Source organism: Pantoea agglomerans (genome assembly GCF_020149765.1).
GTDB classification, from domain to species: Bacteria; Pseudomonadota; Gammaproteobacteria; order Enterobacterales; family Enterobacteriaceae; genus Pantoea; species Pantoea alvi.
This window is the reverse complement of the sequence record NZ_CP083809.1, coordinates 3,755,523-3,870,865: the sequence shown is the minus strand read 5'-3', so window position 1 is coordinate 3,870,865 and position 115,343 is coordinate 3,755,523. Positions and strand designations below refer to the sequence as shown.

At 58.4% G+C, this 115,343-nt stretch carries 89 protein-coding genes, 11 tRNA genes, 6 rRNA genes, 1 other RNA gene, 1 pseudogene and 1 riboswitch (2 of these 109 cut by a window edge); of the genes and pseudogenes, 84 read left to right on the top strand and 24 right to left on the bottom strand.

The features are described 5' to 3' along the window. From wecC to LB453_RS21115, 14 genes are all read left to right on the top strand, one after another. On the top strand, positions 1 to 230 hold the 3' end of the coding sequence (gene wecC / locus LB453_RS21180) for a UDP-N-acetyl-D-mannosamine dehydrogenase (RefSeq protein WP_103797437.1). Its footprint begins 1,030 nt before the window's first position; 230 of the gene's 1,260 nt are visible here — the last part of the coding sequence; its start codon lies off the left edge, out of view; its stop codon occupies positions 228 to 230. Further along, positions 227 to 1,306: a dTDP-glucose 4,6-dehydratase gene (rfbB, locus tag LB453_RS21175; RefSeq protein ID WP_103797438.1), complete on the top strand. Its 1,080-nt coding sequence runs from the start codon at positions 227 to 229 to the stop codon at positions 1,304 to 1,306. The genes wecC and rfbB overlap by 4 nt, the downstream gene beginning before the upstream one ends. A gap of 22 nt (positions 1,307 to 1,328) precedes the next feature. Further along, the gene (gene rfbA / locus LB453_RS21170) at positions 1,329 to 2,210 is read left to right on the top strand and encodes a glucose-1-phosphate thymidylyltransferase RfbA (protein WP_103797439.1); all 882 of its coding nucleotides are present in this window, start codon (positions 1,329 to 1,331) and stop codon (positions 2,208 to 2,210) included. Continuing rightward, entirely contained in the window at positions 2,188 to 2,895 is a 708-nt protein-coding gene (rffC, locus tag LB453_RS21165) for a dTDP-4-amino-4,6-dideoxy-D-galactose acyltransferase (RefSeq protein ID WP_103797440.1), read from the top strand. Before rfbA ends, rffC begins: the two co-directional genes overlap by 23 nt. Next, positions 2,882 to 4,012: a dTDP-4-amino-4,6-dideoxygalactose transaminase gene (gene rffA / locus LB453_RS21160; protein WP_103797441.1), complete on the top strand. Its 1,131-nt coding sequence runs from the start codon at positions 2,882 to 2,884 to the stop codon at positions 4,010 to 4,012. Before rffC ends, rffA begins: the two co-directional genes overlap by 14 nt. After that, positions 4,012 to 5,262, top strand: a complete 1,251-nt coding sequence (wzxE, locus tag LB453_RS21155; protein ID WP_103797442.1) for a lipid III flippase WzxE — start codon at positions 4,012 to 4,014, stop codon at positions 5,260 to 5,262. The genes rffA and wzxE overlap by 1 nt, the downstream gene beginning before the upstream one ends. Beyond that, on the top strand, positions 5,259 to 6,326 hold the full coding sequence (locus LB453_RS21150; protein WP_103797443.1) for a TDP-N-acetylfucosamine:lipid II N-acetylfucosaminyltransferase: 1,068 nt from the start codon (positions 5,259 to 5,261) through the stop codon (positions 6,324 to 6,326). The genes wzxE and LB453_RS21150 overlap by 4 nt, the downstream gene beginning before the upstream one ends. Continuing rightward, positions 6,323 to 7,666 carry an ECA oligosaccharide polymerase gene (gene wzyE, locus LB453_RS21145; RefSeq protein ID WP_103797444.1) on the top strand — a complete coding sequence of 448 codons (1,344 nt, stop codon included), beginning with the start codon at positions 6,323 to 6,325 and terminating at the stop codon, positions 7,664 to 7,666. Before LB453_RS21150 ends, wzyE begins: the two co-directional genes overlap by 4 nt. Positions 7,667 to 7,700: 34 nt before the next feature. Further along, a complete protein-coding gene (wecG, locus tag LB453_RS21140) occupies positions 7,701 to 8,441 on the top strand; it encodes a lipopolysaccharide N-acetylmannosaminouronosyltransferase (protein ID WP_103797445.1) in 741 nt (246 codons plus the stop codon). 159 nt (positions 8,442 to 8,600) lie between these two features. After that, positions 8,601 to 8,677: transfer RNA gene (locus LB453_RS21135), tRNA-Arg, on the top strand. A 94-nt stretch (positions 8,678 to 8,771) separates the two neighbouring features. After that, positions 8,772 to 8,847: transfer RNA gene (locus tag LB453_RS21130), tRNA-His, on the top strand. Positions 8,848 to 8,863: 16 nt separating this feature from the next. Further along, positions 8,864 to 8,950 (top strand) — tRNA-Leu (locus LB453_RS21125). Between the two features lie 25 nt (positions 8,951 to 8,975). Continuing rightward, positions 8,976 to 9,052: transfer RNA gene (locus LB453_RS21120), tRNA-Pro, on the top strand. 31 nt (positions 9,053 to 9,083) lie between these two features. Next, positions 9,084 to 9,212: non-coding RNA, RtT sRNA (locus tag LB453_RS21115), on the top strand. Between the two features lie 529 nt (positions 9,213 to 9,741). On the opposite strand, the gene hemY is transcribed toward LB453_RS21115, so the two are convergent. Genes hemY through hemC form a run of 4 tightly spaced genes read right to left on the bottom strand, consistent with a single transcriptional unit; the run spans position 9,742 to position 13,779 of the window. Then, the gene (hemY, locus tag LB453_RS21110; RefSeq protein WP_103797446.1) at positions 9,742 to 10,938 is read right to left on the bottom strand and encodes a protoheme IX biogenesis protein HemY; all 1,197 of its coding nucleotides are present in this window, start codon (positions 10,936 to 10,938) and stop codon (positions 9,742 to 9,744) included. Between the two features lie 4 nt (positions 10,939 to 10,942). After that, positions 10,943 to 12,076: a uroporphyrinogen-III C-methyltransferase gene (hemX, locus tag LB453_RS21105; RefSeq protein WP_103797447.1), complete on the bottom strand. Its 1,134-nt coding sequence runs from the start codon at positions 12,074 to 12,076 to the stop codon at positions 10,943 to 10,945. Positions 12,077 to 12,100: 24 nt separating this feature from the next. Next, positions 12,101 to 12,841, bottom strand: a complete 741-nt coding sequence (gene hemD / locus LB453_RS21100) for a uroporphyrinogen-III synthase (RefSeq protein WP_103797448.1) — start codon at positions 12,839 to 12,841, stop codon at positions 12,101 to 12,103. Next, positions 12,838 to 13,779, bottom strand: coding sequence for a hydroxymethylbilane synthase (hemC, locus tag LB453_RS21095; RefSeq protein WP_103797487.1), 942 nt, complete (start codon positions 13,777 to 13,779; stop codon positions 12,838 to 12,840). The genes hemD and hemC overlap by 4 nt, the downstream gene beginning before the upstream one ends. Positions 13,780 to 14,096: 317 nt before the next feature. On the opposite strand from hemC, the gene LB453_RS21090 reads away from it, so the two are divergent. From LB453_RS21090 to corA, 8 genes are all read left to right on the top strand, one after another. Next, positions 14,097 to 16,655, top strand: a complete 2,559-nt coding sequence (locus LB453_RS21090) for a class I adenylate cyclase (protein WP_103797449.1) — start codon at positions 14,097 to 14,099, stop codon at positions 16,653 to 16,655. 131 nt (positions 16,656 to 16,786) lie between these two features. Then, a complete protein-coding gene (lptM, locus tag LB453_RS21085; RefSeq protein ID WP_103797488.1) occupies positions 16,787 to 17,005 on the top strand; it encodes an LPS translocon maturation chaperone LptM in 219 nt (72 codons plus the stop codon). A gap of 29 nt (positions 17,006 to 17,034) precedes the next feature. Beyond that, on the top strand, positions 17,035 to 17,859 hold the full coding sequence (gene dapF / locus LB453_RS21080) for a diaminopimelate epimerase (protein ID WP_103797489.1): 825 nt from the start codon (positions 17,035 to 17,037) through the stop codon (positions 17,857 to 17,859). Then, on the top strand, positions 17,856 to 18,560 hold the full coding sequence (locus tag LB453_RS21075; protein WP_103797450.1) for a DUF484 domain-containing protein: 705 nt from the start codon (positions 17,856 to 17,858) through the stop codon (positions 18,558 to 18,560). The genes dapF and LB453_RS21075 overlap by 4 nt, the downstream gene beginning before the upstream one ends. Continuing rightward, the gene (gene xerC, locus LB453_RS21070; RefSeq protein ID WP_103797451.1) at positions 18,557 to 19,459 is read left to right on the top strand and encodes a tyrosine recombinase XerC; all 903 of its coding nucleotides are present in this window, start codon (positions 18,557 to 18,559) and stop codon (positions 19,457 to 19,459) included. Before LB453_RS21075 ends, xerC begins: the two co-directional genes overlap by 4 nt. Then, positions 19,456 to 20,172, top strand: a complete 717-nt coding sequence (gene yigB, locus LB453_RS21065) for a 5-amino-6-(5-phospho-D-ribitylamino)uracil phosphatase YigB (protein ID WP_103797452.1) — start codon at positions 19,456 to 19,458, stop codon at positions 20,170 to 20,172. The genes xerC and yigB overlap by 4 nt, the downstream gene beginning before the upstream one ends. Before the next feature lie 98 nt (positions 20,173 to 20,270). After that, positions 20,271 to 22,433 (top strand): DNA helicase II, encoded by a 2,163-nt coding sequence (uvrD, locus tag LB453_RS21060; RefSeq protein ID WP_103797453.1) that lies wholly within the window; start codon positions 20,271 to 20,273, stop codon positions 22,431 to 22,433. A gap of 297 nt (positions 22,434 to 22,730) precedes the next feature. Then, complete coding sequence (corA, locus tag LB453_RS21055; protein ID WP_033754593.1) at positions 22,731 to 23,684, top strand: magnesium/cobalt transporter CorA; 954 nt, start codon at positions 22,731 to 22,733, stop codon at positions 23,682 to 23,684. A 169-nt stretch (positions 23,685 to 23,853) separates the two neighbouring features. Here corA and rarD read toward each other — a convergent pair whose 3' ends face one another. After that, complete coding sequence (gene rarD / locus LB453_RS21050) at positions 23,854 to 24,765, bottom strand: EamA family transporter RarD (RefSeq protein ID WP_103797454.1); 912 nt, start codon at positions 24,763 to 24,765, stop codon at positions 23,854 to 23,856. 47 nt (positions 24,766 to 24,812) lie between these two features. Further along, positions 24,813 to 25,283: a thioesterase family protein gene (locus tag LB453_RS21045; protein ID WP_103797455.1), complete on the bottom strand. Its 471-nt coding sequence runs from the start codon at positions 25,281 to 25,283 to the stop codon at positions 24,813 to 24,815. Positions 25,284 to 25,468: 185 nt separating this feature from the next. On the opposite strand from LB453_RS21045, the gene pldA reads away from it, so the two are divergent. Genes pldA through rhtC form a run of 3 tightly spaced genes read left to right on the top strand, consistent with a single transcriptional unit; the run spans position 25,469 to position 28,832 of the window. Then, positions 25,469 to 26,341, top strand: a complete 873-nt coding sequence (gene pldA, locus LB453_RS21040) for a phospholipase A (RefSeq protein WP_103797456.1) — start codon at positions 25,469 to 25,471, stop codon at positions 26,339 to 26,341. A gap of 25 nt (positions 26,342 to 26,366) precedes the next feature. Further along, entirely contained in the window at positions 26,367 to 28,196 is a 1,830-nt protein-coding gene (gene recQ, locus LB453_RS21035) for an ATP-dependent DNA helicase RecQ (RefSeq protein ID WP_103797457.1), read from the top strand. Between the two features lie 12 nt (positions 28,197 to 28,208). Further along, on the top strand, positions 28,209 to 28,832 hold the full coding sequence (gene rhtC / locus LB453_RS21030) for a threonine export protein RhtC (RefSeq protein WP_224481568.1): 624 nt from the start codon (positions 28,209 to 28,211) through the stop codon (positions 28,830 to 28,832). A 437-nt stretch (positions 28,833 to 29,269) separates the two neighbouring features. Here the strand turns inward: rhtC and rhtB are convergent, their stop codons facing one another. Beyond that, complete coding sequence (gene rhtB / locus LB453_RS21025; protein WP_103797460.1) at positions 29,270 to 29,893, bottom strand: homoserine/homoserine lactone efflux protein; 624 nt, start codon at positions 29,891 to 29,893, stop codon at positions 29,270 to 29,272. A 115-nt stretch (positions 29,894 to 30,008) separates the two neighbouring features. Here rhtB and pldB point away from each other — a divergent pair, with 115 nt between their 5' ends. Both pldB and yigL read left to right on the top strand, forming a co-directional pair. Continuing rightward, positions 30,009 to 30,992: a lysophospholipase L2 gene (gene pldB, locus LB453_RS21020; protein WP_103797461.1), complete on the top strand. Its 984-nt coding sequence runs from the start codon at positions 30,009 to 30,011 to the stop codon at positions 30,990 to 30,992. Positions 30,993 to 31,043: 51 nt separating this feature from the next. Next, on the top strand, positions 31,044 to 31,844 hold the full coding sequence (gene yigL / locus LB453_RS21015; RefSeq protein WP_103797462.1) for a sugar/pyridoxal phosphate phosphatase YigL: 801 nt from the start codon (positions 31,044 to 31,046) through the stop codon (positions 31,842 to 31,844). 58 nt (positions 31,845 to 31,902) lie between these two features. Here yigL and glpT read toward each other — a convergent pair whose 3' ends face one another. Further along, complete coding sequence (gene glpT, locus LB453_RS21010; protein ID WP_103797463.1) at positions 31,903 to 33,246, bottom strand: glycerol-3-phosphate transporter; 1,344 nt, start codon at positions 33,244 to 33,246, stop codon at positions 31,903 to 31,905. A gap of 316 nt (positions 33,247 to 33,562) precedes the next feature. Here glpT and LB453_RS21005 point away from each other — a divergent pair, with 316 nt between their 5' ends. After that, on the top strand, positions 33,563 to 34,417 hold the full coding sequence (locus tag LB453_RS21005) for a carboxylate/amino acid/amine transporter (RefSeq protein ID WP_103797464.1): 855 nt from the start codon (positions 33,563 to 33,565) through the stop codon (positions 34,415 to 34,417). A 180-nt stretch (positions 34,418 to 34,597) separates the two neighbouring features. On the opposite strand, the pseudogene LB453_RS21000 reads toward LB453_RS21005, so the two are convergent. Continuing rightward, positions 34,598 to 35,062: pseudogene (locus LB453_RS21000) on the bottom strand (DUF1456 family protein); the annotation flags it as partial. A 56-nt stretch (positions 35,063 to 35,118) separates the two neighbouring features. Beyond that, on the bottom strand, positions 35,119 to 36,045 hold the full coding sequence (gene metR / locus LB453_RS20995; RefSeq protein WP_103797466.1) for an HTH-type transcriptional regulator MetR: 927 nt from the start codon (positions 36,043 to 36,045) through the stop codon (positions 35,119 to 35,121). A 142-nt stretch (positions 36,046 to 36,187) separates the two neighbouring features. Here metR and metE point away from each other — a divergent pair, with 142 nt between their 5' ends. Further along, positions 36,188 to 38,458 (top strand): 5-methyltetrahydropteroyltriglutamate--homocysteine S-methyltransferase, encoded by a 2,271-nt coding sequence (gene metE, locus LB453_RS20990; protein ID WP_103797467.1) that lies wholly within the window; start codon positions 36,188 to 36,190, stop codon positions 38,456 to 38,458. Positions 38,459 to 38,521: 63 nt separating this feature from the next. Here metE and LB453_RS20985 read toward each other — a convergent pair whose 3' ends face one another. Beyond that, on the bottom strand, positions 38,522 to 39,349 hold the full coding sequence (locus LB453_RS20985; protein WP_103797468.1) for a dienelactone hydrolase family protein: 828 nt from the start codon (positions 39,347 to 39,349) through the stop codon (positions 38,522 to 38,524). Between the two features lie 302 nt (positions 39,350 to 39,651). Between LB453_RS20985 and udp the strand changes: the two genes are divergently transcribed. The 10 genes from udp to tatD all read left to right on the top strand — a co-directional run bounded on the left by udp (position 39,652) and on the right by tatD (position 48,963). Then, positions 39,652 to 40,407, top strand: a complete 756-nt coding sequence (gene udp, locus LB453_RS20980; RefSeq protein WP_081137960.1) for a uridine phosphorylase — start codon at positions 39,652 to 39,654, stop codon at positions 40,405 to 40,407. A gap of 63 nt (positions 40,408 to 40,470) precedes the next feature. Next, the gene (locus LB453_RS20975) at positions 40,471 to 41,739 is read left to right on the top strand and encodes a tetratricopeptide repeat protein (protein ID WP_103797469.1); all 1,269 of its coding nucleotides are present in this window, start codon (positions 40,471 to 40,473) and stop codon (positions 41,737 to 41,739) included. Positions 41,740 to 41,834: 95 nt separating this feature from the next. Continuing rightward, the gene (gene rmuC / locus LB453_RS20970; RefSeq protein ID WP_103797470.1) at positions 41,835 to 43,334 is read left to right on the top strand and encodes a DNA recombination protein RmuC; all 1,500 of its coding nucleotides are present in this window, start codon (positions 41,835 to 41,837) and stop codon (positions 43,332 to 43,334) included. A gap of 75 nt (positions 43,335 to 43,409) precedes the next feature. Continuing rightward, complete coding sequence (gene ubiE / locus LB453_RS20965; protein ID WP_103797471.1) at positions 43,410 to 44,168, top strand: bifunctional demethylmenaquinone methyltransferase/2-methoxy-6-polyprenyl-1,4-benzoquinol methylase UbiE; 759 nt, start codon at positions 43,410 to 43,412, stop codon at positions 44,166 to 44,168. 12 nt (positions 44,169 to 44,180) lie between these two features. Further along, positions 44,181 to 44,786 carry a ubiquinone biosynthesis protein UbiJ gene (ubiJ, locus tag LB453_RS20960; RefSeq protein ID WP_103797472.1) on the top strand — a complete coding sequence of 202 codons (606 nt, stop codon included), beginning with the start codon at positions 44,181 to 44,183 and terminating at the stop codon, positions 44,784 to 44,786. Continuing rightward, complete coding sequence (gene ubiB / locus LB453_RS20955; protein WP_103797473.1) at positions 44,783 to 46,420, top strand: ubiquinone biosynthesis regulatory protein kinase UbiB; 1,638 nt, start codon at positions 44,783 to 44,785, stop codon at positions 46,418 to 46,420. The genes ubiJ and ubiB overlap by 4 nt, the downstream gene beginning before the upstream one ends. Positions 46,421 to 46,532: 112 nt before the next feature. Continuing rightward, positions 46,533 to 46,787: a Sec-independent protein translocase subunit TatA gene (tatA, locus tag LB453_RS20950; RefSeq protein WP_033793128.1), complete on the top strand. Its 255-nt coding sequence runs from the start codon at positions 46,533 to 46,535 to the stop codon at positions 46,785 to 46,787. 3 nt (positions 46,788 to 46,790) lie between these two features. Beyond that, complete coding sequence (gene tatB, locus LB453_RS20945; protein WP_103797474.1) at positions 46,791 to 47,324, top strand: Sec-independent protein translocase protein TatB; 534 nt, start codon at positions 46,791 to 46,793, stop codon at positions 47,322 to 47,324. 2 nt (positions 47,325 to 47,326) lie between these two features. Then, positions 47,327 to 48,085 carry a Sec-independent protein translocase subunit TatC gene (tatC, locus tag LB453_RS20940; RefSeq protein ID WP_103797475.1) on the top strand — a complete coding sequence of 253 codons (759 nt, stop codon included), beginning with the start codon at positions 47,327 to 47,329 and terminating at the stop codon, positions 48,083 to 48,085. Between the two features lie 95 nt (positions 48,086 to 48,180). Continuing rightward, positions 48,181 to 48,963 carry a 3'-5' ssDNA/RNA exonuclease TatD gene (gene tatD, locus LB453_RS20935; protein WP_103797476.1) on the top strand — a complete coding sequence of 261 codons (783 nt, stop codon included), beginning with the start codon at positions 48,181 to 48,183 and terminating at the stop codon, positions 48,961 to 48,963. Here the strand turns inward: tatD and rfaH are convergent. Further along, the gene (rfaH, locus tag LB453_RS20930; protein ID WP_033754660.1) at positions 48,960 to 49,448 is read right to left on the bottom strand and encodes a transcription/translation regulatory transformer protein RfaH; all 489 of its coding nucleotides are present in this window, start codon (positions 49,446 to 49,448) and stop codon (positions 48,960 to 48,962) included. The genes tatD and rfaH overlap by 4 nt on opposite strands. A 197-nt stretch (positions 49,449 to 49,645) precedes the next feature. Between rfaH and pepE the strand changes: the two genes are divergently transcribed. The 3 genes from pepE (at position 49,646) to fre (ending at position 52,678) form a co-directional block, all read left to right on the top strand. Then, positions 49,646 to 50,371 carry a dipeptidase PepE gene (pepE, locus tag LB453_RS20925; RefSeq protein ID WP_103797477.1) on the top strand — a complete coding sequence of 242 codons (726 nt, stop codon included), beginning with the start codon at positions 49,646 to 49,648 and terminating at the stop codon, positions 50,369 to 50,371. Between the two features lie 79 nt (positions 50,372 to 50,450). Next, positions 50,451 to 51,935, top strand: coding sequence for a 4-hydroxy-3-polyprenylbenzoate decarboxylase (gene ubiD / locus LB453_RS20920; RefSeq protein ID WP_103797478.1), 1,485 nt, complete (start codon positions 50,451 to 50,453; stop codon positions 51,933 to 51,935). Positions 51,936 to 51,976: 41 nt separating this feature from the next. Further along, positions 51,977 to 52,678 carry an NAD(P)H-flavin reductase gene (gene fre / locus LB453_RS20915; RefSeq protein ID WP_103797479.1) on the top strand — a complete coding sequence of 234 codons (702 nt, stop codon included), beginning with the start codon at positions 51,977 to 51,979 and terminating at the stop codon, positions 52,676 to 52,678. A 66-nt stretch (positions 52,679 to 52,744) separates the two neighbouring features. Here fre and fadA read toward each other — a convergent pair whose 3' ends face one another. Both fadA and fadB read right to left on the bottom strand, forming a co-directional pair. Then, complete coding sequence (gene fadA, locus LB453_RS20910; protein WP_103797480.1) at positions 52,745 to 53,908, bottom strand: acetyl-CoA C-acyltransferase FadA; 1,164 nt, start codon at positions 53,906 to 53,908, stop codon at positions 52,745 to 52,747. Positions 53,909 to 53,917: 9 nt separating this feature from the next. Next, complete coding sequence (gene fadB / locus LB453_RS20905) at positions 53,918 to 56,101, bottom strand: fatty acid oxidation complex subunit alpha FadB (RefSeq protein WP_103797481.1); 2,184 nt, start codon at positions 56,099 to 56,101, stop codon at positions 53,918 to 53,920. A gap of 184 nt (positions 56,102 to 56,285) precedes the next feature. On the opposite strand from fadB, the gene pepQ reads away from it, so the two are divergent. The 10 genes from pepQ to birA all read left to right on the top strand — a co-directional run bounded on the left by pepQ (position 56,286) and on the right by birA (position 67,853). Beyond that, positions 56,286 to 57,617, top strand: coding sequence for a Xaa-Pro dipeptidase (gene pepQ, locus LB453_RS20900; protein WP_103797482.1), 1,332 nt, complete (start codon positions 56,286 to 56,288; stop codon positions 57,615 to 57,617). Next, positions 57,617 to 58,234: an IMPACT family protein gene (locus LB453_RS20895; protein ID WP_103797483.1), complete on the top strand. Its 618-nt coding sequence runs from the start codon at positions 57,617 to 57,619 to the stop codon at positions 58,232 to 58,234. Before pepQ ends, LB453_RS20895 begins: the two co-directional genes overlap by 1 nt. 25 nt (positions 58,235 to 58,259) lie before the next feature. Beyond that, positions 58,260 to 59,711, top strand: a complete 1,452-nt coding sequence (gene trkH / locus LB453_RS20890; protein ID WP_103797484.1) for a Trk system potassium transporter TrkH — start codon at positions 58,260 to 58,262, stop codon at positions 59,709 to 59,711. Positions 59,712 to 59,729: 18 nt separating this feature from the next. Next, entirely contained in the window at positions 59,730 to 60,266 is a 537-nt protein-coding gene (gene hemG / locus LB453_RS20885; protein ID WP_103797485.1) for a menaquinone-dependent protoporphyrinogen IX dehydrogenase, read from the top strand. 408 nt (positions 60,267 to 60,674) lie between these two features. Beyond that, positions 60,675 to 62,216, top strand: a 16S ribosomal RNA gene (locus LB453_RS20880). An 83-nt stretch (positions 62,217 to 62,299) separates the two neighbouring features. After that, positions 62,300 to 62,375, top strand: a tRNA-Glu gene (locus LB453_RS20875). 212 nt (positions 62,376 to 62,587) lie between these two features. After that, positions 62,588 to 65,493: ribosomal RNA gene (locus tag LB453_RS20870) — 23S ribosomal RNA — on the top strand. Positions 65,494 to 65,585: 92 nt separating this feature from the next. Then, positions 65,586 to 65,701 (top strand): 5S ribosomal RNA (rrf, locus tag LB453_RS20865). Together the 16S, 23S and 5S rRNA genes with 1 tRNA gene alongside form the textbook arrangement of a ribosomal RNA operon. Positions 65,702 to 65,859: 158 nt before the next feature. After that, the gene (gene murB / locus LB453_RS20860) at positions 65,860 to 66,897 is read left to right on the top strand and encodes a UDP-N-acetylmuramate dehydrogenase (protein ID WP_103797723.1); all 1,038 of its coding nucleotides are present in this window, start codon (positions 65,860 to 65,862) and stop codon (positions 66,895 to 66,897) included. Continuing rightward, complete coding sequence (gene birA, locus LB453_RS20855) at positions 66,894 to 67,853, top strand: bifunctional biotin--[acetyl-CoA-carboxylase] ligase/biotin operon repressor BirA (RefSeq protein WP_103797724.1); 960 nt, start codon at positions 66,894 to 66,896, stop codon at positions 67,851 to 67,853. Before murB ends, birA begins: the two co-directional genes overlap by 4 nt. 34 nt (positions 67,854 to 67,887) lie before the next feature. Here the strand turns inward: birA and coaA are convergent, their stop codons facing one another. After that, positions 67,888 to 68,838: a type I pantothenate kinase gene (gene coaA, locus LB453_RS20850; protein ID WP_103797725.1), complete on the bottom strand. Its 951-nt coding sequence runs from the start codon at positions 68,836 to 68,838 to the stop codon at positions 67,888 to 67,890. A 64-nt stretch (positions 68,839 to 68,902) separates the two neighbouring features. On the opposite strand from coaA, the gene LB453_RS20845 reads away from it, so the two are divergent. From LB453_RS20845 to rpoC, 14 genes are all read left to right on the top strand, one after another. Further along, entirely contained in the window at positions 68,903 to 69,256 is a 354-nt protein-coding gene (locus LB453_RS20845; RefSeq protein WP_103797726.1) for a hypothetical protein, read from the top strand. Between the two features lie 120 nt (positions 69,257 to 69,376). After that, a tRNA-Thr gene (locus LB453_RS20840) sits at positions 69,377 to 69,452 on the top strand. 7 nt (positions 69,453 to 69,459) lie between these two features. After that, a tRNA-Tyr gene (locus LB453_RS20835) sits at positions 69,460 to 69,544 on the top strand. Positions 69,545 to 69,737: 193 nt separating this feature from the next. Beyond that, positions 69,738 to 69,812 (top strand) — tRNA-Gly (locus tag LB453_RS20830). Positions 69,813 to 69,817: 5 nt separating this feature from the next. Continuing rightward, positions 69,818 to 69,893 (top strand) — tRNA-Thr (locus LB453_RS20825). Between the two features lie 107 nt (positions 69,894 to 70,000). Further along, positions 70,001 to 71,185 carry an elongation factor Tu gene (gene tuf, locus LB453_RS20820; protein WP_224481567.1) on the top strand — a complete coding sequence of 395 codons (1,185 nt, stop codon included), beginning with the start codon at positions 70,001 to 70,003 and terminating at the stop codon, positions 71,183 to 71,185. A gap of 227 nt (positions 71,186 to 71,412) precedes the next feature. Beyond that, positions 71,413 to 71,796, top strand: coding sequence for a preprotein translocase subunit SecE (gene secE / locus LB453_RS20815; RefSeq protein WP_033755817.1), 384 nt, complete (start codon positions 71,413 to 71,415; stop codon positions 71,794 to 71,796). Between the two features lies 1 nt (position 71,797). Beyond that, entirely contained in the window at positions 71,798 to 72,343 is a 546-nt protein-coding gene (nusG, locus tag LB453_RS20810) for a transcription termination/antitermination protein NusG (RefSeq protein WP_012439920.1), read from the top strand. A 147-nt stretch (positions 72,344 to 72,490) separates the two neighbouring features. Further along, entirely contained in the window at positions 72,491 to 72,919 is a 429-nt protein-coding gene (rplK, locus tag LB453_RS20805) for a 50S ribosomal protein L11 (protein ID WP_013507401.1), read from the top strand. Positions 72,920 to 72,922: 3 nt separating this feature from the next. Continuing rightward, on the top strand, positions 72,923 to 73,627 hold the full coding sequence (rplA, locus tag LB453_RS20800) for a 50S ribosomal protein L1 (RefSeq protein WP_033793154.1): 705 nt from the start codon (positions 72,923 to 72,925) through the stop codon (positions 73,625 to 73,627). A gap of 352 nt (positions 73,628 to 73,979) precedes the next feature. Next, entirely contained in the window at positions 73,980 to 74,477 is a 498-nt protein-coding gene (gene rplJ / locus LB453_RS20795; RefSeq protein ID WP_011091858.1) for a 50S ribosomal protein L10, read from the top strand. A 66-nt stretch (positions 74,478 to 74,543) separates the two neighbouring features. Next, positions 74,544 to 74,906, top strand: a complete 363-nt coding sequence (rplL, locus tag LB453_RS20790) for a 50S ribosomal protein L7/L12 (RefSeq protein WP_033793155.1) — start codon at positions 74,544 to 74,546, stop codon at positions 74,904 to 74,906. Between the two features lie 328 nt (positions 74,907 to 75,234). Further along, positions 75,235 to 79,263, top strand: coding sequence for a DNA-directed RNA polymerase subunit beta (rpoB, locus tag LB453_RS20785; protein ID WP_103797647.1), 4,029 nt, complete (start codon positions 75,235 to 75,237; stop codon positions 79,261 to 79,263). Positions 79,264 to 79,342: 79 nt separating this feature from the next. After that, positions 79,343 to 83,566, top strand: coding sequence for a DNA-directed RNA polymerase subunit beta' (gene rpoC / locus LB453_RS20780; protein ID WP_103797646.1), 4,224 nt, complete (start codon positions 79,343 to 79,345; stop codon positions 83,564 to 83,566). A 108-nt stretch (positions 83,567 to 83,674) separates the two neighbouring features. Here the strand turns inward: rpoC and LB453_RS20775 are convergent, their stop codons facing one another. Next, positions 83,675 to 83,974, bottom strand: a complete 300-nt coding sequence (locus LB453_RS20775; RefSeq protein ID WP_103797645.1) for a hypothetical protein — start codon at positions 83,972 to 83,974, stop codon at positions 83,675 to 83,677. 85 nt (positions 83,975 to 84,059) lie between these two features. Here LB453_RS20775 and LB453_RS20770 point away from each other — a divergent pair, with 85 nt between their 5' ends. Beyond that, entirely contained in the window at positions 84,060 to 84,995 is a 936-nt protein-coding gene (locus LB453_RS20770) for a LysR family transcriptional regulator (protein WP_103797644.1), read from the top strand. Between the two features lie 97 nt (positions 84,996 to 85,092). Here the strand turns inward: LB453_RS20770 and LB453_RS20765 are convergent, their stop codons facing one another. Further along, positions 85,093 to 85,284 carry a DUF1127 domain-containing protein gene (locus LB453_RS20765; protein WP_103797643.1) on the bottom strand — a complete coding sequence of 64 codons (192 nt, stop codon included), beginning with the start codon at positions 85,282 to 85,284 and terminating at the stop codon, positions 85,093 to 85,095. Positions 85,285 to 85,457: 173 nt separating this feature from the next. On the opposite strand from LB453_RS20765, the gene LB453_RS20760 reads away from it, so the two are divergent. Beyond that, entirely contained in the window at positions 85,458 to 86,927 is a 1,470-nt protein-coding gene (locus LB453_RS20760) for a PLP-dependent aminotransferase family protein (RefSeq protein ID WP_103797642.1), read from the top strand. 183 nt (positions 86,928 to 87,110) lie between these two features. On the opposite strand, the gene thiE is transcribed toward LB453_RS20760, so the two are convergent. From thiE to rsd, 3 genes are all read right to left on the bottom strand, one after another. Next, the gene (gene thiE / locus LB453_RS20755; RefSeq protein WP_224481566.1) at positions 87,111 to 87,746 is read right to left on the bottom strand and encodes a thiamine phosphate synthase; all 636 of its coding nucleotides are present in this window, start codon (positions 87,744 to 87,746) and stop codon (positions 87,111 to 87,113) included. Beyond that, entirely contained in the window at positions 87,743 to 89,671 is a 1,929-nt protein-coding gene (gene thiC / locus LB453_RS20750; RefSeq protein ID WP_103797640.1) for a phosphomethylpyrimidine synthase ThiC, read from the bottom strand. Before thiC ends, thiE begins: the two co-directional genes overlap by 4 nt. 86 nt (positions 89,672 to 89,757) lie before the next feature. Next, positions 89,758 to 89,858, bottom strand: a riboswitch (TPP riboswitch). Between the two features lie 134 nt (positions 89,859 to 89,992). Further along, entirely contained in the window at positions 89,993 to 90,502 is a 510-nt protein-coding gene (rsd, locus tag LB453_RS20745) for a sigma D regulator (protein ID WP_103797639.1), read from the bottom strand. Positions 90,503 to 90,654: 152 nt separating this feature from the next. Between rsd and nudC the strand changes: the two genes are divergently transcribed. The 6 genes from nudC (at position 90,655) to LB453_RS20715 (ending at position 95,050) form a co-directional block, all read left to right on the top strand. Continuing rightward, positions 90,655 to 91,425 (top strand): NAD(+) diphosphatase, encoded by a 771-nt coding sequence (gene nudC / locus LB453_RS20740; RefSeq protein WP_103797638.1) that lies wholly within the window; start codon positions 90,655 to 90,657, stop codon positions 91,423 to 91,425. A gap of 41 nt (positions 91,426 to 91,466) precedes the next feature. Then, positions 91,467 to 92,534: a uroporphyrinogen decarboxylase gene (gene hemE / locus LB453_RS20735; RefSeq protein ID WP_103797637.1), complete on the top strand. Its 1,068-nt coding sequence runs from the start codon at positions 91,467 to 91,469 to the stop codon at positions 92,532 to 92,534. 2 nt (positions 92,535 to 92,536) lie between these two features. Further along, positions 92,537 to 93,205 (top strand): deoxyribonuclease V, encoded by a 669-nt coding sequence (gene nfi, locus LB453_RS20730; RefSeq protein ID WP_103797636.1) that lies wholly within the window; start codon positions 92,537 to 92,539, stop codon positions 93,203 to 93,205. A 62-nt stretch (positions 93,206 to 93,267) separates the two neighbouring features. Then, on the top strand, positions 93,268 to 93,858 hold the full coding sequence (locus LB453_RS20725; RefSeq protein WP_103797635.1) for a YjaG family protein: 591 nt from the start codon (positions 93,268 to 93,270) through the stop codon (positions 93,856 to 93,858). Between the two features lie 188 nt (positions 93,859 to 94,046). Next, a complete protein-coding gene (gene hupA / locus LB453_RS20720) occupies positions 94,047 to 94,319 on the top strand; it encodes a nucleoid-associated protein HU-alpha (RefSeq protein ID WP_033755847.1) in 273 nt (90 codons plus the stop codon). Positions 94,320 to 94,387: 68 nt separating this feature from the next. Continuing rightward, positions 94,388 to 95,050, top strand: a complete 663-nt coding sequence (locus LB453_RS20715) for a DUF1481 domain-containing protein (RefSeq protein ID WP_103797634.1) — start codon at positions 94,388 to 94,390, stop codon at positions 95,048 to 95,050. 34 nt (positions 95,051 to 95,084) lie between these two features. Here LB453_RS20715 and purD read toward each other — a convergent pair whose 3' ends face one another. Together purD and purH are read right to left on the bottom strand one after the other, a co-directional pair. Continuing rightward, positions 95,085 to 96,365: a phosphoribosylamine--glycine ligase gene (gene purD / locus LB453_RS20710; RefSeq protein WP_103797633.1), complete on the bottom strand. Its 1,281-nt coding sequence runs from the start codon at positions 96,363 to 96,365 to the stop codon at positions 95,085 to 95,087. A 16-nt stretch (positions 96,366 to 96,381) separates the two neighbouring features. Beyond that, entirely contained in the window at positions 96,382 to 97,971 is a 1,590-nt protein-coding gene (purH, locus tag LB453_RS20705) for a bifunctional phosphoribosylaminoimidazolecarboxamide formyltransferase/IMP cyclohydrolase (protein ID WP_103797632.1), read from the bottom strand. A 625-nt stretch (positions 97,972 to 98,596) separates the two neighbouring features. On the opposite strand from purH, the gene LB453_RS20700 reads away from it, so the two are divergent. From LB453_RS20700 to aceK, 9 genes are all read left to right on the top strand, one after another. Further along, a 16S ribosomal RNA gene (locus LB453_RS20700) occupies positions 98,597 to 100,138 on the top strand. 72 nt (positions 100,139 to 100,210) lie between these two features. Beyond that, positions 100,211 to 100,287 (top strand) — tRNA-Ile (locus LB453_RS20695). A 143-nt stretch (positions 100,288 to 100,430) separates the two neighbouring features. Beyond that, positions 100,431 to 100,506, top strand: a tRNA-Ala gene (locus LB453_RS20690). A gap of 196 nt (positions 100,507 to 100,702) precedes the next feature. Beyond that, positions 100,703 to 103,609: ribosomal RNA gene (locus LB453_RS20685) — 23S ribosomal RNA — on the top strand. 92 nt (positions 103,610 to 103,701) lie between these two features. Next, positions 103,702 to 103,817 (top strand): 5S ribosomal RNA (rrf, locus tag LB453_RS20680). Positions 103,818 to 104,022: 205 nt separating this feature from the next. Further along, entirely contained in the window at positions 104,023 to 104,952 is a 930-nt protein-coding gene (gene metA, locus LB453_RS20675; RefSeq protein WP_103793633.1) for a homoserine O-acetyltransferase MetA, read from the top strand. Positions 104,953 to 105,213: 261 nt separating this feature from the next. Continuing rightward, positions 105,214 to 106,785 carry a malate synthase A gene (aceB, locus tag LB453_RS20670; RefSeq protein WP_103793634.1) on the top strand — a complete coding sequence of 524 codons (1,572 nt, stop codon included), beginning with the start codon at positions 105,214 to 105,216 and terminating at the stop codon, positions 106,783 to 106,785. 16 nt (positions 106,786 to 106,801) lie between these two features. Then, positions 106,802 to 108,103, top strand: coding sequence for an isocitrate lyase (gene aceA, locus LB453_RS20665; RefSeq protein WP_103793635.1), 1,302 nt, complete (start codon positions 106,802 to 106,804; stop codon positions 108,101 to 108,103). Between the two features lie 56 nt (positions 108,104 to 108,159). Continuing rightward, complete coding sequence (gene aceK / locus LB453_RS20660; protein WP_103793636.1) at positions 108,160 to 109,878, top strand: bifunctional isocitrate dehydrogenase kinase/phosphatase; 1,719 nt, start codon at positions 108,160 to 108,162, stop codon at positions 109,876 to 109,878. Here aceK and iclR read toward each other — a convergent pair. Continuing rightward, positions 109,875 to 110,702: a glyoxylate bypass operon transcriptional repressor IclR gene (iclR, locus tag LB453_RS20655; RefSeq protein WP_103793637.1), complete on the bottom strand. Its 828-nt coding sequence runs from the start codon at positions 110,700 to 110,702 to the stop codon at positions 109,875 to 109,877. The two genes, aceK and iclR, sit on opposite strands and share 4 nt — an antisense overlap. Before the next feature lie 241 nt (positions 110,703 to 110,943). On the opposite strand from iclR, the gene metH reads away from it, so the two are divergent. Next, a complete protein-coding gene (gene metH / locus LB453_RS20650; RefSeq protein WP_411970227.1) occupies positions 110,944 to 114,579 on the top strand; it encodes a methionine synthase in 3,636 nt (1,211 codons plus the stop codon). A 66-nt stretch (positions 114,580 to 114,645) separates the two neighbouring features. On the opposite strand, the gene LB453_RS20645 is transcribed toward metH, so the two are convergent. Then, positions 114,646 to 115,343, bottom strand: the 3' portion of a protein-coding gene (locus LB453_RS20645; protein WP_103793639.1) for a YjbH domain-containing protein. 1,393 nt of this gene lie beyond the right edge of the window; the window shows 698 of its 2,091 coding nt (coding positions 1,394–2,091); the start codon falls outside the window, past its right edge — the gene reads right to left on this strand; the stop codon is at positions 114,646 to 114,648.

Sequence of the window (115,343 nt, the reverse complement as noted above, 5' to 3'; positions counted from 1 at the left end):
TGGCGCAGATGATCGCCGAATGGCATCGCGGCCAGAACTGGGTCGTGGAGCCGCATATCAACGCGCTGCCGGCCGCGCTCGGCGATAAAGCCACGCTGGTATCTCGCGAGCAGGCGCTGGCGCAGGCCGATGTGCTGGTGATGCTGGTGGACCACGATCATTTCCGCGCCGTTGAGGCGTCGCAGGTTACCCAAAGCTGGATTGTGGATACGCGGGGAGTCTGGCGGTGAAACAGTTCTTAATCACCGGCGGCGCAGGTTTTATCGGCTCGGCGCTGGTGCGTTTTCTTATCGAAGAGACGGATCACCGCATCGTTGTGGTCGACAAGCTCAGCTATGCGGGCAATCTCGCCTCGCTGGCGAGCGTTATGCAGGACGCGCGCTTCGCTTTCGAGCAGGTGGATATATGCGATCGCCCGGCGCTGGACGCCGTTTTCGCGCGCTATCAGCCCGACTGCGTTATGCATCTGGCGGCGGAAAGCCACGTTGACCGCTCTATTGACGGCCCCATCGCCTTCGTCGAAACCAATATTGTCGGCACCTATCAGCTGCTGGAGGCGGCGCGTAGCTACTGGAGTGGACTTGAGCCGGCGCGGCGCGAGAGCTTTATCTTCCACCATATCTCCACCGACGAAGTGTTTGGCGATTTGCAGGACCCAGCGGCGTTTTTTACCGAAACCACTCCCTATGCGCCGAGCAGTCCTTATTCAGCGACCAAAGCCAGCAGCGATCATCTGGTGCGCGCCTGGCTGCGTACCTATGGCCTGCCGGTTATCGTCACCAACTGCTCGAACAATTATGGCCCCTGCCATTTCCCGGAAAAGCTGATCCCGCTCACCATCATCAATGCGCTGGCGGGCAAGCCGCTGCCTGTTTACGGCAACGGCGAGCAGATCCGCGACTGGCTCTATGTTGAGGATCATGCGCGCGCGCTCTATCGCGTGGTAAGCAGCGGCAAGGTGGGCGAAACCTACAATATCGGCGGCCATAATGAGCAGCGCAATATTGACGTGGTGCACACCATCTGCGATTTGCTGGAGCAACTGGCGCCAGAGCGTAAAGCCGCTGGCCTGGCGCACTACCGCGATTTGATTACTTTCGTGGCGGATCGCCCCGGGCACGATCAGCGTTATGCTATCGACGCCAGTAAAATTGCGCGCGAGCTGGGCTGGACGCCCGAAGAGACATTTGACAGCGGAATGCGTAAAACCGTGCGCTGGTATCTGGAAAATCAGGCATGGTGGCAGTCTATTCTGGACGGGCGTTATCGCGGCGAGCGGCTGGGCCTGGCTGCGTCGCGTTCATGAAGGCGTCGGAGGAGCGGAAGCGATGAAAGGTATTATTCTGGCAGGCGGTTCCGGCACGCGTCTGCATCCCATTACGCGAGCCATTTCTAAGCAGCTGCTGCCCGTGTACGACAAGCCGATGATCTACTATCCGCTGTCAGTGCTGATGCTGGCAGGCATCCGCGATATTCTGCTTATCACCACGCCGGACGATCGCGATCATTTTGTGCGCCTGCTGGGCGACGGCAGTGAGTTCGGTATCCATATCAGCTATGCGGTGCAGCCAAGCCCGGACGGTCTGGCGCAGGCGTTTATTATCGGCGAGCGTTTTATCGACGGCGATAGCTGCTGCCTGGTGCTGGGCGACAACCTCTATTTCGGCCAGGGCTTTAGTCCTAAGCTGAAGAAAGTCGCCGCACGCGAGCAAGGCGCGACGGTGTTTGGCTATCAGGTGATGGATCCCGAACGGTTTGGCGTCGTGGAGTTTGACGACGCCTTCAACGCGATCTCTATCGAAGAGAAACCCAGCGCGCCGAAATCGCGCTGGGCGGTAACCGGCCTCTATTTTTACGATAATCAGGTCGTCGAGTTTGCAAAGCAGGTGAAGCCTTCTGCGCGCGGCGAGCTGGAAATTACCGCCATCAACCAAATGTATCTGGCGCGCGGTCAGCTTTCTGTTGAGCTGTTAGGCCGAGGGTTCGCCTGGCTCGATACCGGCACGCACGACAGCCTGATTGAGGCCAGTACCTTTGTCCAGACGGTGGAGAAGCGTCAGGGTTTCAAAGTCGCCTGTCTGGAGGAGATCGCCTGGCGTAACGGCTGGCTGAGCGACGAGCGACTGCGCGCCGCCGGCGAAGCCTTAACGAAAACCGGCTACGGCCAGTATCTGCTGGATCTCTTACATGCCCGTCCGCGTCAGTATTAGTCCACTGGCGTGGGAAAGCGCCTTTTTCAACCGTGCCACGGCGCGGCTCGATCTGGACGGCGATCGGCCGCTGGATGAGGCGCTGCGCCATCCAGCCGATCTCTGGCAGATCAAAGTGCCCGCCGACCGGCTTGAGGCGATTGACGCCCTTTGTCAGCGGGGCTTCCAGCTGGCGGAGGGGGAGGCGGACCTGGCCATCAATATTAAGCGCACCGAACGGCAGAGCGGCATCCGCATCGCGCGCGAGGCGCAAATCGACGCGCTGCGCGCGGCGGCGTCGCAGATCTTCGTGCGCAGCCGCTTTCGCGCGCCCTGGTTCGACGCGGACGCCAGCGCGCGCTTTTATGCCCAGTGGATTGAAAACGCGGTGCGCGGCACCTTTGATCATCAGTGTCTGATCGCCAGCGACGAGGCGGGTGCGCCGCTCGGCTTTATCTCGCTGCGCGAGACGGAAGGCGAAGTGCGGGTCGGGCTGCTGGGCGTGCTGCCGCATGCGCAGGGCAAGGGCGTCGGGCAGCGGCTGCTGCTGGCAGGCGCGGACTGGGGACGGGTGCGCCAGCTCGGCCGTCTGCGCGTCGCGACGCAGCTCAGCAACCTGTCGGCGATGCGACTCTATTTACGCAGCGGTGCCCGGCTGGAAAGCACCGCTTACTGGTTCTACAGGAAAGGTCATGATCCCATTTAACGCGCCGCCGGTTGTCGGCAGCGAACTTGAATATATGCAGTCGGCGATGGCGAGCGGCAAGCTGTGCGGCGACGGCGGCTTTACCCGACGCTGTCAGCAGTGGATGGAGCAGCGCTTCGGCAGCAAAAAAGTGCTGCTGACGCCCTCCTGCACCGCTTCGCTGGAGATGGCGGCGCTGCTGATCGATCTGCAGCCCGGCGATGAAGTCATTATGCCGAGCTACACCTTTGTCTCTACCGCCAACGCCTTTGTGCTGCGTGGCGCGACCATCGTCTTTGTGGATATCCGTCCAGATACGCTCAATATTGACGAAAGCAAAATCGAAGCGGCGATCACCGAGAAAACGCGCGCCATCGTGCCGGTACACTACGCGGGCGTGGCCTGTGAAATGGACGCCATCATGGCGCTGGCGGCGAAACATCAGCTCTGGGTTATTGAGGATGCGGCGCAGGGCGTGATGTCGCGCTACAAGGGGCGCGCGCTGGGCACTATCGGCCACATCGGCTGCTTCAGCTTCCATGAAACCAAGAACTACACGGCGGGCGGCGAAGGCGGCGCGACCCTGATCAACGATGCGGCGCTGGTAGAGCGCGCCGAAATCATCCGCGAGAAGGGCACCAACCGCAGCCAGTTTTTCCGCGGCCAGGTGGATAAGTACACCTGGCGCGATATCGGTTCGAGCTATCTGATGGCGGATCTGCAGGCGGCCTATCTGTGGGCGCAGCTTGAGGCGGCCGAGCGTATCAATCAGCAGCGTTTACGCCTGTGGCAGCGCTATTACGACGCGCTGCAGCCGCTGGCGGCGCAAGGGCGCATCCAGCTGCCGTCGCTGCCCGCCCACTGCGAACACAACGCGCATATGTTCTATATCAAACTGCGCGACAGCGACGATCGGCAGGCGCTGATTAGCTGGATGAAAGAGGCGGAGATCCTGACGGTTTTCCACTACATCCCGCTGCACAGCTCGCCCGCCGGTGAACGCTTCGGCCGCTTCCAGGGTGAAGACCGGTTCACCACGGCTGAGAGCGAGCGTCTGCTGCGCCTGCCGCTGTTTTATAACCTGACGGACAATAACCAGAAGACGGTTATCAGTTCCTTACTGAGCTTCTTCGCCTGATGTCGCTGGCAAAAGCGTCGGTGTGGACGGCATCGTCCACGCTGGTGAAAATCGCTGCCGGTCTGCTGGTGGTAAAGCTGCTGGCGGTGAGTTTCGGCCCGGAAGGGGTAGGGCAGGCGGGCAACTTTCGCCAGCTGATTACCGTGCTCGGCGTGCTGGCCGGCGCGGGCATTTTCAATGGCGTCACGACCTTTGTTGCTAAGTATCAGCATCAGCCAGAGCAGCTGCGCGCGCTGACAGGCACCGCATCGGCGATGGTGCTGGGCTTTTCCACGCTGCTGGCGCTAATTTTTCTGCTGGCCGCCGCGCCGATTAGCCAGGCGCTGTTTGGCCATACGCGCTTTGAGAATGTGGTGCGCATCGTCGCTTTCCTGCAGTTCGGCATCGCCTGGGCCAACCTGGCGCTGGCGCTGCTGAAAGGCTACCGCGACGCGCGCGGCAACGCGCTGGCGCTGATCGTCGGTAGCCTTATCGGCGTCGCGGCATATGTGCTGTGCTGGTGGACTGGCGGCTATGCGGGTGCGCTGGTGGGATTTGCGCTGGTGCCTGCGCTGGTGGCCGTTCCGGCGTTTATTCTGCTAAAGCGACGCGTGCCGCTGCCGCTCGCCTGGCTGAAGCCGCAGTGGCAGCCGGAGCTGGCGCGCAGCCTGGCGAAATTCACCCTGATGGCGCTGATTACCTCGGTGACGCTGCCGGTGGCGTGGATCATGATGCGCAACCTGCTGGCACAGCACGACGGCTGGGCGCAGGTCGGCCTGTGGCAGGCCGTGACCAGCATCTCCGACGCCTGGCTGCAGTTTATCACCGCGACCTTCAGCGTCTGGCTGCTGCCGACGCTGGCGCGGCTGGAGCAGAAACGCGATATCGCGCGTGAGATTATGCGCGCGCTGCGCTTTGTCTTGCCCGCCGTGGCGGCGATCGGTTTCTGCGTCTGGCTGTTGCGCGATGTGGCGATCTGGCTGCTGTTCTCGCCGGCCTTTCACGCCATGCGCGATCTCTTTGTCTGGCAGCTCTGCGGCGATGTGTTCAAGGTCGGCGCCTATGTTTTCGGTTATCTGGTGATTGCTAAGGCGTCGCTGCGCTTCTATATTCTGGCCGAAATTAGCCAGTTCGCGCTGCTGACGCTCTTTTCGCGCTGGCTGATCCCGCTGTCGGGCGTGACCGGCGCGGCGCAGGCCTATATGGCGACCTATCTCCTTTATTTTGCGCTCTGCTGCGGCGCTTTTATGGTTTATTACCGAAAAAAATGACGTTAATCCACGTTCTGGGATCGGATATCCCCCATCACAATCAGACGGTGCTGCGCTTTTTTAACGATGTGTTGAGCGTTGAGCTGCCTGTCGATCGGCCGCGCCATTTTATGGTGGTGACGCAGCAGCCTGCCGCGCTCGCCGCCTTTAGCCATCTCAATATTGAGACCTTCGCGTCAAAAAAGGCGCTGGCGCAGGCGCTGGTCGCGCGGGCAAAAAATCGCGAGCAGCGCTTTTTCTGCCATGGACAGTTTAATCCGGGCATCTGGCTGGCACTGCTGAGCGGTAAGATCCGCCCCAGCCAGATCGACTGGCACGTCTGGGGCGCCGATCTTTACGAAGAGTCGCGCAGCCTGAAGTTTCGCCTGTTCTATCTGCTGCGCCGCATCGCGCAGGGGCGCGTCGCGCGGGTTTTCGCTACCCGCGGCGATTTACACCATTACCAGCAGCGCCATCTGCGCGTGCCTGGCGCGCTGCTCTATTTTCCCACGAGGATGCCCGCCGCCGCGCCGCAAAGCGCGCCGGATGCGCGCTTTACTGTGCTGCTGGGCAACTCCGGCGACGCCAGCAATCTTCATATCGAGGGGCTTAAAGCGATTCGCGCGCAGTTTGGCGCGGAAATCCGCATCCTGGTGCCGCTGGGCTATCCGCCGAACAACGAGGCCTACATTAACGAGGTGGCGACGGCCGCTGCCGCGCTGTTTCCTGACGGGCAGGTGGAGCTGCTGCGCAGCAATCTCGCCTTTGATGACTATTTAGCGCTGCTCGCCCGCTGCCATTTAGGTTATTTTATGTTCGAACGCCAGCAGGGCATCGGAACGCTCTGTCTGCTGATTCAGGCCAACGTGCCTTTTGTGCTGAACCGGCGCAACCCGTTCTGGCGCGATATCAGCGAGCAGGGGCTACCGGTGCTGTTTAGCGGCGATGCGCTGGATCGCGAGAGCGTAGCGGAAGCGCGTCGGCAGCTGGCGAGCTGTAATAAACAGGCTATCGCCTTTTTCGCGCCGGGCTATGTGGCGGGCTGGCGCGAGGCGCTGCGCCAATGTGAAAGGGAGTCCTTATGAACCTCATGCAGTTCAGCGGTCTGCTGGTGGTTTATCTGCTGTCGCTGGGTTTTATTCTGACGCTGACGTGGCGAGAGTTCAGGCGCGTACGCTTTAACTTTCACCTCTTTTTTACCCTGCTGTTTTTACTGACCTTCTATTTCGGTTTTCCGTTGACCAGCGTGCTGGCGTTCCGCTTTAACGTTGAGGTAAGACCGCCGGAATATCTGTTGCAGGCGCTGCTGTCGGCAACGGCGTTCTACGCCATCTATTACGTCAGCTATAAGGTGCGGTTGCGTCCTGCGGCGGTGCCGCGCGCCAGACCCTGGCTGCAGATGAACCGCGTTGAGACGCACCTGACCTGCGTGCTGCTGGCGCTGGTGGCGATCGGCACGGTAACGGTGTTTTTCCTGAACAACGGCTTTTTGCTGTTCCGGCTGACCGCCTATAACCAGATTTTTTCCAGCGAAGTCTCCGGCGTGGCGCTGAAGCGCTTTTTCTATTTCTTTATCCCGGCGATGCTGATTCTCTATTTCCTGCGGCCTACGCAGCGCAACTGGCTGCTGTTTCTGGTGGTCACGGTGGCGTTCGGCCTGCTGACCTACGCGCTGGTTGGCGGCACGCGCGCCAATATTATTATCGCGTTCGCCCTGTTCCTGTTTATCGGCATTACGCGCGGCTGGATCAGCCTGTGGATGCTGGCGGCAGCGGGCGTGCTGGCGATAGGCGGCATGTTCTGGCTAGCGCTGCGGCGCTATAACCTCAACGTATTCGGCGAAGAGGCGGTTTACACCTTTCTTTACCTGACGCGCGATACCTTTTCGCCCTGGGAGAATCTGGCGCTGCTGCTGGAGAACTATTCGAAGATCGAGTTTCAGGGACTGGCACCTATCTGGCGCGACTTTTATGTCTATATTCCTGGCTGGCTGTGGCCGGGCAGGCCGTCGATGGTGCTCAACAGCGCCAACTACTTTACCTGGGAAGTACTGAACAATCATTCAGGCCTGGCTATTTCGCCTACGCTGCTGGGGTCGCTGATCGTGATGGGCGGCGTCTGGTTTATCATGCCGGGCGCGGTGGCGGTCGGGTTGATTATCAAAGGTTTCGATACGCTCTATCTGCGCGGGCGCGACGCCGACAACCGCTACAGCGGCGCGATTATGCAGAGTTTCTGCTTTGGCGCGGTGTTTAATATGATTGTGCTGGCGCGCGAGGGGCTGGACGCGTTCGGCTCGCGCGTGGTCTTTTTTGCTTTGATTTTTCTGGCCTGCCTCGGCGTGGCGAAAATGCTTTACTGGCTGCTGGATCGCGCCGGGCTGATTCGTCGTCGCAGCGCTCAGGCTTTGCATAGCCCCACTTAACGCCTCTGACATAACAGGAAGACAGAACTCAACCATGACAAGGTTACCGGAAGCGCCGCAGTATGAGATCCGCGGCGTGTCGCTTTATGGTTTCGACACGATGTCCGCGTTTGTGGACTTTCTGCTGCCGGGCGAAGCGGTGCGCAGCGGAACCCTGGTGGCGATTAATGCCGAAAAGATGCTGACGGCGGAGCGCGACGACGGGCTGCGCGCGCTGCTGCAGGAGGCGGAATTCAAATATCCCGACGGCATCAGCATTGTGCGCTCCGTGCGTAAAAAGTACCCCCAGGCCCAGGTGCAGCGCATTGCGGGCGCTGACTTGTGGGAGGCGTTAATGGAGCGCGCCGGTCGGCAGGGGACGCCGGTGTTTTTGATCGGCGGGCGTCAGGCGGTGCTGGACGAGACCTGCGATAAGCTGCGTCGGCAGTGGAATGTGAATATCGTCGGCGCGCAGGATGGTTATTTTGCGCCTGCCGATGGCGATGCGCTTTTTACCCGCATCGCCGCCAGCGGTGCGCGTATCGTGACCGTCGCGCTGGGCTCGCCGCGGCAGGAGCTGTTAATGCGCGACTGCCGCGCGCGCTGGCCGCACGCGCTCTATATGGGCGTAGGCGGAACCTACGATGTGTTTACCGGCCATGTGAAGCGCGCGCCGAAGATTTGGCAGCGTCTGGGGCTGGAATGGCTCTATCGCCTGATTCGACAGCCCAGCCGGCTGCGTCGCCAGCTAAAACTGATTAAATATTTGCGCTATCACTGGCGCGGCGATCTCTGATATCACTGATTACTTCCGCCTTTTTTCGCTGCATAAACAGTCAGAGTGCTGCATTACTCGACGAAATGCACAAAGCGTAATCAAACGCGTTTTTTTATTAAAAAAGCACTGGACAGCATCACCCCAAGTCCGTAGTATGCCCATCCGCAACGGCGCTACGCGCCCGTAGCTCAGCTGGATAGAGCGCTGCCCTCCGGAGGCAGAGGTCTCAGGTTCGAATCCTGTCGGGCGCGCCATTTAGTTTGTGCGCAGGAGCTGCGGTGGTTACATTACCGCGTTAGTAAAGAGTTACATGCTGTAGGTCAGTGACTTGCAACATACCGAATTGTGGTGGCTATAGCTCAGTTGGTAGAGCCCTGGATTGTGATTCCAGTTGTCGTGGGTTCGAGTCCCATTAGCCACCCCAGATTTTGCTGGGATACGCGAAGGTGGCGGAATTGGTAGACGCGCTAGCTTCAGGTGTTAGTGTCTTAACGGACGTGAGGGTTCAAGTCCCTCTCTTCGCACCAGGCAAAACAAAACAATAAAAATTATCGGCGAGTAGCGCAGCTTGGTAGCGCAACTGGTTTGGGACCAGTGGGTCGGAGGTTCGAATCCTCTCTCGCCGACCATTTTATAAACCTGCTTGAAAAAGCAGGTTTTTTTTCGTCTGTAGAAAAGAGGATGAGAACCTCCGAAGGAGGTTTGCGCCGAGCGAAGCGAGACAGCGTTGCGCAGCAACGACCCGAAGGGCGCTTATCGAAGATAAGCGTCATCCTCTCTCGCCGACCATTTTATAAACCTGCTTGAAAAAGCAGGTTTTTTTTCGTCTGTAGAAAAGCAGGTCCGCGCGTTGCATTCGCTGATTGTCGCTATCTGGAGACGACTAATCCATTGATTTAAATCCATTTGTTATTACAGGCCCTTCATCGTCTCAAAAGGGAGACAGCAAGATGACTCATCGTCGTCAGATACAGACAAGGGGTACACGGCAGGGGATTGTAAATAAAGGCGTTTTTTATATCTTCGGCATCCTGGCACGCGCTGTGCAATAATTAGCGCGTAGATGCTCATTCCACCTCTTATGTCTGCTGATGCTGCATAAACCTGGGAATGATGCAGAGCCACTTTTGGGTATCCGTTGTCTGCCTGCCTGCATCGCTAACGCCTTGCAGGGTCAACAGACACACCGTTGAGTCGGATACCTCAGGGTTGTCTTACCGACCTGATATTACACCTGCCACTGGCAGGTGTTTTTTTTGCGGCGGATAAAGGGCAAAAAAAAGCCGGGCAAGCCCGGCGTAAACAAGTAACAACAACATTAAGCATTCGGGTTGTTTTTTAGCGTCAGCAGTAAGCCTTCACGGCGCATTTTCGCTGCCTCTTCTGGACGGTGCATGCGGTCGTAGGCATCAGCCAGCCACGCGTAGTCGAAGGCGTCAGGGCGCTGCGCCAGCGCCTGCTGGAACGCTTCCACGGCCTGCTGCCATTCGCCATGGCGCATCAGCAGCTGTCCCAGCGTGCTGTGCAGCAGTGGCGTCGCGCCATGCTGCTTGATCTGCTGGCGCAGCGCTTTCTCCAGCGCCTCAGGATTGCTGCTTTTGATGCGCGGCATCAGCAGTACCAGTCGATCGTCATAGTGGCGTTTCAGGCCATCCAGCACGATTTCCTGCGCGGTCTGGTGATCGTCGCACTCAATCAGATGGTCTGCCATTGCCACCTGCAGCGCCGTTTGCTGACGCGTTTTACGGCTCAGATTTGACCACCAGCGCTTCAGGCCGTCGCTGCCCTGATCGGCCATCGCCTGATTCATCAGGCCGAGCCACGCCTGCTGCTGCAGGTGGGCGCGATGCTCTTCATCTCCAACCTGCGATTTTTCCATCGCAGGCAGAATATCAATCAGCGAGCTCCATGCGCCGGTGCGCACGTAAGCCTGCTCCGCCAGGCGCAACACTTCCGGGTGACGCGGCGCAACCTCCAGCAGTCGGTCGATGCCGTGACGCGCGGCGTGATCTTCGTTACGCGCCAGCAGAATACGCGCGCGGGTGATTTCAACCGGGATCACGTCGTTGTCCGACAGCTCGGCAGCGCGTTCAAGATGCTGGTTGGCGCGGATCTCATCGCCGCGCTGCTGCGCCGCTTCGGCCGCCAGCAGATAGTTGGCCACCGGCACTTCCGCGTGATCGGCATCTTTCGACAGCAGCTTCTCTACCTGACGGTGATCGCCTTCCGCCAGCTTCATCAGTGCGGTCTGCGTATGACGCTGCGCGCGGCGGCGTTTGCGTCCGGTAAACCAGCCTCGGGTACGTGCGCCGGTGCGAAACAGACGACGCAGCAGCCATTCAACGCCGAGAATAATCAGCAGGCTGATAATCAGAATGATGACCAGTCCGGTGACGCTGGTTTCCACATTCCAGTTATCGGTTTGAATCAGCACATAGCCCTGATGGCCGGCAATCATCGGACCCACCACAATGCCGGCGATCAGCAGGACAAACAGGATAAATACCTTAAGCATGCGCTTAGCCTCCTTGCTGGTCAGCGGGGACGGAAGGCTGCGCAATCAGATTGCGCACGCGCGTCTGCATCAGCTTGTCGATAAGCGGCTGGCTTTCCAGATTGTCCGGCAGGTTCATATTGATGCTCTGCTGGCTCAGCTCATCCAGCTGCGCCAGAAAGGCTTTGGTCGCAGGATCGTTGGTGTCGTACCAGGCGCGCACCCAGCTGGACACGGTATCGATAGACTGTTTATAGATCTCATCCTGATGACGCGGCACCGCCTGTGCGGCGATCAGCAGACGCGAGCGGATGTTCTCGCGCAGATAGACATCCTGGTTCGGCGCCAGCAGCGGCTGCGCCGTATTATCGCGGCGGCGGATGGTGATAAAGTCATCCATAAAGTTATGCCAGCTTTTCACCAGGTTCTGTCGCCATTCGCGCAGTGAAGAGGTCAGCTCGCCGCCATCGCTGTCCATCGGCGCGTCGTCGCTGTCGTTATCCGCCAGACGCAGGTTGTCGACGCCGTTGGAGAGCTGGTTCAGCTTCAGAATGATGCCGTCATAATCGATTTGATCGATGGCTGAAAGGGTGCTGATATCCTGGGTCAGCGCGCGACGCACGCTGGTGACGCTCGGATCGTTCATATCGGCCAGGCTGGCGTCGGCGCTTTTCAATAGCGCTGCTGCCGTGGTGACGTCCTGATCGCTCCAGAGCTTGCGGCCCGCCAGCTTCACCAGATAGTCAGCCTGCGACACCAGCCAGGCGTGTATGTCATTGCCGGAAATGGTGGCGACCTTTTCACGCAAGGTCTCCAGCTCTTTCGCCGTGGCGGCCTGCTGGGTACGTGCGTCGTTCAGAGCGCTTTGCGCGCTGCTGAGCTGCTGAGCCAGCTGCTGTTTGTCGCTGCCCGCTTGCTGCTGCAAGGCGTTCAGCTTGTCGCTCAGGCTTTGATTCGCCTGCGCCTGAAGTTCAGCCTGATGTTTCCCGTTAAGGTATAAACCCGCGCCGGTCGCCAGGGCGATAACAATCGCCACCGCGCCCAGCACCATACCGCCGCTCTTTCTGTCGCGCGGCGGCTGCGGGGAAGAAGAGGGCGAAGTATCTGCCGCTGGCGTAGTCTCTTCAACCGTGGCGGAGGTCGCTTTTTGTTCCGTCATCTGTGGCACATCCCATGATTAAGTTCAGCGTAACGCGCGCAGCAGCGCATCGTTATCGGCACCATCGGCTACCTGAATATCCTGCCAGCCCAGTTCTCCGGCAAGCGTAGCCAAACGTTCGCTGACGACAATCAGTCGACAGCGCAATAACCATTCCTCGCGATCGATCGCGGGGAACAGAGAAAACAGCTGTTGTAACATTTCACCGCTGCTGACCACCAGCGTTGTGATGCCGCGGTTGCGCCAGCGTCGACCTTCAACAGCGCCGTCGTAATGCTTCTGGCAGCGCTGGTAGCACTGGCTGAATGAGACCTCCGCCCCGCGCGCGGTAAGGGTTTCCGCCAGCAGCTCGCGCCCCGGATTTCCGCGTAAAATCAGCACTTTCTTACCGGATACGCGCTGTAGCGCCGCCAGGTTTATCAGCGCTTCGCTGGTTTCCCGGGCGTGCGGATAATCGACATGGCGACCGCTGGCGGTATGAAACGCCAGCGCGGTACTGCGACCAATTGCATAATAGTCTACGTCCGCCGGCCACGCTGCGTTATGACGCATCAGCGCCGGCTGCGCATAGTGGATCACCTGCTGAGAAAGCAGAAAAACCAGGTCGCCAGCGCGCAGCGCGGCAAGCTGCTGCGGCAGGTGATGAAGGTCGCTGCCCGGCGCAAACTCAATCAGCGGCAGGCTCCAGGCCTGAAGGCCAAGGCCGCGCAGGCGAGTCACCAGCGCGCTGGCTGCGGGTTCCGGGCGAGTGACCAGGATTGTCATACCGGCGGCTGCCCCTGGTAGACCTCGCGCAGAATATCGCGCGCGCCGTTGCCGAGCAGTTCGTCGGCGAGAGAGACGCCCATCGCTTCCGCCTCGGCGCGCGAGCCGCGGCGTTCGCCGCGCACCATCACGCTGCCGTCCGGCGCACCGACCAGGCCGCGCAGCCAGAGCTGGTCGCCTTCCAGCAGCGCAAAGCTGCCGATCGGCACCTGACAGCCGCCTTCCAGCCGCGTATTCATCGCCCGTTCCGCTTTAACGCATACGGCGGTGTCGTCGTGATTAAGCGCCTGAAGAAGGCTAATCAGCTCGCTGTCGTCAAGGCGGCATTCGATGCCGACCGCGCCCTGGCCGACGGCGGGCAGGGAGATTTCCGCCGGCAGCGGCTGGCGAATGCGTGATTCCAGCCCCAGCCGCTTCAGTCCGGCGGCCGCGAGAATAATGGCGTCATATTCGCCGGCGTCGAGTTTTGACAGGCGCGTGCCGACGTTGCCGCGCAGCGAACGGATCACCAGGTCCGGGCGGCGTTCGCTGATCTGGCTCTGACGACGCAGGCTGGAGGTGCCCACAACCGCGCCCTGCGGCAGCGCGTCGAGCGAGTCGTAATGGTTGGAGACGAAGGCGTCGCGCGGATCTTCACGCTCGCAAATCGTGACCAGCCCCAGTCCCAGCGGGAACGCGACCGGTACATCCTTCATCGAATGAACCGCGAGATCGGCGCGATCTTCCAGCATCGCCAGCTCAAGCTCTTTGACAAACAGGCCTTTACCGCCAACTTTTGCCAGCGGCGTGTCGAGAATAACGTCGCCTTTAGTGACCATAGGCACCAGCTCCACGCGCAGGCCCGGATGCGCGGCCATCAGGCGTTGCTGGACATAATGTGCCTGCCAGAGCGCAAGAGGACTTTGTCTTGTAGCAATTCTGAAAATTTTGTCTAACATGCTGTTAACCATTTTGATCGTTCACCGAATATCCTATCATTGTCGGCTGATGGCTGACAGTTTCAACGGATTATTTGACCGGGCTGACGGGAAGATGCGCCAGTAAAAAGAGGATAAAGCGGGTATCGGTGTCCGAAAGCGAATGAAGCCAATGGGAACGTGCTAAACTGTTAAGTAGCGCAACTTTCTTTACGGTCAATCTGGCAGGTGTTAGATTGATCACGTTTCCAGCAATAATCTGCCCAACTTTTTCGATTATTAAGCGGCAGGTTCAGGAAACAGGTTGCTTAAACACTGGGACAATCAGGCGAAACGTCTTGTACCTCTACATTGAGACACTGAAACAGAGACTGGATGCCATTAATCAGCTGCGCGTCGATCGCGCGCTGGCTGCGATGGGACCTGCTTTCCAGCACGTATACAGTCTGCTGCCGACCTTATTACATTATCATCATCCGCTGATGCCGGGTTACTTCGACGGTAACGTTCCCCGCGGCATCAGTTTCTTCACGCCTGAAGAAAACCAGCTTTTGCTGATGCGCGAACTGGCGGGCAGCCGCGAACTGACGCTGGACGTGTCGCGCACCGGCGAAATGCCGATCACCGGCATCTACTCTATGGGCAGCACCTCGTCGGTCGGCCAGAACAGCGTCTCCGACCTGGATATCTGGGTCTGCCATCAATCCTGGCTGGATAACGAAGAGCGTCTCAACCTGCAGCGCAAATGCACGCTGTTGCAGAAGTGGTGCGTGTCGATGGGCGTGGAAGTCAGCTTCTTTTTGATTGATGAAAACCGCTTCCGCCATAACGAAAGCGGCAGCCTCGGCGCGGAGGATTGCGGATCGACGCAGCATATTTTGCTGCTGGACGAATTCTACCGCACCGCGGTGCGTATGGCGGGCAAACGCATCCTGTGGAATATGGTGCCGTGCGAAGAAGAGCATCACTACGATGACTATGTGATGTCGCTCTACGCGCAGGGCGTGCTGACGCCGAACGAGTGGCTCGATCTCGGCGGGCTGGGCACGCTGTCGGCGGAAGAGTATTTCGGTGCCAGCCTGTGGCAGCTCTATAAAAGCATCGACTCGCCCTACAAGGCGGTGCTGAAAACCCTGCTGCTGGAAGCCTACAGCTGGGAGTATCCCAATACGCAGCTGCTGGCGATGGATATCAAACAGCGCCTGCACGACGGCGAAATCGTCAGCTTCGGCCTCGATCCCTACTGCATGATGCTGGAGCGCGTAACCCACTACCTTACCAGCGTGGACGATCAGCCGCGCCTCGACCTGGTGCGCCGCTGCTTCTACCTGAAGGTGTGCGAGAAGTTAAGCACCGACGAGAACAGCAGCCGTTCGGGCTGGCGACGTGAGATCCTGTCGCAGCTGGTAAAAGAGTGGGGCTGGAGCGAGGAAAAACTGGCGATCCTCGACAACCGCGGCGGCTGGAAAATCGAACGCGTGCGCGAGGCGCATAACGAACTGCTGGATGCGATGATGCAGAGCTATCGCAACCTGATCCGTTTTGCCCGCCGCAACAATTTAAGCGTCAGCGCGAGTCCGCAGGATATCGGCGTGCTGACGCGTAAACTGTACGCCGCGTTTGAAGCGCTGCCGGGCAAGGTCACGCTGGTTAACCCGCAGATTTCGCCCGACCTCTCGGAAGAGAACCTGACCTTTATTCACGTTCCGCCGGGCCGCGCTAACCGTTCGGGCTGGTATCTCTATAACCAGGCGCCGGACATGAGCTCGATCATCAGCCATCAGCCGCTGGAATATAACCGCTACCTGAATAAGCTGGTGGCCTGGGCGTGGTTCAACGGTCTGCTGACCAGCAAAACGCGCCTGCATATCAAAGGCAACGAAATCTGCGATCTGGCGCGTCTGCAGGAGCTGGTGAACGACGTGTCGTCGCACTTTCCGCTGCGCCTGCCCGCGCCGACGCCAAAAGCGCTCTACAGCCCGTGTGAAATCCGCCATCTGGCGATTATCGTTAACCTCGAGCACGATCCCACCTCCGCTTTCCGCAATCAGGTGGTGCACTTCGATTTCCGTAAGCTCGACGTCTTCAGCTTTGGCCAGCAGCAGCAGTGCCTGATTGGCAGCATCGATCTGCTCTATCGCAACTCGTGGAACGAGGTGCGAACGCTGCACTTCAGCGGCGAACAGGCGATGATCGAGGCGTTAAAAACCATTCTTGGCAAGATGCATCAGGACGCCGCGCCGCCAGATACGGTGGAAGTGTTCTGCTACAGCCAGCATCTGCGCGGGCTGATCCGCACGCGCGTTCAGCAGCTGGTCTCGGAATGCATTGAGCTGCGTCTCTCCAGTACGCGTCAGGAGCCGGGCCGCTTTAAGGCGCTGCGCATGGCGGGCCAGACGTGGGGGCTCTTCTTCGAGCGCATGAGCGTCTCGGTGCAGAAGCTGGAAAACGCGGTAGAGTTTTACGGCGCCATCTCCAACAACAAGCTGCACGGCCTGTCAATCAAAGTGGAATCGAACCAGACGCCGCTGCCGCCGGTGGTAAACGGCTACGCCAGCGAAGGGATTATTCAGTTCTTCTTCGAAGACACCACCGACGAGCAGGGTTTCAATATCTATATTCTGGATGAAACCAATCGCGTCGAGGTCTATCACCACTGCGAAGGCAGCAAAGAGGAGCTGGTGCGCGACGTTAGCCGCTTCTACTCCTCTTCCCACGATCGCTTTACCTACGGCTCCAGCTTTATCAACTTCAACCTGCCGCAGTTCTACCAGATTGTGAATACCGGCGATCGCTTCCAGGTTATCCCGTTCCGCAGCCAGACGCTGGCCCAGCTCTGCGCCACGCAGCCGGACAACGACAACGGCGACTACCAGCCGCGCTACCAGGTACACTGACGCCGCGCCTGCCGCGCGGCCCTTTCCTTAGAACCTCGCCGCGCGCACGTGAATTGCGGGGATTTCCTGTTGCTTTTCCATCTTCAACTGCGATGATAAGCAACCAGGTTAAGGACAAAAGAGCAGAACAGATGAAGAGAGTAAAAAGCCTGTTGGCAATGGCGCTGGCGCTGACGAGCCTGGCAGGCTGTGGACTAAAAGGACCGCTTTACTTCCCGCCCGCCGACCAGCCAAAAACGCAAACTCCACAGCAAGCTGAGCAGCAGAAAAAACAGCAGCAACAGCGTGCGGCTCAGGCGGACACGCGTGGACTGGTGAGCGGCGGCAACGCCAGCATGTCAGCAGAATAATTGTAATGGCGCACCCGGCGGAGCAAAAAATGCAGTTCTCCAAAATGCACGGACTCGGCAACGATTTCATGGTTGTGGATGCCGTGACGCAAAACGTCTTTTTCTCGCCGGAGCTGATTCGCCGGCTGGCGGATCGCCATCTGGGGATCGGTTTCGATCAGCTGCTGATCGTTGAACCGCCTTACGATCCCGATCTCGACTTCCACTATCGCATCTTCAACGCCGACGGCAGCGAAGTGGCGCAGTGCGGCAACGGCGCGCGCTGCTTTGCGCGCTTTGTGCGGCTGAAAGGCCTGACGAATAAAAGTGAAATTCGCGTCAGCACGCAAACCGGACGTATGGTACTGAGCGTGACGCCGGACGAACTGGTGCGCGTCAATATGGGCGAGCCCAACTTCGAGCCGCAGCAGGTGCCATTCCGCGCCAATAAAGCGGAAAATCTCTATCTGCTGCGCGTCGCTGAGCAGACCGTGATGTTCGGCGCGGTGTCGATGGGCAATCCCCACTGCGTGATCCAGGTCGACAGCGTGCAGACCGCCGCGGTCGACAGCCTCGGCCCGGCGCTGGAAAGCCACGAGCGCTTTCCCGAGCGCGTCAACGTCGGCTTTATGGAAGTAGTGTCGACAGAGCATATTCGCCTGCGCGTCTACGAGCGCGGGGCGGGCGAAACCCAGGCGTGCGGCAGCGGCGCGTGCGCCGCGGTAGCCTGCGGCGTTCAGCAGGGAATTCTGGCGCCGAAGGTGCGCGTCGATCTGCCGGGCGGCACGCTGCATATCGCCTGGAAAGGAGCTGGTCAGCCGCTGTTTATGACCGGCCCCGCCACACACGTTTACGATGGGTTTATTCATCTATGAAAAATATCGAAGAGCAGGCTGACAACACGCTCCTGCTGGACGATCAGGCCGTTAACGATTATCTGCAGCAAAATCCTGACTTCTTTATCCGCAACGCCCGCCAGGTCGAACAGATGGCGGTGCCGCATCCGGTGCGCGGCAGCGTGTCGCTGGTGGAGTGGCATATGGCGCGTCAGCGCAACCATATCCAGCGGCTGGAAGAGGAGATCACCCTGCTGATGGAGCAGGCCAGCGCCAACCATGAGCTGTTCGATCGGCTGCTGGCGCTGCAGGGACACCTGGCGTCGGCCGATTCGCTGCAGGAGATGCTCAACCGCCTGCACCGCTGGGCGCGCGATCTTGGGCTGGCGGGCGCCAATCTGCGCCTTTTCGCCGACAAGTGGCGGCTGGGCGCCCCCTCGGAGTTTGTGCAGCTCAGCCTGTCGCGTCAGGCCTTCGAGCCGCTGCGCATCCAGCGCTTCGGCCAGCAGCACCATTTTCTCGGCAGCCTGAACGGCCCGGAGCTGCTGCTGCTGCTGCCGCAGGCTAAAGCGATCGGCTCGGTTGCGATGTCGCTAATGGGCGAGCGCGGCGAGCTGGGCGTGCTGATTTTCAGCAGCCGCGACAGCCAGCACTATCAGGCCGGCATGGGCACGCTGCTGTTGCAGCATCTGGCGCAGATGCTGCCGGAACTGCTGTCGCGCTGGGTGGAACGCGCATGAACGCGCTGCACGCCGCCGTCGACGAATTTCTGCGCTACCTCAAGGTCGAGCGCCAGCTCAGCCCGCTGACGCAGGAAAATTACGCGCGCCAGCTGGCGACGCTGAGCGAGATGGCGGAAGAGATGAAGCTGGAGAGCTGGGCGCAGCTGGAGCCGGCGCAGGTGCGCAGCATGGCGTCGCGCAGCCGTCGCGCCGGATTAGGCACCAGCAGCCTCGCGCTGCGTATGTCGGCGCTACGCAGCTTTCTCGACTGGCAGGTCAGCCAGGGCAAACTCTCCGCCAATCCCGCGAAAGGGATCACCACGCCGCGCAACGCGCGCCATCTGCCGAAAAATATCGATGTCGATGAGGTAAACCAGCTGCTGGAGATCGACCTGAACGATCCGCTGGCGGTGCGCGACCGTGCGATGCTGGAGGTGATGTACGGCGGCGGGCTGCGCCTGTCAGAGCTGGTTAATATGGACTGCCGTCACGTCGATCTTGAGGCGGGCGACGTCTGGGTCGTGGGCAAGGGCAGCAAAGAGCGCCGGGTGCCGATTGGCCGCACCGCCGTAACCTGGCTGCAGCAGTGGCTGCCGCTGCGCGCCGCTTTTGGCAGCGAGGATGACGCGCTGTTTCTCTCCAGCCGCGGACGCCGCATTTCGGCGCGCAACGTGCAAAAGCGCTTTGCCGAGTGGGGCGTGAAGCAGGGCGTCGCCAGCCATATTCATCCGCACAAGCTGCGCCACTCGTTCGCCACGCATCTGCTGGAGTCGAGCGGCGATCTGCGCGCGGTGCAGGAGCTGTTGGGTCACGCCAACCTCTCTACCACCCAGATCTATACCCATCTCGATTTCCAGCATCTGGCGACGGTGTACGATGCTGCACATCCCCGCGCCAAACGAGGAAAGAACGAATGAAGTTTTACCGTCCGCTACGCGCCGTTAAGGCGATCACTTTCGATCTCGACGATACGCTTTACGATAACTATCCCGTGATCCGCAGGACCACCGCCGAGACGCATGCGGCGCTGCAGGCCTGGCATCCGTCGCTGCGCGACTTTACGCCGCTCGATTATCAGCGGCTGCGCGACGAGCTGCTGGCGCGCGAGCCCGATATTTATCACGACGTATCGGAGTGGCGTCGACGCTCGGTCGAGCTGGCACTGCTGAACGCCGGTCTCGCCCCGCAGGCGGCGGCAGCGGGCGCAGACGAAATCATGAAGGTATTTCACCACTGGCGCAGCCAGGTGGAGATGCCGGAAGAGACGCATCAGACGCTGAAGGCGCTGGGCGAAAAAGTCCCGCTGGTGGCCATCACCAACGGCAACGCGCGCCCGGAGCAGCTCGGCATCGCCGACTATTTTCAGTTCTCGCTGCGCGCCGGGCCAGACGGCCGCGCGAAGCCTTATCAGGATATGTATCATCTCGCCGCGCAGCGGCTCGGCATCGCGCCTGCGCATATTCTGCACGTAGGCGACGACCTGACCACTGACGTCGCGGGCGCGCTGCGCTGCGGCATGCAGGCGTGCTGGATCAACCTGCGCGGCGGCAACCTGATGCAGATTGCCGACGCGCGTCTGGTGCCGCACGTGGAAATTTCGCGATTGGCTTCCCTGACCTCACTGTTATAATGGCTGTGGATTTATCCAGTCGTACCCTGAATCATGCGTCTTGCTGCAAGCTGAATGATTCAGGGTTCGCTTTTTGTTTTCTTTAGTGAACGGTGCCTATGGACGTTTCTGATCTGCTTAACGGTTTGAATGACAAACAGCGCGAGGCCGTGGCGGCACCGCGCAGCAACCTGCTGGTGCTGGCAGGCGCGGGTAGCGGAAAAACGCGCGTCCTGGTGCACCGCATCGCCTGGCTGCTGTCGGTAGAGAACTGCTCGCCCTATTCAATTATGGCGGTAACCTTTACCAACAAAGCGGCGGCGGAGATGCGTCATCGTATCGAGCAGCTGATCGGCACCAGCCAGGGCGGCATGTGGATCGGCACCTTTCACGGCCTCGCCCATCGCCTGCTGCGCGCGCACCATCTCGATGCCGGCCTGCCGCAGGATTTCCAGATCCTCGACAGTGAAGATCAGCTGCGCCTGCTGAAGCGCCTGATTAAGGCGATGAATCTGGATGAGAAGCAGTGGCCCGCGCGTCAGGGCATGTGGTACATCAACGGCAAAAAAGATGAAGGGCTGCGCCCGAAACATATTGAAAGCTACGGCAATCCGGTAGAGCAGACCTGGCTGCGCATCTATCAGGCGTATCAGGAAGCCTGCGACCGCGCCGGGCTGGTCGATTTCGCCGAGCTGCTGCTGCGCGCCCATGAGCTGTGGCTGTATAAGCCGCATATTCTCAATCACTATCGTGAACGCTTCAGCAATATCCTGGTCGATGAGTTCCAGGACACCAACAACATCCAGTACGCCTGGATCCGCATGCTGGCGGGCGACAGCGGCCGGGTGATTATCGTCGGCGACGACGATCAGTCGATCTACGGCTGGCGCGGCGCGCAGGTCGAGAATATCCAGCGCTTCCTGCAGGATTTCCCGGCGGCGGAAACCATTCGTCTTGAGCAGAACTATCGCTCCACCAACAATATCCTGAAGTCGGCCAACGCCCTGATCGCCAATAACAACGGCCGTCTCGGCAAAGAGCTGTGGACCGACGGCAGCGACGGCGATCCGATTTCAATCTACTGCGCCTTCAACGAGCTGGACGAAGCGCGCTTTGTGGTCAACCGCATCAAAACCTGGCAGGAGAACGGCAACGCCCTACAGGATTGCGCCATTCTCTACCGCAGCAACGCCCAGTCGCGCGTGCTGGAAGAGGCGCTGCTGCAGAGCAGCATGCCCTATCGCATTTACGGCGGCATGCGCTTCTTCGAACGTCAGGAGATCAAGGACGCGCTCGCCTATCTGCGCCTGATCGCCAACCGCAACGATGATGCGGCCTTTGAGCGCGTGGTCAATACGCCAACGCGCGGCGTCGGCGATCGCACGCTCGACGTGGTGCGCCAGACCGCGCGCGAACGCCAGATGACGCTGTGGCAGGCGACGCGCGATCTGCTGCAAACCAAAGCGCTGGCGGGCCGTGCGGCCTCGGCGCTGCAGCGCTTCTGTGAGCTGGTCGATTCGCTGGCGAGCGAAACCGCCGAAATGCCGCTGCATGTGCAGACCGACCGCGTTATCAAGGACTCCGGCCTGTGGATGATGTATGAGCAGGAGAAAGGCGAAAAGGGCCAGGCGCGTATTGAAAACCTTGAGGAGCTGGTGACGGCGACGCGCCAGTTCAGCTATCAGGATGAAGATGAAGATCTGATGCCGCTGCAGGCGTTTCTGTCGCACGCCGCGCTGGAAGCGGGCGAAGGCCAGGCAGATAAGTGGCAGGATGCGGTGCAGCTGATGACGCTGCACTCGGCGAAAGGCCTGGAGTTTAGCCAGGTCTTTATCGTCGGCATGGAAGAGGGCATGTTCCCGAGCCAGATGTCGCTGGACGAGGGCGGCCGTCTGGAAGAGGAGCGGCGTCTTGCCTATGTCGGCGTGACGCGCGCCATGCTGAAGCTGACGCTGACCTACGCCGAGTCCCGACGACTTTACGGCAAAGAGGTCTATCACCGCCCGTCGCGCTTTATCGGCGAGCTGCCGGAAGAGTGTATTGAAGAGGTGCGCCTGCGCGCCAGCGTCAGCCGGCCGGTTAACCATCAGCGTATGGGCGCGCCGGTTTCGAAAAGCGACAGCGGCTTTTCGCTCGGCCAGCGCGTTAAGCATGCGAAATTCGGCGAAGGCACCATTATCAACCTGGAAGGCAGCGGCGAACACAGCCGCGTGCAGGTGGCGTTTCAGGGCCAGGGCATCAAGTGGCTGGTGGCCGCCTATGCGAAGCTGGAAACCGCTTAGTCATCGGTTGACGACTTTTTCGTCTCAGCGTAACATGCGCGCACTATTATCAAGAGAGGACAATGCCTTGGATACGCCCAGTCGATGCTGGCTCAGTCACCTGGTTACCAGGAATAACATCTAAGGCTTCCTCTTTTAGCGGGTAGCCTTAGCGGTTATCAGCGACCTCCCTTTTTTATCCCGTCGCACGAGTCAGCACTGATTCACCTTTTGAACGAGCGTTTCCGTGTCCAGGCGTTGCCGTGGCCGATCGGCCAACGGCCTTGTCCCATTTAGTCTGCAATGGGGAGTATTGCTATGCTGAGCGCATTTAAACTGGATCGCAGCCGCCTGACGCGTCTGGAGCTGGAAGACGAAAACGACAAACTGACCACCTCGGTGTGGGTCGATCTGATCGAGCCAGAAGAGGGCGAGCGCGACCGCGTGCAGAGCGAGCTGGGGCAGAGCCTGGCGACGCGTCCCGAGCTGGAGGATATCGAAGCCTCAGCGCGTTTTTTCGAAGATGAAGACGGGCTGCACATTCACTCATTCTTCTTTTATGAAGATGCGGAAGATCACGCTGGCAACTCCACCGTGGCCTTCACCATTCGCGAGGGGCGGCTCTATACGCTGCGCGAGCGCGAACTGCCTGCGTTCCGTCTTTACCGTATGCGCGCCCGTAATCAGACGCTGATCGATGGCAACGCCTTTGAGCTGCTGCTGGATCTGTTCGAAACCAAAATCGAACAGCTGGCGGATGAGATCGAGAATATCTATAGCGCGCTGGAGAAGCTCAGCCGCGTGATTATGGAAGGGCAGCAGGGCGAAGAGTATGACCAAGCGCTGTCGCGTCTCGCCGAGCTGGAAGATATCGGCTGGAAGGTGCGGCTCTGCCTGATGGATACCCAGCGCGCGCTCAATTTCCTGGTGCGCAAGGCGCGTTTGCCGAACAACCAGCTGGAGCAGGCGCGCGAGATCCTGCGCGATATCGAGTCTCTGCTGCCGCATAATGAATCGCTGTTCCAGAAGGTTAACTTCCTGATGCAGGCGGCGATGGGCTTTATCAATATCGAGCAGAACCGCATTATCAAAATCTTCTCGGTGGTGTCGGTGGTATTTCTGCCGCCAACGCTGGTGGCCTCCAGCTACGGTATGAACTTCGAGTTTATGCCGGAGCTGAAGTGGAGCTTTGGCTACCCGGCGGCGATTGGTTTGATGATCCTTGCCGGCCTGGCGCCTTATCTCTATTTCAAACGCAAGAACTGGCTGTAATCGTTTATCAGTGGACGGGCAGTCCGGAGCCTACGCGACTGACAAGGACCGATCGCAAAGACGCAAAAGGCGGCATCCCTGCCAGCTCGGCCCGCGCCTTCCCTGGCGCGGGACGCTTTGCTCTTCGGTCCATGTCATTCGCGTTTTGACATTTTTGCGCGCTGTTAGCTTAAACTTCCTGCCGCCTTGTTATACGTCGACTGCGCAGCGTCGCCACCACCGCATCAAAAATAAACACCGCCAGCGCCAGCCAGATAAAGGCGAAGGTCACCATCTTGTCGGGCGTCACCGCCTCACCGTAAAACAGCACCGCCAGCAGAAACATCAGCGTCGGGCCGAGATACTGGAAAAAGCCGACGGTAGAGAGGCGCAGCCGCGCGCAGGCAGCCGCAAACAGCATCAGAGGGATGGTGGTGATAATGCCCGCCGCTACCAGCTTGAGATTCAGGCTCAGCGGGTTGGCGCTCAGGTGGCTGGTCGGGGTATCGGCAACGCCGAACAGATAGATCGCCGCCAGCGGAAATAGCCACAGCGTCTCAATCAGCATGCCGCTCTGCGCATCGACCTGAATCTTTTTGCGCACCAGTCCGTAAAAAGCGAAGCTCAGCGCCAGCCCGAGTGCGATCAGCGGCACCGAGCCAAACTGCCACAGCTGTACCAGCACGCCGCCCGCCGCCAGCAGTACCGCCAGCCACTGCAGGCGCCGAAAGCGCTCGCGCAGGAACAGCATGCCGAGCACCACGTTAATCAGCGGGTTGATAAAGTAGCCGAGGCTCGCTTCCAGCATATGCTGGTTATTCACCGCCCAGATAAACAGCAGCCAGTTGCCGCCGATAGTGACGGCGGTCAGCGCCAGCAGCAGCACCTTCTTCGGCTGCGCCAGCACGCTGCGCACCTGGCGCCAGCTGCGGCTCAGGCTAATCAGTACCAGCATAAAAAGCGCCGACCAGATGACGCGGTGCGTCATGATCTCCGTCGGCGGTACGGCTTTCACCAGTTTGAAGTAGGCCGGGGCGATACCCCAGATAAAGTAGGCGCCGAGCGCGAAGCCAATGCCCTGGCGGGTTTGCTGCGTATCCATAGAGAGAAAGCGTCCGGAAAAAGTCGATTTTCGCACGGCGTCCGCGATTAACCAATCAAATAGGTCGCCGTCGCCGTGGCAATATAGTCGCCCTGCTGGTTATGCAGCTCCACGCGCGCCACCGCGACCTTGTTTCCGGCGCGCAGCAGGCTGCTGGTGGCAGTAAAGCGCTCGCCGCGGCCGGGACGCAGGTAATCGACGCGCATATCGATAGTGCCCATGCGCGACAGGCGCTGGCGCAGCTCCTCTTCGCTGATGCTCTCGGCGCGCGTCAGGGCGTTACTGACGCAGACCATGCCGGCGGCGACGTCCAGCACCGAGGCGATAACCCCGCCGTGCAGGATCTGCTGCGCCGCGTTGCCGACCAGCATGGTTTTGCTGGCGAAGCTGATTTCGGCATAGTCGCTCTCCAGCCGATCCAGCTCCAGGCCGAGCGCCTGATTAAAGGGCATATGGTAAACAAAAATTTCACCCACCATCTGGCGGGCTTCCTGCTGAGACAGCAGCCGTGATGACATAGCAGCAATCCTGCGCATACGCCTTTGCGGCGTAAAATGTTAATGAGTTGTGTATTCTAAGCCGCGCGCGAGAGGGTTTCCAGTTTCGGAAATCAGCGCTCATCTTCACCGACTTTTGCGTGTAGAATGGCCTCCTTTTTATGACTCCCCATTCATTTGACTCGCAGCCTTCATCGGAGAAAGTTATGCGCAAGCATCGCGCCTTGTTAGCAGCCGCCCTGTTACTCCCTGCGCTGGCGCAGGCGGAAGAAGCCACCGTAAAAGAGGTCCACGATACCCCTCAGGTGCGCGGCAGCATTATCGCCAACCTGCTGGAGAAGCACGACAACCCGTTTGTGCTCTATCCGTATGAGAGCAACTATCTGCTCTATACCTATACCAGCGATATCAATAAAGAGGCGATCTCCTCCTATAACTGGGCGGACAACGCGCGCAAAGATGAAGTGAAATTTCAGCTCAGTCTGGCATTTCCGCTGTGGCGCGGTATTCTGGGTGACAACTCCGTGCTGGCCGCCTCCTATACGCAGCGCTCCTGGTGGCAGCTGTCGAACCGCGGCGAGTCGTCGCCGTTTCGCGAGACCAACTACGAGCCGCAGATTTTCCTCGGCTGGGCCACGGATTACGACTTCGCCGGCTGGACGCTGCGCGATGTGGAGGTGGGCTTTAACCACCAGTCTAACGGCCGCAGCGATCCGACCTCGCGCAGCTGGAACCGCGTCTATGCGCGCCTGATGGCGCAGAACGGCAACTTCCTCGCCGAAGTCAAACCCTGGTACCGCATACCGGACAGCGAAGACGATAACCCGGATATCACCAAATATATGGGCTACTACCGTCTGAAGCTGGGCTATATCGCCGGCGAGAATATCTTCAGCGTGGAAGGCAACTACAACTGGAATACCGGTTTTGGCGGTGCGACGCTGGGCTGGAGCTATCCGATCAGCGAACACGTGCGTTTCTATACTCAGGTGTTTAGCGGTTATGGCGAGTCGCTTATCGACTATAACCACCGTCAGACGCGTCTCGGCGTCGGCGTCATGCTAAACGATCTGTTCTGACTCTCCGGAAAACAACAGGAATACAGTGGCAATCTCGGTAGTACATAATCAGGAAGCGCTGGCGCAGCAGGTATTGCAGGATACCTTCGGCTATCAGCATTTTCGTCCCGGTCAGCAAACCATTATCAATGCGGCGCTGAGCGGACGGGATTGTCTGGTCGTTATGCCCACCGGCGGCGGTAAATCGCTCTGCTATCAAATCCCCGCGCTGGTGCAGGAAGGCCTGACGCTGGTGGTGTCGCCGCTGATTTCGCTGATGAAAGATCAGGTGGATCAGCTGCTGGCGAACGGCGTTGCGGCGGCGTGTCTTAACTCCACCATGACGCGCGAACAGCAGCAGCAGGTCATGGCGGATTGCCGTACCGGCCGCGTCAGGCTGCTCTATATCGCGCCTGAGCGTCTGATGATGGATAACTTCCTTGAGAGCCTGGCGCACTGGCAGCCTGCGATGCTGGCGGTCGACGAAGCGCACTGTATTTCGCAGTGGGGCCACGATTTCCGGCCGGAATATGGCGCGCTGGGTCAGCTGCGCCAGCGTTTCCCGCAGCTGCCGGTGATGGCGCTGACCGCCACCGCCGACGAAACCACGCGCAACGATATCGTTCACCTGCTGAATATGCAGGACCCGCTGATTCAGATCAGCAGCTTCGACCGTCCTAATATTCGCTATACGCTGGTGGAGAAGTTCAAGCCCACCGAGCAGCTGCTGCGCTACGTTCAGGATCAGCGCGGCAAAAGCGGCATTATTTACTGCAACAGCCGCGCCAAGGTCGAAGACACCGCCGCGCGTCTGCAGAGCCGCGGGCTGAGCGTCGGTGCCTATCATGCCGGCATCGACAGCGTGCAGCGCGCCCGGGTGCAGGAGGCGTTCCAGCGCGACGACCTGCAAATTGTGGTGGCGACGGTGGCGTTCGGTATGGGCATTAACAAGCCCAACGTGCGCTTCGTGGTGCACTTCGACATTCCGCGCAATATCGAATCCTACTATCAGGAAACTGGCCGCGCCGGACGCGACGGGCTGCCGGCCGAAGCGATGATGCTTTACGATCCGGCGGATATGGCGTGGCTGCGCAAATGTCTGGAAGAGAAAGCGCCCGGGCCGCTGCAGGATATTGAGCGTCACAAACTTAACGCCATGGGCGCCTTCGCTGAAGCGCAAACCTGCCGCCGTCTGGTGCTGCTCAACTATTTCGGTGAAGGACGCCAGCAGCCGTGCGACAACTGCGATATCTGCCTCGATCCGCCGAAGCGTTACGACGGTCTGGTGGAAGCGCAGAAAGCGCTCTCCTGCATTTATCGCGTCGGTCAGCGTTTCGGCATGGGCTATATCGTCGAGGTGCTGCGCGGTGCCAACAACCAGCGCATTCGCGATCAGGGACATGACAAGCTGCCGGTTTACGGCATTGGCCGCGAGCAGAGCCATGAACACTGGGTCAGCGTGCTGCGCCAGCTTATCCACCTTGGGCTGGTGACGCAGAATATCGCCATGCACTCCGCGCTGCAGCTGACGGAAGCGGCGCGTCCGGTGCTGCGCGGCGAAGTGCCGCTGATGCTGGCGGTGCCGCGTCTTAACGCGGCGAAGCCGAAAAGCAGCAGCTCGCCGAAAATTTACGGCGGCAATTACGATCGCAAGCTGTTCGCCAAGCTGCGTAAATTGCGTAAAGCCATTGCCGACGAAGAGAATATCCCGCCCTACGTGGTGTTTAACGACGCCACGCTGATTGAGATGGCGGAGCAGATGCCGGTAACGGCGTCGGAGATGCTGAGCGTCAACGGCGTCGGCCACCGCAAACTGGAGCGCTTTGGCAAACCCTTCCTGGTGATGATCAAAGAGCATCTTGATGATGAAGAGTAAAGGATACTACCCATGCTGATGTTATTTGCCACGGTTGCGCTGGTGCATCTGGTCGCGCTGATGAGTCCCGGCCCGGACTTCTTTTTTGTTTCACAAACTGCCGCCAGCCGTTCGCGCAAAGAGGCGATGATGGGCGTGCTCGGCATTACGCTGGGGATCGTTATATGGGCGGGCGTCGCGCTGATGGGGCTGCACCTGATCCTGGAAAAGATGGCGTGGCTGCATCAGATCATTATGGTCGGCGGCGGTCTCTATCTGCTGTGGATGGGCTGGCAGCTGCTCGGCTCGGCGCGTCAGCGCCACAAGAAACCGGCTCAGGATGCGCCGGTCGTGGAGCTGCCGAAAAAGGGCAGAAGTTTTCTTAAAGGCTTTCTCACCAACCTGTCGAACCCGAAAGCGATTATCTACTTCGGCAGCGTTTTCTCGCTGTTCGTCGGCAATGATATCGGCGCGCTGGAGCGCTGGGGTCTGTTCCTGCTGATCGTCGGCGAGACCTTTGCCTGGTTTACGCTGGTGGCGGCGATCTTCGCTCTGCCGTGGATGCGCGACAAATATCAGCGCGCGGCGAAATGGGTCGATGGCGTGGCGGGTGTACTGTTCGCCGGTTTCGGCATCCACCTTATCATTTCTCGTTAGAGCCTGGTTTACTTGCCATTTCGGCACCGGGCAGTGCTCGTTATCCTCACGTACTGATGTACGCTGCGGTGACTGCGCGCTGTCCGGCACCGAACTGGCTGCGACACCGACGGCTCTGAATATCGGCGCTGCTGTTTTTTCTCGTCAGAGACTGCCTAACTTGCCATTTCGGCACCAGGCAGTGCTCGTTATCCTCACGTACTGATGTACGCTGCGGTGACTGCGCGCTGGCCGGCACCGAACTGGCTGCGACACCGACGGCTCTGAATATCGGCGCTGCTGTTTTTTCTCGTCAGAGACTGACTTACTTGCCATTTCGGCACCGGGCAGTGCTCGTCATCCTCACGTACTCTTGTACGCTGCGGTGACTGCGCGCTGTCCGCCCGCAATCTGACTGCAACACCGACGGCGTTAACCATCGGCGTGCGCAGCAGGGCTCAGGCAATCCTTCTGGCGCTGGCTAACAGCGCGCCGACCGCCATAAACAATCCGCCAAAGATACGGTTGAGCAGCTTCATCTGCTTCGGTCCCTTGATCCAGGCCGCGATGCGCGTCGCCAGCGTGGCGTAGCCGATCATCACGATGATATCGACGACAACAGTGGTGGTGCCCAGCACCAGGTACTGCATCGCCTGCGGCTGGTGTGGCAGAATAAACTGCGGAAACAGCGCGGCGAGAAACACGATGCTTTTCGGGTTGGTAAGGTTCACCAGCACCGCGCGCTTGAACAGGCGGCGGCGCGGGGTTGCTTTCGCCACCGCGTCGAGATCGATGGCGCCCGCAGAGCGCCACTGCTGAATGCCGAGCCACACCAGATAGGCCGCGCCCGCCCACTTCAGCACTTCAAACGCCAGCAGCGACTGCGAAAAGAGCGCCCCCAGCCCAACGCCCACCAGCACGATATGGATCGCCAGGCCAAGCTGCAGGCCGCTGATAGAGGCCGCCGCGCCGCGATAGCCGTGGCTGATGCCGGTGCTCATGGTATTAATCGCGCCGGAACCGGGCGAAAGGCTGAGGATAGTGGTGGTGAGAAGGTAGGTCAGCCACCATTCAGTGGTCATGGGTTGCGCTCCCTGTCTGGGCGGAAATATGACACAATACGCCAGAAACAAGCGTGACGCTACGGGCCGCATGCGCGGCTCGCTACAGGCTTATCGCGCGTCTGCAGGGGGAAAGATGGAACGACATAAAGCGAGCTGGCTCAATCGGGAAAAAGCCTTTGCCGCCTTTGCGCACGGTCCGCTGCTCGACTTCTGGCACCGCCGCGAAGAGCGTGAATTTGTCGGCGTGGAAAACGTCACGCTGCGCTATGTGCGTTTCACCGCGCCGCAGCATAAGCGCGTTATTCTTATCGTGCCCGGACGCATCGAAAGCTACGTCAAATACCCTGAACTGGCGTACGATCTGTTTCACTGCGGCTTTGACGTGGTGATCCTCGACCATCGCGGGCAGGGCCGCTCCGATCGGCTGCTGCAGGATACCCACCGCGGTCATGTGGTGGAGTTCACCCACTACGTTGACGACTTAGAGACGCTCTATCTGAAAGAGATTGTCGGCGGCCACTACCAGCGCCGCTACGCGCTGGCGCATTCGATGGGCGGGGCGATCCTGACGCTGTTTCTGGCGCGTCAGCCGCAGGCGTTTCACGCCGTCACGCTGGTGGCGCCGATGTTCGGCATCGCGCTGCCGATGCCCTCTTTCCTTGCGAACCGCATTCTCGACTGGGCGGAGAAGCGCCCGGCGATCCGCGACGGCTATGCGCTCGGCACCGGACGCTGGCGCGCGCACCCGTTCGGCATCAATCGTCTGACGCACAGCGCAGAGCGCTATCGCCGCAGCCTGCGTTTTTACGCCGACGATCCCGCTATTCGCGTCGGCGGTCCGACCTATCACTGGGTGCGCGAAGGTATCCACGCGGGACGCAATATCCTCAGCCTGGCAGGCACTATTACCACGCCTGTTCTGCTGCTGCAGGCAGGCGAGGATCGCGTCGTGGATAACCGTTCGCAGGACCTCTTTTGCGCGGCGATGGCGCAGGCGGGCCATCCCTGCGAGGCGCGCGTTATTAAAGAGGCGCGCCACGAAATTCTGTTTGAAAAAGATGCCATGCGCGCCGAAGCGCTGAATGCGCTGGTTGATTTCTTCGAGGCGCATCCTTAATTCGAAAAGCTATCTTACCGGCCACGGCCTATAACAATACCTGAGGTTTTCATGTTTCAAATCGTCGCATCCGATCTGGATGGCACGCTGCTCTCTCCCGACCATCGGCTGACGCCCTACGCCCACGATATCCTGCAACAGCTGGTGGCGCGCGATATTCACTTTGTATTCGCCACCGGCCGTCACTATATCGACGTCGGGCAGATGCGCGACAAGCTGGGCATTCCCGCTTATATGATTACCTCGAACGGCGCGCGCGTGCATAACGCCGAGGGCGAGCTGGTGTTCAGCCATAACCTCGACGAAGATATCGCGCTGGAGCTTTACGAGCTGCACTACGCCAGTCCCGCTATCCTGACGCACGTCTATCGCGACGACGAATGGTTTATGAGCCGTGCGCATCCGGCGGAGCAGGACTATTTCCGCGAGTCGGTGTTCAGCTATCAGGTGTATGAGCCAGGCATGCTGCCGGGCGACAATATCAGCAAAGTCTTTTTCACCAGCGACGATCCCGAGGCGCTGATCCCGCTCGAGCTGGCGCTGAAGGCGCGCTGGGGCGACCGCGTCAACGTCAGCTTTTCACTGCCGACCTGTCTGGAGGTGATGGCGGGCGGCGTGTCGAAAGGGCACGCGCTGGAAGCGGTGGCAAAACAGCTGGGACACTCGCTTAAAGCCTGTATCGCCTTCGGCGACGGCATGAACGACGTAGAGATGCTGAGCATGGCGGGCAAGGGCTGCATTATGCGCAACGCCCACCAGCGTCTGAAAAATACCCTGCCTGACCTGGAAGTGATCGGCAGCAATGCGGACGATGCCGTGCCGCATACGCTGCGCACGCTGTTTTTATCCTGACGGCAACAAAGCGGCCGGCGCGATGCCGGCCCCTCTCAGGCCAGGATGCCAGCGCTGCCTAGGACGCCAGCCGCTGCTTGTGTTTGCGTTCGTTAACCATAGTCAACAGCAGCAGGATCACCGCCAGCACGCAGCCCACCACCATGACCAGAAAACCGCCGTTCCAGCCGAAGAAATCGACGGTATAGCCGACGATGGCGCTGGCCGCAACCGAGCCGCCGAGATAGCCGAACAGGCCAGTAAAGCCTGCCGCCGTGCCCGCCGCTTTTTTCGGCGCCAGCTCCAGTGCATGCAGGCCAATCAGCATCACCGGGCCGTAAATCAGAAAGCCGATGACGATCATGCAGGCCATATCGACGCCGGGGTTGCCCGCCGGGTTAAACCAGTAAATCACCGTGGCGATGGTCACCAGCGTCATAAAGAAGACGCCGGTCGCGCCGCGATTCCCCCTGAACACTTTATCCGACATCCAGCCGCACAGCAGCGTGCCGGGAATACCGGCGTATTCATACAGGAAGTAGGCCCAGGAGGATTTATCCAGCGTAAAGTGCTTTACCTCTTTCAGGTAGGTGGGCGACCAGTCGAGAATGCCGTAGCGCAGCAGATAGACAAAGACGTTAGCCAGCGCGATATACCACAGCAGCTTGTTGGGCAGCACATACTGGGTAAAGATCTGCTTCGCCGTCAGCTCCTCTTCATGCGTGGCGCTGTAGTCCGGCGGGTAATCCTGTTTATACGCCTCGATGGGCGGCAGACCGCAGGACTGCGGCGTATCGCGCATTAATGCGAAGGCGACAAGCGCCACGGCGATAGCGGCGAAAGCGGGCATATAAAGCGCCGCTTTCCAGTCGCTGAACCAGGCCATGCCGAGCAGAAACAGCAGCGGCGGCAGGCCGCCGCCGACGTTGTGCGCGCAGTTCCACACGGAAACAATGCCGCCGCGCTCTTTCTGCGACCACCAGTGCACCATAGTGCGTCCGCAGGGCGGCCAGCCCATACCCTGGAACCAGCCGCAGACAAACAGCAGGGCAAACATCACCATAATGCTGGAGGTTGCCCAGGGCACGAAGCCCATAATCAGCATCACCGCAGCGGCGAGGATCAGCCCGGCAGGCAGAAACACGCGCGGATTCGAGCGATCCGAGACCGAGCCCATAATAAATTTTGAGAAGCCGTACGCAATGGAGATGCCGGAAAGCGCAAAGCCAAGGTCGCCGCGTGAAAAGCCCTGCTCAACCAGGTAGGGCATCGCCAGCGCGAAGTTTTTGCGCACCAGATAGTAGGCGGCGTAGCCAAAAAAGATGCCGAAGAAGATCTGCCAGCGCAGGCGGCGATATAACGGATCAACCTGATCTTCCGCGACCTGCGGTCGGTGCGGCGCGGGTTTAAAAATGCTCAGCATAGCTGCCCTCCCGGGCGTTTAGTCGTTGTAGAAAGGGGCAGAACGTTCCAGAGGTTGCCGCCATGTTCCTTTTCGCGTCTATTCTGGCGCTTTTCGCGCATGCTGGCTGTGATAGTTGACACATTTGTTACACTTTTATGACAATAACGCAGGTTGAATTTCACACAATGGTTTTAATCGCGCATGGCCTGTAAATTGCGCAGCGGCTCGGTGCGCTGAGTGGATAGTTTGTATTCACTTGTCAACCAGAAAGCGCCGCGTGGGCAGAGCACATTGATTACACTAGCGACCTCTCTCTTTTTGCAGGATCGAAGCTGTGCTGTTACTGATCGTTACCACTATTCTTTGGGCGTTTTCCTTTAGCCTGATTGGAGAATATCTGGCGGGGCAGGTGGACTCCTGGTTCTCCGTGTTGATGCGTCTGGCGCTGGCGGCGCTGGTGTTTTTGCCTTTTCTGCGCTGGCGCGGCTACCGTCCGTCGACGCTGCTGCTCTATATGCTGGTGGGGATGCTGCAGCTCGGCATCATGTACCTGATTAGCTTTGAGGCCTATCTCTACCTCAGCGTCTCGGAGTTCCTGCTGTTTACCGTGATGACGCCGCTTTACGTCACCCTGATTTATGACCTGATCAGCAGGCGTCCGCTGCGCATCGGCTACGCCTTCAGCGCGCTGCTGGCGGTCGCGGGCGCGGCGATTATTCGCTACGACAAGGTCAGCGATCATTTCTGGTTCGGCCTGCTGCTGGTGCAGCTGGCGAATATCTGCTTTGCCGTGGGCATGGTGGGCTACAAGCGTCTGCAGGAAACCCGGCCGATGCCGCAGCACACCGCTTTTTCCTGGTTTTATCTCGGCGCGGTGCTGATTGCGATTATCGCCTGGTGCCTGTGGGGTAATCCGGCGAAACTGCCGACCACCTCGCTACAGTGGGGCATTCTGGTGTGGCTGGGTGTGGCGGCGTCGGGGCTGGGCTACTTTATGTGGAACTACGGCGCCACGCAGGTGGATGCGGGCACGCTGGGCATTATGAACAATATGCACGTTCCGGCAGGGCTGCTGGTGAATCTGGCGATCTGGCAGCAGAAGCCGCACTGGCCCAGTTTTATCGCCGGCGCGCTGGTGATTTTCGCTTCGCTCTATGTGCATAAGCGCTGGGTGGTACGCAGTCGCTGAGGCGCATAATCCGTCAGGACAACGATGGTCGTCCTGACGGCTGGCACGTGCTAAAGGGCAAGGCTATTTTTTGGCTTTTGCTGGCTGGGCCGGGCGAGGTTTCGCCGTTTTCGCCGGGGCAGACTTCGCTGCCTGGGCCGGGCGGGTGTTCGTGGCCTGGGCTGGAGCGGCTTTGGCCGGCTGCGTCGGGCGCAGCGTCAGGGTCAGGCCCTTTAGAAAGTTACGCATAATCTGGTCGCCACATTCGCGATAGTTTTTATGCTCCGGCTTGCGGAAGATAGCGCCGATTTCCGCCTGAGAAACCGTGAAGTTAGCCTTAGCCAGCACCGCCGGAATATCGGTGGTTTTCAGATCGAAGGCGATACGCAGCTTTTTCATAAAAATATTGTTGTTCATGCGGCGCTCGATCGAGGGCGCAGGCATCTCTTCGCTTTTGCCGCGACGGAAGAAAATCAGGCCGTTAAGAAAATAGCCCATCAGCACGTCCGGCAGCGGTTTAAACGCGGCGTCGTCCTCTTTTTTCAGCCAGGCCTGCACGTCGCTCAGCGCAACTTCGCAGTCAGTCAGTGCGAAAATCTCCACCACTTTGGCATCGCTTAAATTCAGCATAAAGCGCACGCTGCGCAAAATATCGTTATTGGTCATGGTGAGATTTTCTCATGGTCGTTTAACAGGCTGCGCATTATAGGGGAATTTACGGCTCAGCGTTGCAAAATCGCGCCCGGAAGCGCCGCGTCGCGCACAAAGGGCAGGTGTTCGCAGGCGTGCTGCCGCGCGAAGCGGGTAAAGGCTTCCAGCACCGGCTGACGCTGCTCGCCGTCGCGTACGGCGGCATAAAGCCGGCTCCACAGCCCTTCGCCCAGCGTTTTGGTTACGATTAATCCCTGCTTTTCAAAACTCTCCACCACCCAGTGCGGCAGCGCGGCGATCCCCATGCGCGCCGCCACCATCTGAATCAGCAGCAGGGTGTTATCGACGCTCTTCAGGGCCGGGCTGACGCCCGCCGGCTGGAGAAAATGGCGCCAGATATCGAGCCGCTGGCGCTGCACCGGATAGATCATCAGCACCTCTTGCGCCAGATCCTCGGGCGTAATCTGCTCTACCTGCGCCAGCGGATGGTCGGGCGCCAGAACCAGACGCACTTCGAAGTCGAACATCGGCGTGTAGTGCAGGCCGCTGCGCGGCAGGATGTCGGAGGTCAACACCACGTCCAGTTCGCCCTGCTGCAGCGCAGGCTGCGGATCGAAGGTGACGCCCGACTTGAAATCCATGACCACTTGCGGCCAGCTCTGGCGGAATTTATCCAGCGCCGGCGTCAGCCACTGAATGCAGCTGTGGCACTCAATGGCGATGCGCAGCGTCGCCTGACAGGGCTCGTGGCACGCCTGCAGCGCCTGCTGAATTTGCGGCAGCACCTGCTCCGCCAGCTGCAGCAGAACTTCACCCTGCGGCGTGAAGCGCAGCGGCTGGCTCTTGCGCACGAACAGGCGGAATCCCAGCCGCTGTTCGAGATCGCTGAACTGGTGCGATAGCGCGGATTGCGTTTGATGAAGCTGCGCGGCGGCGGCGGCCAGCGAGCCAGTATTACGCAGAGCCTGAAGCGTCCGCAGGTGCTTGAGTTCGATCATGAGCGTCCTTCACATGGAGATTGAACAATTTGCGCTTGAGGAACATACACTACCCGCAGAAGATAGCGGTGTAAACATCTGGACGGCTAAACATCTTTGGCTGCCAGGCGAAGCCAAAGAGAATTTATCGGGAGAACAGCATATGACCATTCTGAACCATACCCTCGGCTTTCCCCGCGTCGGCCTGCGTCGCGAACTGAAAAAAGCGCAGGAGAGCTACTGGGCGGGCAAAGCGACTCAGCAGGCGCTGCTGGAGACAGGACGCGAACTGCGCGCCCGTCACTGGCAGCAGCAGAAAGAGGCGGGCGTGGACTGGCTGCCGGTTGGCGATTTCGCCTGGTACGATCATGTGCTGACCACCAGCCTGATGCTGGGCAACGTCCCGGCTCGCCATCAGAATCAAGAGGGCACCGTCGATCTTGATACGCTGTTCCGCATCGCGCGCGGTCGGGCACCGACCGGCGAACCGGCCGCCGCCGCCGAGATGACCAAATGGTTTAACACCAACTATCACTATATCGTGCCGGAGTTCACCCAGGGCCAGTCGTTTAAACTGAGCTGGACGCAGCTGCTGGACGAAGTGGACGAGGCGCTGGCGCTGGGCCACAAGGTGAAGCCGGTGCTGCTCGGGCCGGTGACTTATCTCTGGCTGGGCAAAGTGAAAGGCGAGCCGTTCGACCGCCTGTCGCTGCTGAATGCGATTCTGCCGGTTTATCAGCAGGTGCTGGCCGAGCTGAAAAAGCGCGGCGTCGAGTGGGTGCAGATTGACGAGCCGGCGCTGTCGCTGGAGCTGCCGCAGGCGTGGCGCGATGCGTTCGGGCCCGCTTATCAGGCGCTGCAGGGCAGGGTGAAGCTGCTGCTGACCACCTATTTCGACAGCATCGGCCAGAATCTTGATGTGATTCGGGCGCTGCCGGTGCAGGGGCTGCATGTCGATCTGGTACACGGCCGTGACGACCTCGCCCAGCTGAATCAGCAGCTGCCGGCGTCGTGGCTGCTGTCGCTCGGCGTCATCAACGGCCGCAACGTCTGGCGTGCCGATCTGAGCCGCTGGTACCAGCGCCTGCAGCCGCTGCTCGGCCAGCGCGATCTGCTGTGGATCGGCACCTCTTGCTCGCTGCTGCACAGCCCTATCGATCTGAGCGCTGAGACCCGTCTCGATGACGAAGTAAAAAGCTGGTTCGCCTTCGCGCTGCAGAAGTGTGGCGAACTTAAGCTGCTGAGCGACGCGCTCAACCATAACGACGCCGCCTCGCTGGAAGCCTGGAGCGCGCCGATTCGCAACCGCGCTCACTCCAGCCGCGTTCATAATGCGGCGGTCGGCAGGCGGCTGGCGGCGATTTCCGCACAGGATACCGAGCGTGCCAGCCCCTACGCCGCGCGCGCCCGCGCGCAGCGCAGCCGCTTTAATCTGCCGGCCTGGCCAACCACCACCATCGGTTCTTTCCCGCAGACCACTGAGATCCGCGGCCTGCGGCTCGATTTTAAAAAGGGCAATATCGACGGTGCCAGCTACCGCACCGGCATCGCGCAGCATATCAGGCAGGCGATCGCCGAGCAGGAGCGCCTTGGCCTCGACGTGCTGGTACACGGCGAAGCGGAGCGTAACGATATGGTGGAGTACTTCGGCGAAAACCTGGACGGTTTCGTCTTCACCCAGAACGGCTGGGTGCAGAGCTACGGTTCGCGCTGCGTCAAGCCGCCGGTGATTATCGGTGACGTCAGCCGTCCGCAGCCGATTACCGTGGAGTGGGCGACCTATGCGCAGTCGCTGACCGACAAGCCGGTGAAGGGGATGCTGACCGGGCCGGTGACCATTCTCTGCTGGTCCTTCCCGCGCGAGGATGTGTCGCGCGAGACCATCGCGAAGCAAATCGCGCTGGCGCTGCGCGACGAGGTGGCGGATCTCGAAGCGGCCGGCATCGGCATTATTCAGATTGACGAGCCAGCGCTGCGCGAAGGTCTGCCGCTGCATCAGTCCGACTGGGCTGCCTATCTGCAGTGGGCGGTAGACGCCTTCCGGCTCAACGCCGCGGTGGCGAAAGATGACACGCAGATCCATACCCATATGTGTTACTGCGAATTCAACGACATTATGGCGTCCATCGCAGCGCTGGATGCGGATGTCATCACTATCGAAACCTCGCGTTCCGATATGGATCTGCTGGAAGCCTTTAAGGCATTTGAATACCCGAACGAAATCGGCCCCGGCGTTTACGATATTCATTCGCCGAACGTGCCGAGCGTCGAGTGGATGGAGAATCTGCTGCGTAAAGCGGCACAGCGCATTCCAGAGGAGCGTCTGTGGGTCAACCCGGACTGCGGCCTGAAAACGCGCGGCTGGACGGAGACCCGTCAGGCGCTGGCGAATATGGTGGACGCGGCGAAGAAACTGCGCGGCGAAAACGCCTGAGTTTACTTTGTGTTGTTGTTGAGTTTGGGGCGCTGCGGCGCCCCTTTTTTATGGCGTGAGCAATCAGACGACGCCAAACTGCCTGAACCACGTCAGCATGCGCGCCCAGCCATCCTGCGCCGACTCGGCGTGATAGCTCGGACGGTAGTCGGCGTTAAAGGCGTGGCCCGCGTCGGGATAGACGACAATTTCTGCCTTCGCATTAGCGGCGTGCAGCGCCTGACGCATCTGCTCCACGCTCTCCAGCGGAATGCTGTTGTCCTGGCCGCCGTAAAGGCCCAGCACCGGCGCGCCTAAATCCACGGCGATATCGATCGGGTGCTTCTGCTGCTTCATGGTTTTTTCGCCAGTCAGGCGGCCATACCAGGCGACGGCGGCGCGCAGCTGCGGATTGTGCGCGGCGTAAAGCCAGCTGATGCGGCCGCCCCAGCAGAAGCCGGTAATGCCCATGCGGCGAATATCGCCGCCGTTGCGGCCAGCCCAGTTGGCGACGTGGTCGAGATCGGAAAGCACCTGGCTGTCCGGCACCTTATTTACCAGCTCGCTGAACAGGGTGGGGATATCGTTGTAGTCGTTCGGGTCACCTTCGCGGAAATAGAGCTCCGGCGCGACCGCCAGATAGCCCTCCAGCGCCAGTCGACGGCAGATATCGCGGATATGCTCGTGCACGCCAAAGATCTCCTGCACCACCAGCACCACCGGCAGCGGGCCGGCTGCCTCTTTGGGACGGGCGTACCAGGCGGGCATATTCTCACCCTGGCTCGGCACCGAGGTTTCGCCGGAATGAATGTCAGGGCTGTCGGTATGGATGGTTGTTGAGGCGGTCGGCTGCACTGCAGGCGCAAAGCCGCCCGTTGATGATTTTTGTGCCATATTGTCTTCGGTTTTCATTTTTTTCTCCGTGCTGGCAGTAGCGCAATCACGTAACTATAGCCTGGCCAGATAACCTCTGGACCAGAGACCGGGAACGGCGTAGGGAGCGAGCAAAAACACTCTTCTCTTTAACATTGCTGCGAAGCCCGACGCACACAGCTTGTAGCAATGACATTCTGAATGGCTTAGTTATGTGACAGAGATCTCATTGTTATCTAAGTAAAATGTAACATTCATTTTTGATAGTGACTGTAATCACACAAATTTGCGCTGCGCTGACGTAGAGTGGCGCGCTTCACTTCCCTGTTCAGGAGTTTGCTATGTCTGACGTTTTCCACCTTGGCCTGACCAAAGCCGATCTGCAGGGCGCGACCCTGGCTATCGTTCCCGGCGATCCGGAGCGCGTAAAGAAAATTGCCGGACTGATGGCGGATGCCCAGCCGCTGGCGTCGCACCGGGAATTCACCTCCTGGCTGGCGAAGCTGGACGGCAAGCCGGTGGTGGTCTGCTCCACCGGCATCGGCGGCCCGTCGACCTCTATCGCGGTGGAAGAGCTGGCGCAGCTTGGCGTGCGCACCTTCCTGCGCGTCGGCACCACCGGCGCGATTCAGCCGCACATTAACGTCGGCGACGTGCTGGTCACCACCGGCGCGGTGCGCCTCGACGGCGCCAGCCAGCATTTCGCGCCGCTGGAGTTTCCGGCCGTGGCGGACTTCGCCTGCACCACTGCGCTGGTCGCGGCGGCGGAAGCGAGCGGCGCCACGACCCATATCGGCGTTACCGCCTCTTCCGATACCTTCTACCCGGGGCAGGAGCGCTACGACACCTTCTCCGGCCGCGTGGTGAGCCGCTTCCAGGGCTCGATGAAAGAGTGGCAGCAGATGGGCGTGCTCAACTATGAGATGGAGTCTGCGACGCTGCTGACGATGTGCGCCAGCCAGGGGCTGCGCGCGGGCATGGTGGCGGGCGTTATCGTCAACCGTACGCAAAAAGAGATCCCGGATGCGGCTACCATGAAGCAGACCGAGAGCGATGCGGTAAAAATTGTGGTCGAAGCGGCTCGCCGTTTGTTATAACGCTTTCAGGCAGCGCCTCTGCGCGCTGCCTCTGCTCTCTACAGCAAAAGCGAGGATCGCCCGATGCGCCAGACGCCGCCACGACAGAAATCCGCCTTAACCCCTTCTCCCGTCGCCATGCAGGCGCGCCTTGAAAACGCCGCCGCGCGCTTTCGCCAGCATATGGCACAGCAGGATTATGCCGCCGCCGCCAGCTGCTGCGAAGAGGTGCTGCGCGCCATGCCAAATCAGATGCAGGTGCTGAGCGACTATGCGCTTTGTCTGCTGCGGCTCGGCCACTACAGCAAGGCTTACCGGGTCTATCAGAAAATCTATCAGGCGCCGCCCGCGGTGCGCGCGACCGCTTCAGAGACCTGGCTGGATGGACTGGCGGAGCTGTGCGGCTGGATGGGCAGGCAAGAGGAGCTGGCGAAATATGGCCTTGAGGCGCTGAACGGCGCGGACGCCCGTTTCCGCCAGGGACAGCGCTACGCTTTTCCGGCGGCGCGGCCGGAGCCGATCGATCTCACCAGACCCGAACAGAACGTTATCGCCTTTAGCCTTTACGGCGGCCAGCCGCGCTACTGCGAAACCCTGATTAAAAACGTTGAGGTGGCGCAGGCGTTCTATCCCGGCTGGCGCTGCCGCGTTTACCTTGACCAGAGCGTGCCGCAGCATGTGTGGCAGCGCCTCAACCAGCCGCATGTCGATCTGGTCGATATGTCGCAGGAAAAGGCGATCTACCCGACGCTGTGGCGTTTTCTGGTGATGGACGATCCCGTCGTCAAACGCTTTATTATCCGCGACGCCGACTCGCTGCTGTCGGAGCGCGAAGCGGCCGCGGTCAACGCCTGGCTCGCCTCGCCATACTGGTTCCACCATATGCGCGACTACTTTACGCATACCGAGCTGCTGCTGGCGGGCATGTGGGGCGGCTGCAACGGCGTCTTCAGCAATATGGCGCAGGCGATGCGCGACTTTATCGCCCGCTACAGCGGCAGCGAGCGCTTTACCGATCAATATTTCCTTAAGGCCGCGCTGTGGCCGACGGTGCGCGAAAGCCTTCTCAGCCACGATGAGATTTTCCGTTTCCACCAGGGGCAGCCCTGGCCGCCGCACGCGCCGGTGCGCTGGCGCATGGATAACTTCCACGTCGGCAGCAACGCCGGCTTCGCCAGCATGGCGGGTAAGGCAACGGTAAAAGAGGGCGAGACGCAGCCCGTGGAGCTGACCTGGGGTGGCAACGCCTTTGTTTATCCAGCGCGGGTAAAAGGCGACGAATGGCTGATGCCGATGCCCTTTTTTCTTACCGACGCCTGGAAAGCGGGCGAGCTGCAGGTAAGAGCGCTGTAGTGCCTTCTCCCGGCTGAAGCCCGGCCCAAAATAGTCTGGACATTCATACAGGCCGACTTTACCTTTTCCCGAGCAATGCGCGTCGCGAGGGGATCATGGATCAGCAGATTATTATCAGCGCCTGTCTGGCGCTCGCCGGATTGGGCATCGGCTGGATGCTGGCGCAGCTGCGCGCCGGCCATCAGGCCGCCAGCTTCGCCACTGAACGGCGTTTGCAGCAGGAGGCGCAGCAGCGTCAGCAGCAGCAGCTTGAACAGCTCCAGCAGCAGCTACAGCAGCGCGAACAGGAGCTGCGTCAGCTGCACGGCGCGCTGAGCGGCGCGCAGGAGCGGCTGCAGCAGCTCGATTACTGGCGCGGCGAATGCGAACAGCTTAATCGCGAGCTGCGCAACCAGCTTGAGGTTAACAGTGCGCAGGAGGCCGAACTGCGCGAGGTCACTATCCGCCTTGAAGAGACGCGCTTCGCCGCCGAGGAGAAGCAGCGTCTGCTTACCAGCAGCGAGCAGCGCCTCAGCGCGCAGTTCGAAAATCTCGCCAACCGTATCTTCGAAAACAGCGGCCGTCGCGTCGACGAGCAAAACCGCCAGAGCCTGAACAGCCTGATTGGCCCGCTGCGCGAGCAGCTGGACGGCTTTCGTCGTCAGGTGCACGACAGCTTTGGCCAGGAGGCGCGCGAGCGGCACACGCTGGCCCATGAGATCCGCCAGCTGCAGCAGCTGAATGCGCAGATGGCGCAGGAGGCGATCAACCTCACCAAAGCGCTGAAAGGCGACAACAAAATCCAGGGCAACTGGGGCGAAGTGGTGCTGAGCCGCGTGCTGGAGGCGTCAGGCCTGCGCGAAGGGCATGAGTATCAGACGCAGGTCAGTCTGCAGTCGGAGCAGCAGGGCAGAATGCAACCCGATGTTATCGTGCGTCTGCCGCAGGGAAAAGATGTGGTGGTCGACGCCAAGATGACGCTGGTGGCCTACGAGCGCTATTTCAACGCCGGGGATGAGGTGACGCGCGAACAGGCGCTGCAGGAGCATGTCGCCGCGGTGCGCAGCCATATTCGCCTGCTGGGCCGTAAAGATTATCAACAACTGGCCGGTTTACGCTCGCTCGATTATGTGTTGATGTTTATTCCGGTCGAGCCGGCGTTTCTGCTGGCGATCGACCGCCAGCCGGAGCTGATCAGCGAGGCGCTGCAGCAAAATATTATGCTGGTCAGTCCAACCACGCTGCTGGTGGCGCTGCGCACCATCAACAACCTCTGGCGCTACGAGCACCAGAGTCGCAACGCGCAGCGCATCGCCGAACGCGCGGCGCGCCTTTACGATAAGATGCGGCTGTTCGTCGATGATATGAGCGGTATCGGCCATAATCTGGATAAGGCGCACAACAGCTACCGCGAAGCGATGAAAAAGCTGGCGGAAGGGCGTGGCAATCTGATCGCGCAGAGCGAGGCGTTTAAATCCCTGGGCGTTGAAGTTAAACGCTCTATCAATCCGCAGTTGGTCGAGCAGGCGATGCCGGAAAAGGCATGGGAGAGCGAGGAGACGCCTGACGACGTCGCCGAAACCCTGGATGCGCGCGTGAGGCGGCTCCATGAATAAGCGGGTCGTCGCGTGCCTGACTACCCTGACTCTGATACACTTCGGGAAGTATTGTTTGTGGAACAGGTAAAACCGATGGCAGATGAATCACAGCAGGAAACTACCCATTTTGGCTTTCAGACGGTCGCCAAAAGCGAAAAAGCTGACAAAGTCGCGGACGTGTTTCACTCCGTAGCGGCGAAATATGACCTGATGAACGATCTGATGTCCTTTGGCATCCATCGCATCTGGAAGCGTTTTACCATCGACAGCAGCGGCGTGCGCCGCGGACAGCGCGTGCTGGATCTGGCGGGCGGCACCGGCGATTTGACGGCGAAGTTTTCCCGTCTGGTTGGCGATACCGGCCAGGTGGTGCTGGCGGACATTAACAGCTCCATGCTGAAAATGGGCCGCGACAAGCTGCGCAATCTCGGCGTGGTCGGCAACGTCAGCTATGTGCAGGCCAACGCCGAAGCGCTGCCCTTCCCGGATAACTATTTCGACTGCATCACCATCTCCTTCGGCCTGCGTAACGTAACCGACAAAGAGAAGGCGCTGGCGTCGATGTTCCGCGTGCTCAAGCCGGGCGGACGCCTGCTGGTGCTGGAGTTCTCCAAACCGGTGCTCGACCCCCTCAGCAAGGCGTATGACGCCTACTCGTTCCATATTCTGCCGCGCGTCGGTCAGCTGGTGGCGCAGGATGCTGAAAGCTACCGCTATCTGGCGGAGTCGATCCGCATGCATCCCGATCAGGAGACCCTGAAGGCGATGATGAACGACGCCGGATTCGAGAACACCACATATTCCAACATGACCGGCGGCATCGTCGCGTTGCATCGTGGATTTAAGTTTTAACCGGACAGGGTGATGCGCTTGACGCCTTTGATTACCGCCGGTCTTGAGACCGCGCTAAACCGCATGCTCTATCGCGATCGCAGCCTGAAAGCCGCGCGCCAGCGTCTGGTGGGCCAGGTCCTGACGCTGCGTCTTGAGGAGCTTTCGCATCCGCTGGTGCTGGTCTTTAGCGAACAGCAGCTCGACGTGCTGAGCGACTGGCAGGACAGCAGCGACTGCACCGTCATTACGCAGCTGAAGACGCTGCCTAAGCTGCGCGACCGCCAGCAGCTCACCAGCCTGATCCGCAGCGGTGAGCTGCAGGTTGAAGGCGATCTGCAGGTGGTGCAGCGCTTTTCGGCGCTGATCGACCTCGCCGAGCTGGACCCGGCGGAATATCTCGCCCCCTGGATCGGCGATATTGCCGCGCAGAGCGTTAGCCAGGCGGCGCAGCGCGCCCTGCGGCTGCTGCGCGGCGAGGTTTCGCGTCGTCAGGATTATCTGGGGCAGGCATTAACCGAAGAGTGGCGCGTTGCGCCGGGCGCGCTGGAACTGGCGTGGTTTTCTGAGGAGGTAGATGCGATGGAACGTTCGCTTGATGCGCTCACTGCGCGTTTAGCGCAGCTGGAGGCGAAATGACGTTTGGAGAGATTCGCCGTTTATATTTCATCATCAGGATCTTTTTGACCTACGGTCTTGATGAACTGATCCCCCGCATGCGCCTTACCATTCCGCTGCGCCTCTGGCGCCGCACGATTTTCTGGCTGCCTAACCGTCATAAAGATGAAGAGATTGGCGTGCGTATGCGCCTGGCGATGGAGCAGCTCGGCCCGGTCTGGATTAAGTTCGGCCAGATGCTCTCAACGCGTCGCGATCTCTTCCCGCCGGTTATCGCCGACCAGCTCGCCATCCTGCAGGATCGCGTCGCGCCTTTCGACGGCGTGAAGGCCAAAGAGCAGATCGAAAAATCGATCGGCGGCCCGGTCGAAACCTGGTTCGATGATTTCGATATCAAACCGCTGGCGTCGGCGTCGATCGCGCAGGTGCATACCGCAACCCTGAAAGCGACCGGCAAGAAGGTGGTGATCAAGGTGATCCGCCCGGATATTCTGCCGGTGATCAAAGCGGACATGAAGCTTATCTATCGCCTGGCGCGCTGGGTGCCGCGTCTGCTGCCGGACGGGCGTCGTCTGCGTCCGATGGAAGTGGTGCGCGACTACGAGAAGACCCTGATCGACGAGCTGAACCTGCTGCGCGAAGCGGCCAACGCCATTCAGCTGCGTCGTAACTTCGAAGATAGCCCGATGCTCTACGTGCCGGAGGTCTATTCCGACTACTGTAGCGAAACCATGCTGGTGATGGAGCGCATCTACGGCATTCCCATCTCCGACGTGGCGACGCTGGAGCAGCACGGCGTCAATATGAAGCTGCTGGCCGAGCGCGGCGTGCAGGTCTTCTTTACCCAGGTGTTCCGCGACAGCTTCTTCCATGCCGATATGCATCCCGGCAATATCTTCGTCAGCTACGACCATCCGGAAGATCCGCAATATATCGGCATCGACTGCGGCATCGTCGGTTCGCTGAACAAAGAGGACAAGCGCTATCTGGCGGAAAACTTTATCGCCTTCTTTAACCGCGACTACCGCAAAGTTGCAGAGCTGCACGTTGATTCAGGCTGGGTGCCGCCTGATACCAACGTCGAAGATTTCGAGTTTGCTATCCGTACCGTCTGCGAACCTATCTTCGAGAAGCCGCTGGCGGAGATCTCTTTTGGCCATGTGCTGCTAAATCTGTTCAGCACCGCGCGCCGTTTCAATATGGAAGTGCAGCCGCAGCTGGTGCTGCTGCAAAAAACGCTGCTCTACGTCGAGGGCATCGGCCGTCAGCTCTATCCGCAGCTCGACCTGTGGAAGACCGCCAAGCCGTTCCTCGAAGAGTGGATAAAAGACCAGATCGGCCTGCCGGCGATTCTGCGCGCGGTAAAAGAAAAAGCGCCTTTCTGGGCGGAGAAGCTGCCGGAGCTGCCGGAGCTGTTTTATGAAAGTATGCGCCATCACAAACTCTTGCAGCACAGTGTTGATAAGCTAACTAAAGATATGCACGCCCAGCGGACGCGGCACCATAAAGCGCGCTATCTGTTCGGCGTTGGTGCGACCCTGTTGCTCAGCGGCACCGCCGTTTTGTTGAGCCGTCCGGACTGGGATTTCTTTCCGGCCCTGCTAATGGCGGCAGGTCTGGTCACCTGGCTGGTCGGCTGGCGTAAGACAAACTAATTGTCAGCCACGCCTGAATCGCGGTAATGTCGCAGCCTTAAGCCCGGCGTCATCAGGGCTTTTGGCTGACATTACTCTTCTCAATCTCTCGCAACATCAGAGGCACTATCTCATGGGCGGTATCAGTATCTGGCAATTATTAATTATTGCCGTCATCGTTGTACTCCTGTTTGGCACCAATAAGTTAAAAAACCTGGGCTCCGATCTCGGTTCCTCTATCAAGGGCTTTAAAAAAGCCATGAGCGATGAGGATGAGAAAAAGGACCAACCGAACCAGCAGGACGCTGATTTCAATGCCAAAACGCTGGCGGACAAACAGCACACTTCGGCTAACAAAGAAGACGTCAAAAACGACAAGCAGGTGTAAACCGTGTTCGACATTGGTTTTAGTGAACTGGTACTGGTGTTCGTGATCGGGCTGATTGTTCTCGGCCCGCAACGATTGCCGGTTGCGGTAAAAACCGTAGTAGGCTGGATTCGGGCAATGCGCTCGCTGGCTGCCAACGTGCAGCACGAGCTGGCGCAGGAGCTGAAACTGCAGGAGCTGCAGGACAGCCTGAAAAAGGTGGAAGAGGCGAGCCGCGGCACCATGTCGCCGGAGCTGAAAGAGTCAATGGAAGAGCTGCGCAAAACCGCCGATTCGATGAAGCGTTCGGTGCAGCAGAGCATTGATATCGAAAAAGCCGAGGATGAAGCCAATACCATTCATGCGCCTCAGCAGCGCGCGGCGGAGTCCGTGACGCCAGCCACGGCCCACACGCAGGCCAGCGCACCCGCGCAGGCGCCGGAAGCGGCGGCGCAGGCCGCTGAAACCGCTAAAACCGATGCGAACCCGCCAGCGACGGTTGTTAATCCCGCACCGCGCAGTGCGGCAACAACCTCTTCTGCAAGTGATGAACGATAACCATGGCCGTTGAAGATACCCAACCGCTTATCAGCCATCTGATTGAGCTGCGTAAGCGCCTGCTGTACTGCATTATCGCGGTGTTTGCCATCTTTATGGCGCTGATCTACTTTGCCAACGACATCTATCATCTGGTCGCTTCGCCGCTGATCAGCCAGATGCCGGCTGGTGCCAGCATGATCGCTACCGACGTCGCCTCGCCGTTTTTCACGCCGATTAAGCTCACCATTATCGTGTCGATCTTCCTCGCGGTGCCGGTGATCCTCTATCAGGTGTGGGCTTTCGTCGCGCCGGCGCTCTACCGTCACGAACGTAAGCTGGTGATGCCGCTGCTGTTCTCCAGCACCCTGCTGTTTTACGTCGGCGTGGCCTTCGCCTATTTCATCGTCTTTCCGCTGGCGTTCGGCTTCTTCGCCAAAACCGCGCCGCAGGGCGTGACCATCGCGACCGATATCACCAACTATCTCGACTTCGTGATGACGCTGTTTATGGCGTTCGGCGTGGCGTTTGAGGTGCCGGTCGCAATCGTGCTGCTCTGCTGGACCGGCATTACCACGCCGGAAGATCTGAAAAAGAAACGCCCCTATATTCTGGTCGGCGCCTTCGTTGTTGGGATGCTGCTCACACCGCCGGACGTTTTCTCGCAAACTTTGCTCGCTATTCCGATGTACTGCCTGTTTGAAGTCGGCGTATTCTTTTCCCGTTACTACGTCGGGAAGGGACGGCGGGCGCAGGAAGAGGAACAGCATACCGATTCCTGACCCGTTATCAGTATGTTTCCCGCGCCTGGCGGGTAGACCCTGTTACCGAACCGCCCATCTGGGCGGTTTTTGTTTAATAAGCTATGGGAAAGATTATGTTTGATATCGGTGTAAACCTGACCAGCACGCAGTTCGCCGCCGACCGCGACAAGGTGGTAAAGCGTGCGCGCGAAGCGGGCGTCACCGGCATGTTAATCACCGGGACCAATGCGCTGGAGAGCCAGCAGGCGCAGCGGCTGGCGGAGCGTCAGCCCGATTTCTGCTGGTCGACGGCGGGCGTGCATCCGCATCACGCCAGCGAGTGGTCGAACGAGACGGCTAATACGCTGCGACGCCTGGCGGAACGGCCGCAGGTGGTGGCGATTGGCGAATGCGGCCTTGATTTCAACCGCAACCTCGCCGCGCACGATCAGCAGGAGTACGCCTTTGACGCGCAGCTGGCGCTGGCGGCCGAGCTGAATATGCCGGTCTTCCTGCACTGCCGCGAAGCACACGACCGCTTTGCCGCGGTACTGGCGCCCTGGCTGCCGAAGCTGCCTGGGGCGGTGGTGCACTGCTTTACCGGCACGCGCGACGAGCTGGAGGCCTGTCTGGCAATGGGGCTGTCGGTGGGCATCACCGGCTGGGTGTGCGATGAACGTCGCGGTATGACGCTGCGCGAGCTGCTGCCGCTGATCCCGGCGGAGCGACTGCTGCTGGAGACGGACGCGCCCTGGCTGCTGCCGCGCGATATGCATCCACGGCCAACGTCGCGTCGTAACGAACCCTGTTTTTTGCCGCATATTGTGCAGCAGGTGGCGAAGTGGCGTGGCGAAGAGCTGGATACGCTGGCGGCGCAGGTGGATCGCAACGCGCGCGCGCTGTTCCGGCTGGTTTAAAGCTTGCGGAACTGCTTATTGTCTACGCTGCGCATTACCTGTTTATTCAGCAGGTTAAGCAGCAGCATAGAGCGCGTTTCGCCGTCGGGTTCGGCGAAAATGGCGCGCAGGCCTTCAAAGGTTCCTTCGGTGATGATGACCTCATCACCGACCTGCGGCGTTTCCGGGTCGATCAGCGTTTGCGGCACGTCGGTCTGCAGCGCTTCGATAACGGCAGAAGGCACCGTCGCTGGCAGCGTGCCGAAGCGTACAAAGTGGCTGACGCCGCGCGTGCTGCTGATGGTCGTGGTATGAATCGCTTCCGGATCGAATTCAATAAAGAGGTAGTTAGGAAACAGGGGCTCACTCACGGTGGTCCGTTTGCCGCGCACCACTTTTTCCAGAGCGATCATTGGGCTGAGGCAATGCACCTCCTGCCGCTCAAGATGCTCTTTCGCGCGCAACAGCTGTCCACGTTTGCAATAGAGTAAGTACCAGGATTCCATAAATGCTCCCATTGAATGGACGCTAAGAATAGCAAACCTGCTGCCAGAGTTATAGCGCATCGCAGTGTGGAAAAATGTCGAGGCGGACAAAGTGGCCGAGCTTTCCGCAAACTGCCCGGCGCAGGCGGGAAAATTGACGAGCGGCGGTGCGCTGGTTCAGACTCGTTGCTCAAAACATTTGCCAAAAGGATCTGCTGATGGAACTGTTTTTATTAAGCAACGGCAAGCTGGCCGAAGATGCGCCGCTGCTTGGCTACGCGCAGCCGCAGCTGCATGCAATGATTGCCCAGCGCGGCATCCGTTCGGCGGTGCTGGTGCCCTACGCCATTATTCGCGGCGACCATCAACAGCGCGCCGCCGATCTCGGCGCGTCGCTGGGCATTAGCGTGCGCTGCGTGCAGGATTTCGCGACGCCGGTGGCGGCCATCGAGCAGGCGGAACTGATTCTGGTCAGCGGCGGCAACACCTGGCTGCTCAATCAGATGCTGCATGAAACCGGTCTGATCGTGGCGATCCAGCGCGCCGTGCGCGAACGCGCGGTACCCTACGTCGGCTGGAGCGCGGGCTGCAACGTGGCGACGCCGTCGATTCGCACCACCAATGATATGCCGGTGCGCAGCAGCGTAGTGTTGCCTGCGCTGGGCCTGTTTCCGGTCCAGATCAATCCACACTATCTGGATGCGCACGCCAGCGGACATATGGGCGAAACGCGCGACGAACGCCTGGCGGAGTTTTGCGCCGTCAATCCCGAGGAGTCGGTAATTGCGCTGCGCGAAGGCAGCTTTCTGCACGTGCATGAAAATCAGCTTTCATACTTCAGCGTGCGCGGCGAAGATTTTAAAGTTTTCCGCCATAATCAGCCGGTTCAGGCCTGCCGCGACGCAAAGGCGCTGCAGCCGCTGGTTCCCTTTCGCTGCGACTAAGGTTGCTGCATAAAATCCAACACGCCTTAAGAATCGGCCCTATAATGGCCGATTCACTTTGGCTGGAAGCGAAGGCCGCATGAAATATCACGATTTACGAGACTTCCTCACGCTGCTGGAACAGCGCGGCGAGTTAAAGCGCATTAGCCACTCTATCGATCCTGAGCTGGAAATGACGGAAATTGCCGACCGCACGCTGCGCGCTGGCGGGCCGGCGCTGCTGTTTGAAAATCCCAAAGGCTATGACATGCCGGTGCTGTGCAACCTGTTCGGCACGCCGAAACGCGTGGCGATGGGCATGGGCCAGGAGGAGGTCAGCGCGCTGCGCGAAGTCGGCAAGCTGCTGGCGTTTCTCAAAGAGCCGGAGCCGCCGAAAGGCTTCCGCGATCTGTTCGACAAGATGCCGCAGTTCAAACAGGTGCTGAACATGCCGACCAAACGGCTGCGCAACGCGCCCTGTCAGGAAGTGGTGTTCAGCGGCGATGAGGTCGATCTGTCACGCATTCCGGTAATGAAGTGCTGGCCGGATGACGCCGCGCCGCTGATTACCTGGGGGCTGACCGTTACGCGCGGTCCGCACAAAGAGCGGCAGAATCTGGGCATCTATCGCCAGCAGGTGATTGGCAAAAACCGCCTGATTATGCGCTGGCTTTCCCATCGCGGCGGCGCGCTCGACTTTCAGGAGTGGTGCCAGACCCATCCCGGCGAACGTTTCCCTGTGTCGGTGGCGCTCGGCGCCGATCCCGCCACGATCCTCGGCGCGGTGACGCCGGTGCCGGATACGCTGTCGGAGTATGCCTTTGCTGGCCTGCTGCGCGGCAACAAAACCGAAGTGGTGAAGTGCCTCTCCAACGATCTGGAAGTGCCCGCCAGCGCGGAGATCGTGCTGGAAGGTTACATTGAGCCGGGTGATATGGCGCCGGAAGGGCCGTATGGCGATCATACGGGCTACTACAATGAAATAGATAACTTCCCGGTTTTCACCGTCACGCACGTTACGCAGCGGCAGAACGCCATTTATCACTCTACCTATACCGGTCGTCCGCCCGATGAGCCGGCGGTGCTGGGCGTTGCGCTGAATGAAGTGCTGGTGCCAATCCTGATTAAGCAGTTCCCGGAGATTGTGGATTTCTATCTGCCGCCGGAGGGCTGCTCTTATCGCCTGGCGGTGGTGACGATGAAAAAACAGTACGCGGGACACGCAAAGCGCGTGATGTTCGGCGTCTGGTCATTCCTGCGGCAGTTCATGTACACCAAATTTGTTATTGTGTGTGACGACGATGTCAACGCACGCGACTGGAACGACGTGATCTGGGCCATTACCACGCGTATGGATCCGGCTCGCGACACGGTTCTGGTGGAAAACACGCCTATCGACTATCTGGACTTCGCCTCGCCGGTTTCCGGCCTGGGTTCCAAGATGGGCCTGGACGCTACCAACAAGTGGCCGGGTGAAACCCAGCGCGAGTGGGGACGACCTATCGTGAAAGATCCCGCCGTAACGGCGCGCATCGACGCGATCTGGGATGACTTAGGCATCTTTACTCAGCCGCCGCAGCGCTGACGGCGCGCATAACCCTAATGACGACCCGACAGAGGGAACGCATGACGATTTTAAGCTGTAAAGTAACCTCGGTTGAAGCGATTACCGATACCGTATATCGCGTCCGCCTGATCCCCGAAGCGGATTTCACCTTTCGCGCCGGGCAGTATCTGATGGTAGTGATGGACGAGCGCGACAAGCGTCCGTTCTCGCTCGCTTCAACCCCGATGGAAAAAGAGATTATTGAGCTGCATATCGGCGCCTCCGATCTCAATCTCTACGCTATGGCGGTGATGGATCGCATCCGCAACGACCGTCAGATCACCGTGGATATTCCGCACGGCGACGCCTGGCTGCGCGAAGAGAGTTCGCGCCCGATCGTGTTGATCGCCGGCGGTACCGGCTTCTCCTATGCGCGCTCTATCCTGCTGACCGCGCTGGCGCAGCAGCCGGATCGCGAAATCGCAATTTACTGGGGCGGCCGCGAGCTGCAGCATCTCTACGATCTGGAGGAGCTTAACGCGCTGGCGGTGAAGCATCCCAATCTGCGCGTGGTGCCGGTGGTTGAGCAGCCGGAGGCGGGCTGGCAGGGACGTTCCGGCACGGTGCTGACGGCGGTTATGCAGGATTTCGCCACGCTGGCGGAGCACGATATCTATATCGCCGGTCGCTTTGAGATGGCGAAGATCGCCCGCGACCGCTTTTGCGCCGAGCGCGGCGCGAAAGAAGGGCAGATGTTTGGCGACGCCTTCGCCTTTATTTAAGGCTTCGCAGACAGAAAAAACCCGCCCCTGACGGGCGGGAACTGACTTCCAACGTGATCCAACGTATTACAGACGCTCAAATACGGTAGCGATGCCCTGGCCTAAGCCGATGCACATGCTGGCCAGGCCGAACTGGGCATCGCGTCGTTCCATAATGTTCAGCAGCGTGGCGCTGATGCGCGCGCCCGAACAGCCGAGCGGATGACCGAGCGCGATGGCGCCGCCGTTCAGGTTCACCTTGTCGTCCAGCCGATCCAGCAAACCGAGATCCTTAATGCAGGGCAGGGTTTGCGCGGCGAACGCTTCGTTCAGCTCGAATACATCAATATCTTCCACGCTTAATCCGGCACGCTTCAGCGCCAGCTTACTGGCGGGCACGGGACCGTAGCCCATAATTGACGGATCGCAGCCGATGACCGCCATGCTTTTAACCCGCGCGCGCGGCGTCAGCCCCAGCTCGCGCGCCCGGCTTTCGCTCATCACCAGCAGCGCGGCGGCGCCGTCGGAGAGCGCCGAGGAGCTGCCCGCCGTGACCGTGCCGTTGACCGGATCGAACGCCGGCTTCAGCGCCGCCAGCCCTTCGAGGCTGGTCTCCTCGCGGATCACCTCGTCAAAGTCGTAGCGCTTTAGCGCGCCGTCGGCGTCGTGTCCGTAGGTCGGTACGATCTCCCGGCGGAAATCGCCGCGCTGCGTCGCGGCCCAGGCGCGCTGGTGAGAGCGCAGCGCAAAGGCGTCCTGCTGCTCGCGGCTGATATGGTGCATATGCGCCAGCATTTCGGCGGTCAGGCCCATCATGCCCGCCGCTTTCGCCACCGTCCGACCAAGCCCTGGATGGAAATCGACGCCGTGGTTCATCGGCACATGGCCCATATGTTCCACGCCGCCGACTAAGCAGGCGTGCGCGTCGCCGACCATAATGGCGCGCGCCGCATCGTGCAGCGCCTGCATCGACGATCCGCAGAGGCGGTTAACGGTGGTCGCCGGCACGCGATGGGGAATTTCCGCCAGCAGCGCGGCGTTGCGCGCAATGTTAAAACCCTGCTCCAGCGTCTGCTGCACGCAGCCCCAGACCACATCGTCCAGCGTGGCGGGATTAAGCGCCGGATAGCGGCTTAACAGCTCGCGCATCAGGTGCGCGGAGAGATCTTCCGCGCGTACCTGACGAAAAGCGCCACCTTTAGAGCGACCCATCGGCGTGCGGACCGCATCAATAATCACCACATTTTCCATCTTCTGTCCTCAGGCGCTTTGCAGCGCCGCTTCGTCGATAGGTTGAACCGCCGGATACCAGCTTTCGCGCTGGTGCGCTTTTTGCAGCAGCAGGTCAGGTAGCTGGTAGAGCGCGCCAAGCTCGCCGTAGCGTCTGGCCTGATCGACTACGTTGCCGTTGCCGAGCGTATCGAGATAGCGCAGCGCGCCGCCGCGGAACGGCGGGAAGCCAAGGCCGTAGACCAGCGCCATATCGGCTTCGGCCGGTGAGGCGACAATCTTCTCCTCCAGGCAGCGCACGACTTCGTTCAGCATCGGGATCATCATGCGATTCAGGATCTCTTCGTCGCTGAAGACGCGCGTAGCGGCACAAACCGGGTTAAGCAGCGCGTCCACTTCAGGATCGGCCACTTTTTTCGCTTTGCCTTTGCGATCCATCTCCCAGCGGTAGAAACCTTTGCCGTTCTTCTGGCCGTAGCGCTCGGCGTCAAACAGGACGTCGATGGCGTCGCGGTAATCTTTCTGCATGCGCGTCGGGAAGCCTTCCGCCATTACGCGCTGCGCGTGATGGGCGGTATCAATGCCGACCACGTCCAGCAGCCATGCCGGGCCCATGGGCCAGCCGAACTGCTTCTCCATCACTTTGTCGATCTGGCGGAAATCTGCGCCGTCGCGCAGCAGCAGGCCGAACGCGGCGAAGTAGGGAAAGAGCACGCGGTTAACGAAGAAGCCAGGACAGTCATTAACGACGATGGGCGTCTTGCCCATTTTGCTCGCCCAGGCCACCACTTTGCCGATGGTGGCGTCGCTGCTCTTCTCGCCGCGCACCACCTCTACCAGCGGCATACGCGGCACCGGGTTGAAGAAGTGCATGCCGCAGAAATTTTCCGGACGCTTCAGCGCCTCTGCCAGCTGGCTAATGGGAATGGTCGAGGTGTTGGAGGCGAGCACCGCATCGGCGCGCAGATGCTGTTCGGTTTCCGCCAGCACTTTCGCTTTCACCTGCGGATTTTCGACCACCGCTTCGACCACAAGATCGGCGCGTTCGAAACCGGCATAGTCGAGGGTAGGCTGGATCATGGCGATGGTGCTGGCCAGCTTGCCGCCGTCAATCTTGCCGCGCTCCAGCTGTTTATTCAGCAGCTTGCTCGCCTCGTTCATCCCCAGGGTCAGCGCCTGCGGCTGAATATCTTTCATCTTCACCGGCACGCCTTTCCACGCCGACTGATAGCTGATGCCGCCGCCCATAATGCCTGCGCCGAGCACTGCCGCCTGTTCAGGCGCGCTGCTGGCGCTGGCGTACTTTTTCGCCAGCCCTTTGACGTACTGATCGTTCAGGAAAATACCGACCAGCGCGCGCGCCTCATCGCTCTGCGCCAGCGGCACAAAGGCGGCGGTTTCCAGCTTCAGCGCATCGTCGCGCCCCAGCGTAGCGGCGGCCTCAATGGTTTTTACCGCAGCGAGCGGTGCGGGATAGTGTTTGCCTGCGCTTTGCAGCACGACGTTTTTGGCTACGGTAAAGCTCATGGCGGCCTCGATCGGGCTGAGGCGCAGCGGTGCCAGCTTCGGCGCGCGACGCGTCTGCCAGTCGCCCTGCGCGATAGCTTCCTTCAGCATGGCGAGCGCGGCGGCGCGCAGCTTATCGCGGCTGACCACCGCATCGACCAGCCCAAGCTTCAGCGCGCTGACGCCGTCGACATCTTTCCCGGCGGCGATAATCTCCAGCGCGGCGTCGGCACCCAGCAGACGCGGCAGCCTCACGCTGCCACCGAAGCCGGGCATAATGCCCAGCCGGGTTTCTGGCAGACCGATGCGCGCGTCAGGCGTGGCGACGCGCAGATCGGTCGCCAGGATGCATTCGCACCCGCCGCCCAGCGCGTAGCCGTCTACCGCGGCAAGAGTCGGCACCGGCAGATCTTCCAGCCGGTTAAAGATGCTGTTGGCGAACGCCAGCCACTGGCTGAGCTTTTCCGTCGGCGCGTCGAACAGCGAGAGAAATTCGGTAATATCGGCGCCGACGATAAAGGCGGGCTTAGCCGAGGTCAGCAGCACGCCGCGCAGCGTTGTCTGCTGCTCCAGCATGCCAATCGCTTCGCCAAGGCTGGCGACGGTTCGGGTGTCGAGTTTATTCACTGAGCCGGGGGCATCGAACTGCAGCTCAGCGACGCCGTCTTCAAGCCAGCGCAGGGAAAGGGTATCGCCTTGGTAGAGCATGTGCGTCTCCTGATCGCGAAAGGGGATCTGGTCATACCAGATGATCAGGAGTGTGGGATTCGTGTTAATTTTTTGCAAACCAAAGTTTGCTTATTTGCTAACAGGATCACAGCGTCTGGAACGCGGCGTTCAGACGGCGGCTGTGCTACACTGCGGCGATTTTCGCGACACGGGAGAGCGAGCAATGGATTCACTGAAAACGCTGTATCAGACGCATATCGCCACGCTGCAGCAGCGGGCGCAGCAGGTGCTGGCGCGCAATAAACTGGATGCGATGTTGATTCATTCCGGCGAACTACTGACGGTTTTTCTCGACGATCATGACTATCCCTTCAAGGTGAATCCCCAGTTTAAAGCCTGGGTGCCGGTTACCCAGGTGCCGAACTGCTGGCTCTGGATCGATGGCGTCAATAAGCCGAAACTCTGGTTCTACTCGCCGGTCGATTACTGGCATAACGTCGAGCCGCTGCCGGATAGCTTCTGGACCGAAGCGGTCGAGGTGGTCGGGCTAAAAAGCGCCGACGAGATTGGACAGCTGCTGCCCGCGCAGCGCGAAAATATCGCCTATATCGGGCCGGTAGTGCAGCGCGCCGCGCAGCTCGGCATCAGCGCCGACAATATCAACCCGAAAGCAGTGATCGATTTCCTTCACTACCACCGCAGCATCAAAACCGATTACGAGCTGGCCTGCATGCGCGAGGCGCAAAAGCTGGCTGTCGCTGGACATCGCGCCGCCAAAGAGGCCTTTTTCTCCGGCCTGAGCGAGTTCGATATTAATCTGGCCTACCTGACGGCGACCGGCCATCGCGATATCGACGTGCCCTACGGCAATATTATCGCCCTTAACGAGCATGCCGCCGTGCTGCACTACACCCGGCTCGATCACCAGCCGCCGGCGAAGCGCCACAGCTTTCTTATCGATGCGGGCGCGGAATATCTTGGCTATGCCGCCGATTTAACGCGCAGCTACGCGGCGCAGAAGGGCTCACTTTATGCCAGCCTGGTTGCGGCGATGAACAGCGAAGAGCTGGCGCTGATCGGCACGCTGAAAGCGGGCGTGCGCTACACCGACTATCATCTGCAGATGCATCAGCGCATCGCGAAGCTGCTGCTGAAGTTCGACCTGGCGCAAGGCATAAGCGAAGAGGCGCTGGTGGCGGAGAATATTACCGGACCCTTTATGCCGCACGGGCTGGGCCATCCGCTCGGATTGCAGGTTCACGACGTCGCAGGCTTTATGCAGGATGAAGCGGGCACCCACCTTGCAGCGCCAGCGCAATACCCTTATCTGCGCTGCACGCGCGTGCTGGAGCCGGGCATGGTGCTGACTATCGAGCCGGGCTTCTATATCATCGAGTCGCTGCTGGCGCCGCTGCGTGAAGGTCCGTTTAGCCAGTATCTTAACTGGCAGGCGATTGAGGCGCTGAAGCCTTACGGCGGCATCCGCATAGAAGATAACGTGGTGGTGCATGCCAACCGCATCGAGAATATGACGCGCGATCTGCATCTTGCCTGATGGACGCTTACGATATTCCCGCTGATGCTATCAGCGTCAGCGAGGAGACGATTAAGAAGAGCCGCTTTATTACGCTGCTGGCCCATACCGACGGCGTAGAGGCGGCACGTGCCTTTGTTCAGCAGGTGAAAGGCGAGCACCCTGATGCCCGTCACCACTGCTGGGCCTGGGTCGCGGGCGCGCCGCACGATTCACAGCAGCTGGGCTTTTCCGACGACGGCGAGCCTTCCGGCACGGCGGGTAAACCGATGCTGGCGCAGCTGATGGGAGCCAATATCGGCGAAATTACCGCTGTGGTGGTGCGCTACTATGGCGGCATTATGCTCGGCACCGGCGGGCTGGTAAAAGCCTACGGCGGCGGCGTGCAGCAGGGGCTAAAACAGCTGGCGCGCACGCGCAAAGTGCCGATGAAACGCTATGCGCTGCGGTGCGACTATGCTCAGCTTGGCGATATCGAACGCCTGCTGGGCAGGTTCGATGGCCGCATCGATGAGATTGTCTACCTTGACCGCATCGCGCTGACGCTGGCGCTGCCTTATGCGCACATCGAGGCGTTTAAACAGACGCTTTCTGACTTTAGCCGGGGCGCGCTGAGCCTCGACCCGTTAATACCCTGACAACTCTTTTCTAAGGAACGGCTGAATGCATTTTCGCGCCATTACTCGCATTGTCGGTCTGCTGGTGATCCTCTTTTCCGTCACCATGATTGTGCCGGGGCTGGTGGCTTTAATTTATCGCGACGGCGCCGGGCGCGCGTTTAGCCAGACCTTTTTGATGGCGCTGGCGATCGGCTCGCTGCTGTGGTGGCCGAACCGCAAACAGCGTACCGAGCTGAAGCCGCGCGAAGGCTTTCTGATCGTGGTGCTGTTCTGGACGGTGCTGGGCAGCGTGGGGGCGATGCCCTTTATCTTCGCCGAGCAGCCGCACCTCTCCATGACCGACGCATTCTTTGAATCCTTTTCCGGCCTGACCACCACCGGCGCGACCACGCTGGTAGGGCTCGACAGCATGCCGAAAGCGATTCTCTTTTACCGGCAGATGCTGCAGTGGCTGGGCGGGATGGGAATCATCGTGCTGGCGGTGGCGATTCTCCCTATTCTGGGGGTAGGGGGCATGCAGCTCTACCGTGCGGAAATGCCGGGGCCGCTGAAGGACAATAAGATGCGCCCGCGCATTGCCGAAACCGCCAAGACGCTGTGGCTGATCTATGTCTTGCTGACGGTCGCCTGCGCGGTGGCGCTCTGGCTGGCGGGGATGCCGCTGTTCGATGCGATAGGGCATAGCTTTTCTACTATCGCCATCGGCGGCTTTTCTACGCACGACGCCAGCATTGGCTATTTCAATAGCGGCACCATCAATACCATTATCGCTGTGTTTCTGCTGATCTCCGGCTGTAACTACGGTCTGCACTTCTCGCTGCTCAGCAACCGCAACCTGCGCGTCTACTGGCGCGATCCTGAGTTTCGCACCTTTATCGGCGTGCAGTTTACGCTGGTGATTATCTGCACGCTGGTGCTCTGGTTCCATAACGTTTACGCCAGCGGCTGGCAAACGCTGAATCAGGCTTTCTTCCAGGTGGTTTCGATGGCGACCACGGCAGGGTTCACCACCGACAGCATTGCGCGCTGGCCGCTGTTCCTGCCGGTGCTGCTGCTCTGTTCCGCGTTTATCGGCGGCATGGCGGGGTCGACCGGCGGCGGGCTGAAGGTGATCCGCATTCTGCTGCTGTGCAAACAGGGCTCGCGCGAGCTGAAGCGTCTGGTACACCCCAACGCGGTCTATACCATTAAGCTCGGCAATCGCGCGCTGCCGGAACGTATTCTGGAAGCGGTGTGGGGATTCTTCTCGGCCTATGCGCTGGTGTTTCTGGTCAGCATGCTGGCGATTATCGCCACCGGCGTCGATGACTTCTCTGCCTTCGCAGCGGTTGCGGCGACCCTGAACAACCTTGGGCCCGGTCTTGGCGTCGTGGCGGATAACTTTACGTCGATGAACGACGTGGCGAAATGGATCCTGATCTTGACTATGCTGTTTGGGCGCCTTGAAGTCTTTACCTTATTAGTCCTTTTTACGCCGACCTTCTGGCGTGAATAAGCAAAACAGGAAGTCACGATGAAAGCGTTAATTCTCTTTTCCAGCCGCGACGGGCAAGCGCGCGACATCGCCTCTTATATAGCGAGTGAGATGAAGGGGCAGCAGGCGTGCGACGTTATCAATATTCTGCATGCCGACGCGATTGACTGGACGCAGTACGATCGCGTGCTGATCGGCGCCTCAATCCGCTACGGCAATTTCCATCCGGCGGTGGCGAAATTCGTTAAGACACATCTGCGCGAGCTGCAGACGCGCGTAAGCGGCTTCTTTTGCGTAAACCTGACCGCGCGCAAGCCAGAAAAGCGCTCGCCGCAGACCAACGCCTATACGCGCAAGTTTTTAGCGCAGTCGCCGTGGCAGCCTGACTGCTGCGCCGTGTTTGCCGGCGCATTGCGCTATCCGCGCTATCGCTGGTTCGACCGGGTAATGATTCAGTTAATTATGCGCATGACCGGCGGGGAAACGGATAAGACGAAAGAGGTGGAGTATACCGACTGGCATCAGGTAGGGCGGTTTGCTCAGGAATTCGTTCAATTCCCCGCCAAATCGGCGTGAATAGCAGCGATCTGCTGAAAATTAATGCGAACGAGATCTTTTTTTAAATTAGGGCTTGTCAGCCCGGAAGAACTCCCTATAATGCGCCTCCACTGACACGGCACAACGGCTTACGAAATGCGGTGTTCAGGAGAGCCGGGTTACCGGGTCGCCGGATGAAATCACTGAAAAAAGTGGTTGACTCCGAAGGAGAGTAGCGTAATATACGCCACCTCGCAGCAGCAGGCTCCGCCGCTGACTGCACCGCTCTTTAACAATTTATCAGACAATCTGTGTGGGCACTCGAGAGCAGATATCAAAAGCCTTCGGGCTTAAAAAATATCAAGCCTCACGAGTGGACACATAATGACATTCATTATGACGTTTTACAGATGAGCACCGCTTAACTTGTTTAAGCAAATCAAACTTAAATTGAAGAGTTTGATCATGGCTCAGATTGAACGCTGGCGGCAGGCCTAACACATGCAAGTCGAACGGTAGCACAGAGGAGCTTGCTCCTCGGGTGACGAGTGGCGGACGGGTGAGTAATGTCTGGGAAACTGCCCGATGGAGGGGGATAACTACTGGAAACGGTAGCTAATACCGCATAACGTCGCAAGACCAAAGTGGGGGACCTTCGGGCCTCACACCATCGGATGTGCCCAGATGGGATTAGCTAGTAGGTGGGGTAACGGCTCACCTAAGCGACGATCCCTAGCTGGTCTGAGAGGATGACCAGCCACACTGGAACTGAGACACGGTCCAGACTCCTACGGGAGGCAGCAGTGGGGAATATTGCACAATGGGCGCAAGCCTGATGCAGCCATGCCGCGTGTATGAAGAAGGCCTTCGGGTTGTAAAGTACTTTCAGCGGGGAGGAAGGCGATGTGGTTAATAACCGCGTCGATTGACGTTACCCGCAGAAGAAGCACCGGCTAACTCCGTGCCAGCAGCCGCGGTAATACGGAGGGTGCAAGCGTTAATCGGAATTACTGGGCGTAAAGCGCACGCAGGCGGTCTGTCAAGTCGGATGTGAAATCCCCGGGCTTAACCTGGGAACTGCATTCGAAACTGGCAGGCTAGAGTCTTGTAGAGGGGGGTAGAATTCCAGGTGTAGCGGTGAAATGCGTAGAGATCTGGAGGAATACCGGTGGCGAAGGCGGCCCCCTGGACAAAGACTGACGCTCAGGTGCGAAAGCGTGGGGAGCAAACAGGATTAGATACCCTGGTAGTCCACGCCGTAAACGATGTCGACTTGGAGGCTGTTCCCCTGAGGAGTGGCTTCCGGAGCTAACGCGTTAAGTCGACCGCCTGGGGAGTACGGCCGCAAGGTTAAAACTCAAATGAATTGACGGGGGCCCGCACAAGCGGTGGAGCATGTGGTTTAATTCGATGCAACGCGAAGAACCTTACCTACTCTTGACATCCACGGAATTCGGCAGAGATGCCTTAGTGCCTTCGGGAACCGTGAGACAGGTGCTGCATGGCTGTCGTCAGCTCGTGTTGTGAAATGTTGGGTTAAGTCCCGCAACGAGCGCAACCCTTATCCTTTGTTGCCAGCGATTCGGTCGGGAACTCAAAGGAGACTGCCGGTGATAAACCGGAGGAAGGTGGGGATGACGTCAAGTCATCATGGCCCTTACGAGTAGGGCTACACACGTGCTACAATGGCGCATACAAAGAGAAGCGACCTCGCGAGAGCAAGCGGACCTCATAAAGTGCGTCGTAGTCCGGATCGGAGTCTGCAACTCGACTCCGTGAAGTCGGAATCGCTAGTAATCGTGGATCAGAATGCCACGGTGAATACGTTCCCGGGCCTTGTACACACCGCCCGTCACACCATGGGAGTGGGTTGCAAAAGAAGTAGGTAGCTTAACCTTCGGGAGGGCGCTTACCACTTTGTGATTCATGACTGGGGTGAAGTCGTAACAAGGTAACCGTAGGGGAACCTGCGGTTGGATCACCTCCTTACCTGAAGATACTGCCTTTCGAAGTGCTCACACAGATTGTCTGATAGAAAGTATGAGCAAGGCGTCTTGCGAAGCAGACTATGTGTCCCCTTCGTCTAGAGGCCCAGGACACCGCCCTTTCACGGCGGTAACAGGGGTTCGAATCCCCTAGGGGACGCCACTTGCTGGTTTGTGAGTGAAAGTCGCCGACCCTCCTATCTTAAAGATGACTTACGAGTCATGTTTAAGATATTTGCTCTTTAACAATCCGGAACAAGCTGAAAATTGAAACGACGCCCTGCGTTCATTCCCCGTAAACAGGAATGAAAGGCAGCGCGTTCGAGTCTCTCAATAATCACATCCGCGACGTCGCAAGACGCCTGTGGGTTGTGAGGTTAAGCGACTAAGCGTACACGGTGGATGCCCTGGCAGTCAGAGGCGATGAAGGACGTGCTAATCTGCGAAAAGCGCCGGCAAGGTGATATGAACCGCTACAGCCGGCGATGTCCGAATGGGGAAACCCAGTGTGTTTCGACACACTATCGCAACATGAATACATAGTGTTGCGAGGCGAACCGGGGGAACTGAAACATCTAAGTACCCCGAGGAAAAGAAATCAACCGAGATTCCCCCAGTAGCGGCGAGCGAACGGGGAGCAGCCCAGAGTCTGAATCAGCTTGTGTGCTAGTGGAAGCGTCTGGAAAGTCGCAGGGTACAGGGTGACACTCCCGTACACGAAAGCACACATGCTGTGAACTCGAAGAGTAGGGCGGGACACGTGGTATCCTGTCTGAATATGGGGGGACCATCCTCCAAGGCTAAATACTCCTGACTGACCGATAGTGAACCAGTACCGTGAGGGAAAGGCGAAAAGAACCCCGGCGAGGGGAGTGAAACAGAACCTGAAACCGTGTACGTACAAGCAGTGGGAGCCTCTTTGTGGGGTGACTGCGTACCTTTTGTATAATGGGTCAGCGACTTATATTCTGTAGCAAGGTTAACCGTATAGGGGAGCCGCAGGGAAACCGAGTCTTAACTGGGCGTTAAGTTGCAGGGTATAGACCCGAAACCCGGTGATCTAGCCATGGGCAGGTTGAAGGTTGGGTAACACTAACTGGAGGACCGAACCGACTAATGTTGAAAAATTAGCGGATGACCTGTGGCTGGGGGTGAAAGGCCAATCAAACCGGGAGATAGCTGGTTCTCCCCGAAAGCTATTTAGGTAGCGCCTCGTGAACTCATCTCCGGGGGTAGAGCACTGTTTCGGCTAGGGGGCCATCCCGGCTTACCAACCCGATGCAAACTGCGAATACCGGAGAATGTTATCACGGGAGACACACGGCGGGTGCTAACGTCCGTCGTGAAGAGGGAAACAACCCAGACCGCCAGCTAAGGTCCCAAAGTCATGGTTAAGTGGGAAACGATGTGGGAAGGCCCAGACAGCCAGGATGTTGGCTTAGAAGCAGCCATCATTTAAAGAAAGCGTAATAGCTCACTGGTCGAGTCGGCCTGCGCGGAAGATGTAACGGGGCTAAACCATGCACCGAAGCTGCGGCAGCGACGCGTATGCGTTGTTGGGTAGGGGAGCGTTCTGTAAGCCGTCGAAGGTGTGCTGTGAGGCATGCTGGAGGTATCAGAAGTGCGAATGCTGACATAAGTAACGATAAAGCGGGTGAAAAGCCCGCTCGCCGGAAGACCAAGGGTTCCTGTCCAACGTTAATCGGGGCAGGGTGAGTCGACCCCTAAGGCGAGGCTGAAAAGCGTAGTCGATGGGAAACAGGTTAATATTCCTGTACTTGGTGTTGCTGCGAAGGGGGGACGGAGAAGGCTATGTTGGCCGGGCGACGGTTGTCCCGGTTTAAGCGTGTAGGTGTGTGTTCCAGGCAAATCCGGTTCACTTTACACTGAGGCGTGACGACGAGGCACTACGGTGCTGAAGCAACAAATGCCCTGCTTCCAGGAAAAGCCTCTAAGCTCCAGGCAACACGAAATCGTACCCCAAACCGACACAGGTGGTCAGGTAGAGAATACCAAGGCGCTTGAGAGAACTCGGGTGAAGGAACTAGGCAAAATGGTGCCGTAACTTCGGGAGAAGGCACGCTGGCGCGTAGGTGAAGGGACTTGCTCCCGGAGCTGAGGCCAGTCGAAGATACCAGCTGGCTGCAACTGTTTATTAAAAACACAGCACTGTGCAAACACGAAAGTGGACGTATACGGTGTGACGCCTGCCCGGTGCCGGAAGGTTAATTGATGGGGTTATCCGTAAGGAGAAGCTCTTGATCGAAGCCCCGGTAAACGGCGGCCGTAACTATAACGGTCCTAAGGTAGCGAAATTCCTTGTCGGGTAAGTTCCGACCTGCACGAATGGCGTAATGATGGCCAGGCTGTCTCCACCCGAGACTCAGTGAAATTGAAATCGCTGTGAAGATGCAGTGTACCCGCGGCAAGACGGAAAGACCCCGTGAACCTTTACTACAGCTTGACACTGAACACTGGTCCTTGATGTGTAGGATAGGTGGGAGGCTTCGAAGCGTGGACGCCAGTCTGCGTGGAGCCGTCCTTGAAATACCACCCTTTAATGGCTGGTGTTCTAACGTAGGCCCGTGATCCGGGCTGCGGACAGTGTCTGGTGGGTAGTTTGACTGGGGCGGTCTCCTCCCAAAGCGTAACGGAGGAGCACGAAGGTTGGCTAATCCTGGTCGGACATCAGGAGGTTAGTGCAATGGCATAAGCCAGCTTGACTGCGAGAGTGACGGCTCGAGCAGGTGCGAAAGCAGGTCATAGTGATCCGGTGGTTCTGAATGGAAGGGCCATCGCTCAACGGATAAAAGGTACTCCGGGGATAACAGGCTGATACCGCCCAAGAGTTCATATCGACGGCGGTGTTTGGCACCTCGATGTCGGCTCATCACATCCTGGGGCTGAAGTAGGTCCCAAGGGTACGGCTGTTCGCCGTTTAAAGTGGTACGCGAGCTGGGTTTAGAACGTCGTGAGACAGTTCGGTCCCTATCTGCCGTGGGCGCTGGAAAACTGAGGGGGGTTGCTCCTAGTACGAGAGGACCGGAGTGAACGCACCGCTGGTGTTCGGGTTGTCATGCCAATGGCACTGCCCGGTAGCTAAGTGCGGAAGAGATAAGTGCTGAAAGCATCTAAGCACGAAACTTGCCCCGAGATGAGTTTTCCCTGACCCCTTGAGGGTCCTGAAGGGACGTTGAAGACGACGACGTTGATAGGCCGGGTGTGTAAGCGCAGCGATGCGTTGAGCTAACCGGTACTAATGACCCGTGAGGCTTAACCTTACAACGCCAGAGGCGTTTTGTGAGACGCGAGATTTTCAGCTTGTGACGGATATATCTGCGCGGCCTGCGGGCGGCGCGGAAGACAGAATTTGCCTGGCGGCCTTAGCGCGGCGGTCCCACCTGACCCCATGCCGAACTCAGAAGTGAAACGCCGTAGCGCCGATGGTAGTGTGGGGCCTCCCCATGCGAGAGTAGGGAACTGCCAGGCATCCATACAAAAAAGCCCTCTGCTGACGCAGGGGGCTTTTTTACGTCTGTGGATCGGCAAAAAAAGGCGAATTTCCGGGCGCAACGCCCGCAAAACTTCCCTACAAGCCTGAACTGATGCGGTAAACTACCCGCAGATAACTTCGTAAAGGCCGCATAATGTCCCACCAGTATCCTTCTCTGCAAGCTGACAATACCCTTGGTCTTGAGATCCGCGCACGCGATCGCATCCTCGCTGAGACGCCAGAAATGATCCTCACTGCCTGGCGAAACGCCAGAGCGGCCCATCAGCCGTTCATTCTGCTGGGCGAAGGCAGCAACGTGCTTTTCCTGGATGATTTTGCCGGCACCGTCGTGCTTAACCGCATTAAAGGCATCGAGATTCAGGAGCAGGACGAAGCCTGGAAACTGCACGTTGGTGCCGGTGAAAACTGGCATGCCCTTGTCGAGGCGACCCTGAAAAAAGGGATCCCCGGACTCGAAAACCTGGCGCTGATCCCCGGCATGTCAGGCTCGGCCCCGATTCAAAATATTGGCGCCTATGGCGTTGAGTTTAAAGATGTTTGCGACTATGTCGATGTCCTGAACCTGGAAACGGGCGCGACGCAGCGTCTGCAGCGCGAAGCGTGTGACTTTGGTTACCGCGACAGCATCTTTAAGCATCAGTATCAGCAGGGATATGCCATTATCGCCGTGGGGCTTAGCCTGAATAAAAACTGGCAGCCGGTGCTGACCTATGGCGATTTAACGCGGCTCAATCCCGCCACCGTTACCGCCTGGGAGATCTTTCACGCTGTCTGCCATATGCGTCAAAGTAAGCTGCCGGATCCGCGCGTAACGGGCAATGTCGGCAGCTTCTTCAAAAACCCGCTAATCAGCCGTGAACAGGCAGAACAGCTGAGGCTTGCCTATCCCGATATGCCTTTCTATCCGCAGAGTAACGGCGAGATCAAACTGGCTGCGGGCTGGTTAATCGATCGGTGCCAGCTAAAAGGATTTCGCATCGGCGGCGCGGCAGTGCATCAGCAGCAGGCGCTGGTGCTGATCAATGCTGACCATGCCACCTCTCAGGAAATTGTCGCCCTGGCGAAAGCGGTACGCGCCCGCGTCGGGCAAAAGTTTGATGTATGGCTTGAGCCCGAGGTGCGCTTTATTGCGGCACAGGGCGAGTGCAACGCTGTAGAGGCAATACTATGAAAGACCATAGCATTCCGTTAAAGCTGGTCGAAATACTCTCAGACGGCGAGTTTCATTCTGGCGAGCAGCTTGGCGAATCACTGGGCATGAGCCGCGCGGCGATCAATAAACATATCCAGACGCTTAAAAGCTGGGGCCTGGATATCTATACGGTCACGGGCAAAGGCTATAGCCTGCCGGCGCCGATGCAGCTGCTGAATGAAGAGGCGATCGTGTCGCAGCTGCATCAGCCTAATCTGGCAATTATTCCGGTTATCGACTCAACCAACCAGTATCTGCTGGAGCGGATGAACGAACTGCAATCAGGCGATGCCTGCATTGCTGAATACCAGCAGGCGGGCCGAGGACGTCGCGGACGACAATGGTTCTCACCTTTCGGCGCCAATCTCTATATGTCGATGTACTGGCGTCTGGAGCAGGGCCCGGCGGCGGCGATGGGGCTAAGCCTGGTTATCGGCATCGTCATCGCTGAAGCCCTGCAGCAGCTCGGCGCACAGGATGTTCGCGTAAAGTGGCCTAACGACCTTTACCTTCAGGACCGCAAGCTGGCGGGCATTCTGGTTGAGCTGACGGGGAAAACCGGCGACGCCGCGCAGATTGTGATGGGAGCCGGTATCAATCTGGCGATGCGCGGTGCCGAAGCGGCGCAGATCAATCAGGGCTGGATCAACCTGCAGGAAGCGGGTATCACCATCGATCGAAACGATCTGGCCGCGAAGCTGATCAATAGCCTGCGCGAGGCGCTGCCGCTCTTTGAACGTGACGGGCTGGCACCTTTCACCGAGCGCTGGAAAACGCTGGATAACTTCATTAACCGACCCGTTAAGCTGTTAATCGGTGAACGTGAGATACAGGGTATCGCGCGCGGAATAGATAAACAGGGTGGCCTGCTGCTTGAGCAGGATGGGGAGATAAAATCCTGGGTAGGCGGCGAAATATCTCTGCGTCCGCAGTAAATAAAAAGCCTGCATCGCGCAGGCTTTTTTAATGCTATTTCCTGAGTCTGACCCGATCGACGGCATGATTGCCGCCCTTGGTCATTATCAGGCTGGCTCTCTCTCGGGTCGGCAATATGTTCTCTTTTAAATTCCGCCAGTTGATCTCTTTCCACAGCCCGGTAGCGATTTGCACGGCCTCTTCTTCAGAGAGCTGCGCATAGTGGTGGAAATAGGAATCGGGATCGGTAAAGGCACCCTGACGGAATTTTAAGAAGCGATTGATATACCAGCGCTGCAGCAGATCTTCGGGCGCGTCTACATAGATAGAGAAATCGACGAAGTCTGACACAAAGACGTGGTGCGGATCGTGAGGATAATCCATTCCGCTCTGCAGAACATTCAGGCCTTCAAGAATGAGTATATCGGGCTGATGCACCACTTTATCGCCATCCGGGATGACGTCATACACCAGATGAGAATAGACCGGCGCCGTGACCTGACTGGCGCCTGATTTCAGCGCGGAAACGAAGTTAACCAGCCGATGCATATCATAAGACTGAGGAAAGCCTTTCTTCTTCATCAGGCCGCGCTCTTTCAACACCGCATTGGGATGCAGAAAGCCATCGGTAGTAATGAGCTCGACTTTACGATGCTCGGGCCAGCGGCTCAGCAGCGCCTGCAGAACGCGTGCGGTAGTGCTTTTCCCCACGGCCACGCTGCCGGCGATGCTGATAATGTAGGGGATCTTCTGGCCATCCGTGCCCAGGAACTGCTCCAGCACCGCCTGACGGCGCAGGTTGGAACTGATATAGAAGTTAAGCAGGCGCGATAAAGGCAGGTAAATCTCTGCAACCTCTTCCAGAGATAAATCTTCATTAATGCCTTTCAGCTGCGCGATCTCCTCTTCCGTTAAGGTCATCGGCACAGTATTACGTAGGGCAGCCCACTGCTTGCGCGTGAACTCTAAATAGGGCGTTGTCAGAGGTGAATTCTTTTTATTCATAAGTATGCGTCTGACTGCGGATTAGGGCTAATTCATATCAGGCAGATAAAAAACCTGTAGCGATATGAGAACCATAGCGGCATGTCACAAGGTCTTTACTGAGAACAATGGGCTGGAGGTTAACATCAGTGTGATAATAAAAAGAAGAAAAATGATAAATCCGCGCACGCTTTCGCAAGCGGCTGCGCATAAGTCCGGCGCACAGACCGCTCGGCATTTTACCCGCCCGCGCTGTAAAGACCTTGGCTTGCACGTAGCGCTTACTGTTGGTCGCGATAAAAAACGGGCCGCCGGAAAACTTTTTTTATTTATAGTCGCGCTAAGCGGACAAAAAAGCAGCGCTCTCGCCGCGATAGCCGCTGCGTTGACGTCAGAAAATCAGCGGCAGCGCCGCGCGCAATTCGCCGGATTCGTCTAAATTTCCCGCAGTAAATCGCTAAAATGCGAGCATTTGCACAAATAGTAAGCGATAGAATAATTTCAGTGATTTTTTTGTTGCATCCTGTCCCGGTCCTTCCTAGAATGCGCGTCACTTGATGCCGGCTTAGCTCAGTTGGTAGAGCAACTGACTTGTAATCAGTAGGTCACCAGTTCGATTCCGGTAGCCGGCACCATCAAGTAGGTGGGATTCCCGAGCGGCCAAAGGGAGCAGACTGTAAATCTGCCGTCACAGACTTCGAAGGTTCGAATCCTTCTCCCACCACCATCTCAACCTTACTGGTTGAGAGCAGATAAACAGCCTGTTTGTCTGTCGGTGAGTCACTTCTCTCACCCCAAATTCAAACTGCGCTTCGGCACAGTTAAAGGTCGGTCAGCAACGCTGGCAGACTTCGAATAGTAGGGGAACATCTCTTATTATTCACAAGCTACAGAAAGAACAGGTAGCCGAGTTCCAGGATGCGGGCATCGTATAATGGCTATTACCTCAGCCTTCCAAGCTGATGATGCGGGTTCGATTCCCGCTGCCCGCTCCAGATGTGCTGATATGGCTCAGTTGGTAGAGCGCACCCTTGGTAAGGGTGAGGTCCCCAGTTCGACTCTGGGTATCAGCACCACTTCCTTTATCTCCTCCCTGATTCTCTCTCTGTAAATCCTGCATTCAGGCAAAGCCTGGTTGATGTGATGATATCTTTGATATATCCGTGTCTTAGAGGGACAAGCGATGGCTAAAGAGCAATTTCAACGTAACAAACTGCACGTAAACGTGGGCACCATCGGTCACGTTGACCACGGTAAAACCACCCTGACTGCAGCAATCACCACCGTTCTGGCTAAAACCTACGGCGGCCAGGCTCGCGCATTCGACCAGATCGATAACGCGCCGGAAGAGAAGGCTCGTGGTATCACCATCAACACCTCTCACGTTGAGTACGAAACCCCGACTCGTCACTACGCGCACGTTGACTGCCCGGGCCACGCCGACTACGTGAAAAACATGATCACCGGTGCTGCTCAGATGGACGGCGCTATCCTGGTTGTTGCTGCGACTGACGGCCCGATGCCGCAGACCCGTGAGCACATCCTGCTGGGTCGTCAGGTTGGCGTTCCTTACATCATCGTGTTCCTGAACAAGTGCGACATGGTTGATGACGAAGAGCTGCTGGAGCTGGTTGAGATGGAAGTTCGTGACCTGCTGTCACAGTACGACTTCCCGGGCGACGACACGCCAATCGTTCGCGGTTCAGCGCTGAAAGCACTGGAAGGCGACGCAGAGTGGGAAGCGAAGATCGTTGAGCTGGCTGGCCACCTGGATACCTACATCCCGGATCCGGTTCGTGCTATCGACCTGCCGTTCCTGCTGCCGATCGAAGACGTATTCTCAATCTCTGGCCGTGGTACCGTTGTTACCGGTCGTGTTGAGCGCGGCATCGTGAAAGTGGGCGACGAAGTTGAAATCGTTGGTATCAAAGACACCGCGAAATCAACCTGTACCGGCGTTGAAATGTTCCGCAAACTGCTGGATCAGGGTCAGGCTGGTGAGAACGTCGGCGTTCTGCTGCGTGGTATCAAGCGTGAAGAGATCGAGCGTGGTCAGGTACTGGCTAAGCCGGGCTCAATCAAGCCGCACACCACTTTCGTGTCAGAAGTATACGTTCTGTCCAAAGAAGAAGGCGGTCGTCACACTCCGTTCTTCAAAGGCTACCGTCCGCAGTTCTACTTCCGTACGACTGACGTGACTGGCAACATCGAACTGCCGGAAGGCGTTGAGATGGTAATGCCGGGCGACAACATCAAGATGACCGTTACTCTGATCCACCCGATCGCGATGGACCAGGGTCTGCGCTTCGCAATCCGCGAAGGCGGCCGTACCGTTGGCGCGGGCGTTGTTGCTGAAGTTATCGCTTAATTACGATAATATTTGACGCAATGCATACGGAAAGGGCATCATTTGATGCCCTTTTTGCACGCTGTTACATAGAACCTGGCTCATCAGTGATTTTCGGTCATAATCATTGCTGAGACAGGCTCTGTTGCGCGGCGTAGGATACCGAGTTACGCCCAAAAGCTCATTCGGTTTGGATGCCTCGCCTTGCGGGGCAAAATAGTTTCTGAATTATTGTGGCAGGTTGGTTTATGAGTGCGAATACCGAAGCTCAAGGGAGCGGGCGCGGCCTGGAAGCGATAAAGTGGCTGGCTGTTGTTGCGTTGCTGCTGGTAGCCATCGTAGGCAATTATATTTATCGCGACGTGACGCTGCCTTTACGTGCGCTGGCTGTCGTGGTGCTGATTGCGGCCGCGGGCGGCATTGCGCTGCTGACGGTTAAAGGCAAAGCAACCGTGGCTTTTGCGCGTGAAGCACGCACCGAAATGCGTAAGGTCATTTGGCCGACTCGCCAGGAAACGCTGCATACCACGTTAATCGTTGCCGCGGTTACCGCCGTGATGTCACTGATTTTGTGGGGGCTGGATGGTATTCTGGTCCGTCTGGTATCGTTTATCACTGGCCTGAGGTTCTGAGATGTCTGAAGCTCCAAAAAAACGCTGGTACGTCGTGCAGGCGTTTTCCGGCTTTGAAGGCCGCGTAGCACAGTCGCTGCGCGAGCACATCAAATTGCACAACATGGAAGAGCTTTTCGGCGACGTCATGGTTCCTACTGAAGAAGTGGTAGAGATCCGCGGCGGTCAGCGTCGTAAAAGCGAACGCAAATTTTTCCCCGGCTACGTGCTGGTGCAGATGGTGATGAATGACGCCAGCTGGCACCTGGTACGCAGCGTCCCGCGCGTAATGGGTTTCATCGGCGGCACCTCTGACCGCCCTGCGCCGATCAGCGATAAAGAAGTGGATGCGATCATGAACCGCCTGCAGCAGGTGGGTGACAAGCCGCGTCCGAAGACGCTGTTCGAACCGGGCGAGATGGTACGCGTCAACGACGGCCCGTTCGCCGACTTCAACGGCGTGGTCGAAGAAGTGGATTACGAGAAGAGCCGCCTGAAAGTTTCTGTTTCAATCTTTGGCCGCGCAACGCCGGTCGAACTGGACTTTGGGCAGGTGGAGAAAGGTTAATCACCTTGCTCACATTTTGACTCTTGCAGCAGGCGCGAAATTTAACTATAATTTCGCGCCTTTTGTTTTTATGCGCTGGCAACAGCGTGTGAACTGTTATCACGGGGAGCCTGTTTTTCAGGCGCTATACCCAACTGAGGAATAATCATGGCCAAGAAAGTACAAGCCTACGTCAAGCTGCAGGTTGCAGCAGGTATGGCTAACCCGAGCCCACCGGTAGGTCCGGCTCTGGGTCAGCAGGGCGTTAACATCATGGAATTCTGTAAAGCGTTCAACGCCAAAACGGAATCCCTGGAGAAAGGTCTGCCGACTCCGGTTGTTATCACCGTTTACAGCGACCGTTCTTTCACCTTCGTTACCAAAACTCCGCCGGCCGCCGTTCTGCTGAAAAAAGCAGCGGGCATCAAGTCTGGTTCTGGTAAGCCGAACAAAGACAAAGTCGGTAAAGTAACCCGTGCTCAGGTACGTGAAATCGCAGAAACCAAAGCTGCGGACATGACTGGTGCTGACGTAGAAGCGATGACTCGCTCTATCGAAGGTACTGCTCGTTCCATGGGCCTGGTAGTGGAGGACTAAGAAATGGCTAAGCTGACCAAGCGCATGCGCGTGATCCGTGACAAAGTTGATGCGACCAAACAGTACGATGTCACTGAAGCTGTTGCTCTGCTGAAAGAACTGGCTACCGCTAAGTTTGTAGAGAGCGTGGACGTTGCCGTTAACCTCGGCATCGACGCACGTAAATCTGACCAGAACGTTCGTGGTGCGACCGTTCTGCCGCACGGTACTGGTCGTTCAGTACGCGTTGCCGTCTTTACCCAGGGCGCAAACGCCGAAGCTGCTAAAGCAGCTGGCGCTGAGCTGGTAGGGATGGAAGATCTGGCTGAGCAGATCAAAAAAGGCGAAATGAACTTTGACGTTGTTATCGCTTCTCCGGATGCGATGCGCGTTGTAGGCCAGCTGGGCCAGGTTCTGGGTCCGCGCGGCCTGATGCCAAACCCGAAAGTTGGTACCGTAACGCCGAACGTTGCTGAAGCAGTTAAAAACGCTAAAGCGGGTCAGGTTCGTTACCGTAACGACAAAAACGGCATCATCCACACCACCATCGGTAAAGTGGACTTTGACGCTGACAAGCTGAAAGAAAACCTGGAATCTCTGCTGGTTGCGCTGAAAAAAGCGAAACCTGCTCAGGCGAAAGGCGTTTACATCAAGAAAATCAGCCTGTCTACCACCATGGGCGCTGGCGTTGCCATCGACCAGGCGGGTCTGAACGCAGCAGCAAACTAATTGCTGCTTGAAACGGGCGAAAAATTCACCTAGAATCTTACGCCCGTTGTTCTGGTAAAACAGACACTGAATTTATATCTCGCTGTGACTTTCGCATTCGCTTCGGCGACGCGGCGGAAACAGCGGGGTAGGTTGGAGCCAGGCCTTTCCTGGCCTCCGTCCAAGACCGCAGGCGCGGCCCATCTTCGGATGTGACGCTTAATCCCCTGCGTAGACGGTGACAGAGCCAAAAAGAATTTTTTCTTAACTGGATTCTGCTCACCGTGTTTTAGCGCTTACCTTCCTTTAGGTCGGTAGGTGAAGTGAGTTCCGGAGAAATTCATCTCCGGCCAAAATCCAGGAGCAAAAGCTAATGGCATTAAATCTTCAAGACAAACAAGCGATTGTTGCTGAAGTCAGCGAAGTAGCCAAAGGCGCGCTGTCAGCGGTTGTTGCGGATTCTCGCGGCGTTACCGTTGATAAAATGACCGAACTGCGTAAAGCAGGTCGTGAAGCTGGCGTTTACATGCGTGTTGTTCGTAACACCCTGCTGCGCCGCGTCGTTGAAGGTACTCAGTTCGAGTGCCTGAAAGACACGTTTGTTGGTCCGACCCTGATTGCATACTCTATGGAACACCCGGGCGCTGCTGCTCGTCTGTTCAAAGATTTCGCGAAAGCGAATGCAAAATTTGAGGTCAAAGCTGCAGCCTTTGAAGGTGAGCTGATCCCGGCGGCACAAATTGACCGTCTGGCAACGCTGCCGACTTACGAAGAAGCACTGGCACGTCTGATGTCGACCATGAAAGAAGCCGCTGCTGGCAAACTGGTCCGCACTCTGGCTGCTGTTCGCGATGCAAAAGAAGCGGCTTAAGGCCAGATTCTTTTCTTTCGCACTTGCTAACGTATAAACTTTTTCTGATTCTTAGGAACAATTGTCATGTCTATCACTAAAGATCAAATTCTGGAAGCCGTTGCCGCTATGTCCGTAATGGAAGTAGTTGAGCTGGTTTCTGCTATGGAAGAAAAATTCGGCGTTTCTGCTGCTGCCGCTGTAGCTGTAGCTGCTGGCCCGGCTGAAGCTGTTGAAGAGAAAACTGAATTCGACGTCGTTCTGAAATCTGCTGGCGCGAACAAAGTAGCTGTAATCAAAGCCGTACGTAGCGCAACTGGTCTGGGCCTGAAAGAAGCCAAAGACCTGGTTGAAGCAACTGGCGTGATCAAAGAAGGCATCAGCAAAGACGACGCAGCTGCACTTGAAGCTGCTCTGAAAGAAGCTGGCGCAGAAGTTGAAGTTAAGTAAGACAACCTTTTGGTTGCAGCCTGAGTAAAATCAGGCTGATGGCTGGTGGCTTTTGGGTCACCAGCCTTTTTGCGCTCAAGAGCCTTGATGGGGTTTCGCACTGTTTGTCCATCGCTGCTCTTCAATATCTTTTTCTATCGACGACTTAATATACTGCTTTCCTGCGCGGGTTCCCTGCCCATGCTAATGCAATGAAATGATTTAAGAGTGATAGAAAGATGTATTGCATGTGACCTCCGTGTCGCATGAATCAAACAAAATAGTGTTGCATGAACTGTCCTTCAGGACGGACAGCGTGGGTCGACTTGTCAGCTAGCTGAGGAACCCTATGGTTTACTCCTATACCGAGAAAAAACGTATTCGTAAGGATTTTGGTAAACGTCCGCAAGTACTGGACATACCTTATCTCCTTTCTATCCAGCTTGACTCGTTCCAGAAGTTTATCGAGCAAGATTCGGAAGGTCAGTACGGACTGGAAGCAGCCTTCCGTTCCGTCTTCCCCATTCAGAGTTACAGCGGTAACTCCGAGCTGCAATACGTCAGCTACCGTCTGGGCGAACCCGTCTTTGACGTTAAAGAGTGTCAGATTCGTGGCGTGACGTTCTCAGCTCCGCTGCGCGTCAAGCTGCGTCTGGTGATCTACGAGCGCGAAGCGCCGGAAGGCACCGTAAAAGACATTAAAGAACAAGAAGTCTACATGGGCGAAATCCCGCTCATGACCGACAACGGTACCTTTGTTATCAACGGTACCGAACGCGTTATCGTTTCTCAGCTGCATCGTAGTCCTGGCGTCTTCTTCGACAGCGATAAAGGTAAAACCCACTCATCGGGTAAAGTGCTCTATAACGCACGCATCATTCCTTATCGCGGTTCATGGCTCGACTTCGAGTTCGACCCGAAAGACAACCTGTTCGTACGTATCGACCGTCGTCGTAAGCTGCCGGCCAGTATCATTCTGCGCGCGCTGAACTACACCACTGAGCAGATCCTCGATCTGTTCTTCGAGAAAGTGGTGTTTGAGATTCGCGACAACAAGCTGCAGATGGAGCTGGTGCCAGAGCGCCTGCGCGGCGAAACCGCCTCTTTCGATATCGAAGCCAACGGCAACGTCTACGTCGAAAAAGGCCGTCGCATCACTGCGCGCCACATTCGTCAGCTGGAAAAAGATGGTATTCAGCACATCGAAGTACCGGTTGAATACATCGCGGGCAAAGTGGTCGCAAAAGATTACATCGACGAGAGCACCGGCGAGCTGATCGTACCGGCGAACATGGAGCTTTCCATGGATCTGCTGGCCAAGCTGAGCCAGGCGGGTCACAAGCGTATCGAAACGCTGTTCACCAACGATCTGGATCACGGCCCGTACATCTCCGAGACCCTGCGCGTCGACCCGACCAACGATCGCCTGAGCGCGCTGGTTGAGATCTACCGCATGATGCGTCCTGGCGAGCCGCCGACGCGTGAAGCTGCTGAGAACCTGTTCGAGAACCTGTTCTTCTCAGAAGATCGTTACGATCTGTCAGCTGTCGGCCGCATGAAGTTCAACCGTTCGCTGCTGCGTGATGAAATCGAAGGCTCAGGCATCCTGAGCAAAGAAGACATCATCGAAGTGATGAAGAAGCTGATCGACATCCGTAACGGTAAAGGCGAAGTGGACGATATCGACCACCTCGGCAACCGTCGTATTCGTTCAGTGGGCGAAATGGCGGAAAACCAGTTCCGCGTTGGCCTGGTTCGCGTAGAGCGCGCGGTGAAAGAGCGTCTGTCGCTGGGCGACCTCGACACGCTGATGCCGCAGGACATGATCAACGCCAAGCCGATTTCGGCGGCGGTGAAAGAGTTCTTTGGCTCCAGCCAGCTCTCTCAGTTTATGGATCAGAACAACCCGCTGTCAGAGATTACGCATAAGCGTCGTATCTCTGCACTCGGCCCAGGCGGCCTGACGCGTGAGCGCGCCGGCTTCGAAGTTCGAGACGTACACCCGACGCACTACGGTCGCGTATGTCCAATCGAAACCCCTGAAGGTCCGAACATCGGTCTGATCAACTCGCTGTCTGTGTACGCGCAGACCAACGAGTACGGATTCCTGGAAACGCCGTATCGTCGCGTTATCGACGGCGTGGTTTCTGACGAAATCCATTACCTCTCTGCAATCGAAGAGGGTAACTACGTTATCGCTCAGGCGAACGCCCAGCTGGATGAAGAAGGTCACTTTGTTGATGACCTCGTCACCTGCCGTAGCAAAGGCGAATCGAGCCTGTTCAGCCGCGATCAGGTTGACTACATGGACGTTTCCACCCAGCAGGTGGTTTCTGTCGGTGCGTCACTGATCCCGTTCCTGGAGCACGATGATGCTAACCGCGCCCTGATGGGTGCGAACATGCAACGTCAGGCCGTACCAACTCTGCGCGCTGACAAGCCGCTGGTAGGTACCGGTATGGAGCGCGCGGTAGCGGTTGACTCCGGCGTAACCGCCGTAGCGAAACGTGGCGGTACCGTTCAGTACGTTGATGCTTCTCGTATCGTTATCAAAGTTAACGAAGATGAGATGTATCCGGGCGAAGCGGGTATCGACATCTACAACCTGACTAAGTACACCCGTTCTAACCAGAACACCTGCATCAACCAGATGCCGTGTGTGTCGCTGGGCGAGCCGGTCGAGCGCGGCGACGTGCTGGCTGACGGTCCGTCAACCGACCTGGGCGAACTGGCGCTTGGCCAGAACATGCGCGTCGCGTTCATGCCGTGGAACGGCTACAACTTCGAAGACTCCATCCTCGTTTCCGAGCGTGTGGTTCAGGAAGACCGTTTCACCACCATCCATATTCAGGAACTGGCGTGCGTGTCTCGTGACACCAAGCTGGGGCCAGAAGAGATCACCGCTGATATCCCGAACGTGGGTGAAGCTGCGCTCTCCAAACTGGATGAATCCGGCATCGTTTATATCGGTGCGGAAGTAACCGGCGGCGATATCCTGGTGGGCAAGGTTACGCCGAAAGGTGAAACCCAGCTGACGCCAGAAGAGAAACTGCTGCGCGCTATCTTCGGCGAAAAAGCGTCCGACGTGAAAGATTCGTCGCTGCGCGTGCCGAACGGCGTGTCTGGTACCGTTATCGACGTACAGGTCTTTACCCGCGATGGCGTGGAAAAAGACAAGCGTGCGCTGGAAATCGAAGAGATGCAGCTGAAGCAGGCGAAGAAAGACCTGTCTGAAGAACTGCAGATCCTCGAAGCGGGCCTGTTTGGCCGTATCCAGGCCGTGCTGATCTCTGGCGGCGTAGAAGCCGACAAGCTCGACAAGCTGCCGCGCGAGCGCTGGCTGGAGCTGGGCCTGACCGACGAAGAGAAGCAGAACGCGCTGGAGCAGCTGGCTGAGCAGTACGACGAACTGAAGCACGAGTTTGAGAAAAAGCTCGAAGCCAAGCGTCGTAAGATCACTCAGGGCGATGACCTCGCGCCGGGCGTGCTGAAAATCGTTAAGGTCTATCTGGCCGTTAAACGTCAGATTCAGCCGGGCGACAAGATGGCAGGCCGTCACGGTAACAAAGGTGTTATCTCTAAGATCAACCCGATCGAAGATATGCCTTACGACGAGAACGGCACGCCGGTCGACATCGTACTGAACCCGCTGGGCGTACCGTCACGTATGAACATCGGTCAGATCCTGGAAACGCATCTGGGTATGGCGGCAAAAGGCATCGGCGACAAGATCAACGCCATGCTGAAGCGTCAGGAAGAAGTCGCGAAACTGCGCGAATTCATCCAGCGTGCCTATGACCTGGGCGCGGACGTGCGTCAGCGCGTTGACCTCAACACCTTCTCTGATGATGAAGTGTTGCGTCTGGCCGAGAACCTGAAGAAAGGTATGCCGATCGCAACGCCGGTGTTCGACGGTGCGAAAGAGAGCGAAATCAAAGAGCTGCTGCAGCTTGGCGATTTGCCGACTTCTGGCCAGATCACGCTGTTTGACGGCCGTACCGGTGAGCAGTTCGAGCGTCCGGTTACCGTTGGCTACATGTACATGCTGAAACTGAACCACCTGGTTGATGACAAGATGCATGCGCGTTCCACCGGTTCTTACAGCCTGGTTACTCAGCAGCCGCTGGGTGGTAAAGCACAGTTCGGTGGTCAGCGCTTCGGTGAGATGGAAGTGTGGGCGCTGGAAGCATACGGCGCGGCATATACCCTGCAGGAAATGCTTACCGTTAAGTCTGATGACGTGAACGGTCGTACGAAGATGTATAAAAACATCGTCGACGGCAACCATCAGATGGAACCGGGCATGCCGGAATCCTTCAACGTACTGTTGAAAGAGATTCGCTCGCTGGGCATCAACATCGAGCTGGAAGACGAGTAAGCACTCGCAAGTACTGGTTACGGGGCGCGCAGTTTCGGCTGCGCGCCCCTGAGAGTTCCACTCCGACGGGAGCTAATCCGTGAAAGACTTACTTAAGTTTCTGAAAGCGCAAACTAAGACCGAAGAGTTTGATGCGATCAAAATTGCGCTGGCTTCGCCAGACATGATCCGTTCCTGGTCGTTCGGTGAAGTGAAAAAGCCGGAAACCATCAACTACCGTACCTTCAAGCCTGAGCGTGACGGTCTTTTCTGCGCCCGTATTTTCGGACCGGTAAAAGATTACGAGTGCCTGTGCGGTAAGTACAAGCGCCTGAAACACCGCGGCGTGATCTGTGAGAAGTGCGGCGTCGAAGTGACCCAGACCAAAGTGCGTCGTGAGCGCATGGGCCACATCGAGCTGGCTTCTCCGACCGCGCACATCTGGTTCCTGAAGTCGCTGCCGTCCCGTATCGGTCTGCTGCTGGATATGCCGCTGCGCGATATCGAACGCGTGCTCTACTTTGAATCTTACGTGGTTGTCGAAGGTGGCATGACCAACCTCGAAAAACGTCAGATTCTGACCGAAGAGCAGTACCTTGACGCGCTGGAAGAGTTCGGTGACGAATTCGACGCGAAAATGGGTGCCGAAGCGATCCAGGCGCTGCTGAAAAATATGGATCTGGAGCAAGAGTGCGAGCAGCTGCGTGAAGAGCTGAACGAAACTAACTCCGAGACCAAGCGTAAGAAGCTGACCAAGCGCATCAAGCTGCTGGAAGCGTTCGTTCAGTCTGGCAACAAGCCGGAGTGGATGATCCTGACCGTGCTGCCCGTGCTGCCGCCGGATCTGCGTCCGCTGGTTCCGCTGGACGGCGGTCGTTTCGCAACGTCAGATCTGAACGATCTTTATCGTCGCGTGATCAACCGTAACAACCGTCTGAAGCGTCTGCTGGATCTGGCTGCGCCGGACATCATCGTACGCAACGAAAAACGTATGCTGCAGGAAGCGGTCGACGCCCTGCTGGATAACGGTCGTCGCGGTCGTGCGATCACCGGTTCTAACAAGCGTCCGCTGAAATCTTTGGCCGATATGATCAAAGGTAAGCAGGGTCGTTTCCGTCAGAACCTGCTCGGTAAGCGCGTTGACTACTCCGGTCGTTCTGTTATCACCGTAGGTCCATACCTGCGTCTGCATCAGTGCGGCCTGCCGAAGAAAATGGCGCTGGAGCTGTTCAAACCCTTTATCTACGGCAAGCTGGAGCTGCGTGGCCTGGCCACCACCATTAAAGCCGCGAAGAAAATGGTTGAGCGCGAAGAAGCGGTCGTCTGGGATATCCTGGATGAAGTTATCCGCGAGCACCCGGTTCTGCTGAACCGTGCGCCGACGCTGCACCGTCTGGGTATCCAGGCGTTTGAACCGGTTCTGATCGAAGGTAAAGCGATCCAGCTGCACCCGCTGGTGTGTGCGGCCTATAACGCCGACTTCGATGGTGACCAGATGGCTGTTCACGTACCGCTGACGCTGGAAGCCCAGCTGGAAGCGCGTGCGCTGATGATGTCCACCAACAACATCCTGTCACCTGCGAACGGCGAGCCAATCATCGTTCCTTCTCAGGACGTTGTACTGGGTCTGTACTACATGACCCGTGACTGTGTTAACGCCAAAGGCGAAGGCATGGTGCTGACCGGCCCGAAAGAAGCTGAGCGTGTTTATCGCGCTGGCCTCGCATCGCTGCACGCTCGCGTTAAGGTACGTATTACCGAGCACGAGAAAAACGAGCAGGATGAGTGGGTAGCTAAAACCAGCATCATCGACACCACCATCGGCCGCGCCATCCTGTGGATGATCGTGCCGAAAGGTCTGCCGTTCTCCATCGTTAACCAGGCGCTGGGCAAAAAAGCTATCTCCAAAATGCTGAACACCTGTTACCGCATTTTGGGCCTGAAGCCGACCGTTATCTTTGCTGACCAGACCATGTACACCGGTTTCGCCTACGCTGCCCGTTCAGGCGCGTCTGTCGGCATCGACGACATGGTGATCCCAGAGAAGAAAGTGGAAATCATCACCGAAGCGGAAGCGGAAGTGGCTGAGATCCAGGAGCAGTTCCAGTCTGGTCTGGTTACCGCGGGCGAGCGTTACAACAAAGTCATCGATATCTGGGCTGCGGCGAACGAGCGCGTAGCGAAGGCGATGATGGAAAACCTCTCTACTGAAACCGTGATTAACCGTGACGGCGAAGAAGAGAAACAGGTTTCCTTTAACAGCATCTTTATGATGGCCGACTCTGGTGCGCGTGGTTCTGCGGCACAGATTCGTCAGCTGGCGGGTATGCGTGGTCTGATGGCGAAGCCGGATGGCTCCATCATCGAGACGCCGATTACCGCGAACTTCCGTGAAGGTCTGAACGTACTCCAGTACTTCATCTCGACCCACGGTGCGCGTAAAGGTCTGGCGGATACCGCACTGAAAACGGCGAACTCCGGTTATCTGACGCGTCGTCTGGTTGACGTTGCGCAGGATCTGGTTGTGACCGAAGACGACTGCGGCACCTTCGAAGGCATCATGATGACGCCGGTTATCGAAGGCGGCGACGTTAAAGAGCCGCTGCGCGAGCGCGTACTGGGTCGTGTGACCGCAGAAGACGTGCTGAAGCCGGGCACCGCTGACATCCTGGTTCCGCGTAATACGCTGCTGGATGAGCACTGGTGTGATGTGGTTGAACAGAACTCTGTCGACACCATCAAAGTTCGCTCTGTTGTAAGCTGTGAAACCGATTTTGGTGTCTGTGCACACTGCTACGGTCGCGACCTGGCACGTGGTCACATCATCAACAAAGGTGAAGCGATCGGTGTTATCGCGGCACAGTCCATCGGTGAGCCGGGTACACAGCTGACCATGCGTACCTTCCACATCGGTGGTGCGGCATCGCGTGCGGCAGCTGAATCCAGCATTCAGGTGAAGAACAAAGGTACTATCAAACTGACCAACGCCAAGTCGGTAACCAACTCCGCTGGCAAACTGGTTATTACCTCGCGTAACGTCGAACTGAAAATGATCGATGAGTTTGGCCGTACTAAAGAGAGCTATAAAGTCCCTTACGGCGCGACCATGGCGAAAGGTGACGGCGAGCAGGTTGCAGCGGGCGAAACCGTTGCGAACTGGGATCCGCACACCATGCCGGTTATCACCGAAGTGAGCGGCTATATTCGCTTTACTGACATGATCGATGGCCAGACCATCACGCGTCAGACTGACGAACTGACCGGTCTCTCTTCGCTGGTGGTACTGGATACCGCTGAGCGTACGGCTGGTGGTAAAGACCTGCGTCCGGCGCTGAAAATCGTCGATGAGCAGGGCGAAGACGTTCTGATCCCGGGCACCGACATGCCGGCTCAGTACTTCCTGCCGGGCAAAGCGATCGTTCAGCTGGAAGATGGTAAGAAAATCAGCTCTGGTGACACCCTGGCGCGTGTGCCTCAGGAATCTGGCGGTACCAAGGACATCACCGGTGGTCTGCCGCGCGTTGCCGACCTGTTCGAAGCGCGTCGTCCGAAAGAGCCAGCAATCCTGGCGGAGATCAGCGGTATCATCTCCTTCGGTAAAGAGACCAAAGGTAAACGTCGTCTGGTAATTACGCCGGTTGATGGCAGCGAGCCTTACGAAGAGATGATTCCGAAATGGCGTCAGCTCAACGTGTTTGAAGGTGAGCGCGTAGAACGTGGTGACGTGGTTTCCGACGGTCCGGAATCTCCGCATGACATTCTGCGTCTGCGTGGCGTCCATGCTGTGACCCGTTACATCACTAACGAAGTGCAGGAAGTTTACCGCCTGCAGGGCGTTAAGATTAACGATAAGCACATCGAAGTCATCGTTCGTCAGATGCTGCGTAAAGCTACCATCATGAGCGCGGGAAGCACCGACTTCCTGGAAGGTGAGCAGGCGGAAGTCTCTCGCATCAAGATCTCTAACCGCGATCTCGAAGCGAACGGCAAAATCGGCGCGACCTATATGCGCGATCTGCTGGGTATCACCAAAGCGTCACTGGCAACCGAATCGTTCATCTCGGCAGCCTCGTTCCAGGAGACCACGCGTGTCCTGACCGAAGCCGCTGTTGCAGGCAAGCGCGACGAACTGCGCGGCCTGAAAGAGAACGTAATCGTGGGGCGTCTGATCCCGGCCGGTACCGGTTACGCTTACCATCAGGATCGTATGCGTCGTAAAGCCGCAGGTGAAGTACCGGCTGCGCCGCAGGTTACTGCGGATGAAGCCTCTGCCAGCCTGGCTGAACTGCTGAACGCCGGTCTCGGCGGCAGCGACAACGACTAATCGCTCTTCGCGTAATAAAAACCCTGCCTCGGCAGGGTTTTTTTTTAGCTATGCAAAAGCAACCTGATGATAACGGCTGGGCAATAGCCTCTCTGGAGAGGGCGTGACCTATGCCGCAGCGGGCGCGAACAGCAGCTCGAAGCTGTGCATTGGGCCCATTTCAACGATCTGTAGAGAGAGCAAACCCGCCTTGACCATCGGAAGACGGGTCACTAATGTTTCCAGTTCGTCACGGGCTGAGGTTTCATAAATGGCGCCGATAATCAGCGGGCTGGCGGAGAAGTCGATCTCCCGCAGCGCGCCCGCCTTATGGTCATGCCATACCGTCTGCATTTCTGGCACCGCACAAGGCCTGAACTCCGCCGGTTCGCAATCGGCGACGGGTGTGAGCAACACTAAAAATTTCATATCATGATCTCCTGTCAGAGGCTCAACGTTAACAGCCGAAACCAGGCGCCTGTAGGCTGCCTCGCAGCAAGGAGATATTGACCAGATGGCAACACCGCTCTTTTCATCCAGCCTGACTCAGCTGCTCTGGTTCGCGCGTATCGTGGAAGCGGGATCCTTTGCCGAGGCCGCACGCCGCGCCGGCACAACCACCTCGGCCGTCTCCAAAGCGTTAAGCCGGTTCGAGGGTCAGCATGGCGTGCGCCTGCTGCACCGCACCACGCACGCGCTGTCGCTGACCGACGAGGGCGAGAGGATGCTGATGCTGGCGCGCGGGCTGCTGGAGGAGGTTAATCAGGTGGAGAAGGCTCTGAGCGGCATCGAGGGCGAGGGCGCCAGCGGCCGGGTGCGCCTTTCCGTTCCATCCGCTTTCGGCCGAGCCTGTATTATGCCAGCGCTGCCCGCCTTTCTTGCCGCGCATCCCGAGATCTCCTTGGAAATGCACTTCAGCGACGCGATGGTGGATTTAGCGAGCGGCGGCTATGATTTCGCGATCCGCTCCGGCCCGCTGGAAGCCTGGCCCGGCCACTCCGCCCGTAAGCTCTTTAGCTTTCCCTGGGTCGCCTGCGCCACGCCGGGCTATCTGGCGCAGCACGGCGAGCCCTCTACGCCTTTTGAACTCAGCGCGCATAGTCAGATCGGGTTCTGGAATCTCAATAAAGGACGGGCGGACGCCTGGCGTTTTCGTTCACCTGAAGAGGGCAGCGCGGTACGCTGGGAGCCCGCCTCGCGCTATCTGTTCGACGACGGCCAGGCTGTATGGCAGATGGTTCGCGCCGGCATCGGCATCGGCTGGGCGCCTGCGTGGCTTGGCGCATCTGATTTCGCCAGCGGCGCGGTGGTCGAGATCTTAAAAGCCTGGCGAACAGAGAGAACAAATATGTGGGTGCTGCGTCTGGAGCGGCGGCTAACGCCGCGACGTACGCAGACGGTTATCGATTTTTTAATGACGCTTTTCTCGCCTTATGAATCCCTGGTGTAACTATCGAGCCTGAACGCAGGAGTGGCAGGCAGACAGGAACGCTCTGCCTGCCAGGGTGAAACAGAGCACAGGGCGCGCTTTATAAAGATTCAGCACGCTAGCGTCGCTCGCTTTCAATATCGCCGCGCGTCAAACCAATATCTTTGAGTTGCGCATCGCTGAGGTGCAGCAGGATCTGACGCGTCTTACGCCGCTGGTGGATCGCTTTGATGCCTTGCGCGATGGCGCGCAGCAGATGCCAGGGCGTTACTGAAAAAGGTTTCGCCGCGCAGTTTTCTTCGTATCCCATTTTAATTTCCTCATCAGGTGAACTGAGAAGTAGTTTCTGCCTGATGGCCGAAAGGATACAGACGCAAAATTCGACTTTATTTAACATACAGATTGCCGCAGGCGGCCTCTGAATGGTAAAAAAATAGTCTTTCTGTACTGCTTCTTTACTTCTCTGCCTGACGGGAGCCGAACATGACGCGTTATCAACAGCTGGCGATGCATCTGGCGCAGCGCATCGAGCAGGGCCTCTATCGCAGCGGCGAGAAGCTGCCTTCAGTGCGTACGCTGAGCCTTGAGCACGGCGTCAGCATCAGCACCGTGCAGCAGGCGTACCACGTGCTGGAGGAGAAGCAGCTGATTACGCCGCAGCCGCGTTCCGGCTATTTCGTCGCGCCGCGTAAGGCTACGCCGCCGGTTCCGGCGCTGACGCGTCCGGTGCAGCGTCCTGTTGAGATTACGCAGTGGGAATCGGTGCTGGATCTGCTTGAGAGTCGTCTTGAAGGCGATGTGCTGCAGCTGGGTAGCGGTATGCCTAACCTCACGCAGCCTACCCTTAAGCCGCTGTGGAAAATCCTCAGCCGCCAGGCGCAGCGGCAGGAAACGCAGATCCTCAGCTACGACAATCTGTATGGCGTCACCGTTCTGCGCGAACAGGTGGCGCGGCTGGCGATCGACAGCGGCTGCCAGCTGTCGGTTGACGATATCGTTATTACCACCGGCTGCCATGAGGCGCTGTCGGTTTCGATCCGCGCGGTATGCGAGCCGGGCGATATTATCGCGGTGGAGTCGCCGTCGTTTCACGGCATCATGCAGACCCTGCGCGGCTTCGGCATTCGCGCCATTGAGATCCCTACCGATTCGGTCACCGGTATCAGCCTGGAGGCGCTTGAACTGGCGTTTGAGCAGTGGCCTATTAAGGCGGTGATGGTGGTGCCCAACTGTAATAATCCGCTGGGCTTTATTATGCCGGAGTCGCGCAAGCGCGCGCTGCTGACGCTGGCGCAGCGTTTTGACGTGGCGGTGATTGAGGATGACGTATACGGCGAGCTGGCCTGGGAGTATCCGCGACCATCCACCCTGAAATCGCTCGATCTGGATGGTCGGGTGCTGCTGTGCAGCTCTTTTTCGAAAACGGTCGCGCCTGGCCTGCGTATCGGCTGGGTTGCGCCGGGACGCTATCGCGATCGCGTGCTGCATATGAAATATATCGCCACCGGCTCGAGCAACACGCTGGCGCAGCATGCCATGGCGGAGTTTATTCGCCAGGGCTACTATCAGCCGCATCTGCGGCGCATGCGCCAGCTCTACCAGCGCCACTACGACTGCTTTAGCTGCTGGGTGCGCCACTATTTTCCCTGCGGCATCTGCGTGTCGCGTCCGCAGGGCGGCTTTATGATGTGGGTCGAACTGCCGGAAGCGTTTGACGCCGTGCGGCTTAATCGCGAGCTGCGCGATTCGCATATTCAGATTGCGGTTGGATCGCTGTTCTCCGCGTCGGGAAAATATCGCAACTGCCTGCGATTGAGCTTTGCGGTAACGCCGGATGAGCATGTCGAAAAGGCGCTGGAAAAAGTAGGCCAGGCCGTCGAGCGCGCGATAGCCGCCTGCGCGAGCGAACACTCTCCAGACTCCCTGCAGCATGAAACCCTCCTGACGAAATAGTGAGGCAGGGCCGGAGTGGGTGAAGGGGAGGTCCCGGCCCTGGCCGGGCGGAATACCCGGCGAAAGCCACTGTAGCGCGGCAGAAAAACGGCGCGAGCGAGAAAGTCTGTCGCTGCGCGCCGTTTTCCACGCTTTTTACCGGCGTTGCGGGATGTTGCCCCGTTTTGCGCGGCGCGTTCCGCGTTATAAACCCGGCGGCGGTTCCGCCAGCGCAAGCAGCGCCTGGGTCGCGGCGCGCCAGTCCGGTGCCTGGGTAATGGCGCTGACGACGGCGATGCTGCCGACGCCGGTCGCCAGCACTGCCGGCGCGCGCGCCAGGCTAATGCCGCCAATCGCCACGGTGGAGATGCCTTCAAGCCGCGCAATATGCCGCTGAAGCTCGATCAGCCCCTGCGGCGCCGACGGCATCGCTTTGGTCTGGGTAGGAAAAATATGCCCCAGCGCGATATAGGAAGGGCGTATCGCCAGCGCGCGATCCAGCTCGTGGTCGTCATGGGTCGACAGGCCCAGCCGCAACCCCGCCTCACGAATGGCGTTAAGATTTGCGACATCCAGATCCTCCTGGCCCAGATGCACGCCGTAGGCGCGATGCTTAATCGCCAGCCGCCAGTAGTCGTTGATAAACAGACGGGCGTTGTAACGCTTGCCGAGCGCAATCGCCTCTGCAACCGCAGGCTCAACCGCCTCGTCCTGCTGATCTTTAATGCGCAGCTGGATCGTGCGCACGCCGGCCTCCAGCAGTCGCGCAATCCATTCCACGCTGTCGACGACGGGGTAGAGCCCTAAGCGCGGCGCGGTGGTGGGAAAGGGGGCGTTCACAGCTTCTCCTCGTTCAGCGCGTCGGCTGAGTGATAAAGCTCGCCGCCGCGGCGGCGAAAGGTTTCAGACATCTGCTGCATGCCGATTGCGATCGGCTGCGCCTCGCCTTGCTGACTGGCAGCATAGTCGCGCACCTCCTGGCTGATTTTCATCGAACAGAATTTCGGCCCGCACATCGAGCAGAAGTGCGCGACTTTGCCTGACTCCTGCGGCAGGGTTTCGTCGTGATAGGCGCGCGCGGTGTGGGGATCGAGCGCCAGGTTAAACTGATCCTCCCAGCGGAATTCAAAGCGCGCCTTGGACATGGCGTTATCGCGGATCTGCGCGCCGGGGTGCCCCTTCGCCAGATCCGCCGCGTGGGCGGCGATCTTATAGGTAATCAGCCCCTGCTTAACGTCCTCTTTATTCGGCAGGCCGAGGTGCTCTTTGGGCGTTACGTAGCAGAGCATGGCGCAGCCGAACCAGCCGATCATGGCGGCGCCGATGCCGGAGGTAAAATGATCGTAGCCGGGGGCGATATCGGTCGTCAGCGGGCCGAGCGTATAGAATGGCGCTTCGTGGCAGTGCTCCAGCTGCTCGGTCATATTGCGGCGGATCATCTGCATCGGGATATGGCCGGGGCCTTCGATCATCACCTGCACGTCATACTCCCAGGCGATCTTCGTCAGCTCCCCCAGCGTGTGCAGCTCAGCGAACTGCGCCTCGTCGTTGGCGTCCTGAATCGAGCCGGGACGCAGGCCGTCGCCGAGCGACAGAGCGACGTCATAGGCGGCGCAGATTTCACAAATCTCGCGAAAGTGTTCGTAGAGAAAACTCTCCCGATGATGCGACAGACACCATTTAGCCATAATCGACCCGCCGCGCGAGACGATGCCGGTGAGCCGCTTTGCCGTCATCGGCACATAGCGCAGCAGCACGCCGGCGTGGATAGTGAAGTAGTCGACGCCTTGCTCCGCCTGCTCCAGCAGCGTGTCGCGGAAGACCTCCCAGTCGAGATTTTCCGCAACGCCGTTGACCTTCTCCAGCGCCTGGTAAACAGGGACAGTGCCGATGGGGACCGGGCTGTTGCGCAGGATCCACTCGCGCGTCTCATGGATATAGCGGCCGGTAGAGAGATCCATCACGGTATCGGCGCCCCAGCGCGTCGACCAGACCAGTTTCTCTACCTCTTCTTCGATGGAAGAGGTGACCGCTGAGTTGCCGATATTGGCGTTGACCTTGACCAGAAAGTTGCGGCCGATAATCATCGGCTCCGATTCGGGATGGTTGATGTTGGCGGGAATGATGGCGCGTCCGGCGGCCACCTCCTGGCGCACGAACTCAGGGGTAATATTTTCCGGCAGCTGCGCGCCAAAGCCGTAGCCCTCATGCTGCTGGCGCAGCACTTCGCTGCGGATGCGTTCGCGACCCATGTTCTCGCGCAGGGCGATAAACTCCATTTCCGGCGTGATGATGCCCTGACGCGCGTAATGAAGTTGGGTGACGCGCCGTCCCGCCTTTGCACGCCGCGGCTGCGGCAGCCGCTCGAAGCGCAGATGGTCGAGCCCGTCGTCGGCCAGCCGCTGCTGGGTATAGCGCGAACTGGTGTGCGTCAGAACGTCGCTGTCGTCGCGCGCGGCAATCCAGTCGGCGCGCAGCTTCGCCAGCCCGCGCTGCACGTCGATAACCGCCTCGGGATCGCCGTAGGGGCCGGCGGTATCATAGACCGGCACGGCCTCATTCTCTTCATAGCGTGGACGATCTTTATCGCCGCCGAGCAGCGTCGGGCTAAGCTGGATCTCACGCATCGGCACGCGAATATCGTCGCGGCTGCCCTGGATCCAGATACGTTTCGAGTTGGGGAAAGCGACGCCGCTCTGAAGCGCCTCAATAAAGGCCTGCGCCTGAGCGCGCTGTTCACGTCGGTTGGTTTTGGTCGTAGACATAGCAATTTTCCTGTTGAGGGGGAACGTTGCTTGTCCGGAGTTCGGAAGGAGTAACAGAGACGGCAGGCAAAAACGCCAGCGTACTGATGATATTTACTCTTGTTCCCTTCGCAGGTTCTAACCTGATCAGGTTCCGCGGATCCCGAATTAACGGTCTCAGCCCTTGCGGGCACTCCGACAAGATTTCGTTTTACGCTTTACACGCAAAACGCCCGTGCACATGGCACAAAAAACAAAACGGGTTTTCGACGAGAGAACCGAAAACCCGTTCAGCATAGAAGGGCTGGTTCAGAATAACAAGCGATTTACAATTGGCTAACCTTAAGCCGGACGCGACAGCTGCGTGCTGTCGTTGGCTACCGGCGCGCGCACCAGGCTGTTGTCCCAGGCGAGCTGAATTAACTTGTCTTCCAGGGTAAAGCGCGCTTCCAGCACTTCGCCGACTTCCGACAGCGCCAGCTGAAAATCGACGCAGTTATCATCGTCGATCGACTGCTGCAGATGGCCGTCATAAAGCTGCATCAGGCGCTCGGTGTTGGCCTCCAGCGGCGGATAGACCTGCGCGGCGGCAATCATCGGGCTGTCGCCTTCCATCTCATTAATGATGCGCTCGTAAATGCTGAAGTGGCCAGCGGAAAGATAGTCGACCAGGCCGTGACAAAAATTGTCGAGCGCCTGCTCGTCTAAGGTGGTGAGCGCATCTTTGTTCGGCTTCAGCCCAACCAGATGGTAATAAGAAACAAGTAGCTGGCGACGGGCGTCCAGCCACGTATCTACCAGTTCGTTGCTGCCACCTACGCGCTCGGTCAGGACGTTTAACTGGTTAAGCATATCTGACTCCATGTAAAGAAAGTTCCCTTCCCGTCGCGCTGTGGCTGGCGTGGTGCCGCCTGCAAGCTGGACGATTTAGGGTATAGTTGTTTGTCTACACACTTAACATCAGGACTTCAGCGTATCGATAGGACGCTAAGGATGACGATTAGATGCAACATGAGATCTCAAGCGTAGACGCTGGATGGTGGATTGTCAGCCATGAACAGAAACTTTGGTTGCCGCAGGGCGATCTGCCTCACGGCAGCGCCGCTGCGTTTAAGCTGGCCGGAAGCAGAGCGCAGGCGGTTGGCGAGTGGCAAGGCGAAACGGTATGGCTGGTGTGTGAAAATCGCGATCGCGATATGTTTTCGGTGCGTCAGCTGATCGATGAAGAGCCGGGGCTGTTTCAGCTCGCCGGGCGCGCCGTACAGCTGGCGGAGTTTTACCGTTCGCATCGCTTCTGCGGCTACTGCGGCCACGAAATGCATCTGAGCAAGCATGAAAACGCCTGTCTGTGCGGACACTGCCGCGAGCGCTACTATCCGCAAATCGCGCCCTGCATTATCGTCGCTATCCGCCGCGGCGACGAAATATTGCTGGCGAACCATGCGCGTCATCGCAACAGCATTTATACCGTGCTGGCGGGCTTTGTCGAGGTGGGCGAGACGCTGGAGCAGGCGGTCGCGCGCGAGGTGATGGAAGAGAGTAACGTCCGCGTCAAAAACCTGCGCTACATTACGTCGCAGCCCTGGCCCTTCCCGCATTCGCTGATGATGGCCTTTATGGCGGAGTATGACGGCGGCGATCTGCAAATCGATAATAAAGAGCTGCTGGACGCCGGCTGGTACCGCTACGACGCGCTGCCGCTGCTGCCACCGCCGGGCACCGTGGCGCGCCGGCTAATTGAAGATACCGTCGCCATCTGCCGCGGCGAGGCGTAAGAAGTGTTACACTACGCGCCTGAAATTGAGAGAGTCCTGAAATGAGTGAACTGAAGAACGATCGTTATCTGCGTGCCCTGTTACGTCAACCCGTCGATATCACGCCGGTATGGATGATGCGACAAGCCGGGCGTTATTTGCCGGAGTATAAAGCGACGCGCGCCGTAGCCGGCGATTTTATGTCGCTGTGCAAAAACGCCGAACTGGCGTGTGAAGTGACCCTGCAGCCGCTGCGCCGCTATCCGCTCGACGCGGCGATCCTCTTCAGCGATATCCTGACTATTCCCGACGCGATGGGACTGGGACTCTACTTTGAAAGCGGCGAAGGCCCGCGCTTCTCTAATCCGATTACCTGCCGCGCCGATGTCGACAAACTGCCGGTGCCCGATCCAGAGCAGGAACTCGGCTATGTGATGAACGCCGTGCGCACCATTCGCAAAAACCTCAACGGCGAAGTGCCGCTGATCGGTTTTTCCGGCAGTCCCTGGACGCTGGCGACGTATATGGTTGAAGGCGGCAGCAGCAAGGCCTTCACTAAAATCAAAAAAATGATGTATGCCGATCCCGCTACGCTCCATGCGATGCTCGATAAGCTGGCAGACAGCGTCATTCTCTACCTCAACGCGCAGATCCGCGCCGGCGCGCAGTCGGTTATGGTGTTTGACACCTGGGGCGGCGTATTGACCGGCCGCGATTACCGCGACTTCTCGCTCTACTACATGCATAAGATCGTCGACAGCGTGCTGCATGAGAACGAAGGGCGCCGCGTGCCGATTACGCTCTTCACCAAAGGGGGCGGGCAGTGGCTGGAGGCGATGGCCGCGACCGGCTGCGATGCGCTCGGTCTGGACTGGACCACCGATATTGGCGAGGCGCGTCGTCGCGTTGGCGATAAAGTCGCGCTGCAGGGCAACATGGATCCGTCTATGCTTTATGCGCCGGCTGCGCGTATCGAGCAGGAAGTCGCGGGCATTCTCGACGGCTTCGGCGCGGGCAGCGGTCACGTCTTCAATCTGGGGCATGGCATCCATCAGGATGTGCCGCCAGAGCATGCAGGCGTGTTCGTTGAGGCGGTGCACCGCCTCTCAGGCCAATATCATCAGGAGTAAGTATGGACATTGCTGCACTGCGCGCAGAACAGATACAGCGCGCTGCAGAGGTCGTGCGGCAGGATGATTTCGACGTTCTGCCGCCGCGTTTTATCGGCGGTGCCGACGTCGGATTCGAACAGGAAGGGGCGGTGACGCGCGCCGCCCTGGTTATCCTCGAATATCCTTCCCTGAAGCTGGTGGAGCATCGCGTCGCGCGCATCGCCACCACCATGCCCTATATTCCCGGCTTCCTCTCTTTTCGCGAATATCCTGCGCTGCTGGCGGCATGGGAAATGCTTGAGCGCAAACCGGATCTTCTTTTTGTCGACGGACACGGCATTTCGCACCCGCGTCGCCTCGGCGTCGCCTCCCACTTTGGCTTACTGGTTGACGTTCCGACCATCGGCGTGGCGAAAAAGCGTCTGTGCGGCCGCTTTGCCGAACTGGATGCCGAGCCGGGATCGCGCCAGCCGCTGATAGACAAAGGCGAGCAGATCGGCTGGGTATGGCGCAGCAAAGCGCGCTGCAACCCGCTTTTCGTCGCGACCGGTCACCGCGTCAGCCTGGATAGCGCGCTGCACTGGGTGGAAAAGTGCATGGGCGGCTATCGCCTGCCGGAACCGACGCGCTGGGCCGATGCCGTCGCCTCCAATCGCACCGCCTTTCAGCGCTGGCAAAGCGCGCTTTAACGCTGTGCGCGCGGCGCTTTTGCGGTACACTGCCGCCAGCTAAACGATGAAGAGCCCTGTTCATGTTACAAAACCCCGTTCACCTGCGTCTGGCTAAGCTGGAAAGCTGGCAGCATCTGACCTTTATGGCTTGCCTGTGCGAGCGTATGTTCCCTAATTACTGGGCATTCTGCCAGCAGACGCAATTCGCCGATCCGGCGCTTTATCGTCGCCTTCTCGACCTTATCTGGGAAAGCCTGACGGTCAAAGATGCCAAAATCAATTTTGACAGCCAGCTGGAAAAGCTTGAAGCGGCGATTCCCGACGGCGAGGCATTCGATATCTACGGGGTTTATCCCGCCATCGACGCCTGCGTGGCGCTAAGCGAAGTGCTGCACGCGATGCTGAGCGGCGAAACGCTGGAGCATGCAATTGAAGTGAGCAGGACCTCGATCACCACCGTTGCGATGCTGGAAATGACCCAGGCCGGACGCGAAATGAGCGACGAAGAGCTGCGCGAAAACCCTGCCGTGATCGACGAGTGGGACCTGCAATGGGAGATTTTCCGCCTGCTTGCCGACTGCGAAGAACGAGACCTTGAATTGATCAAAGGTTTGTGTTTGGACCTGCGGGAGGCGGGAATCAGCAACATCGGTATAAATTTTCAGCAGTAAGGCGGGAAAACGTGACTTCAGGCCCGAATTAGCGCGCCTGGAGGCTTCACATCGGCCCCCTCTCTGGTCTACATTTGGGGGGCTGAAAATTGTGGCTATCGGTGCGTGCAGGCTGAAGAGTGCCAGAATATGGCTTTTCCCTCGCACTCGTTGCTTAGCAAGCGATAAATACACTTTAAGGATAACTTATGAACAAGACTCAACTGATTGATGTGATCGCGGAAAAAGCGGACCTGTCGAAAACCCAGGCTAAAGCGGCTCTGGAATCAACTCTGGCTGCGATCACTGAGTCTCTGAAAGAAGGTGATGCTGTACAACTGGTTGGTTTTGGTACTTTTAAAGTGAACCACCGCGCTGAGCGTACCGGTCGCAACCCGCAAACTGGCAAAGAGATCAAAATCGCTGCGGCAAACGTACCGGCATTCGTATCTGGTAAAGCGCTGAAAGACTCTGTTAAATAAGACGTCGCACTGCGGTCAGAATTTTAAAAGAAGGGGCGGATTCGCCCCTTTTGTATTAGGGGCCAGCTATGCCGAACCTGCGTTCGCCCTCCTGTTTTGCCCTGCTTGCTCTACTTCTGCTTTCCGGGTGCGGTTCAACGCCCGACACGCCTCCTTTTAGCGCCAGCGGCTACCTTGCCGATCGCGGCGCGGTGCGCATCTGGCGCAAAAACAGCCATCTCACTATTCATCTGCGCACGCTCTACACGCCTTTTAACGGCGACGCGGCGGAAACTACCGACTATGTGTGGCAGGAAGAGAAGCTGGTCAGTATCGCGCGCCACGTTAACGGCAAGCAGCCGGACGATGTCACCTTACGCTTCGATCAGGATGGCAGCCTGAGCTTTATGCAGCGGCAGCTGGCCGATCGGCGCGAAGCGGTCGATCCCGATACGGTAGAACTCTATAAGTTCGATGCGCAGCGTATGCTGGCGCAGAGCAATGCGCTGCTTAGCGGTCGCGTGATGCTGAAGCAGGGCCAGTGGCTGGGCGCGAAGAAAATCGCCACCTGCGGCGGCGGGCGCGAGTCGCCATCCTTCGACAATTACGCGCTTCAGACGCTGGCGCAGCAGCAGCAACGCAGCAGCGCGCCGCTGCTGGTTTCCTGGCTGGAAGCGCCGGAAGGCACGCAGCTGCTGCGCGTCGCGCCGGGAGAAAGCTGCGATTCGCAGCCGAAAGAAGAGGATTTTTAGGGCAAAGAAAAGGGCGCATAGCGCGCCCTTTTGCTTACTTGCGGTTAATGGCGCGATAGCCGATATCGCGGCGGCAGAAGCTGCTGTTCCAGGAAACCGGCTGAGCCAGCTCATAGGCGCGCTTTTGCGCCGCCGCCACGTCCTCGCCCAACGCGGTGACGCAGAGCACCCGGCCGCCGTTTGTCAGCACCAGATCGTTCTCCAGGCGCGTCCCGGCATGGAATATCTTGCCGTCTTCTACCTCTTCCAGCGGCAGGCCGTGGATCTGCTCGCCGTTGACGTAATCGCCGGGATAGCCGCCTGCCGCCAGCACGACGCCCAGTGCCGGACGCGGATCCCATTTTGAATCCTGACGATCCAGCGTGCCGTCGCAGGCCGCCAGGCAGAGCTCGACCAGATCCGACTGCAGGCGCAGCATAATCGGCTGCGTTTCTGGATCGCCGAAGCGGCAGTTAAATTCAATGACCTTCGGCTGGCCTGACCCATCGATCATCAGGCCGGCATACAGGAAGCCGGTATAGACGTTGCCTTCTGCCGCCATGCCGCGCACCGTCGGCCAGATGACCTGATCCATTACGCGCTGGTGGATCTCGTCGGTGACGACCGGGGCGGGAGAGTAGGCGCCCATGCCGCCGGTGTTCGGGCCAGTATCGCCATCGCCAACGCGCTTGTGATCCTGACTGGTGGCCATCGGCAGCACGTGCTCGCCATCTACCATCACGATAAAGCTGGCCTCTTCGCCATCGAGAAACTCTTCGATAACGATACGGTGGCCTGCGTCGCCAAAGGCGTTGCCGGCCAGCATATCTTTGACGGCGGCCTCGGCCTCTTCCAGCGTCATCGCCACAATTACGCCTTTACCGGCAGCCAGGCCGTCAGCCTTGATGACGATTGGCGCACCTTTCTCGCGCAGGTAGGCCAGCGCCACCTCCACGTCGGTGAAGTTACGGTATTCCGCAGTGGGAATATGGTGGCGAGCCAGGAAATCTTTGGTAAAGGCTTTGGAGCCTTCCAGCTGCGCGGCGTCTTTAGTCGGGCCGAAAATTTTCAGGCCCGCCGCGCGGAAAGCGTCTACCACGCCGATAACCAGCGGCGCTTCCGGTCCGACGATGGTCAGATCGATCGCTTCGCGCTGGGCGAAGGCCAGCAGAGCAGGAATATCGGTCGGGCTGATATCGACATTTTGCAGCGCGGGCTCCAGCGCGGTGCCGGCATTACCGGGCGCGACGAATACCGTTTCCGCCAGCGGCGACTGCGCCGCTTTCCAGGCCAGCGCGTGTTCACGTCCGCCGTTGCCAATCACTAAAATTTTCATATTGCTCTCCGGGTAATTAATGGCGGAAGTGGCGCATGTCAGTGAAGATCATGGCGATGCCGTGCTCGTCTGCCGCGGCGATAACCTCATCGTCGCGAATAGAGCCGCCCGGCTGGATAACGCAGGTGACGCCAACGGCGGCGGCGGCATCAATACCGTCGCGGAACGGGAAGAAGGCGTCGGAAGCCATCGCCGAGCCTTTTACCTCCAGCCCTTCGTCCGCGGCCTTGATGCCGGCGATTTTAGCGGAGTAGACGCGGCTCATCTGGCCGGCGCCGATGCCGATGGTCATATTGTCGCGCGCATAAACGATGGCGTTGGATTTGACGAACTTCGCCACCTTCCAGCAGAAGAGCGCGTCGCGCAGCTCCTGCTCGCTCGGCTGGCGCTTGCTGACGACACGCAGCTGGCTCGCTTCCACCATGCCCAGATCGCGATCCTGTACCAGCAGGCCGCCGGTAACGCGTTTGAAATCGAGGCCGGGAACGCGTTCCTGCCACTGACCGCAAACCAGTACGCGAACGTTCTGCTTCGCCGCCGTAACTTTCAGCGCCGCTTCGCTGGCGGAGGGGGCGATGATCACTTCAACAAACTGACGGCTGATGATCGCCTGCGCGGTGGCTTCGTCCAGCTCGCGGTTGAAAGCGATGATGCCACCGAAGGCAGAGGTCGGATCGGTCTGGTAAGCGCGCTCGTAAGCCTCAAGGATCGATGTGCCAGCGGCGACGCCGCAGGGGTTGGCATGCTTGACGATAACGCAGGCTGCTTCGCTGAACGCCTTCACGCACTCCAGCGCCGCGTCGGTATCGGCAATATTGTTATAGGAGAGCGCTTTGCCCTGAAGCTGCTGCGCGGTCGCCACTGAAGCTTCCTGCACGTTCTCTTCTATATAGAAGGCGGCGTCCTGATGGCTGTTTTCGCCGTAGCGCATATCCTGCTTCTTAATGAAGTTGAGATTCAGCGTGCGCGGGAAGCGACCGGCGGGCCGATCGCGCTCGCCGTGGTAGGCGGGAACCAGCGAGCCGAAGTAGTTGGCGATCATGCTGTCGTAGGCCGCGGTATGCTCAAACGCCTTGATGGCGAGATCGAAGCGGGTTTCCAGCGTCAGGGAGTTCTCGTTGGCGTCCAGCTCGGCAAGGATGGCGTCGTAGTCGCTGCTCTTGACCACAATCGCCACGTCCTTATGGTTCTTGGCCGCCGAGCGCACCATAGTCGGGCCGCCGATGTCGATATTCTCTACCGCATCTTCCAGCGTGCAGCCTTCGCGCGCGACCGTCTGGGCGAAGGGATAGAGGTTAACCACCACCATATCGATAGGTTCGATAGCGTGCTGCGCCATAATGGCATCATCCTGGCCGCGACGACCCAGAATGCCGCCGTGCACTTTCGGGTGCAGCGTTTTGACGCGTCCATCCATCATTTCCGGGAAGCCGGTGTAGTCAGACACTTCGGTAACGGCAAGACCCGCATCGGCCAGCAGGCGAGCGGTTCCGCCTGTAGAGAGGAGTTCGACGCCGCGGCTGGAGAGCGCCTGAGCAAATTCGAGGATACCTGCTTTGTCTGAGACACTCAGCAGAGCGCGGCGTACAGGACGACGTTGTTGCATGGTGGTTTTATCCCTTGGCTTTGTTTCGCGTAAATAAGAGCGTTACATCAAGCTTAGCGATCTTCTTATGAATAAAAAGAGGCGAAACTTCAGGTAACGCCCCGAAAAGGGGCATCCGATACGTCGCGGGGCATTGTAGCGAAAACGTTTGCGTGCTGCTCGCAAAAATTCGTCTTGCGACGCATTGTGGATAACTTTGTGGGTAATCGCGTATAAGGCGGGCTTTTGCTGTGGAATGCAGCGAACGGTCATTTTTCTGCAATTTAGCTGTTGCGCTCTCTGAACGACTCCCTATAATGCGCCTCCATCGACACGGCACAACGGCTTACGGAAGGCAGTGTTGATAAGGCTCGGCAAGCTGAGCCGCCGGATGAAATCACTGAAAAAAAGTGGTTGACTCCGAAGGAGAGTAGCGTAATATACGCCACCTCGCAGCAGCAGGCTCCGCCGCTGACTGCACCGCTCTTTAACAATTTATCAGACAATCTGTGTGGGCACTCGAGAGCAGATATCAAAAGCCTCCGGGCTTTAAAAAATATCAAGCCTCACGAGTGGACACATAATGACATTCATTATGACGTTTTACAGATGAGCACCGCTTAACTTGTTTAAGCAAATCAAACTTAAATTGAAGAGTTTGATCATGGCTCAGATTGAACGCTGGCGGCAGGCCTAACACATGCAAGTCGAACGGTAGCACAGAGGAGCTTGCTCCTCGGGTGACGAGTGGCGGACGGGTGAGTAATGTCTGGGAAACTGCCCGATGGAGGGGGATAACTACTGGAAACGGTAGCTAATACCGCATAACGTCGCAAGACCAAAGTGGGGGACCTTCGGGCCTCACACCATCGGATGTGCCCAGATGGGATTAGCTAGTAGGTGGGGTAACGGCTCACCTAGGCGACGATCCCTAGCTGGTCTGAGAGGATGACCAGCCACACTGGAACTGAGACACGGTCCAGACTCCTACGGGAGGCAGCAGTGGGGAATATTGCACAATGGGCGCAAGCCTGATGCAGCCATGCCGCGTGTATGAAGAAGGCCTTCGGGTTGTAAAGTACTTTCAGCGGGGAGGAAGGCGATGCGGTTAATAACCGCGTCGATTGACGTTACCCGCAGAAGAAGCACCGGCTAACTCCGTGCCAGCAGCCGCGGTAATACGGAGGGTGCAAGCGTTAATCGGAATTACTGGGCGTAAAGCGCACGCAGGCGGTCTGTCAAGTCGGATGTGAAATCCCCGGGCTTAACCTGGGAACTGCATTCGAAACTGGCAGGCTAGAGTCTTGTAGAGGGGGGTAGAATTCCAGGTGTAGCGGTGAAATGCGTAGAGATCTGGAGGAATACCGGTGGCGAAGGCGGCCCCCTGGACAAAGACTGACGCTCAGGTGCGAAAGCGTGGGGAGCAAACAGGATTAGATACCCTGGTAGTCCACGCCGTAAACGATGTCGACTTGGAGGCTGTTCCCCTGAGGAGTGGCTTCCGGAGCTAACGCGTTAAGTCGACCGCCTGGGGAGTACGGCCGCAAGGTTAAAACTCAAATGAATTGACGGGGGCCCGCACAAGCGGTGGAGCATGTGGTTTAATTCGATGCAACGCGAAGAACCTTACCTACTCTTGACATCCACGGAATTCGGCAGAGATGCCTTAGTGCCTTCGGGAACCGTGAGACAGGTGCTGCATGGCTGTCGTCAGCTCGTGTTGTGAAATGTTGGGTTAAGTCCCGCAACGAGCGCAACCCTTATCCTTTGTTGCCAGCGATTCGGTCGGGAACTCAAAGGAGACTGCCGGTGATAAACCGGAGGAAGGTGGGGATGACGTCAAGTCATCATGGCCCTTACGAGTAGGGCTACACACGTGCTACAATGGCGCATACAAAGAGAAGCGACCTCGCGAGAGCAAGCGGACCTCATAAAGTGCGTCGTAGTCCGGATCGGAGTCTGCAACTCGACTCCGTGAAGTCGGAATCGCTAGTAATCGTGGATCAGAATGCCACGGTGAATACGTTCCCGGGCCTTGTACACACCGCCCGTCACACCATGGGAGTGGGTTGCAAAAGAAGTAGGTAGCTTAACCTTCGGGAGGGCGCTTACCACTTTGTGATTCATGACTGGGGTGAAGTCGTAACAAGGTAACCGTAGGGGAACCTGCGGTTGGATCACCTCCTTACCTGAAGATACTGCCTTTCGAAGTGCTCACACAGATTGTCTGATAGAAAGTAACGAGCAGAAAAACCTCTACAGGCTTGTAGCTCAGGTGGTTAGAGCGCACCCCTGATAAGGGTGAGGTCGGTGGTTCAAGTCCACTCAGGCCTACCAGATTTTTCCTCATGCTGCGTTGTGACGACGACTCGCATAGTGAACTATGCTTCGCATCGCCACGCCTTGCCTGAGAAAAAATCGCATTCCTCGCACAGAAGAATGCCACTCCTGGTAGTAGACGGTCTCTGCAGTAACTGTATGGGGCTATAGCTCAGCTGGGAGAGCGCCTGCCTTGCACGCAGGAGGTCAGCGGTTCGATCCCGCTTAGCTCCACCATACTGTTTTCTGAAATACTTCAGAGCGTACCGGAAACGGTGGGCTGCGAAGTATTATGCTCTTTAACAATCCGGAACAAGCTGAAAATTGAAACGACGCCCTGCGTTCATTCCCCGTAAACAGGAATAGAAGGCAGCGCGTTCGAGTCTCTCAATTAATCACATCCGCGACGTCGCAAGACGCCTGTGGGTTGTGAGGTTAAGCGACTAAGCGTACACGGTGGATGCCCTGGCAGTCAGAGGCGATGAAGGACGTGCTAATCTGCGAAAAGCGCCGGCAAGGTGATATGAACCGCTACAGCCGGCGATGTCCGAATGGGGAAACCCAGTGTGTTTCGACACACTATCGCAACATGAATACATAGTGTTGCGAGGCGAACCGGGGGAACTGAAACATCTAAGTACCCCGAGGAAAAGAAATCAACCGAGATTCCCCCAGTAGCGGCGAGCGAACGGGGAGCAGCCCAGAGTCTGAATCAGCTTGTGTGCTAGTGGAAGCGTCTGGAAAGTCGCAGGGTACAGGGTGACACTCCCGTACACGAAAGCACACATGCTGTGAACTCGAAGAGTAGGGCGGGACACGTGGTATCCTGTCTGAATATGGGGGGACCATCCTCCAAGGCTAAATACTCCTGACTGACCGATAGTGAACCAGTACCGTGAGGGAAAGGCGAAAAGAACCCCGGCGAGGGGAGTGAAACAGAACCTGAAACCGTGTACGTACAAGCAGTGGGAGCCTCTTTAATGGGGTGACTGCGTACCTTTTGTATAATGGGTCAGCGACTTATATTCTGTAGCAAGGTTAACCGTATAGGGGAGCCGCAGGGAAACCGAGTCTTAACTGGGCGTTAAGTTGCAGGGTATAGACCCGAAACCCGGTGATCTAGCCATGGGCAGGTTGAAGGTTGGGTAACACTAACTGGAGGACCGAACCGACTAATGTTGAAAAATTAGCGGATGACCTGTGGCTGGGGGTGAAAGGCCAATCAAACCGGGAGATAGCTGGTTCTCCCCGAAAGCTATTTAGGTAGCGCCTCGTGAACTCATCTCCGGGGGTAGAGCACTGTTTCGGCTAGGGGGCCATCCCGGCTTACCAACCCGATGCAAACTGCGAATACCGGAGAATGTTATCACGGGAGACACACGGCGGGTGCTAACGTCCGTCGTGAAGAGGGAAACAACCCAGACCGCCAGCTAAGGTCCCAAAGTCATGGTTAAGTGGGAAACGATGTGGGAAGGCCCAGACAGCCAGGATGTTGGCTTAGAAGCAGCCATCATTTAAAGAAAGCGTAATAGCTCACTGGTCGAGTCGGCCTGCGCGGAAGATGTAACGGGGCTAAACCATGCACCGAAGCTGCGGCAGCGACGCGTATGCGTTGTTGGGTAGGGGAGCGTTCTGTAAGCCGTCGAAGGTGTGCTGTGAGGCATGCTGGAGGTATCAGAAGTGCGAATGCTGACATAAGTAACGATAAAGCGGGTGAAAAGCCCGCTCGCCGGAAGACCAAGGGTTCCTGTCCAACGTTAATCGGGGCAGGGTGAGTCGACCCCTAAGGCGAGGCTGAAAAGCGTAGTCGATGGGAAACAGGTTAATATTCCTGTACTTGGTGTTGCTGCGAAGGGGGGACGGAGAAGGCTATGTTGGCCGGGCGACGGTTGTCCCGGTTTAAGCGTGTAGGTGTGTGTTCCAGGCAAATCCGGTTCACTTTACACTGAGGCGTGACGACGAGGCACTACGGTGCTGAAGCAACAAATGCCCTGCTTCCAGGAAAAGCCTCTAAGCTCCAGGCAACACGAAATCGTACCCCAAACCGACACAGGTGGTCAGGTAGAGAATACCAAGGCGCTTGAGAGAACTCGGGTGAAGGAACTAGGCAAAATGGTGCCGTAACTTCGGGAGAAGGCACGCTGGCGCGTAGGTGAAGGGACTTGCTCCCGGAGCTGAGGCCAGTCGAAGATACCAGCTGGCTGCAACTGTTTATTAAAAACACAGCACTGTGCAAACACGAAAGTGGACGTATACGGTGTGACGCCTGCCCGGTGCCGGAAGGTTAATTGATGGGGTTATCCGTAAGGAGAAGCTCTTGATCGAAGCCCCGGTAAACGGCGGCCGTAACTATAACGGTCCTAAGGTAGCGAAATTCCTTGTCGGGTAAGTTCCGACCTGCACGAATGGCGTAATGATGGCCAGGCTGTCTCCACCCGAGACTCAGTGAAATTGAAATCGCTGTGAAGATGCAGTGTACCCGCGGCAAGACGGAAAGACCCCGTGAACCTTTACTACAGCTTGACACTGAACACTGGTCCTTGATGTGTAGGATAGGTGGGAGGCTTCGAAGCGTGGACGCCAGTCTGCGTGGAGCCGTCCTTGAAATACCACCCTTTAATGGCTGGTGTTCTAACGTAGGCCCGTGATCCGGGCTGCGGACAGTGTCTGGTGGGTAGTTTGACTGGGGCGGTCTCCTCCCAAAGCGTAACGGAGGAGCACGAAGGTTGGCTAATCCTGGTCGGACATCAGGAGGTTAGTGCAATGGCATAAGCCAGCTTGACTGCGAGAGTGACGGCTCGAGCAGGTGCGAAAGCAGGTCATAGTGATCCGGTGGTTCTGAATGGAAGGGCCATCGCTCAACGGATAAAAGGTACTCCGGGGATAACAGGCTGATACCGCCCAAGAGTTCATATCGACGGCGGTGTTTGGCACCTCGATGTCGGCTCATCACATCCTGGGGCTGAAGTAGGTCCCAAGGGTACGGCTGTTCGCCGTTTAAAGTGGTACGCGAGCTGGGTTTAGAACGTCGTGAGACAGTTCGGTCCCTATCTGCCGTGGGCGCTGGAAAACTGAGGGGGGTTGCTCCTAGTACGAGAGGACCGGAGTGAACGCACCGCTGGTGTTCGGGTTGTCATGCCAATGGCACTGCCCGGTAGCTAAGTGCGGAAGAGATAAGTGCTGAAAGCATCTAAGCACGAAACTTGCCCCGAGATGAGTTTTCCCTGACCCCTTGAGGGTCCTGAAGGGACGTTGAAGACGACGACGTTGATAGGCCGGGTGTGTAAGCGCAGCGATGCGTTGAGCTAACCGGTACTAATGACCCGTGAGGCTTAACCTTACAACGCCAGAGGCGTTTTGTGAGACGCGAGATTTTCAGCTTGTGACGGATATATCTGCGCGGCCCTGCGGGCGGCGCGGAAACAGAATTTGCCTGGCGGCCTTAGCGCGGCGGTCCCACCTGACCCCATGCCGAACTCAGAAGTGAAACGCCGTAGCGCCGATGGTAGTGTGGGGCCTCCCCATGCGAGAGTAGGGAACTGCCAGGCATCCAACTGCGATAACCCTGACCTCACGGTCAGGGTTTTTTGCGTTTGGGCTTTCCCTTTTCTCTCCTTTCCCTCTCCTGTTTGCCACTTTAAGCTGAAAGATTTTCATAAACTGCATGAAGCCTCGACAACTTCCCGCTGCCAGGGTAATGTTGGGCATCTGGATGTCTAAACGTATATACGGTTGTAAAGAGGAAAGTCGCACATGCCAATCAGGGTTCCCGACGAATTACCGGCAGTAAAGTTCTTACGTGATGAAAACGTGTTTGTCATGACCTCGTCGCGTGCCAGTGTTCAGGAAATCCGTCCGTTGAAAGTTTTGGTGCTCAATCTGATGCCAAAGAAGATTGAGACGGAAAACCAGTTCCTGCGTTTGCTTTCAAACTCGCCGCTACAGATCGATATCCAGCTGCTGCGTATCGACAGCCGCGAGTCGCGCAATACGCCAGTGGAGCATCTCAACAACTTCTACTGCAACTTTGACGATATTCAGCACGATAACTTTGACGGCCTGATTGTCACCGGCGCGCCGCTGGGCCTGGTCGACTTCAATGATGTCGCCTACTGGCCGCAGATCCAGCGCGTGCTGCACTGGGCAAAAGAGCACGTCACCTCAACGCTTTTTGTCTGCTGGGCAGTACAGGCGGCGCTCAATATTCTCTACGGCATCCCTAAGCAGACACGGCAGACTAAACTGTCGGGCGTCTATGAGCATCAGATTTTGCATCCGCACGCGCTGCTGACGCGTGGTTTTGACGATAACTTTCTGGCGCCTCATTCGCGCTATGCTGACTTCCCGACGCAGCTGATCGCGGACTACACCGATCTGGAACTGTTCGCCGAGTCTGAACAGACCGGCGCCTATCTGATGGCGAGCAAAGACAAGCGCCTGGTTTTCGTTACCGGCCACCCGGAATATGACGCGCTGACCCTGTCAGGCGAATACCACCGGGATTACGAAGCAGGCCTGCAGCCGGAAGTGCCTTTTAACTATTTTCCCCAGGATAATCCGGAGCTGCCGCCGCGCGCCACCTGGCGCAGCCACGGCAATCTACTGTTCTCTAACTGGCTGAACTATTACGTCTACCAAATCACGCCATTCGATCTGCGCCGGATGAATCCCACGCTCGAATAATCATTTTCCTCGTTTGTCCTTACCGTGCCAGCTGCAAAGCTGTCACGGTTTTTTTATGTCTCCTCTTTTTGAAAATGCCTCCCTTTAAATAGAAAACTTTAACTTCATTCGCTTCAGGGATTTAACTGAAACTTTACCTGAAAATGGAAATAGTTTTTGATTTTAAGAAAAGAGTGAATATGCTTGGATCCTGTAGCTCAAAAATTATCCTCTAACCGGATCGCTGTGACAGGATCCGATCGGCGACAGGAGCGATCTCATATGACCGACACGATAATTCATAGCGATCTTACCTTCACAAAACCCTTCTCCCATGCGGAACAGCAGCTGTTCACGCCAGAGGCACAGCAGTTTTTGCTTGAACTGGTCACTCATTTCTCCGCTGAGCGGGAAAGGCTGCTTGCCCTCAGGCAGCAGCGGCAGCAGCGTTATGACGCCGGCCAGCTTCCCGACTTCGATATGGAAACCGCTTCCATTCGTGAGAGCGCATGGCGTATCGGCACCATCCCGCATGACCTGCTGGATCGACGCGTGGAAATTACCGGGCCGCCGGAACGCAAAATGGTTATTAACGCCCTGAACGCTAACGTGAAAGTTTATATGGCGGATTTCGAAGACTCGCTGACGCCGCAGTGGGACAAGCTGATGGAGGGGCAGCAAACGCTGCGTGAGGCGGTCAGTGGAACGCTCAGCTTTACCAGCGAAACCGGGAAGATCTACCAGCTGCGCGCCGACCCTGCGGTGCTGATGTGCCGCGTGCGCGGTCTGCATCTGGAAGAAAAACATGTGCAGTGGCAGGGCAAAGCGATTCCCGGCGGGTTGTTTGATTTTGCGCTCTACTTTTTCCACAACTTCGCCACGCTGCTCAGCAAAGGCAGCGGCCCATATTTCTATCTGCCGAAAAGCGAAAGCTGGCAGGAAGCTGCCTGGTGGCGCGAGATCTTTCGCTTCACTGAGGATCGCTTCGGACTGGCGCGCGGCACCATTAAGGCCACGGTACTGATTGAAACCCTGCCAGCGGTCTTCCAGATGGATGAGATCCTGTGGAACCTGCGCGACCATATTGTTGGCCTTAACTGTGGCCGCTGGGATTACATCTTCAGCTACATCAAAACGCTGCGCCAGCATGGCGACCGCATTCTGCCCGACCGGCAGTCGATTACCATGGCGCAGCCTTTCCTGGATGCTTACTCACGGCTGCTGGTAAAAACCTGCCATCGGCGCGGTGCGTTCGCCATGGGCGGTATGTCAGCTTTAATCCCGGCCAAAGAGAGTGGGCGTAATGAGTGGGTATTGCAGCGCGTGCGTGAGGATAAACAGCGTGAGGCTGATAACGGTCACGACGGTACCTGGATTGCCCATCCTGGACTGGCTGATACGGCAATGGCGGTCTTTGACGCTGCGCTCGGCGAGCGTAAAAACCAGCTCGACCTGCTGCGCGAAAGCGATGCGCCCGTAGACGCCGCACAGCTGCTGGCGCCCTGCGCAGGCGAACGTACCGAGGCCGGAATGCGGGCCAATATCCGCGTCGCGCTGCGCTATCTGGAAGCCTGGCTGGGCGGCAACGGCTGCGTGCCGATCGACGGCCTGATGGAAGATGCCGCCACGGCAGAAATCGCCCGCACCTCCATCTGGCAGTGGATCCATCATCAGCAAACCCTGAGCGACGGTCAGCCCGTCACCGCCGAAAGCTTTCTGCGCATGCTGGATGAAGAGCGACGCCAGCTCAACGATGCGCGTTACGACGACGCGGCGCGGCTGATGGCGCAGATCACCACCGAAGACGAACTGGTTTCATTTCTTACTCTGCCGGGCTATCGCCTGATCCCCTGAAAAAGGAGCCGTTGCCATGACTCGTACCCAACAGATCCAGCAGCTTGAACAAGCCTGGCGCGCACCGCGCTGGGAAGGCATCACGCGTCCCTACAGCGCTGAAGAGGTCGTTAACCTGCGCGGCTCGGTCAATCCAGCCTGTACGCTGGCGCAGCGCGGGGCGGAAAAGCTCTGGTCGCTGCTCAACGGCACCGCGCGCAAAGGCTACATTAACAGCCTCGGCGCACTGACGGGTGGCCAGGCGTTGCAGCAGGCGAAAGCGGGCATTGAAGCGATCTACCTTTCGGGCTGGCAGGTGGCGGCGGATGCCAATCTTGCCGGGCAGATGTATCCCGATCAGTCGCTCTATCCCGTGAACTCGGTGCCGGAAGTGGTGCAGCGCATCAACCAGACTTTTCAGCGCGCCGATCAGATCCAGTGGGCGAACGGCGCTCAACCGGGTGAAGCGGGCTACATTGACTATTTCCTGCCGATTGTTGCTGATGCCGAAGCGGGATTTGGCGGCGTGCTCAACGCTTTTGAACTGATGAAGGCGATGATTAGCGCGGGTGCCGCAGCGGTACATTTCGAAGATCAGCTGGCGGCGGTGAAAAAATGCGGCCATATGGGCGGAAAGGTGCTGGTGCCGACGCAGGAGGCGATACAGAAGCTGGTGGCGGCACGGCTGGCGGCTGACGTGATGGATGTACCGACCATCCTGTTAGCGCGCACCGACGCCGATGCAGCCGATCTGATTACCTCTGACTGTGACGACTATGACCGGCCTTTTATTCGCGGCGATCGCACGGCGGAAGGCTTCTTCCGCACGCACGCGGGCATTGAGCAGGCGATCAGCCGCGGGCTGGCCTACGCGCCTTACGCTGATGTGCTGTGGTGCGAAACCTCGACGCCAGATCTGGCGCTGGCGCAGCGCTTCGCCACCGCCATTCACGCACGCTATCCCGGCAAGCTGCTGGCCTACAACTGCTCGCCCTCCTTTAACTGGAAAAAGAACCTCGACGACCGCGCCATTGCGGGATTCCAGCAGGCGCTGAGCGAGATGGGCTATCGCTTCCAGTTCATCACCCTGGCGGGCATTCACAGCATGTGGTTCAACATGTTCGACCTGGCGCACGCCTATGCCCAGGGAGAGGGCATGCGACACTACGTCGAGAAGGTGCAGCAGCCGGAGTTTGCGGCGCGGGATAAAGGCTACAGCTTCTCATCCCATCAGCAGGAGGTCGGGACGGGCTACTTCGATCGGGTCACCACCCTGATCCAGGGCGGCCACTCATCAGTGACGGCGCTGACCGGCTCGACCGAACAGCACCAGTTTTAACGCTAAACCAGATGGCCTGCCCGACGCGTTCGGGCGGGCTTTTGCGGGAGCTGCCTGTGCCACCACGCGAATCCTTAATTGCCCATACCATCCTGCAGGGCTTTGACGCGCAGTATGGTCGCTTTCTTGATATTACCGCTGGCGCGCAGCAGCGCTTTGAACAGGCGGACTGGCAGGCGGTGCAGCAGGCGATGAAAACGCGCATCCACCTCTACGACAGCCACGTCACGCTGGTGGTGGATCAGCTGCGCATACTCAACGATGCGGCCCACTGGGACGACAGGTTCTGGCTACAGGTCAAACAGGATTACGAAGCGCTGCTGCCGGACTATCCGCGCGCGGAAATCGCCGAAAGCTTTTTTAATTCCGTTTACTGTCGTCTGCATGGCCACGCGCACCTACAGCCGCAGCGGCTGTTTATCTTCTCGACCCAGCAGCGCGCCGCGCAGCCTGCACGCCCGCTGGCGCGTCGCTATCAGCCGCAGCACGGCTGGCAGGCGATGCTGGAGCAGGTGCTGGCCGATACCACACTGACGCTGCCCTGGCAGGATCGCGCGCGCGACGCCAGCTATATCCTGCGTCATCTGCAACAGCATTTCAGGCTGGAGGGCGGCTGGCTGGAGGTGGCCAGCGAACTCTTTTTCCGAAACAAAACCGCGTGGATTGTGGCGCGTTTACACCTGCCGCACGCCATTTTTCCCTGTCTGCTGCCGGTTCAGCGTACCGCGCAGGGTGAGCTGTGGATCGATACCTGCCTGACGGATGCGAACGATGCCAGCATCGTGTTCGGCTTCGCCCGCGCTTATTTTATGGTGTACGCGCCGGTGCCCGCGGCGCTGGTGGCGTGGCTACAGCCGATTCTGCCGGGCAAAACGCTCTCTGAGCGCTACATGGCGATTGGCTGTCAGAAGCACGGCAAAACCGAAAGCTACCGCGACTATCTGCATGCGCTGGCGCACAGCGATGCGCCATTTGAAATAGCGCCCGGCGTGCGCGGCATGGTGATGCTGGTCTTTACGCTGCCGGGCTTTGATCGCGTCTTCAAGGTGATTCGCGATCGCTTTGCGCCGCAGAAAGAGGTGACAGAGGCGCAGGTGCGCGCCTGCTATCAGCAGGTCAAAGAGCACGACCGCGTCGGGCGTATGGCGGACACGCTGGAGTTCGAGCAGTTTGCGCTGCCGCTGGCGCGTATTCCGCCCGCGCTGATGGCGGAGTTCCAGTCCAGCATTGCCACAAAGATGCATATCGACGGCGACCGCCTGATTGTCCGCCATCTTTGGCTGGAGCGGCGTATGCAGCCGCTCAACCTCTATCTGGCGCAGGCGAACGCCGAACAACGCCGGCACGCGGTTGAGGAGTATGGCAATGCCATCAAACAGCTGGCGGCGGCCAATATCTTTCCTGGCGATATGCTGTTTAAAAACTTCGGCATGACGCGGCACGGGCGCGTGGTGTTTTACGACTACGATGAAATCCGGCCAATGGATGAGCTGCACTTCCGCGATGTGCCGCAGGCGCGCTATGACGAAGATGAAATGAGCGCCGAACCCTGGTACAGCGTCGGCCCGGACGATGTCTTTCCTGAAACCTTTCGCTACGCGCTGTGCAGCGAAGCCGCTACCGGCGCGCTGCTGCAACAGCTGCATCCTGAACTCTTCGAGGCGGGCTGGTGGCGGGCACAGCAGCAGCGCATCCGGCAGGGACATGTGGAGGAGACGATTGCCTGGCGTCAGGCGCAGCGCTTCAGCGTGCGCTACGCCCGCGAACTGGCTTAGCGGCCGCTGTAGGCCAGCGTCACCTGACGCGCCTCACGGATAACCAGCGCGCCCAGCTCGGTAATGCGATCGTCCGTCATACGCGCCACCGGCCCGGATATCGACAGGGCGGCAAAGGGTTCGCCGTGCTCGTCGTAGACTGGCGCGGCGACGCAGCGCAGTCCCAGCGCGTGTTCCTCATCGTCAAAGGCGAAACCGCCTTTGCGTACCTGTGCCAGATTAGCCTTCAGGCTCTGCGGCGACATCAGGGTGTTGGGCGTGTAGTGATGGAGACCTTTCTGATGCAGCAGCGCGGTGACCTGCTCATCGCTCAGGTGCGCCAGAAAAGCCTTGCCCGCGCCTGAGGCGTGCATTGGCAGCTTGCCGCCAATGGGGGCCGACATGCGCATCAGCTGGGTACACTGCACCTGGTCGATGATCACTGCCTGATAATCGCTGAGATCCAGCACGGCCAGATTGACCGTTTCGCCCGAATTTTCCATCAGCCTGCGCAGCACGGGATGCACCAGCGCCAGCAGGTTTCGGCTCTGCAAAAAACTGCTTCCGACCACAAAGGCGTGCGCGCCGATCGTCCACAGGCCGAGATCGCCGGTCTGATGCACGAAACCCTGCTGCTGCATCGTCGTCAATAAACGGTGCGTGGTGGAGTTAGGCAAACCCGCCTGCTGCGCCAGTTCGGTCAGCGCTACGCTGCCGTGGGAGTCGGCGATCAGCTCCAGCAGATGCAGGCCGCGTTGCAGAGACTGCACCTGGCCGCTGGCAGGCGGAGCGGCGGGTGTGCCGCGCGGTTTTTTGCCGCGTTTAGCGGGAACGGGCGTAGCCATTGAGGTATCTCCTTACGCAAAGTGGAAATCATTTTCAGGTTAATTGCGCAATTTGCAAACGCGCGCGCTCTGGTCGGATCTGTTAAGCGGTCCGCCTGAAAATGTCTCACCTGCTGCGGCTTTCTCCCCTGTGAAAGTTATGACAGTATGATGCGCTGGCATTTTAGCCAGCAGATGAGCGGATGAGGCAAGAGTGAGCAACAGAATCGAAGCGCTGCATCAGCAGCTCGCGCAACGCATCATGGTGCTGGACGGCGGCATGGGCACCATGATCCAGAGCTACAGGCTGGACGAGCACGATTTTCGCGGCAGCCGTTTCCGCGACTGGCCCTGCGATCTCAAAGGCAACAACGATCTGCTGGTGCTCAGCAAGCCTGAGGTGATCCGCGAGATCCACAATGCCTATCTGGAAGCGGGCGCCGATATTCTGGAAACCAACACCTTTAACGCCACCACCATTGCGATGGCGGACTACCAGATGGAAGGGCTGTCGGCGGAGATTAACCTTGAGGCAGCCCGGCTGGCGCGCGCCTGCTGCGACGAATGGACGGCGAAAACGCCCGATCGCCCGCGCTATGTGGCTGGCGTGCTCGGCCCGACCAACCGCACCTGTTCCATCTCGCCGGACGTCAACGATCCCGCTTACCGCAACGTTACCTTTAACCAGCTGGTAGAGGCGTATCGCGAATCGACGCGCGCGCTGGTGGAGGGCGGCGCCGATCTCATCATGATCGAAACGGTGTTCGACACCCTGAACGCCAAAGCGGCGGTTTTTGCGGTGCAGACCGAAATGGAAGCGCTGGGGGTCAGGCTGCCGCTGATGATCTCCGGCACCATTACCGACGCCTCTGGCCGCACGCTATCCGGCCAGACCACCGAGGCCTTTTACAACTCGCTGCGCCACGCTGAACCGCTCTCGTTTGGCCTCAACTGTGCGCTCGGCCCGGACGAGCTGCGCCAGTACGTGGCGGAGATGTCGCGCATTGCCGAATGCTACGTTACCGCCCACCCGAATGCCGGACTGCCCAACGCCTTTGGCGAATACGATCTCGATGCCAGCGTGATGGCGGATCAGATTGGCGAATGGGCGCGCGCCGGTTTCCTCAACATTATCGGCGGCTGCTGCGGCACCACGCCGCAGCACATCAGGGCGATGGCGGACAGCGTCGCCGGGGTGGCACCGCGCAAGCGGCCTGAACTGCCGGTCGCCTGCCGTCTCTCTGGCCTTGAGCCGCTCAATATCAGCAGCGATACGCTGTTCGTTAACGTCGGCGAGCGCACCAACGTCACCGGCTCGGCTAAATTCAAGCGGCTGATTAAAGAAGAGAAGTACAACGAGGCGCTGGAAGTGGCGCTGCAGCAGGTGCAGAGCGGCGCACAGGTTATCGACATCAATATGGATGAGGGGATGCTCGACGCCGAAGCGGCGATGGTGCGCTTCCTCAACCTGATCGCCGGCGAGCCTGATATCGCGCGCGTGCCGATTATGATCGACTCCTCAAAGTGGGAGGTGATTGAAAAGGGCCTGCAGTGCATCCAGGGCAAAGGCATCGTTAACTCTATCTCGATGAAAGAGGGGGAGGAGACCTTTATCCATCATGCGCGCCTGGTGCGCCGCTACGGCGCGGCGATGGTGGTGATGGCCTTTGATGAGGATGGCCAGGCGGATACGCGCGCGCGCAAAATCGAGATTTGCCGCCGCGCCTATAACATTCTGACCGAGCAGGTCGGCTTTCCGCCGGAAGATATTATCTTTGACCCGAATATCTTTGCCGTTGCCACCGGCATCGACGAGCACAACAACTACGCCATGGACTTTATCGGCGCGTGTGAAGATATCAAGCGCGAGCTGCCGCACGCGATGATCTCCGGCGGCGTCTCTAACGTCTCCTTCTCTTTCCGCGGCAACGATCCGGTTCGTGAAGCGATTCACGCCGTGTTTCTCTACTACGCCATCCGCAACGGCATGGATATGGGCATTGTTAACGCCGGTCAGCTGGCGATTTATGACGATCTGCCTGTCGAGCTGCGCGAGGCGGTTGAGGATGTCATTCTTAACCGTCGCGCCGACGGCACCGAGCGCCTGCTGGCGCTGGCGGAGAAGTATCGCGCCAGCAAAGGTGATGGCACCGAGGATAAGCAGCAGGCGGAGTGGCGCAGCTGGGACGTGGTGAAGCGTCTGGAATATTCGCTGGTGAAAGGCATCACCGAATTTATCGAGCAGGACACCGAAGAGGCGCGTCAGGCGTCGGCGCGTCCGATCGAGGTGATTGAGGGGCCGCTGATGGCGGGCATGAACGTCGTGGGCGACCTGTTCGGTGAAGGAAAAATGTTCCTGCCGCAGGTGGTGAAGTCGGCGCGCGTGATGAAGCAGGCGGTGGCTTACCTTGAGCCCTATATTCAGGCCAGCAAAGAGGCGGGCCGCAGCAACGGCAAAATCGTGCTGGCGACGGTGAAGGGCGACGTACACGATATCGGCAAGAATATTGTCGGCGTGGTGCTGCAGTGCAATAACTACGAGATTATCGATCTCGGCGTGATGGTGCCGAGCGATAAGATCCTGAAAACCGCCATCGAACAGAAGGCGGATATTATCGGACTCTCGGGCCTGATTACGCCGTCGCTGGATGAGATGGTCAACGTCGCCAGAGAGATGGAGCGTCAGGGCTTTACGCTGCCGCTGCTGATTGGCGGCGCCACCACCTCGAAGGCGCACACCGCCGTGAAGATCGAGCAGAACTACAGCGGCCCGACGGTGTACGTGCAGAACGCCTCGCGCACCGTGGGCGTCGTGTCGTCACTGCTCTCGCCGACGCTGAAAGAGGATTTTGTGGCGCGTACCCGTAAAGAGTACGACACCGTGCGCATTCAGCACGCGCGTAAAAAGCCGCGCACGCCGCCGGTTTCGCTGCAGGCCGCGCGTGATAACGCGGTCCACATCGACTGGGAAAGCTATACGCCGCCGGTGGCGCATCGTCCCGGCGTCAGCGAGATTTCGGTTGGCATCGACGCGCTGCGTCACTATATCGACTGGACGCCGTTCTTTATGACCTGGTCGCTGGCGGGCAAGTATCCGCGCATTCTGCACGATGAGGTGGTGGGGGAAGAGGCGAAGCGTCTGTTTGCCGACGCCAACGCCATGCTGGACAGGCTTAGCGCGCACAAATCCCTGACGCCGCGCGGCGTGGTGGGCATCTTCCCGGCTAACCGCGTCGGGGACGATATCGAAATTTACCGTGACGAGAGCCGCCGCGAGGTGATTGCCGTTAGCCATCATCTGCGTCAGCAGACCGAGAAAAGCGACTTCCCTAACTACTGTCTGGCCGATTATGTTGCGCCGAAGGGGAGCGGCAAGGCCGATTATCTGGGCGCTTTCGCCGTGACCGGCGGCCTTGAAGAGGACGCGCTGGCGGAGGCGTATGACGCGCAGCACGACGACTACAACAAAATCATGGTGAAAGCGGTGGCCGATCGGCTGGCGGAAGCCTTCGCCGAGTATCTGCACGAGCGGGTGCGTAAGGTAATCTGGGGCTTCGCCCCCCATGAGAACCTGAGCAACGATGAGCTGATCCGCGAAAACTATCAGGGCATTCGCCCCGCGCCGGGTTATCCCGCCTGTCCGGAACATACCGAGAAAGCGGCGATCTGGCAGCTGCTCGATGTGGAAGCCCACACCGGCATGAAACTTACCGAATCCTTCGCCATGTGGCCGGGCGCGTCGGTTTCAGGCTGGTACTTCAGCCATCCTGAGAGTCGCTACTTCGCGGTGGCGCAGATCCAGCGCGATCAGGTTGAGGATTACGCGGCGCGTAAAGGGATGACGGTAAGCGAGGTGGAGCGCTGGCTGGCGCCAAACCTGGGGTATGACGCCGATTAAGCGGGGTGCCTGAAGCCTGCCGCGAGCGCAGATGACACCCGCCACGTGCGTGGCGGGAGCACTCAGTTAATTAAAGCGTGCGTCGCGGTCTGACGTCAGGTCATAAAGCTGATATTTACGTCCCAGCATCTGCCCGCCGTCACGCGTCAGCGGCACCCAGTTCACCTGCGCGCGTCCGCGCGTCGGCGTCACGGTAAAGAGATCCATTGGAATCGACAAATAGAAGCCTTTGGTGAAATCCCCCTCGCCATACTGCTCTGACGACACGTTGGTTTTGGTCGCATAGACGCCCACCATCACGCCGCTGTCGAAGCGCTTAGAGACGTCGAGCGTGACGCCCTTGTCTTTGGCCAGATACTGCCCGACGCTCGCCTTCACCAGCAGATCCTGCATAAACCACGGACGCCAGTAGGCTGTCACATGGCCGGTTGGCGCTTTGTAGCGGGTGAACTGCATCATGTTGTCCCAGTCGCGCTGGCGCACGTAGTTGGCGTCGACGCCAAAGGCCCAGTTGCTGTCGACTGGACGGTAGAGCATCTCGCCGCCAACGCCGCCGTACATGGTCTCCAGGTAACCGCCGTACATCTGGCCGTAAAAGCCATTGCCGAGGTAGCCCATGTAGTTGGCCTGCAGATCGTTAACGTAAACGTTGTTCTCGACGTAGTCGCGGATATGGGTACGCACGCGCGGCAGCGTCGAATCGGAAGGCGCGCCGTTGTAGTTGAACTTGTCGTAGTTATTGGCGAGGTTGCCGAACAGGCTGC

Coding starts and splice junctions, on each gene's coding strand:
- rfbA (WP_103797439.1), top strand. CDS start 1,329: ATGAAAGGTATTATTCTGGCAGGCGGTTCCGGCACGCGTCTGCATCCC.
- rffC (WP_103797440.1), top strand. CDS start 2,188: ATGCCCGTCCGCGTCAGTATTAGTCCACTGGCGTGGGAAAGCGCCTTT.
- rffA (WP_103797441.1), top strand. CDS start 2,882: ATGATCCCATTTAACGCGCCGCCGGTTGTCGGCAGCGAACTTGAATAT.
- wzxE (WP_103797442.1), top strand. CDS start 4,012: ATGTCGCTGGCAAAAGCGTCGGTGTGGACGGCATCGTCCACGCTGGTG.
- LB453_RS21150 (WP_103797443.1), top strand. CDS start 5,259: ATGACGTTAATCCACGTTCTGGGATCGGATATCCCCCATCACAATCAG.
- wzyE (WP_103797444.1), top strand. CDS start 6,323: ATGAACCTCATGCAGTTCAGCGGTCTGCTGGTGGTTTATCTGCTGTCG.
- wecG (WP_103797445.1), top strand. CDS start 7,701: ATGACAAGGTTACCGGAAGCGCCGCAGTATGAGATCCGCGGCGTGTCG.
- hemY (WP_103797446.1), bottom strand. CDS start 10,938: ATGCTTAAGGTATTTATCCTGTTTGTCCTGCTGATCGCCGGCATTGTG.
- hemX (WP_103797447.1), bottom strand. CDS start 12,076: ATGACGGAACAAAAAGCGACCTCCGCCACGGTTGAAGAGACTACGCCA.
- hemD (WP_103797448.1), bottom strand. CDS start 12,841: ATGACAATCCTGGTCACTCGCCCGGAACCCGCAGCCAGCGCGCTGGTG.
- hemC (WP_103797487.1), bottom strand. CDS start 13,779: ATGTTAGACAAAATTTTCAGAATTGCTACAAGACAAAGTCCTCTTGCG.
- lptM (WP_103797488.1), top strand. CDS start 16,787: ATGAAGAGAGTAAAAAGCCTGTTGGCAATGGCGCTGGCGCTGACGAGC.
- dapF (WP_103797489.1), top strand. CDS start 17,035: ATGCAGTTCTCCAAAATGCACGGACTCGGCAACGATTTCATGGTTGTG.
- LB453_RS21075 (WP_103797450.1), top strand. CDS start 17,856: ATGAAAAATATCGAAGAGCAGGCTGACAACACGCTCCTGCTGGACGAT.
- xerC (WP_103797451.1), top strand. CDS start 18,557: ATGAACGCGCTGCACGCCGCCGTCGACGAATTTCTGCGCTACCTCAAG.
- yigB (WP_103797452.1), top strand. CDS start 19,456: ATGAAGTTTTACCGTCCGCTACGCGCCGTTAAGGCGATCACTTTCGAT.
- uvrD (WP_103797453.1), top strand. CDS start 20,271: ATGGACGTTTCTGATCTGCTTAACGGTTTGAATGACAAACAGCGCGAG.
- corA (WP_033754593.1), top strand. CDS start 22,731: ATGCTGAGCGCATTTAAACTGGATCGCAGCCGCCTGACGCGTCTGGAG.
- rarD (WP_103797454.1), bottom strand. CDS start 24,765: ATGGATACGCAGCAAACCCGCCAGGGCATTGGCTTCGCGCTCGGCGCC.
- LB453_RS21045 (WP_103797455.1), bottom strand. CDS start 25,283: ATGTCATCACGGCTGCTGTCTCAGCAGGAAGCCCGCCAGATGGTGGGT.
- pldA (WP_103797456.1), top strand. CDS start 25,469: ATGCGCAAGCATCGCGCCTTGTTAGCAGCCGCCCTGTTACTCCCTGCG.
- rhtC (WP_224481568.1), top strand. CDS start 28,209: ATGCTGATGTTATTTGCCACGGTTGCGCTGGTGCATCTGGTCGCGCTG.
- rhtB (WP_103797460.1), bottom strand. CDS start 29,893: ATGACCACTGAATGGTGGCTGACCTACCTTCTCACCACCACTATCCTC.
- pldB (WP_103797461.1), top strand. CDS start 30,009: ATGGAACGACATAAAGCGAGCTGGCTCAATCGGGAAAAAGCCTTTGCC.
- yigL (WP_103797462.1), top strand. CDS start 31,044: ATGTTTCAAATCGTCGCATCCGATCTGGATGGCACGCTGCTCTCTCCC.
- glpT (WP_103797463.1), bottom strand. CDS start 33,246: ATGCTGAGCATTTTTAAACCCGCGCCGCACCGACCGCAGGTCGCGGAA.
- metR (WP_103797466.1), bottom strand. CDS start 36,045: ATGATCGAACTCAAGCACCTGCGGACGCTTCAGGCTCTGCGTAATACT.
- metE (WP_103797467.1), top strand. CDS start 36,188: ATGACCATTCTGAACCATACCCTCGGCTTTCCCCGCGTCGGCCTGCGT.
- LB453_RS20985 (WP_103797468.1), bottom strand. CDS start 39,349: ATGAAAACCGAAGACAATATGGCACAAAAATCATCAACGGGCGGCTTT.
- udp (WP_081137960.1), top strand. CDS start 39,652: ATGTCTGACGTTTTCCACCTTGGCCTGACCAAAGCCGATCTGCAGGGC.
- LB453_RS20975 (WP_103797469.1), top strand. CDS start 40,471: ATGCGCCAGACGCCGCCACGACAGAAATCCGCCTTAACCCCTTCTCCC.
- rmuC (WP_103797470.1), top strand. CDS start 41,835: ATGGATCAGCAGATTATTATCAGCGCCTGTCTGGCGCTCGCCGGATTG.
- ubiE (WP_103797471.1), top strand. CDS start 43,410: ATGGCAGATGAATCACAGCAGGAAACTACCCATTTTGGCTTTCAGACG.
- ubiJ (WP_103797472.1), top strand. CDS start 44,181: ATGCGCTTGACGCCTTTGATTACCGCCGGTCTTGAGACCGCGCTAAAC.
- ubiB (WP_103797473.1), top strand. CDS start 44,783: ATGACGTTTGGAGAGATTCGCCGTTTATATTTCATCATCAGGATCTTT.
- tatA (WP_033793128.1), top strand. CDS start 46,533: ATGGGCGGTATCAGTATCTGGCAATTATTAATTATTGCCGTCATCGTT.
- tatC (WP_103797475.1), top strand. CDS start 47,327: ATGGCCGTTGAAGATACCCAACCGCTTATCAGCCATCTGATTGAGCTG.
- tatD (WP_103797476.1), top strand. CDS start 48,181: ATGTTTGATATCGGTGTAAACCTGACCAGCACGCAGTTCGCCGCCGAC.
- rfaH (WP_033754660.1), bottom strand. CDS start 49,448: ATGGAATCCTGGTACTTACTCTATTGCAAACGTGGACAGCTGTTGCGC.
- pepE (WP_103797477.1), top strand. CDS start 49,646: ATGGAACTGTTTTTATTAAGCAACGGCAAGCTGGCCGAAGATGCGCCG.
- ubiD (WP_103797478.1), top strand. CDS start 50,451: ATGAAATATCACGATTTACGAGACTTCCTCACGCTGCTGGAACAGCGC.
- fre (WP_103797479.1), top strand. CDS start 51,977: ATGACGATTTTAAGCTGTAAAGTAACCTCGGTTGAAGCGATTACCGAT.
- fadA (WP_103797480.1), bottom strand. CDS start 53,908: ATGGAAAATGTGGTGATTATTGATGCGGTCCGCACGCCGATGGGTCGC.
- fadB (WP_103797481.1), bottom strand. CDS start 56,101: ATGCTCTACCAAGGCGATACCCTTTCCCTGCGCTGGCTTGAAGACGGC.
- pepQ (WP_103797482.1), top strand. CDS start 56,286: ATGGATTCACTGAAAACGCTGTATCAGACGCATATCGCCACGCTGCAG.
- LB453_RS20895 (WP_103797483.1), top strand. CDS start 57,617: ATGGACGCTTACGATATTCCCGCTGATGCTATCAGCGTCAGCGAGGAG.
- trkH (WP_103797484.1), top strand. CDS start 58,260: ATGCATTTTCGCGCCATTACTCGCATTGTCGGTCTGCTGGTGATCCTC.
- hemG (WP_103797485.1), top strand. CDS start 59,730: ATGAAAGCGTTAATTCTCTTTTCCAGCCGCGACGGGCAAGCGCGCGAC.
- murB (WP_103797723.1), top strand. CDS start 65,860: ATGTCCCACCAGTATCCTTCTCTGCAAGCTGACAATACCCTTGGTCTT.
- birA (WP_103797724.1), top strand. CDS start 66,894: ATGAAAGACCATAGCATTCCGTTAAAGCTGGTCGAAATACTCTCAGAC.
- coaA (WP_103797725.1), bottom strand. CDS start 68,838: ATGAATAAAAAGAATTCACCTCTGACAACGCCCTATTTAGAGTTCACG.
- LB453_RS20845 (WP_103797726.1), top strand. CDS start 68,903: ATGAGAACCATAGCGGCATGTCACAAGGTCTTTACTGAGAACAATGGG.
- tuf (WP_224481567.1), top strand. CDS start 70,001: ATGGCTAAAGAGCAATTTCAACGTAACAAACTGCACGTAAACGTGGGC.
- secE (WP_033755817.1), top strand. CDS start 71,413: ATGAGTGCGAATACCGAAGCTCAAGGGAGCGGGCGCGGCCTGGAAGCG.
- nusG (WP_012439920.1), top strand. CDS start 71,798: ATGTCTGAAGCTCCAAAAAAACGCTGGTACGTCGTGCAGGCGTTTTCC.
- rplK (WP_013507401.1), top strand. CDS start 72,491: ATGGCCAAGAAAGTACAAGCCTACGTCAAGCTGCAGGTTGCAGCAGGT.
- rplA (WP_033793154.1), top strand. CDS start 72,923: ATGGCTAAGCTGACCAAGCGCATGCGCGTGATCCGTGACAAAGTTGAT.
- rplJ (WP_011091858.1), top strand. CDS start 73,980: ATGGCATTAAATCTTCAAGACAAACAAGCGATTGTTGCTGAAGTCAGC.
- rplL (WP_033793155.1), top strand. CDS start 74,544: ATGTCTATCACTAAAGATCAAATTCTGGAAGCCGTTGCCGCTATGTCC.
- rpoB (WP_103797647.1), top strand. CDS start 75,235: ATGGTTTACTCCTATACCGAGAAAAAACGTATTCGTAAGGATTTTGGT.
- LB453_RS20775 (WP_103797645.1), bottom strand. CDS start 83,974: ATGAAATTTTTAGTGTTGCTCACACCCGTCGCCGATTGCGAACCGGCG.
- LB453_RS20770 (WP_103797644.1), top strand. CDS start 84,060: ATGGCAACACCGCTCTTTTCATCCAGCCTGACTCAGCTGCTCTGGTTC.
- LB453_RS20765 (WP_103797643.1), bottom strand. CDS start 85,284: ATGGGATACGAAGAAAACTGCGCGGCGAAACCTTTTTCAGTAACGCCC.
- LB453_RS20760 (WP_103797642.1), top strand. CDS start 85,458: ATGACGCGTTATCAACAGCTGGCGATGCATCTGGCGCAGCGCATCGAG.
- thiC (WP_103797640.1), bottom strand. CDS start 89,671: ATGTCTACGACCAAAACCAACCGACGTGAACAGCGCGCTCAGGCGCAG.
- rsd (WP_103797639.1), bottom strand. CDS start 90,502: ATGCTTAACCAGTTAAACGTCCTGACCGAGCGCGTAGGTGGCAGCAAC.
- nudC (WP_103797638.1), top strand. CDS start 90,655: ATGCAACATGAGATCTCAAGCGTAGACGCTGGATGGTGGATTGTCAGC.
- hemE (WP_103797637.1), top strand. CDS start 91,467: ATGAGTGAACTGAAGAACGATCGTTATCTGCGTGCCCTGTTACGTCAA.
- nfi (WP_103797636.1), top strand. CDS start 92,537: ATGGACATTGCTGCACTGCGCGCAGAACAGATACAGCGCGCTGCAGAG.
- LB453_RS20725 (WP_103797635.1), top strand. CDS start 93,268: ATGTTACAAAACCCCGTTCACCTGCGTCTGGCTAAGCTGGAAAGCTGG.
- hupA (WP_033755847.1), top strand. CDS start 94,047: ATGAACAAGACTCAACTGATTGATGTGATCGCGGAAAAAGCGGACCTG.
- LB453_RS20715 (WP_103797634.1), top strand. CDS start 94,388: ATGCCGAACCTGCGTTCGCCCTCCTGTTTTGCCCTGCTTGCTCTACTT.
- purD (WP_103797633.1), bottom strand. CDS start 96,365: ATGAAAATTTTAGTGATTGGCAACGGCGGACGTGAACACGCGCTGGCC.
- purH (WP_103797632.1), bottom strand. CDS start 97,971: ATGCAACAACGTCGTCCTGTACGCCGCGCTCTGCTGAGTGTCTCAGAC.
- metA (WP_103793633.1), top strand. CDS start 104,023: ATGCCAATCAGGGTTCCCGACGAATTACCGGCAGTAAAGTTCTTACGT.
- aceB (WP_103793634.1), top strand. CDS start 105,214: ATGACCGACACGATAATTCATAGCGATCTTACCTTCACAAAACCCTTC.
- aceA (WP_103793635.1), top strand. CDS start 106,802: ATGACTCGTACCCAACAGATCCAGCAGCTTGAACAAGCCTGGCGCGCA.
- iclR (WP_103793637.1), bottom strand. CDS start 110,702: ATGGCTACGCCCGTTCCCGCTAAACGCGGCAAAAAACCGCGCGGCACA.
- metH (WP_411970227.1), top strand. CDS start 110,944: ATGGTGCTGGACGGCGGCATGGGCACCATGATCCAGAGCTACAGGCTG.